Origin of the sequence: Blastopirellula retiformator, from assembly GCF_007859755.1 — a bacterium.
Lineage (GTDB): Bacteria > Planctomycetota > Planctomycetia > Pirellulales > Pirellulaceae > Blastopirellula > Blastopirellula retiformator.
Map to the genome: position 1 here is coordinate 918,082 of NZ_SJPF01000001.1, position 115,072 is coordinate 1,033,153.

The 115,072-nt window shown below is 59.0% G+C and carries 102 protein-coding genes and 2 pseudogenes (1 of these 104 cut by a window edge); 44 read left to right on the forward strand and 60 right to left on the reverse strand.

Going from position 1 to position 115,072, the window contains the following annotated elements; genetic code table 11:
- From Enr8_RS03755 to Enr8_RS03770, 4 genes are all read left to right on the forward strand, one after another.
- Positions 1-320 (forward strand): transposase (locus Enr8_RS03755; protein ID WP_146429262.1); only part of this gene is annotated, 320 nt, incomplete at its 5' end.
- A 571-nt stretch (positions 321-891) separates the two neighbouring features.
- Complete coding sequence (locus Enr8_RS03760) at positions 892-1,908, forward strand: LysR family transcriptional regulator (RefSeq protein WP_146429263.1); 1,017 nt, start codon at positions 892-894, stop codon at positions 1,906-1,908.
- Positions 1,909-2,041: 133 nt separating this feature from the next.
- Entirely contained in the window at positions 2,042-6,649 is a 4,608-nt protein-coding gene (gene gltB / locus Enr8_RS03765) for a glutamate synthase large subunit (protein WP_146429264.1), read from the forward strand.
- On the forward strand, positions 6,642-8,105 hold the full coding sequence (locus Enr8_RS03770) for a glutamate synthase subunit beta (RefSeq protein WP_146429265.1): 1,464 nt from the start codon (positions 6,642-6,644) through the stop codon (positions 8,103-8,105). The genes gltB and Enr8_RS03770 overlap by 8 nt, the downstream gene beginning before the upstream one ends.
- A 263-nt stretch (positions 8,106-8,368) precedes the next feature.
- Here the strand turns inward: Enr8_RS03770 and Enr8_RS03775 are convergent, their stop codons facing one another.
- From Enr8_RS03775 to Enr8_RS03785, 3 genes are all read right to left on the reverse strand, one after another.
- Positions 8,369-10,558, reverse strand: coding sequence for a hypothetical protein (locus tag Enr8_RS03775; protein WP_146429266.1), 2,190 nt, complete (start codon positions 10,556-10,558; stop codon positions 8,369-8,371).
- 160 nt (positions 10,559-10,718) lie between these two features.
- The gene (locus Enr8_RS03780; RefSeq protein ID WP_146429267.1) at positions 10,719-11,462 is read right to left on the reverse strand and encodes an SDR family oxidoreductase; all 744 of its coding nucleotides are present in this window, start codon (positions 11,460-11,462) and stop codon (positions 10,719-10,721) included.
- A 161-nt stretch (positions 11,463-11,623) separates the two neighbouring features.
- Positions 11,624-12,289, reverse strand: a complete 666-nt coding sequence (locus Enr8_RS03785) for a protein-L-isoaspartate(D-aspartate) O-methyltransferase (protein WP_222434792.1) — start codon at positions 12,287-12,289, stop codon at positions 11,624-11,626.
- 368 nt (positions 12,290-12,657) lie between these two features.
- Between Enr8_RS03785 and Enr8_RS03790 the strand changes: the two genes are divergently transcribed.
- Positions 12,658-13,488 carry a purine-nucleoside phosphorylase gene (locus Enr8_RS03790; RefSeq protein ID WP_146429268.1) on the forward strand — a complete coding sequence of 277 codons (831 nt, stop codon included), beginning with the start codon at positions 12,658-12,660 and terminating at the stop codon, positions 13,486-13,488.
- A 48-nt stretch (positions 13,489-13,536) separates the two neighbouring features.
- Positions 13,537-14,361: a purine-nucleoside phosphorylase gene (locus tag Enr8_RS03795; protein WP_246119938.1), complete on the forward strand. Its 825-nt coding sequence runs from the start codon at positions 13,537-13,539 to the stop codon at positions 14,359-14,361.
- A gap of 16 nt (positions 14,362-14,377) precedes the next feature.
- Here Enr8_RS03795 and Enr8_RS03800 read toward each other — a convergent pair whose 3' ends face one another.
- The 3 genes from Enr8_RS03800 to Enr8_RS03810 form a co-directional block, all read right to left on the reverse strand.
- Positions 14,378-15,970: an NAD(P)/FAD-dependent oxidoreductase gene (locus Enr8_RS03800; protein WP_146429269.1), complete on the reverse strand. Its 1,593-nt coding sequence runs from the start codon at positions 15,968-15,970 to the stop codon at positions 14,378-14,380.
- A gap of 136 nt (positions 15,971-16,106) precedes the next feature.
- A complete protein-coding gene (locus Enr8_RS03805; RefSeq protein WP_146429270.1) occupies positions 16,107-16,490 on the reverse strand; it encodes a VOC family protein in 384 nt (127 codons plus the stop codon).
- Positions 16,490-17,029 carry a type 1 glutamine amidotransferase domain-containing protein gene (locus tag Enr8_RS03810; protein ID WP_186767413.1) on the reverse strand — a complete coding sequence of 180 codons (540 nt, stop codon included), beginning with the start codon at positions 17,027-17,029 and terminating at the stop codon, positions 16,490-16,492. The genes Enr8_RS03805 and Enr8_RS03810 overlap by 1 nt, the downstream gene beginning before the upstream one ends.
- Positions 17,030-17,180: 151 nt before the next feature.
- Here Enr8_RS03810 and Enr8_RS03815 point away from each other — a divergent pair, with 151 nt between their 5' ends.
- A complete protein-coding gene (locus Enr8_RS03815) occupies positions 17,181-17,954 on the forward strand; it encodes a DUF480 domain-containing protein (RefSeq protein ID WP_146429272.1) in 774 nt (257 codons plus the stop codon).
- 433 nt (positions 17,955-18,387) lie between these two features.
- Here Enr8_RS03815 and metF read toward each other — a convergent pair whose 3' ends face one another.
- Complete coding sequence (metF, locus tag Enr8_RS03820; RefSeq protein WP_146429273.1) at positions 18,388-19,269, reverse strand: methylenetetrahydrofolate reductase [NAD(P)H]; 882 nt, start codon at positions 19,267-19,269, stop codon at positions 18,388-18,390.
- A 16-nt stretch (positions 19,270-19,285) separates the two neighbouring features.
- Positions 19,286-20,533: a putative sugar nucleotidyl transferase gene (locus Enr8_RS03825; protein ID WP_146429274.1), complete on the reverse strand. Its 1,248-nt coding sequence runs from the start codon at positions 20,531-20,533 to the stop codon at positions 19,286-19,288.
- Between the two features lie 342 nt (positions 20,534-20,875).
- On the opposite strand from Enr8_RS03825, the gene Enr8_RS03830 reads away from it, so the two are divergent.
- On the forward strand, positions 20,876-21,883 hold the full coding sequence (locus Enr8_RS03830) for a GGDEF domain-containing protein (protein ID WP_146429275.1): 1,008 nt from the start codon (positions 20,876-20,878) through the stop codon (positions 21,881-21,883).
- 147 nt (positions 21,884-22,030) lie between these two features.
- Here Enr8_RS03830 and Enr8_RS03835 read toward each other — a convergent pair whose 3' ends face one another.
- The 5 genes from Enr8_RS03835 to Enr8_RS03855 all read right to left on the reverse strand — a co-directional run bounded on the left by Enr8_RS03835 (position 22,031) and on the right by Enr8_RS03855 (position 26,167).
- Positions 22,031-22,267 carry a hypothetical protein gene (locus Enr8_RS03835; RefSeq protein ID WP_146429276.1) on the reverse strand — a complete coding sequence of 79 codons (237 nt, stop codon included), beginning with the start codon at positions 22,265-22,267 and terminating at the stop codon, positions 22,031-22,033.
- 221 nt (positions 22,268-22,488) lie between these two features.
- Positions 22,489-23,442, reverse strand: a complete 954-nt coding sequence (locus Enr8_RS03840; RefSeq protein WP_146429277.1) for a sugar phosphate isomerase/epimerase family protein — start codon at positions 23,440-23,442, stop codon at positions 22,489-22,491.
- A 227-nt stretch (positions 23,443-23,669) separates the two neighbouring features.
- Positions 23,670-24,200 (reverse strand): hypothetical protein, encoded by a 531-nt coding sequence (locus Enr8_RS03845; RefSeq protein WP_146429278.1) that lies wholly within the window; start codon positions 24,198-24,200, stop codon positions 23,670-23,672.
- Positions 24,201-24,421: 221 nt separating this feature from the next.
- On the reverse strand, positions 24,422-24,802 hold the full coding sequence (locus Enr8_RS03850; protein ID WP_146429279.1) for a hypothetical protein: 381 nt from the start codon (positions 24,800-24,802) through the stop codon (positions 24,422-24,424).
- A 171-nt stretch (positions 24,803-24,973) separates the two neighbouring features.
- On the reverse strand, positions 24,974-26,167 hold the full coding sequence (locus Enr8_RS03855) for an inositol-3-phosphate synthase (RefSeq protein ID WP_146429280.1): 1,194 nt from the start codon (positions 26,165-26,167) through the stop codon (positions 24,974-24,976).
- Between the two features lie 323 nt (positions 26,168-26,490).
- Here Enr8_RS03855 and Enr8_RS03860 point away from each other — a divergent pair, with 323 nt between their 5' ends.
- Positions 26,491-27,681 carry an amino acid aminotransferase gene (locus tag Enr8_RS03860; protein WP_146429281.1) on the forward strand — a complete coding sequence of 397 codons (1,191 nt, stop codon included), beginning with the start codon at positions 26,491-26,493 and terminating at the stop codon, positions 27,679-27,681.
- 52 nt (positions 27,682-27,733) lie between these two features.
- On the opposite strand, the gene Enr8_RS03865 is transcribed toward Enr8_RS03860, so the two are convergent.
- On the reverse strand, positions 27,734-28,243 hold the full coding sequence (locus tag Enr8_RS03865; RefSeq protein ID WP_146429282.1) for a DinB family protein: 510 nt from the start codon (positions 28,241-28,243) through the stop codon (positions 27,734-27,736).
- Between the two features lie 19 nt (positions 28,244-28,262).
- On the reverse strand, positions 28,263-28,901 hold the full coding sequence (gene mobA / locus Enr8_RS03870) for a molybdenum cofactor guanylyltransferase (RefSeq protein WP_146429283.1): 639 nt from the start codon (positions 28,899-28,901) through the stop codon (positions 28,263-28,265).
- Between the two features lie 79 nt (positions 28,902-28,980).
- Here mobA and Enr8_RS03875 point away from each other — a divergent pair, with 79 nt between their 5' ends.
- Positions 28,981-29,742: a hypothetical protein gene (locus Enr8_RS03875; RefSeq protein ID WP_146429284.1), complete on the forward strand. Its 762-nt coding sequence runs from the start codon at positions 28,981-28,983 to the stop codon at positions 29,740-29,742.
- Positions 29,743-29,817: 75 nt separating this feature from the next.
- On the opposite strand, the pseudogene Enr8_RS26560 reads toward Enr8_RS03875, so the two are convergent.
- The 3 genes and pseudogenes from Enr8_RS26560 to Enr8_RS03890 form a co-directional block, all read right to left on the reverse strand.
- A pseudogene (locus Enr8_RS26560) lies at positions 29,818-30,015 on the reverse strand (DUF3309 family protein); the annotation flags it as partial.
- Positions 29,924-30,442 carry a PA2169 family four-helix-bundle protein gene (locus Enr8_RS03885; protein WP_246119939.1) on the reverse strand — a complete coding sequence of 173 codons (519 nt, stop codon included), beginning with the start codon at positions 30,440-30,442 and terminating at the stop codon, positions 29,924-29,926. The gene Enr8_RS03885 and the pseudogene Enr8_RS26560, both read right to left, overlap by 92 nt.
- A 78-nt stretch (positions 30,443-30,520) precedes the next feature.
- Positions 30,521-32,221 carry an NADPH-dependent assimilatory sulfite reductase hemoprotein subunit gene (locus tag Enr8_RS03890; protein WP_146429286.1) on the reverse strand — a complete coding sequence of 567 codons (1,701 nt, stop codon included), beginning with the start codon at positions 32,219-32,221 and terminating at the stop codon, positions 30,521-30,523.
- A 281-nt stretch (positions 32,222-32,502) separates the two neighbouring features.
- Here Enr8_RS03890 and folD point away from each other — a divergent pair, with 281 nt between their 5' ends.
- From folD to Enr8_RS03915, 5 genes are all read left to right on the forward strand, one after another.
- The gene (gene folD, locus Enr8_RS03895; RefSeq protein WP_146429287.1) at positions 32,503-33,387 is read left to right on the forward strand and encodes a bifunctional methylenetetrahydrofolate dehydrogenase/methenyltetrahydrofolate cyclohydrolase FolD; all 885 of its coding nucleotides are present in this window, start codon (positions 32,503-32,505) and stop codon (positions 33,385-33,387) included.
- A gap of 566 nt (positions 33,388-33,953) precedes the next feature.
- Complete coding sequence (locus tag Enr8_RS03900) at positions 33,954-34,268, forward strand: hypothetical protein (protein WP_146429288.1); 315 nt, start codon at positions 33,954-33,956, stop codon at positions 34,266-34,268.
- 88 nt (positions 34,269-34,356) lie between these two features.
- The gene (locus Enr8_RS03905) at positions 34,357-35,025 is read left to right on the forward strand and encodes a hypothetical protein (RefSeq protein ID WP_146429289.1); all 669 of its coding nucleotides are present in this window, start codon (positions 34,357-34,359) and stop codon (positions 35,023-35,025) included.
- Positions 35,026-35,196: 171 nt separating this feature from the next.
- Entirely contained in the window at positions 35,197-35,733 is a 537-nt protein-coding gene (locus Enr8_RS03910; protein WP_146429290.1) for a hypothetical protein, read from the forward strand.
- A gap of 344 nt (positions 35,734-36,077) precedes the next feature.
- A complete protein-coding gene (locus Enr8_RS03915; protein ID WP_146429291.1) occupies positions 36,078-36,353 on the forward strand; it encodes a hypothetical protein in 276 nt (91 codons plus the stop codon).
- 80 nt (positions 36,354-36,433) lie between these two features.
- Here the strand turns inward: Enr8_RS03915 and Enr8_RS03920 are convergent, their stop codons facing one another.
- The 3 genes from Enr8_RS03920 to Enr8_RS03930 form a co-directional block, all read right to left on the reverse strand.
- A complete protein-coding gene (locus Enr8_RS03920; RefSeq protein ID WP_186767415.1) occupies positions 36,434-37,843 on the reverse strand; it encodes a sulfatase in 1,410 nt (469 codons plus the stop codon).
- A 279-nt stretch (positions 37,844-38,122) separates the two neighbouring features.
- On the reverse strand, positions 38,123-38,926 hold the full coding sequence (locus Enr8_RS03925; protein WP_146429293.1) for a TrmH family RNA methyltransferase: 804 nt from the start codon (positions 38,924-38,926) through the stop codon (positions 38,123-38,125).
- A 14-nt stretch (positions 38,927-38,940) separates the two neighbouring features.
- A complete protein-coding gene (locus Enr8_RS03930; RefSeq protein ID WP_186767416.1) occupies positions 38,941-39,786 on the reverse strand; it encodes a class I SAM-dependent methyltransferase in 846 nt (281 codons plus the stop codon).
- Between the two features lie 113 nt (positions 39,787-39,899).
- On the opposite strand from Enr8_RS03930, the gene Enr8_RS03935 reads away from it, so the two are divergent.
- Complete coding sequence (locus Enr8_RS03935) at positions 39,900-41,099, forward strand: PDZ domain-containing protein (RefSeq protein ID WP_186767417.1); 1,200 nt, start codon at positions 39,900-39,902, stop codon at positions 41,097-41,099.
- A 30-nt stretch (positions 41,100-41,129) separates the two neighbouring features.
- Here Enr8_RS03935 and Enr8_RS03940 read toward each other — a convergent pair whose 3' ends face one another.
- A complete protein-coding gene (locus tag Enr8_RS03940; RefSeq protein WP_186767418.1) occupies positions 41,130-42,230 on the reverse strand; it encodes a sodium:calcium antiporter in 1,101 nt (366 codons plus the stop codon).
- A 397-nt stretch (positions 42,231-42,627) separates the two neighbouring features.
- On the opposite strand from Enr8_RS03940, the gene Enr8_RS03945 reads away from it, so the two are divergent.
- The 3 genes from Enr8_RS03945 (at position 42,628) to Enr8_RS03955 (ending at position 44,502) form a co-directional block, all read left to right on the forward strand.
- The gene (locus Enr8_RS03945; protein WP_146429297.1) at positions 42,628-42,915 is read left to right on the forward strand and encodes a hypothetical protein; all 288 of its coding nucleotides are present in this window, start codon (positions 42,628-42,630) and stop codon (positions 42,913-42,915) included.
- A gap of 66 nt (positions 42,916-42,981) precedes the next feature.
- Positions 42,982-43,389 (forward strand): hypothetical protein, encoded by a 408-nt coding sequence (locus Enr8_RS03950; RefSeq protein WP_146429298.1) that lies wholly within the window; start codon positions 42,982-42,984, stop codon positions 43,387-43,389.
- Between the two features lie 117 nt (positions 43,390-43,506).
- Positions 43,507-44,502 carry a hypothetical protein gene (locus tag Enr8_RS03955; RefSeq protein ID WP_146429299.1) on the forward strand — a complete coding sequence of 332 codons (996 nt, stop codon included), beginning with the start codon at positions 43,507-43,509 and terminating at the stop codon, positions 44,500-44,502.
- A 337-nt stretch (positions 44,503-44,839) separates the two neighbouring features.
- On the opposite strand, the gene Enr8_RS03960 is transcribed toward Enr8_RS03955, so the two are convergent.
- Positions 44,840-45,538, reverse strand: coding sequence for a M90 metallopeptidase family protein (locus Enr8_RS03960; protein ID WP_146429300.1), 699 nt, complete (start codon positions 45,536-45,538; stop codon positions 44,840-44,842).
- Positions 45,539-45,673: 135 nt separating this feature from the next.
- Between Enr8_RS03960 and pyrE the strand changes: the two genes are divergently transcribed.
- Positions 45,674-46,231, forward strand: a complete 558-nt coding sequence (pyrE, locus tag Enr8_RS03965) for an orotate phosphoribosyltransferase (RefSeq protein ID WP_146429301.1) — start codon at positions 45,674-45,676, stop codon at positions 46,229-46,231.
- 13 nt (positions 46,232-46,244) lie between these two features.
- Positions 46,245-46,529, forward strand: a complete 285-nt coding sequence (locus tag Enr8_RS03970; RefSeq protein ID WP_146429302.1) for a (2Fe-2S)-binding protein — start codon at positions 46,245-46,247, stop codon at positions 46,527-46,529.
- A gap of 168 nt (positions 46,530-46,697) precedes the next feature.
- Here the strand turns inward: Enr8_RS03970 and Enr8_RS03975 are convergent, their stop codons facing one another.
- On the reverse strand, positions 46,698-47,054 hold the full coding sequence (locus tag Enr8_RS03975) for an STAS domain-containing protein (protein ID WP_146429303.1): 357 nt from the start codon (positions 47,052-47,054) through the stop codon (positions 46,698-46,700).
- Positions 47,055-47,440: 386 nt separating this feature from the next.
- Here Enr8_RS03975 and Enr8_RS03980 point away from each other — a divergent pair, with 386 nt between their 5' ends.
- Entirely contained in the window at positions 47,441-48,505 is a 1,065-nt protein-coding gene (locus tag Enr8_RS03980; protein WP_146429304.1) for an LOG family protein, read from the forward strand.
- Between the two features lie 225 nt (positions 48,506-48,730).
- Here Enr8_RS03980 and Enr8_RS03985 read toward each other — a convergent pair whose 3' ends face one another.
- Together Enr8_RS03985 and Enr8_RS03990 are read right to left on the reverse strand one after the other, a co-directional pair.
- Entirely contained in the window at positions 48,731-49,267 is a 537-nt protein-coding gene (locus Enr8_RS03985) for a DUF2617 family protein (protein ID WP_146429305.1), read from the reverse strand.
- Positions 49,268-49,471: 204 nt separating this feature from the next.
- A complete protein-coding gene (locus tag Enr8_RS03990; protein WP_146429306.1) occupies positions 49,472-50,206 on the reverse strand; it encodes a CPBP family intramembrane glutamic endopeptidase in 735 nt (244 codons plus the stop codon).
- 104 nt (positions 50,207-50,310) lie between these two features.
- Between Enr8_RS03990 and Enr8_RS03995 the strand changes: the two genes are divergently transcribed.
- A complete protein-coding gene (locus Enr8_RS03995) occupies positions 50,311-50,976 on the forward strand; it encodes an endonuclease III domain-containing protein (RefSeq protein WP_146429307.1) in 666 nt (221 codons plus the stop codon).
- A gap of 45 nt (positions 50,977-51,021) precedes the next feature.
- Here Enr8_RS03995 and lpxB read toward each other — a convergent pair whose 3' ends face one another.
- The 5 genes from lpxB to trpB all read right to left on the reverse strand — a co-directional run bounded on the left by lpxB (position 51,022) and on the right by trpB (position 56,942).
- On the reverse strand, positions 51,022-52,239 hold the full coding sequence (gene lpxB, locus Enr8_RS04000; RefSeq protein ID WP_146429308.1) for a lipid-A-disaccharide synthase: 1,218 nt from the start codon (positions 52,237-52,239) through the stop codon (positions 51,022-51,024).
- Positions 52,240-52,260: 21 nt separating this feature from the next.
- Positions 52,261-53,025, reverse strand: coding sequence for a glycosyltransferase family 2 protein (locus Enr8_RS04005; protein ID WP_146429309.1), 765 nt, complete (start codon positions 53,023-53,025; stop codon positions 52,261-52,263).
- Between the two features lie 153 nt (positions 53,026-53,178).
- Positions 53,179-54,834: a formylmethanofuran dehydrogenase subunit A gene (locus Enr8_RS04010; RefSeq protein ID WP_146429310.1), complete on the reverse strand. Its 1,656-nt coding sequence runs from the start codon at positions 54,832-54,834 to the stop codon at positions 53,179-53,181.
- 29 nt (positions 54,835-54,863) lie between these two features.
- Complete coding sequence (gene trpA / locus Enr8_RS04015; protein ID WP_146429311.1) at positions 54,864-55,667, reverse strand: tryptophan synthase subunit alpha; 804 nt, start codon at positions 55,665-55,667, stop codon at positions 54,864-54,866.
- 48 nt (positions 55,668-55,715) lie between these two features.
- Complete coding sequence (trpB, locus tag Enr8_RS04020; RefSeq protein WP_146429967.1) at positions 55,716-56,942, reverse strand: tryptophan synthase subunit beta; 1,227 nt, start codon at positions 56,940-56,942, stop codon at positions 55,716-55,718.
- Between the two features lie 319 nt (positions 56,943-57,261).
- Here trpB and Enr8_RS04025 point away from each other — a divergent pair, with 319 nt between their 5' ends.
- Positions 57,262-58,113 carry an Fpg/Nei family DNA glycosylase gene (locus Enr8_RS04025; protein WP_146429312.1) on the forward strand — a complete coding sequence of 284 codons (852 nt, stop codon included), beginning with the start codon at positions 57,262-57,264 and terminating at the stop codon, positions 58,111-58,113.
- Positions 58,114-58,563: 450 nt separating this feature from the next.
- On the opposite strand, the gene Enr8_RS04030 is transcribed toward Enr8_RS04025, so the two are convergent.
- From Enr8_RS04030 to Enr8_RS04040, 3 genes are all read right to left on the reverse strand, one after another.
- Positions 58,564-58,872, reverse strand: coding sequence for a hypothetical protein (locus Enr8_RS04030; protein WP_146429313.1), 309 nt, complete (start codon positions 58,870-58,872; stop codon positions 58,564-58,566).
- Complete coding sequence (locus Enr8_RS04035) at positions 58,847-59,149, reverse strand: RNA polymerase sigma factor (RefSeq protein WP_186767419.1); 303 nt, start codon at positions 59,147-59,149, stop codon at positions 58,847-58,849. Before Enr8_RS04035 ends, Enr8_RS04030 begins: the two co-directional genes overlap by 26 nt.
- 182 nt (positions 59,150-59,331) lie before the next feature.
- Positions 59,332-61,413, reverse strand: a complete 2,082-nt coding sequence (locus Enr8_RS04040) for a carboxy terminal-processing peptidase (protein ID WP_146429314.1) — start codon at positions 61,411-61,413, stop codon at positions 59,332-59,334.
- A 350-nt stretch (positions 61,414-61,763) separates the two neighbouring features.
- Between Enr8_RS04040 and Enr8_RS04045 the strand changes: the two genes are divergently transcribed.
- The gene (locus Enr8_RS04045; protein ID WP_146429315.1) at positions 61,764-63,602 is read left to right on the forward strand and encodes a sigma 54-interacting transcriptional regulator; all 1,839 of its coding nucleotides are present in this window, start codon (positions 61,764-61,766) and stop codon (positions 63,600-63,602) included.
- Complete coding sequence (locus Enr8_RS04050; RefSeq protein ID WP_146429316.1) at positions 63,599-64,609, forward strand: YheT family hydrolase; 1,011 nt, start codon at positions 63,599-63,601, stop codon at positions 64,607-64,609. The genes Enr8_RS04045 and Enr8_RS04050 overlap by 4 nt, the downstream gene beginning before the upstream one ends.
- A 224-nt stretch (positions 64,610-64,833) precedes the next feature.
- On the opposite strand, the gene Enr8_RS04055 is transcribed toward Enr8_RS04050, so the two are convergent.
- The 6 genes from Enr8_RS04055 to flhA form a co-directional block, all read right to left on the reverse strand.
- On the reverse strand, positions 64,834-66,480 hold the full coding sequence (locus tag Enr8_RS04055; RefSeq protein WP_146429317.1) for a sensor histidine kinase: 1,647 nt from the start codon (positions 66,478-66,480) through the stop codon (positions 64,834-64,836).
- 165 nt (positions 66,481-66,645) lie between these two features.
- Entirely contained in the window at positions 66,646-67,431 is a 786-nt protein-coding gene (locus Enr8_RS04060) for a FliA/WhiG family RNA polymerase sigma factor (protein ID WP_146429318.1), read from the reverse strand.
- A 182-nt stretch (positions 67,432-67,613) separates the two neighbouring features.
- Positions 67,614-67,880 (reverse strand): hypothetical protein, encoded by a 267-nt coding sequence (locus Enr8_RS04065; protein ID WP_146429319.1) that lies wholly within the window; start codon positions 67,878-67,880, stop codon positions 67,614-67,616.
- Between the two features lie 184 nt (positions 67,881-68,064).
- Positions 68,065-68,922, reverse strand: a complete 858-nt coding sequence (locus Enr8_RS04070; protein ID WP_146429320.1) for a MinD/ParA family ATP-binding protein — start codon at positions 68,920-68,922, stop codon at positions 68,065-68,067.
- Between the two features lie 29 nt (positions 68,923-68,951).
- Positions 68,952-70,124 carry a flagellar biosynthesis protein FlhF gene (flhF, locus tag Enr8_RS04075; RefSeq protein WP_146429321.1) on the reverse strand — a complete coding sequence of 391 codons (1,173 nt, stop codon included), beginning with the start codon at positions 70,122-70,124 and terminating at the stop codon, positions 68,952-68,954.
- An 8-nt stretch (positions 70,125-70,132) separates the two neighbouring features.
- The gene (gene flhA, locus Enr8_RS04080; RefSeq protein ID WP_146429322.1) at positions 70,133-72,220 is read right to left on the reverse strand and encodes a flagellar biosynthesis protein FlhA; all 2,088 of its coding nucleotides are present in this window, start codon (positions 72,218-72,220) and stop codon (positions 70,133-70,135) included.
- A gap of 256 nt (positions 72,221-72,476) precedes the next feature.
- Here flhA and Enr8_RS04085 point away from each other — a divergent pair, with 256 nt between their 5' ends.
- Positions 72,477-73,652: a sulfotransferase family protein gene (locus tag Enr8_RS04085; protein WP_146429323.1), complete on the forward strand. Its 1,176-nt coding sequence runs from the start codon at positions 72,477-72,479 to the stop codon at positions 73,650-73,652.
- Positions 73,653-73,835: 183 nt separating this feature from the next.
- On the opposite strand, the gene Enr8_RS04090 is transcribed toward Enr8_RS04085, so the two are convergent.
- The 6 genes and pseudogenes from Enr8_RS04090 to mnmG all read right to left on the reverse strand — a co-directional run bounded on the left by Enr8_RS04090 (position 73,836) and on the right by mnmG (position 80,313).
- Positions 73,836-74,561: a hypothetical protein gene (locus Enr8_RS04090; protein WP_146429324.1), complete on the reverse strand. Its 726-nt coding sequence runs from the start codon at positions 74,559-74,561 to the stop codon at positions 73,836-73,838.
- A 253-nt stretch (positions 74,562-74,814) separates the two neighbouring features.
- Positions 74,815-76,383 carry a Na+/H+ antiporter NhaC family protein gene (locus Enr8_RS04095; RefSeq protein WP_146429325.1) on the reverse strand — a complete coding sequence of 523 codons (1,569 nt, stop codon included), beginning with the start codon at positions 76,381-76,383 and terminating at the stop codon, positions 74,815-74,817.
- Positions 76,383-77,222: a sensor histidine kinase gene (locus tag Enr8_RS04100; protein ID WP_146429326.1), complete on the reverse strand. Its 840-nt coding sequence runs from the start codon at positions 77,220-77,222 to the stop codon at positions 76,383-76,385. Before Enr8_RS04100 ends, Enr8_RS04095 begins: the two co-directional genes overlap by 1 nt.
- A 112-nt stretch (positions 77,223-77,334) precedes the next feature.
- Positions 77,335-77,763: a response regulator transcription factor gene (locus Enr8_RS04105; protein ID WP_246119978.1), complete on the reverse strand. Its 429-nt coding sequence runs from the start codon at positions 77,761-77,763 to the stop codon at positions 77,335-77,337.
- Positions 77,764-77,916 (reverse strand): annotated as a pseudogene (locus Enr8_RS25990) (helix-turn-helix domain-containing protein); the annotation flags it as partial. It abuts the gene before it with no gap.
- A 564-nt stretch (positions 77,917-78,480) separates the two neighbouring features.
- Positions 78,481-80,313, reverse strand: coding sequence for a tRNA uridine-5-carboxymethylaminomethyl(34) synthesis enzyme MnmG (gene mnmG, locus Enr8_RS04110; protein WP_146429328.1), 1,833 nt, complete (start codon positions 80,311-80,313; stop codon positions 78,481-78,483).
- Between the two features lie 211 nt (positions 80,314-80,524).
- Here mnmG and Enr8_RS04115 point away from each other — a divergent pair, with 211 nt between their 5' ends.
- Together Enr8_RS04115 and Enr8_RS04120 are read left to right on the forward strand one after the other, a co-directional pair.
- Positions 80,525-81,370, forward strand: a complete 846-nt coding sequence (locus Enr8_RS04115; RefSeq protein ID WP_146429329.1) for a phosphorylase family protein — start codon at positions 80,525-80,527, stop codon at positions 81,368-81,370.
- A 62-nt stretch (positions 81,371-81,432) separates the two neighbouring features.
- On the forward strand, positions 81,433-82,431 hold the full coding sequence (locus Enr8_RS04120; RefSeq protein ID WP_146429330.1) for a tetratricopeptide repeat protein: 999 nt from the start codon (positions 81,433-81,435) through the stop codon (positions 82,429-82,431).
- 191 nt (positions 82,432-82,622) lie between these two features.
- On the opposite strand, the gene Enr8_RS04125 is transcribed toward Enr8_RS04120, so the two are convergent.
- From Enr8_RS04125 to Enr8_RS04145, 5 genes are all read right to left on the reverse strand, one after another.
- Positions 82,623-83,279 (reverse strand): methyltransferase family protein, encoded by a 657-nt coding sequence (locus Enr8_RS04125; protein ID WP_146429331.1) that lies wholly within the window; start codon positions 83,277-83,279, stop codon positions 82,623-82,625.
- Positions 83,276-84,343 carry a hypothetical protein gene (locus Enr8_RS04130; RefSeq protein WP_146429332.1) on the reverse strand — a complete coding sequence of 356 codons (1,068 nt, stop codon included), beginning with the start codon at positions 84,341-84,343 and terminating at the stop codon, positions 83,276-83,278. The genes Enr8_RS04125 and Enr8_RS04130 overlap by 4 nt, the downstream gene beginning before the upstream one ends.
- A gap of 296 nt (positions 84,344-84,639) precedes the next feature.
- Positions 84,640-84,978: a P-II family nitrogen regulator gene (locus Enr8_RS04135; RefSeq protein WP_146429333.1), complete on the reverse strand. Its 339-nt coding sequence runs from the start codon at positions 84,976-84,978 to the stop codon at positions 84,640-84,642.
- A 79-nt stretch (positions 84,979-85,057) separates the two neighbouring features.
- Positions 85,058-86,503 (reverse strand): ammonium transporter, encoded by a 1,446-nt coding sequence (locus tag Enr8_RS04140; RefSeq protein ID WP_146429334.1) that lies wholly within the window; start codon positions 86,501-86,503, stop codon positions 85,058-85,060.
- 219 nt (positions 86,504-86,722) lie between these two features.
- Positions 86,723-87,277 carry a cob(I)yrinic acid a,c-diamide adenosyltransferase gene (locus Enr8_RS04145; RefSeq protein ID WP_146429335.1) on the reverse strand — a complete coding sequence of 185 codons (555 nt, stop codon included), beginning with the start codon at positions 87,275-87,277 and terminating at the stop codon, positions 86,723-86,725.
- Between the two features lie 90 nt (positions 87,278-87,367).
- On the opposite strand from Enr8_RS04145, the gene Enr8_RS04150 reads away from it, so the two are divergent.
- Complete coding sequence (locus tag Enr8_RS04150) at positions 87,368-88,432, forward strand: TolB family protein (protein ID WP_246119940.1); 1,065 nt, start codon at positions 87,368-87,370, stop codon at positions 88,430-88,432.
- 4 nt (positions 88,433-88,436) lie between these two features.
- On the forward strand, positions 88,437-88,880 hold the full coding sequence (locus Enr8_RS04155; RefSeq protein ID WP_186767421.1) for a bis(5'-nucleosyl)-tetraphosphatase: 444 nt from the start codon (positions 88,437-88,439) through the stop codon (positions 88,878-88,880).
- Here Enr8_RS04155 and Enr8_RS04160 read toward each other — a convergent pair.
- A complete protein-coding gene (locus tag Enr8_RS04160; protein WP_146429336.1) occupies positions 88,870-89,700 on the reverse strand; it encodes an RING finger protein in 831 nt (276 codons plus the stop codon). The two genes, Enr8_RS04155 and Enr8_RS04160, sit on opposite strands and share 11 nt — an antisense overlap.
- 92 nt (positions 89,701-89,792) lie before the next feature.
- Entirely contained in the window at positions 89,793-91,403 is a 1,611-nt protein-coding gene (locus Enr8_RS04165; RefSeq protein ID WP_146429337.1) for a transglutaminase-like domain-containing protein, read from the reverse strand.
- Positions 91,404-91,852: 449 nt separating this feature from the next.
- Here Enr8_RS04165 and Enr8_RS04170 point away from each other — a divergent pair, with 449 nt between their 5' ends.
- Together Enr8_RS04170 and Enr8_RS04175 are read left to right on the forward strand one after the other, a co-directional pair.
- A complete protein-coding gene (locus Enr8_RS04170) occupies positions 91,853-92,545 on the forward strand; it encodes a hypothetical protein (protein ID WP_146429338.1) in 693 nt (230 codons plus the stop codon).
- A gap of 348 nt (positions 92,546-92,893) precedes the next feature.
- Entirely contained in the window at positions 92,894-93,547 is a 654-nt protein-coding gene (locus Enr8_RS04175) for a hypothetical protein (protein ID WP_146429339.1), read from the forward strand.
- 10 nt (positions 93,548-93,557) lie between these two features.
- Here Enr8_RS04175 and Enr8_RS04180 read toward each other — a convergent pair whose 3' ends face one another.
- From Enr8_RS04180 to Enr8_RS04190, 3 genes are all read right to left on the reverse strand, one after another.
- Positions 93,558-94,067 carry a hypothetical protein gene (locus tag Enr8_RS04180; RefSeq protein WP_146429340.1) on the reverse strand — a complete coding sequence of 170 codons (510 nt, stop codon included), beginning with the start codon at positions 94,065-94,067 and terminating at the stop codon, positions 93,558-93,560.
- A 78-nt stretch (positions 94,068-94,145) separates the two neighbouring features.
- Entirely contained in the window at positions 94,146-95,252 is a 1,107-nt protein-coding gene (locus Enr8_RS04185; RefSeq protein ID WP_146429341.1) for a pyridoxal phosphate-dependent aminotransferase, read from the reverse strand.
- 74 nt (positions 95,253-95,326) lie between these two features.
- A complete protein-coding gene (locus Enr8_RS04190; RefSeq protein ID WP_146429342.1) occupies positions 95,327-96,526 on the reverse strand; it encodes a phosphohexomutase domain-containing protein in 1,200 nt (399 codons plus the stop codon).
- 213 nt (positions 96,527-96,739) lie between these two features.
- Here Enr8_RS04190 and Enr8_RS04195 point away from each other — a divergent pair, with 213 nt between their 5' ends.
- The 7 genes from Enr8_RS04195 (at position 96,740) to Enr8_RS04225 (ending at position 105,170) form a co-directional block, all read left to right on the forward strand.
- Complete coding sequence (locus Enr8_RS04195; RefSeq protein WP_146429343.1) at positions 96,740-97,162, forward strand: hypothetical protein; 423 nt, start codon at positions 96,740-96,742, stop codon at positions 97,160-97,162.
- Positions 97,163-97,165: 3 nt separating this feature from the next.
- A complete protein-coding gene (locus Enr8_RS04200) occupies positions 97,166-97,564 on the forward strand; it encodes a TadE/TadG family type IV pilus assembly protein (protein WP_146429344.1) in 399 nt (132 codons plus the stop codon).
- Positions 97,565-97,574: 10 nt separating this feature from the next.
- Positions 97,575-98,111 (forward strand): TadE/TadG family type IV pilus assembly protein, encoded by a 537-nt coding sequence (locus tag Enr8_RS04205; protein WP_146429345.1) that lies wholly within the window; start codon positions 97,575-97,577, stop codon positions 98,109-98,111.
- 15 nt (positions 98,112-98,126) lie between these two features.
- Positions 98,127-99,230: a vWA domain-containing protein gene (locus Enr8_RS04210; RefSeq protein WP_186767422.1), complete on the forward strand. Its 1,104-nt coding sequence runs from the start codon at positions 98,127-98,129 to the stop codon at positions 99,228-99,230.
- A 74-nt stretch (positions 99,231-99,304) separates the two neighbouring features.
- Complete coding sequence (locus tag Enr8_RS04215; RefSeq protein WP_146429347.1) at positions 99,305-101,260, forward strand: methyl-accepting chemotaxis protein; 1,956 nt, start codon at positions 99,305-99,307, stop codon at positions 101,258-101,260.
- A gap of 191 nt (positions 101,261-101,451) precedes the next feature.
- Positions 101,452-103,704, forward strand: a complete 2,253-nt coding sequence (locus Enr8_RS04220; RefSeq protein ID WP_146429348.1) for a PSD1 and planctomycete cytochrome C domain-containing protein — start codon at positions 101,452-101,454, stop codon at positions 103,702-103,704.
- A gap of 11 nt (positions 103,705-103,715) precedes the next feature.
- Entirely contained in the window at positions 103,716-105,170 is a 1,455-nt protein-coding gene (locus tag Enr8_RS04225) for a DUF1501 domain-containing protein (protein WP_146429349.1), read from the forward strand.
- 141 nt (positions 105,171-105,311) lie between these two features.
- Here Enr8_RS04225 and Enr8_RS04230 read toward each other — a convergent pair whose 3' ends face one another.
- From Enr8_RS04230 to Enr8_RS04240, 3 genes are all read right to left on the reverse strand, one after another.
- Positions 105,312-106,391 carry a glycosyltransferase family protein gene (locus Enr8_RS04230; protein WP_146429350.1) on the reverse strand — a complete coding sequence of 360 codons (1,080 nt, stop codon included), beginning with the start codon at positions 106,389-106,391 and terminating at the stop codon, positions 105,312-105,314.
- A 121-nt stretch (positions 106,392-106,512) separates the two neighbouring features.
- Positions 106,513-107,370, reverse strand: coding sequence for a UDP-2,3-diacylglucosamine diphosphatase (locus tag Enr8_RS04235; RefSeq protein ID WP_246119941.1), 858 nt, complete (start codon positions 107,368-107,370; stop codon positions 106,513-106,515).
- Positions 107,371-107,918: 548 nt separating this feature from the next.
- A complete protein-coding gene (locus tag Enr8_RS04240; RefSeq protein WP_146429351.1) occupies positions 107,919-108,890 on the reverse strand; it encodes a 3'-5' exoribonuclease YhaM family protein in 972 nt (323 codons plus the stop codon).
- 278 nt (positions 108,891-109,168) lie between these two features.
- On the opposite strand from Enr8_RS04240, the gene proS reads away from it, so the two are divergent.
- Complete coding sequence (gene proS / locus Enr8_RS04245; RefSeq protein ID WP_146429352.1) at positions 109,169-110,689, forward strand: proline--tRNA ligase; 1,521 nt, start codon at positions 109,169-109,171, stop codon at positions 110,687-110,689.
- A gap of 93 nt (positions 110,690-110,782) precedes the next feature.
- On the opposite strand, the gene Enr8_RS04250 is transcribed toward proS, so the two are convergent.
- The gene (locus tag Enr8_RS04250; RefSeq protein WP_186767494.1) at positions 110,783-111,799 is read right to left on the reverse strand and encodes a DUF1559 family PulG-like putative transporter; all 1,017 of its coding nucleotides are present in this window, start codon (positions 111,797-111,799) and stop codon (positions 110,783-110,785) included.
- A gap of 503 nt (positions 111,800-112,302) precedes the next feature.
- On the opposite strand from Enr8_RS04250, the gene Enr8_RS04255 reads away from it, so the two are divergent.
- The 3 genes from Enr8_RS04255 to Enr8_RS04265 form a co-directional block, all read left to right on the forward strand.
- The gene (locus Enr8_RS04255; protein ID WP_186767423.1) at positions 112,303-113,646 is read left to right on the forward strand and encodes a porin; all 1,344 of its coding nucleotides are present in this window, start codon (positions 112,303-112,305) and stop codon (positions 113,644-113,646) included.
- A gap of 136 nt (positions 113,647-113,782) precedes the next feature.
- The gene (locus tag Enr8_RS04260; protein WP_146429355.1) at positions 113,783-114,328 is read left to right on the forward strand and encodes a DUF4416 family protein; all 546 of its coding nucleotides are present in this window, start codon (positions 113,783-113,785) and stop codon (positions 114,326-114,328) included.
- 84 nt (positions 114,329-114,412) lie between these two features.
- Positions 114,413-115,072: the 5' portion of a glycosyltransferase family 4 protein gene (locus Enr8_RS04265; protein ID WP_146429356.1), read on the forward strand. 504 nt of this gene lie beyond the right edge of the window; the window shows 660 of its 1,164 coding nt (coding positions 1-660); its start codon is at positions 114,413-114,415; its stop codon lies off the right edge, out of view.

Sequence of the window (115,072 nt, forward strand, 5' to 3'; positions counted from 1 at the left end):
ACATGCCGTTCGCTCCGGCCGAAATTATTTCGATCTTGTACTCGTACCGCTGGACGGTCGAAATCTTCTTCCGCTTCTACAAGCAACTGATGGGGGGCGCGCACCTGATCAGTCACAGCAAAAATGGCATCGAGATTCAGGTTTACTGCGCGATGATCGCCTGCCTGTTGATCCACCTGTGGATCGGCGGCAAGCCGAGCAAACGGACCTTCGAGATGATCGGCTACTACTTCACCGGCCTGGCCAACGAAGCGGAGATGCTGGCTCACATCGCCAAGATTCGAAAGCAAGCCGCCACGACAGCGAAGAAAAAATCGTAGCAGGCAGTAAGGAGTCCGCCGTCGAAGCGGTCTCTCGGTTGATGCTGCGCAGGTGGAAAATGGAACGGCAGCTTGCACGGTCCAGCAGCGGGGCGAAAATGCGTGAAGAGTTCGCGGCGGGATCAAATCTGTTTATGCCGACTGGGCGTGCCGAACAGTATTGCCACGAGGGCATTTTTCAACAGGCAGTTAACATTGCTAGCATCACGATTCGTGGCCGTAACAGCTCCCTGTTGCGGCTTTTTTTTTGCATTTATCAGTCATCTTTTGCATAACGGTGTCTGTCTGCTTTCCCTTGACCCCCTCCAGGAAAGGGGCCTCTTGTATCTTTTCCGCGTAGCTGAGGCCTAAATTGGGCATTTTTTAACACGGTCTAACCTGTTTTCTAGTAACAGGTTATGGGGCAGTAATGCGCAATATGAGCATCCAGTTGCCGAAAATGTCAATCAGCATCCTTGACGGTCGGTGGGGGGACGAATAGGTTCGTATGTCTGTTTTTAATTCTGCATCCGTCACAGTATTCATTTTAAAAATACTGGTTGCTGCCCCTGTCCCGAACGAACATCTGTCCATGCACGTCAAATCGCTCAAAGTGTTTTGCGACGTCGTCGGGCAGCGTAGTTTTTCACGGGCGGCGGATGAAAACGGCATTTCTCAGTCGGGCGCAAGCCAGGTGGTTCATCAATTAGAAGAACGCCTGGGCGTGAAGCTCATCGACCGGTCGAAGCGTCCTTTGGTGCCGACTCCGGAAGGCGAACTCTACTACCACGGCTGTCGCCAGATTGTCCGGCGGTATTACGCGCTCGAAGAAGACATTCGCACGTTTCATGCGGAAGTCGGGGGACGCGTCGCGGTGGCTTCGATCTATTCGGTCGGGCTGAGCCACATGAACGACTGCATGCAGGAGTTTCTCTCGAAGCACCCCAAAGCGAACTTACGGCTGCAATATCAGCATCCGCAAACGGTCGTGCGGATGGTCGCCGCCGATCAGGTCGACTTTGGCCTGGTCAGCTATCCCCGAAATACGAAAACGATCAAAGCGGTCGCCTGGCGAGAAGAGCCGATGGCGCTGGTTTGCTCTCCCCAGCACGAACTCGCCTCTCGGGCGTCGGTTTGGCTGGACGAGTTGGACGGACGAGACTTCGTCGGTTTCGACACGGAGCTGCAAATTCGCCGCGAGATCGATCGCGTCTTATCGGCTCACGGCGCCGAAGCGCATGTTGTGATGGAGTTCGACAACATCGAAACCATCAAACGCGCTATAGAGATCAATGCCGGCATCAGCTTGTTGCCGACATCCACGGTCGTCCGCGAAGTTCAGTCAGGCACGCTTGTCTGCGTCGAACTGGAGGGCCGCCCGCTCGTTCGTCCTCTGGGCATTATCACGCGACAGGGTAAAGAGTTGGGCAAAACGGCTCGGCGCTTTATCCAACTGTTGCATGACAAGGCCGAGGCCAGCGAAACGGCCAAAGATCAAGTCGCTTCCGATTCGGCTCCCCTCTTCGCCGAATCGGAACAGTTTTCCGCCGCGGAGGACACTCCCGCTGCGGAAAGCGACGTCGAACACGGAGTTTCGAGTCGCGCGTAGGCTGCCGAGCGGGATGGTCTCGGCCTGCGAATCTTTCGCGGTCGGGGTCTCTACCGACACGGCGCCACTGGCCACGGTTGGCGTTCCCACGAACACACGAAGTTGAATGAGTTTCCAAACGAAGGTTGTAGGCATGGCTTCTGCGAGTGATTCGCCGCGTCCGCTGGGTCGCACTGAACGACCCAGCAAACAAGGCTTGTATGACCCCGCTTTCGAGCACGAAAACTGCGGTGTGGGCTTCGTCGCCCACGTCAAAGGCGAACGCTCGCATCAAATGGTTCTCGACGCCGAGACGATCCTGATCAACATGGATCACCGCGGCGCTTGCGGGTGCGAACCGAACACCGGCGACGGCGCCGGTATGATGACGGCTTTGCCGCACGACTTTATCGCCAAAGTCGCCAAACGCGATCTGGACGCTGACCTGCCCCCGGCCGGACAATACGCCGCCGGCGTTGTGTTCTTGCCGCAGGACGAAGCGTCGCGGGCTCACTGCAAATCGACCGTCGAAAAGTACATCGAGGAAGGTGGGCAAAAGCTGGTCGGCTGGCGTCCCGTTCCGACCGACTCGAAGAAGGCCGACATCGGCCCGACCGCGCTGGCGTGCGAACCGGTCATGGAGATGCTGATCATCGCCTCGGGCGACGAGAAGCTGGATCAAGAGCTGTTCGAGCGTCGCGTTTACACCATTCGTAAGCGGGCCAGCCAACTGCGGGCCAACGACAATCTGCCGCAAGCCAAGATGTTCTACGTCTGCAGCTTGTCGACCAAAGTGATCATCTACAAAGGGATGCTCACCCCGGCTCAGTTGGTACCTTATTATCCCGACCTGTCGGACGAAGATTTCACCACGCACCTGGCGATGGTCCACTCGCGGTTCAGCACCAACACGTTCCCCTCGTGGGACCGCGCCCAGCCGTGCCGCTTCATGTCGCACAACGGCGAAATCAACACGCTTCGCGGCAACAAAAACTGGATGGCGGCTCGCCAGGGCGTCGCCGATAGCGACGTTTACGGCGGCGACGTCAGCAAGCTGTTCCCGATCGTCGAGCCTGACTGCTCCGACTCGGGGTCGTTTGACAACGTGCTCGAGTTCCTGCTGATGTCGGGACGCTCGCTGCAGGAATCGGTCATGATGATGGTGCCCGAAGCCTGGCAGAAGCACGAGACGATGTCGGAAGAGAAGCGGGCCTTCTACGAATACCACAGCTGCTTGATGGAGCCGTGGGACGGACCGGCGTCGATCGTCTTTACCGATGGTCAATACATCGGCGCCGTGCTTGACCGTAACGGTCTGCGTCCGAGCCGCTATTACCTGACCCACGACGACCGCGTCATCATGGGTAGCGAAGTGGGCGTGCTGCCGGTCGATCCGGCGATCGTCAAAGAAAAGGGACGCCTGCAACCGGGGCGTATGTTCCTGATCAACTTCGAAGAAGGTCGCCTGATTCCGGATGAAGAGCTGAAAAGCTCGTTCGCCAAGCAGCGTCCGTACGCCCAGTGGCTTCGCGAACAGCGGATCGAACTGGCCGAATTGAGCCCCAACGACGAACCGCACGGTTTTGATCCCGACACGCTGCTGCAGCGGATGCAGGCCTTCGGTTACACGACCGAAACGCTGCAGTTCATGCTGCTGCCGATGATCCATCAAAAGCGTGACCCGGTCGGCTCGATGGGCAACGACTCGGCGCTCGCCTGTTTGAGCGACAAGCCGCGGATGCTGTACGACTACTTCAAGCAGCTGTTCGCCCAGGTCACCAACCCGGCGGTCGATGCGATTCGCGAAGAAGTCGTGATGTCGCTGGAGTGCTACATCGGTCCGGAAGCGAACCTGCTGGAAACGACGCCGGAACACGCGCATCGTTTGCTGGCGCCGCATCCGATTTTGACTAACGAAGAGCTGGCCGCGCTGCAGCATATCGACAAGCGTGGGTGGAAGTCGAAGACGATCGACATCACCTTCCCGCTGGCCGAAGGCAAAGCTGGTTTGACCGCCGCGCTCGATCGCATTTGTGCCGAGGCGGAAGGGGCGATTGACGACGGCTTCTCGCTGATCGTGCTCTCGGACCGCGGCATCTCGGCCGATCGCGTCCCGGTGAGCACGCTGTTGGCTTGCGGATCGGTTCACCATCACCTGGTCAACACCGCCAAGCGGACCCGAATCGGCATTGTGCTGGAAACCGGCGAAGCCCGCGAAGTGCATCACTTCTGCTTGCTGGTCGGTTACGGCGCCGATGCGATTAACCCGTACCTCGGCTTCGAGACGCTGTGGCAAGCCCGCGAAGACGGCTTGTGCGACGCCGAGTTCGAGACCGACGATCAGATCGTCTCGGCCTATCGCAAAGCGGTCGCCAAGGGGATGCTGAAGGTCATGGGCAAGATGGGCATCTCGACCCTGCAGTCCTACAAGGGCGCCCAGATCTTTGAAGCGCTCGGTCTGCAGACCGAAGTGATCGACCGCTGCTTCGCCGGCACCGCCAGCCGCGTGCAAGGGGTCGACTTCGCCGTCTTGGCCGAAGAGCACATCCGCCGCCATCGTTTGGGCTTCCCCGAACGGGACGACGTCAAACTGCCGATCTTGCCGAACCAGGGCGAATTCCATTGGCGAGCCGAAGGGGAACGACACGCGTGGAGCCCCCAGGCGATCGCCAGCATTCAAGTCGCCGCTCGCACCAACAGCCGCGACGCCTACAAAGAGTTCGCTCGCACGGTTAACGAAGACGCCCGCAATCGGTGCGCCTTCCGCGGGCTGCTGAAGTTCAAAGACGATCCGACGCCGATTCCGGTCGAAGAAGTCGAATCGGCGGCCGATATCGTCAAGCGGTTCTGCACCGGCGCGATGAGCTTCGGCTCGATCTCGGCCGAGTCGCACGAGTCGCTGGCGATCGCGATGAACCGCTTGGGCGGCAAGAGCAACACCGGCGAAGGGGGCGAAGACGTCGCTCGCTTTACGCCGATGCCCAACGGCGACTCGAAGCGTTCGGCGATCAAGCAGATCGCGTCGGGCCGGTTCGGCGTGACGATCAATTACCTGACCAACGCCGACGAACTGCAGATCAAGATCTCGCAAGGCGCCAAGCCGGGCGAAGGTGGCGAACTGCCGGGTAAGAAGGTGGACGAAAACATCGCCCGCATTCGGCACTCGACTCCGGGCGTCGGTTTGATCAGCCCGCCGCCGCACCACGACATTTATTCGATCGAAGACTTGTCGCAGCTGATTCACGACCTGAAGAACGCCAATCCTTCGGCTCGCATCAGCGTCAAGCTGGTCTCCGAGGTCGGCGTCGGTACGGTCGCCGCCGGCGTGTCGAAGGCGAAGGCCGATCACATCCTGATCTCGGGCGATACCGGCGGAACCGGCGCCTCGCCGCTGACCAGCATCAAGCATGCCGGTTTGCCATGGGAACTGGGGATCGCCGAAGCGCACCAGACGCTGGTGATGAACGACCTGCGTAGCCGCGTCATCCTGCAGACCGACGGTGGTCTGAAGACCGGCCGCGACGTGGTGATCGCCGCGATCCTGGGCGCCGAGGAATTCGGTTTCGCCACCGCGCCGCTGATCACGCTCGGCTGCATCATGATGCGGAAGTGCCACTTGAACACCTGCCCGGTCGGAATTGCGACGCAAGATCCTGAGCTGCGGAAGAAGTTCAACGGCAAGCCGGAACACGTGGTTAACTACCTGTTCATGGTGGCCGAAGACGCCCGTCAGTTGATGGCGAGCCTGGGCGTGAAGACGCTGAACGAATTGATCGGTCGCGTCGATCTGCTCGAAACCGACGCCGCGATCCAGCATTGGAAGAGCGACGGCATCGACCTGACGCCGCTGCTGACGCCGCCCAAGAAGGCGCATGACAAGGTCGGCGTCTTCAACACGATGAAGCAGGATCACGGACTGCAATTCGCGCTCGATAACGAATTGATCAAGAAGGCGAAGCCTTCGATCGAGTCGCGTGAGCCGATCCGTTTCGATTCTAAGATCATCAACATCAACCGTGCGGTCGGCGCCACGCTGAGCCACGAAATCGCCAAGCGTTACGGCGAGACCGGCTTGCCTGACAATTCGATCCATATCGACTTCACCGGTTCGGCCGGGCAAAGCTTCGGGGCGTTTTTGTCCCGCGGCGTGACGCTCGAGCTGGAAGGGGACGCCAACGACTACGTCGGCAAGGGACTCTCGGGCGGTCGCATCATTATCTATCCGCCGAAGGTCAGCTCCTTCAAGGCGGAAGATAACATGATCGTCGGCAACGTCTGCTTGTATGGCGCCACCTCGGGTCAGGCCTTCTTCCGCGGACGTGGAGCCGAACGGTTCTGCGTGCGTAACAGCGGCGCCCAAGCCGTGGTGGAAGGGGTCGGCGATCATGGTTGCGAATACATGACCGGCGGCCGGATGATCTGCCTGGGCAGCACCGGACGCAACTTTGCGGCTGGTATGTCAGGCGGCATCGCCTACATCTGGGATATCGAAGAGAAGTTGCTGAAGAACTGCAACCTTGGCATGGTTGAGCTAGAACGTCTCGATAACGTCAATGACATTACCGAGGTCCGCACGCTCATCCAACTTCACCAGAAATACACCGGCTCGCTGATCGCCGAGCAAATCCTTGGCGACTGGGACAACCAGATCGATCGCTTCGTGAAAGTGATGCCGATTGACTACAAACGGGTGCTCATGGAACGCATGCAGCATGAGGAAGAAGAAGACGTACAACTGAGCGGAGCGGAAAGCCATGGGTAAGCCCACCGGATTTATGGAATTCAAGCGTGAAACGATCCCCTATCGGGATCCGCTTCTACGCATCCACGATTACGACGAGTTTCAAGTCAATGTTGACGAGCAGTTCCTGAAGACGCAGGGCGCTCGTTGCATGGACTGCGGCGTGCCGTTCTGCCAAAGTGCGACTGGCTGCCCTGTCGACAACCTGATTCCGGAATGGAACGACCTGGTCTACAAGGGACGTTGGCGCGAAGCGCTCGACCGTCTGCACAAGACCAACAACTTCCCGGAATTCACCGGTCGCGTTTGCCCGGCGCCGTGCGAAAACGCCTGCGTGCTTGGCATTCACGAACCGCCGGTGACGATCAAAAATATCGAAGTCTCGATCATCGATCGCGGCTGGGAAGAAGGCTGGATCTCGCCGAAGCCGCCGACCAAGCGAACCGGTAAAAAGGTCGCTGTCGTTGGTTCGGGCCCGGCCGGTTTGGCCGCCGCCGATCAGTTGAACAAGGCGGGCCATCAGGTCACCGTTTACGAACGGGACGATCGCATCGGCGGTTTGCTGATGTACGGCATCCCCAACATGAAGCTGGAAAAGGAACGGGTCGTCGAACGACGCGTCGACCTGATGAAGGCCGAGGGGATCGAGTTCGTCACGGGCGCCCACATCGGCGTCAACGTCCAGATGGAAGATCTCCGCAAAGACAACGATGCGGTGGTCTTGGCGGTCGGGGCCACCAAGCCGCGCGACTTGCCGATTCCGGGACGTGATCTCGATGGCGTCTACTTCGCCATGCAGTTTTTGAAGGCGAATACCAAAAGCCTGCTCGACTCGGAACTGAAAGACGGCAACTACATTTCGGCCGAAGGGAAAGACGTCATCGTCATCGGCGGCGGCGATACTGGAACCGACTGCTTGGGAACCTCGATCCGTCATGGCGCCAAGAGCGTCGTCAACTTCGAGCTGTTGCCGCAACCGCCGAAACAGCGGGCTTCCGACAATCCCTGGCCGCAATGGGCGCGGATCTTCCGCGTCGACTACGGTCACCAGGAAGCGGAAGCGAAGTTCGGCCACGATCCTCGCACCTACTGCGTGCTTAGCAAAGAATTCATCGGCGACGACAAAGGAAACCTGACCGGTATCCGCACCGTCAACGTCGAGTGGAAGAATGACGATGGCCGTTGGAACATGCAGGAAGTTCCCGGCAGCGACAAGGTTTGGAAGGCCGATTTGATTTTGTTGGCGATGGGCTTCCTTGGTCCGGAAGAAACCTTGGTGGAAAAACTGGGGATGGAAACCGACCAACGGTCGAACTTCAAGGCCGAGTATGGCCGCTTCGCCACCAACGTCGATGGGGTCTTCGCCGCCGGCGACTGCCGCCGCGGTCAAAGCCTGATCGTCTGGGCGATCAACGAAGGACGCGGCGCCGCCCGCGAGTGTGATCGCTTCCTAATGGGAAAGACGGAACTTCCGTAACAAAGCATGGCGACTGGCTCGCGCACGGGCCAGAAGCCGGCATTTGCCAAACGGCTACGGTGCGCTACGATCGCCGGTAACCTGGCGATATGAAAGGGAAGCTCTGAAAAGAGCTTCCCTTTTTGCTGCGCGGTTGCGGCGTCGCCACTGCATCCACACGTTGTGCGACGCATGCGGGATTGCGCTCGCCACCCAAACCAGTCGCTGCACCAGGCCAAGACCGCCGATCCAGAAGCAACAATTGAATCGCGTTGTCGCGTTTGTCATTCGTCCATTTCGTCCAGGCTCGGTTCTAAGTCCGACATCGACTCGTCGCCGATTGACTGCGGCGTCTCTTGGATCATTAACGACAGACGATCGCGGATGATTTTTTCCGCGAGTGGCGTCTCGGCGGCGGTGATCGCCGCAATCTCCGCAGGCAGCTGGGCGACTAGTGGGTCGCCAGCGGCAATCAAGCTGCGCTGCCGCTTATAAGCTTGGTCCGACGTTTGAATCGCAATTGGCGCCATTAGCAGGTATGCGATTCCCAGAGCCAGCGCCAGTCCGGCGGTGCTGTGGGCAAGCGTGCGCAGCGTGGCGCCAGCGCGTTCGGCCGGTGTAGCTGGCGTCGTTTCATTCGCTGGAACACGTTTACTTGCCAGAAACGCGAGAATGCCGATCAAAAGCAACCAGATTCCGAGCGTCAGATAAGGCCCACGATAAAAGCTCCACTCGATCAAAACGATTTGCCAATAGCGATCGTCGGCTTCCAGTTCCTGATAAACCGAGCGGTTCAGGTCGCTAAATACGGCGGATGGAATCCAAAGTCGCGGCGGCCAAACGCGGAGCGAATCGGGCGAATAAGCGGCCAGACCGCGCACCGCGACCAGCGCCAAGATCATCGCGGCGATCATCGTTAGTCCGCGTCGACTCAACAACGAGTCTCGCCCAAACGCAAACCCCCAAACGCCCGGCGCCGTAAACGCCAGGACTAGCAAGACGAACGCCGTCAGCAGCACCCAGGTCTGCACCGTCTCGGAGATCAATTGCGCGGGCGCGATCCCAAAGACGATGATTGTTAGACACGTCAGAAATAGAAGCGGCAGAAAACGGACAGGCGGACCGATGGATGCTAGTTCTCGTCGCGGAAACCGCCTGGCCCCCATATAGCTGACCAGCGCGCACAGCAGCAGGGGCACAATCGCCAACGCCAGCCAACCGCTCAGAATCGCCGCTCCGCTGTTCAGTTCTTCCGAAAACGATTTCCAACTGCCACGTGGCGCCGTGGCCGGCGTCAGGTTGCTGATCGCTCGATCAAGGAGTAGTTCATCGATGTAGGCGTCGATCGTCGCCTGCTTGATTTCTTCTAGCTGCATTTTGGCGAGCGGGTCAGACGTACTGGCCGCGATCACCAACAGTCGCAGCGCGTTGTCATACTTGGCGTCCGACAGGCTGTGCATGTGGGTGGGGGCATCGACGGATCGCCACTGGTCGACAATTCGGTCGCACTTGTGCATTTCGGCGGCCGCCGTGGCGAAGTCGCCCGCTTGGGCGATCTGCTCGGCGCGGGCCTGTTGAATCGAGATCAGTTTCCAAAGCAGGCGAATCTCGCGATCACGGTTGTCGCGACTCGACAAGATCGCCATTTGGTCAGCTCGGGAGAGGGACGTTTGATCGAGGAACGCTTCGACTGCCGCGAAGTCGACTTCATCGACGGCGCAAAACGGCTTCTGCTGCGCTCGCTCGAAATAGGCGATTCCTTCCGCGAATAACTCCTCGTTATGGATCGAAAGGTCCAGCGTATTGGTCGGCGCGTTCAAGCTGCTCTTGTGCAGAAAACTGCTGGCCCGCCAATAGAAATGGGCCGCCACGTAGTCGTACAACGCATTGTCGGGATCGCCGTCCGCGCATTCTTCGAGAACCTGCTTCCAATTCTCTTCGCGCCGATCGTCCCAGGAGAACACAACGTCAGAATAGAGTAGCAGCATCGCCCGATTGCGCCGCCAAGCGACGTTCTCCGGCGCCAGGCGAATCGCGGCGTCGGCCAACCGGCCGCGTGGTCTAGCGCATTGCTGCTCGAAGCTGATCCGCGAATCGAGCCAGTTGGTATCTTCCGGATCGCGGGCGACTTGTAGCCCTGGCAGATCAAGCAGCCAAAGCCTGTCCGAATCGAGGCTTTCGGCCGGTGGATTGTCGAGCGTCAGCGCGGCGCCCATCGCCAGTTGGGCGTCTTGCGGCGAGTCGCCCAAAACTCGCTCCACTTCCGCCGTCCAAAATTGCCCCAGATTATGTGGACGCTGTATGCTCAGTGGCGCAGGGGTTGGCGAAAACCAGCCAAGCGTCGCATGCCGCCACTGCCGGGAAAGAAGTTCGCCGCTGGTGTTTGAATGAGCGGCGATCCAAACCAGACGCACCAACAGAATCGCCGTCAAGCAAAGTCCGCCAATCGCCACATATCGGTAGAACCGCGACATCGTCAGGTTACTTCGACTAGAGGAGGAAGAACTGGTCGCATTCTACAATCTAGCGAAAGAAGCCTCCAGCATTTTGCGACGATCGGCAGCGCATGAAAAAGGACGCCTGGAGGGAAGCAGGCGTCCTAACGTGGAGGATAGCTTGGGAACGGCGAAATGCTTACGCTTCAGCCATGTCAGCTTCGATGAAGTTTTTCGCGTAACTTTCGTAGCCGGAGTGAAACTGCTTGGCCATCGCGTCGGGAAAGACGTGAAACTCGCCGCTGGCAAGCGCCGCGACGATCGCTTCGGCGACGACCGACGGTGGTTCCGCGATGTCGGTGAAGCCGGCGTGATCGGCCATTTCGGTGGCGATGGGGCCGGGGTGGACGCTCATGACGGCCGTTCCTTGCCCTGCCAATTCTTCTCTCAGCGCCTGGGTGATCGAGTAGGCAGCGGCCTTCGACGCCGAGTAGGTGGCGGCGCTTAAGAACGTTTTGATCGACACGACCGAGTTAAGCTGGACGAAGACGCCGCCTCCGTTGTTCTTTAGTACGGGGGCGAACGCCTGGGCGACGCGTATGAGGCCGTAGACGTTGACGTCCATTTCAAATTGCAGGGCGTCAAATGCAGCGGAGGAGAGGGGAGACTCGGACTTGTAGACGCCGGCGTTGTTGATGACCAGTTCGACGTCGCTCGCCGCACTGGCCGCCGCCTGGATGGTCTCTTGTGTTTGCAAGTCGACTTCGACCGGAACGACTCGATCACCGTACTTTTCGACCAGCGGCTGAGCCGACTGAGGATTGCGAACGGCGGCGTAAACCTTTTTTGCGCCATGGGCCAGCAGCGTTTCGACGATCGACTTTCCAATGCCCCGGTTGGCGCCGGTTACCAAAGCGACTTTGCCATTGATTTCAAAACTCATGGATGGTTCCTCGGTTACAGGTGGAAGCGGTCGTCGTCCGCGGCCGGAGGCGGAGCGTTACTTCTCACTACGATGCTCTAACCGAACGTTGGTTTCGCCGAGGGCAAGAAATTATGCTGACGCTCCTCGTCGTCAGGGGATCGCCAGCACGAACAGCGTTGCTATTGGCGGACCTGGCCGACCATCGGGACGAATTGCACGGCCGAAACGTTGCGGCACTCGAATTTGTCTTCGGCCAGCTTGTGCACGCATTGCAAGACTTGCGCGCCTTCACCGACCGGCAAGATCAAGCGACCTCCGGTAGCCAACTGTGCAGGCAGTAGTGGCGGGATTTTGGGAGCGGCGGCGGCGATCAAGATGGCGTCAAACGGAGCGGCGGTTGGCCAGCCGGCATAGCCATCTCCTTGCCTCAAGTGAACGTCGCCATCGCCGAGCCTGCAAAGCCGCTCCTTGGCCGCCGCAGCTAATTCCGGCAAGATTTCGATCGCGTAGACTTCGGCGCCCATTTCGGCCAGCACCGCCGATTGGTAGCCCGATCCGGCGCCGATGTCCAAGACGCGCGCACCGGGCTGGATCTCGGCCAATTGCGACATGAGCGCAACGATGTAGGGCTGCGAAATCGTTTGTCCCGAACTCAACGCAACGGCGCAGTCGTCGTAAGCGAGACGCCGCTGGCGGGGTGGGAGGAACTCGTGCCTTGGGACGTCCCCCATTGCGGACAGGACTGCGGTATCCCGAATATCACGACCACGAAGTTGCCGCATAACCACTTCCTTTCGCAACGCAGCGTATTTCGCCATTTCGTCGGAGGAGCACGCAGAGTACATTTGCAGTTCTCCTTTCGTAATCCAGTTTACAATTGGGTGCGGAAGAAGGAAAATTGAGAGAGTTGCCCAGCTGAATCAATACAAAAGATTATGATTTGTTGAGAACTAACGCAGAACGTTTTGAACTGTTGTTGCGTCTCAACCCTCGTTCCCACAAGGAGCGATTCGTTTGCCTGCTGCTGAGGGGGGGGAATTCAGGTCGGCGTTGCTGCCCCTATGCCGACTTGACCGCCCCCCTCAGATTTTCATCAGACTTCATTTCGCTCTCTTGGCCCACGCTGGGCCGCTACTTGTGGCGCGGTCCTCAATCCGCATAATCGGTGTTTGTCTATCGCACCACATCTCGCACGACTTCTGAGGAACCGTCCATGCTCGACCTGTTCGACAAAATCGAAGAAGCGGTCGCCGCCATTCGCAAAAAGTGGGACAAAGTTCCAGCGGCCGGCATTATTTTGGGCACTGGTTTGGGCGGCCTGGTCGAAGAGATCGAGATTGAAGCGTCGCTGGAATACGAGGAAATTCCGAATTTCCCGACGTCGACGGCGATTAGCCATCGCGGCCGACTCGTCTACGGGATGCTGAATGGCCTGCCGGTTGTGGCGATGGAAGGCCGCTTCCATATGTACGAGGGCTATTCGCTGAAGCAAATCACCCTGCCGGTCCGCGTGATGAAGGCGCTGGGCGCCGAGCTGCTGGTCTGCTCCAACGCCTCTGGCGGGATGAACCCGTACTTCAATTGCGGCGACATCATGGTGATCGAAGATCAGATCAACCTGCTGGGGGACAACCCGCTGATCGGGATCAATGACGATCGCTTGGGCCCGCGGTTCCCCGACATGTGCGAACCGTACGACCTGAAGCTGGTCGACATGGCGCTCGAAATCGCCCGCGCTGAAAACATCGTCGCCCACAAGGGCGTTTTCGTCGCGGTCGCCGGGCCGAACCTGGAAACCCGCGCCGAGTATCGTTTCCTGCGTCAGATCGGCGCCGATGCGGTCGGCATGTCGACCGTGCCGGAAGTGATCGTCGCGGTCCACTGCGGCATGAAGGTGGTGGCGCTGTCGATCATTACCGACATGTGCCTGCCCGACGCGCTGAAGCCGGCCAACGTCGAAGAGATCATCGCCACCGCCAACGAGGCGCAGCCGCGGCTTTGCACGCTGGTCAAGGGAGTTTTGGCGCGCGTCCAAGCGGGCTAGTAACGTCACGTCGACGCTGTGATCGGTAGGCTGAGGGAGAGGCCAAGCTTGTTTCGACTGTCTGTGGAAGTGGAAGAAACCGCCGCCGCGGTTCGTCGCCGTTGGAACCGGCGTCCCAAGGCGGGCATCATCCTGGGGACCGGGCTCGGCAGTCTGACCGATGGCATCGACGTCGAGGCCTCGATCGCCTATGACGATCTACCATACTTCCCGCAAGCGACCGCGCTCAGCCATGCCGGTCGCTTGATTTGCGGCAAGCTGGGAGGCGTCGACGTCTTGGTGATGGAAGGCCGCTTCCATCTCTACGAAGGGTATTCGCTCGACCAGATCACGCTGCCGGTCCGCGTGATGCAAGAGTTGGGCGCTCAGCTGCTGGTCGTCAGCAACGCCTCCGGCGGGATGAACCCGTACTATCACTCGGGCGACATCATGCTGATGGAAGACCATATCAACATGATGTGGCGCAGTCCGCTGGTGGGTCACACCGACGAAGGGAAACTGGCCGAGCGGTTCCCCGACATGTCGTCTCCCTACGATCGTCGGCTGCTGAAGCTGGCGGCCAAAGTCGCCCGGCGAGAGTCAATCCGCTTCCACCAAGGGGTGTACGTGGCGATGAGCGGCCCGAACTACGAAACCCGAGCCGAGTACCGATTCTTACGGCAGATCGGCGGCGACGTCGTCGGCATGTCGACCGTGCCGGAGGTAATCGTCGCGCGGCAATGCGGACTGCAGGTATTAGCCTTGTCGACGGTCACCAACATCTGCCTGCCCGACGACCTGGGCCGGGTCGGCAAGTACGACGTGATCAATGCGGCGAAGGCGGCCGAGCCAAAACTGCGTCGCATTGTGCGAGAAGTGATCCGCGAAGCTTAAAGCGTCGCCAACGCGACTACTTCTTCGCCTCTTCGTGATATTCCTGCTCGGTGTTGACGTCCCAGATGTTGTTCTTTTCGGTCGAACCGGCGCAGATGTTGTCGACCGCCGTCATCGCGGCCAGCATCGAGTGATCCTGGTTGTTGTAGCGATGCATGCCGTTGCGGCCGATCAGGAACAAATTGTCGAAGCTGTCGACATACTCACGAATTTCGCTGAACCGATCGTATGTGCCGAAGTAGGCCGGATAGGTCTTGGGAACGCGAATCACGGTGGAGTCGAGCACGTCGTCGGCGTCGATGATGTCGATCTTGGCCAGTTCCTGGCGGCCCAGTTCGGCCATGTCTTCATCCGACTTCTTCCACAACTCGTCGTTCTCGTAGCAGAAGTACTCCAGGCCGAGCCAAACCGTGTTTTGATCGGCGACCAGGTACTTGCTCCAGTTGTTGAAGATCTGCAGGCGGCCGATTAACACGTCGCGCTCTTGGATGTAGATCCAGTTGTCGCGGACCAGTTGTTCTCCTTCAGGCGTCGACTCTTTGATCTTCAGCTTGTTGACCAGCATGCCGACGGTAATAAAGTCGCGGAACTGCAGCCCCGCGGCGACTTCTTTGACGTTCTCCGGAACGTCCGCGTCGATCGAGCGAATCAGTTCATTAACTGGCATTGTCGAGAAGACGTAGTCGCCGTCGATACGACGTTTTTCGCCTTGTTCGTTGACGACGGTGACGCCAACCAGTTTGTCTCCCTCGATGTGGAGCTGGTCGACTTTCGTCTTGTAGTGAAGTTCGCCGCCAAGCTCTTCAATCTTCTTGGCGCACGTTTCCCACATCTGGCCGGGGCCATGTTTGGGATAGAGGAACTGCTCGATCAGCGAGGTCTCGACTCCCTTCTGGCTGACGTCGGACGATTTTTTCTGGAACGGCTTCTTCACGGCGTGCATGATCGCCTTGGTGATCGACAGGCCTTTGATCCGCTGAGCGCCCCAAGCGGCGCTGATTTCGTCGCACGGCACGCCCCAGACCTTCTCGGTGTACGACTTGAAGAAGGTGAGGTATAGCTCGCGGCCGAAGCGGTTGATGAAGAACTGTTCCAGGTTTTGTTCGTCTTTGATCGGGAAGGCCCGGGCCTGCATGTAGCTGGCGCCGATCTTCGCCATTCGCATCGGTCCCAGGTTGGTGACTGTCTGCGTGCTGAGCGAAATCGGATAGTCAAAGAAACGGCGGAGGAAATAGATGCGGCTCTTGCGGGGGCGGACCAACATCACGTCGTCGGTCTTTTCGGGATCCAGGCACCGGGCTTCGCCGCCAGCGTTGTTGTTCACCTCGCGGGTTTGATTCTGATACTTGATCGTGAAACTCGCCTTGGCGCCTTCCTCGATCGGCAGCATGTTCACCCACCAGTCCATCACGCGGTCCGACTTCGAGAAGAAGCGGTGCCCGCCGATGTCGATGCGGTTCCCCTTGTAGTTGATGGTTCGCGAGATGCCGCCGACCATGTCCGACATCTCCAGCACGATCGGCTTGATGTTGCTCCGGGTCAGCAGTTCGTAAGCGGCGGTCAGGCCGGCAGGTCCGGCGCCAATGATGACGGCTTGTTGGCGATCCATGGGGTTGCCTGGTAAACGTGGGGAGTAGGGGCTTTTTACACACTCAAGTGTTCGCCGCAACAAAGCCGATCAGGCAAACTGTTGCGCAAAAACTTGGTGAAGGTCCCTTACTTCTTCGTTACAACCCCGAGAAACGTTACTCTCGAACAAAATGATCGTGGTCAATCACTTCCCACATGTAGCCGGTCGGATCGCGGAAAAAGAATCGCTCGAACGGCGTTGGCCGAATCGGCGGGATGACTTCGACGCCGGCGTCCGCCAATCGCGCGCGGATTTGGGGCAGTTCGGCCGCCGGAAAGAAGAAGGCGAAGTGCCGCCCGTATTCTTCTTCAAACGGCGAGACTTCAAACCCTTCGATCTGCAGCACGTGCATCTGCTGCCCGTCGCCAATGTCGAGCCAGATCGCCAAGACGCCGGTGTTGCGCGGTACGCCGATGCGCTGCCAGCCAAAGATCTGGGTGAAGAACTCGGCGGTCGTTTCGGCGTCTTGGGTGGCGACGGTAAAGTGGGCCAGACTCATCACGATTGGCTCGCCAAAACCTGCAGGATGCCGCCGCAAAAGTCCGGCAGGTCGTCCGGCTTGCGGCTGCTGACGTGATGCCGGTCGACCACCACCGAGGCGTCTTCCCAGATCGCGCCGGCGTTGATCAGGTCATCTTTGATCCCCGGCGAACCGGTCGTGCGGACTCCTTTGTAGACGCCGGCCGAAATCGGCATCCAGCCGCCATGGCAAACCGCGGCGATCAGCTGTTGTTTCTGATCGAAGTGGCGAATGATCTCTTTTACCTTGTCGTCGCGGCGCAGTTTGTCTGGCATGAAGCCGCCGGGGCAGATCACCCCGTCGAAGTCATTCGGGTCGACGTCGGCGATCGCGACGTCGCTTTTCGCCGGATAGCCATTCTTGCCGGCGTACGTGGCGCCAGCGTCGGGACCGGCCAGCACCGACTGGGCGCCCGCCTCGATGAGCCGCAGGTGGGGATACCACAGTTCCAGGTCTTCGTAGATGTCGCCGACGAAAATGACGATTCGTTTGCCGCTGAGGGGCTTGCTTTCGTTCATCGCATCCTCGGAGATTTTTTGCAGGGTAAAAGGTCCTTTGTACCGCGCGGCCGGGCTTGTGGCCATGCGTCGACTTGCACTAACGCGTAAGGCGCTTTATTCTGCGGCGTGACGAGAAAATGCATCTCGATTGGAAGGAGCTAAGGCGGAAATGGACCAAGAAAACTCAGGCGGCGAAAAACAATGGCGCCCCGTCAACAAAGTACAGCGGCGGATCCTAGGCGTATTGATCGAAAAGGCGAAGACGACGCCCGACGCTTATCCGATGACCCTGAACGGGCTGACGACCGGTTGCAATCAAAAGAGCAACCGCGATCCGCAGATGAGCCTGGACGCCGACGACGTGGAAGAGGCGCTCGACCAACTGCGTGAGATCGGCGCGGTGGCCGAAGTGCATGGCGATGGCCGCGTCGTCAAGTTTCGTCACTACATGAAGGACTGGCTCGCCTGTGAAGGAAACGAACTGGCGGTCATGGCCGAGTTGCTCCTCCGCGGTTCGCAGACCGTCGGCGAACTGCGCGGTCGCGCCGCCCGGATGGGCAAGATTCCGGACATGGCGTCGCTGACGCCGATCTTGCGGGGCCTGCAAGAGAAAGGCCTGGTCGTGCCGCTCACCCCGGAAGGACGCGGCCAGATCGTCACGCACGGGCTCTACTGCGAAAAAGAACTGGAAGAGCAGCGCCGCACACTTGGCGGCGGAGTGACCGTCACCACCCTAGCCGCCGAGCGCCCGGTCGTCCAAGCGCACCCAGTCGGCCAAACGGGCGCCACCGCCGTCGCCACGGCCAAACCGCCGGTTGAAGCGACCGACGCGCCCCATGAAAGCCCGTTGGTCCGCGAACTGCGCAAGGAGATCGAGGATCTGAAGGGAGAGATGGGGCGGATGAAGAAGGATATTGAGGATTTGTGGTCGAACCTGGGGTAGGGAGGGAAAGGATTAGTTGAATTGTTTTGTCAGCTAATAGCAGTCATTCATGTGATGTCGTATAAGCGTGTTCAATCCCTTTTACACCCTTGTCGACGAGACTCAATATGGCCAAGCACGAAGTTGATTTTACGATTCCTAAACGATCTCTCGGTCGAGCTGATGTAGAATTTGCTGTTAAGCGAGACGTAAAGCCATTTGGTCGCTTGAAGGTCTCAAATGGATCAATAGTTTGGGTTCAGGGGGCAGCGACATATGGATTCAAAATGTGTTGGCCAGATTTCGCCGAGCTAATGCAATCCAAAGGAAAGCACGAGTAAAAATGATTCGTCATTTCTTCTCGTCGATAGATAGAAAAAGCCCTATGCCAACCTTGGCATAGGGCTTTCTGTTTTAGTCGTCGTCGCCGAACAAGTATTTTACAAAGGACGCCTTAGCTGCGGCTCTTGGCGTAGCGGACGTTGGCCAAAATGGCGGCGGTCGCTTCCGAGCGATTCAGCACATAGAAGTGTAGGCCCGGGATGCCGGCTTCGGTCAGCTCTTGGATCTGACGGGTTGCATATTCGACGCCGACTTGCATGTGGTATTCGGTGTCGTCCGGCTTCTTCTGCAGCGCTTCGACCAGCACCCGCGGGATCTTGGCGCCGCACATCGAGCCAATCCGTTGGATCTGCGCGCCGTTGACGATCGGGAAGATGCCGGGGACGATCGGTACGTTGATGCCGTTGGCGACGCACTTCTCGCGGAACTCGTAGAAGTCTTGGTTGCGATAGAAGAGCTGCGTGATGATGATGTCGGCGCCCGAATCGACCTTGTGCTTCAAACGGTCGATATCGATTTCGAGCGATTCCGCTTCCAGGTGCTTTTCGGGATAGCCGGCGACGGCGACGCCAAACTCCTGGAACTCATCTTTGATCAGCTCGACCAGTTCCGAGGCGTAGCTCAGCCCCTTAGCGGCCGGCGTGAATTTCTTCTGACCTTGCGGCGGGTCTCCGCGCAGGGCGACGATGTAGTCGACGCCGCGACGTTCCGCTTCGGCCAGGTAGAGCCGCAGATCGGCGACGGTCGATTCGACCAGCGTCAGGTGAGACGCCACCGGTACGCCGAAGACCTGTTTTACCTTTTCGACGATGTCGAGCGTCTTGCCGCGCGTCGAACCGCCGGCGCCGTAGGTGCACGTGATGTAGTCTGGTTTGAACTTGACCAGCTTCTCGACGTGCAGCATCAGCGACGCGTCCCCCTTGTCGGTCTTGGGGGGGAAGAGTTCGAACGACAGCCCGAGTCGACCGGGCGAGTAATAGTCTGCGAGATTCATAGTGTGGGAGCTTCGCTTAAAGAGCCAGCGGTTCGCCGGCTAGTTGCCTCTCGTCTTGCGTCAGTAAATACATGTCGTGGATCAGCTGGATGTCGCAGGGCCGCTGTTCCACCTTCCGCCGCAGGAACATCCGCTCTTGCGTGGCGATCATCACGTCGGCCGGCAACTCGGTCACCTGGCCAAACAGCCGGGCGTAGTTGACGAAGCTGGCGACGTTGGTGGTGACGAAGCCATACAGCATACTGCAGACTCCGACGGTCTTGCCGGTGAAGATGCCGGTGTTGATCGCCGTCTTGGCGTAATCGCCGACGATCGCCCCCAGGAACTGCATCCCGGTCGCGACCTTCTCTCCACGGTACTCCATCTTAACCGTACCGTACGTGTTCTTCAGGTCGCTGTTGGAGGTTCCGGCACCCAGGTTTACCCAGCTTCCCAGGTAGCTATGTCCCAGAAAGCCATGATGCTGTTTGTTGGAATAAGGTTCGATCACGGTCCCTTCGACCTCGCCCCCGATCTTGGTCGTGTGCGAGAGAGAGACCGAATCTTTGATCGCCGCATGTTCCAGGATGCGGGCGCCACGTCCAATATAGACCGGCCCCCGTACGTAGCAGTAGGGGCCAATCGTGGCGCCCGGCTCGACGATGATCGGTCCCGAGGAGGAATCCCAGACGACATGGTCGCCGATATTGGCCTCGCCGGCCAGAAAGACGCCATCTTGCCGCTGCTGGTAGTCGCCTTCCTGGAGCCGCAACTCGAGATTGTCGGCGAACGTATCGAGATTCGCCTGGACGACGTCGTGCGGGTAATTGAACCAGGTCAGCTGATGCGCAGCCGCCGGCAGCTTGGCGATTGCCGGACCGGCCAGATAGTCGCGCAGCTCATAGGCGTTGGCCTCACGAGCCGGCAACGGCGTCTTGGCAGGCAGCAAAGCGGCCAGCAGACGCTCTCCGGCGTAGATGGCGCCTGACTTGCCGCTGGTGGCCCACTCGACCAGCGTGCGGCGATTGGCGGCGGTCGGCGCTACGACGGCGCTGACCAATAGCGTCGGCTGCGCGTCGTCCAACTGGGTTTGGTGTAGGGGAGGGCGATCAAACCTCTGCGGTTCGATTAGATGGGGCCGTACTACCCCCCGGATCGCTGTGCAGCAGGGGGTCAGCAGATCGACCAGCGTGTAACTGGCGCAACTGACGGCGTACGCCGGTCGACCGACGGTGATCGGATAGAGTTTGGCGACGTCGGCGTCTTCAAACAGAACGATATTCATATGCAAGGGATTCATTCCCCATTCTAAGCCGCGATTCAGGTGCGGGACGGCGGCTACCTTACCGGCAAGATGCGGCTCAGCACGATACGATAGGCGCCCTGTCGGGGAGGGTCAACGGCGGCGCCCCCCATTCCTGGCCGCAAGTCGAGCGAATTCAACGAAAATTAGCGTAGTCGGCGTGATCGATCTGGCCCTCCTGACCGGAATATCCAGAGCCCAAGCTTTGCGTTCTACCGAAGGATCGCCAGAAAACAAAGCCAACTTGCTCCGTTTTTTTCCGCAATGTTCTAGTTTTGGATTGATCACCCAACTTTGATTCTGTTAACCACGCGGCAAGCCACCATGGAATCGGTCACCACGATTCAGTTCTCGACTTTCTTGATCGGCGTCACTTGTGGCGTCTTTCCCCTGTTGGCGGGTTTGTGGATCGGCATCAAGTTGATGCGCGATCACAATCCGCCCACCGATACCAGCGGCGAGGTTGAAAAAGCGGCCCTGATCATGCAGCGGATGTCGCAGTACATGCGCGGCTTGGCTGGCGACGTGCACGAACAACGGGACGTGATGGCGACGATCGAAGAGCGAATCGGCGAAGCCCGCCGCACCGCATCGGGATCGAAGTCGCTAGAGCACGCCATCGATCTGCTGAAAGTGATGAACGACGCGAACGACGGTTTGCAAGAACGGCTAAAGCGAGCCGAAACGCTGATTAACGAACAGACCGAGCAACTGGCCGCGACGCTGTCGGAAGCCCGGACCGATGCATTGACCAAGCTGTTCAATCGCCGCGCGTTTGACGAAGAGTTGCAAAAGCGTTGGGCGCTGTGGAGCCGTAAACGCCGACCCTTCTGCGTGATGCTGGCCGACATCGACTTCTTCAAGAAAATCAATGACAAGCATGGGCATCAGATCGGCGACCTGGTCTTACAAGCCGTCGCCAAAAACTTGGTGCAAACGACCCGCGACGCCGACTATGTGACGCGCTACGGGGGCGAGGAATTCGCCATTTTGCTGCCGGAGACCGATCTCGACAAAGCGAACGAAGCGGCCCAGCGGATCGTCGCGGCGATTCAAGCCGAGACGTTTCGTGAAGGGGCGATTGAGATTCCGCTGACGCTTAGCGTCGGCGTCGCCCAGGTCGGCGACGCGGCGGATGCAGAAACGTTGGTCGCCAAGGCGGATGAAGCTCTCTACGCCGCCAAGACCGGGGGCCGCAATCGGGGCTACTTCTACGATGGCAATCGCGTCGTGCCCATCATCAAGGAAGAGGATGTCATGGTTGAGCCGGCTCGCGACTTCCGCGAAGTCTGTGCCGATCTACGCTCGCGCCTGTTGGAAGCGACGCACTAACGCCGATAGCGTCGTCACGCCTCGCTATCGGCTCTGTGCAGGCTGGGGTGAGATCCGGCGATCGAAACGTCACCGCCCTGCTGCTGGGTTTTATTCCAGCCTACGACGCGACAGATCTAGCCGCTGTCAGCCGCAAGCAACGCTCGTCTAGCTGGCGAGCGAGATGTCGGCGACGCCCCAGTGACGGCAAACGCGGAAGATCTCGGCCACATGATCAAAGCGGCATTCTTCGCCGGCGACGATGCGCACGCTGCGTGCACACCTTTCTTGCGAGCAGAGGCGGCGCAAATGAGCGTCCAGCAGCGCTTCGACGCCGTTAATGAAAGTCTTGCCGGTGACCGACAGGACGACTTCGAGAGGTTGGTTTTCAGTTTCCAGATTCATGGCAAGGTTCAGCGTTGGAAGACGTTCGCCCAATCGAAAAGACCCGAGCGGATCGGGGTGGGTTCACGTCTCGTGAGCAGGGAATCCCGCGACTCGTCCCCGAAAAGGCCGGCCATTCTCGCTGCCGGCGGGATCGGTCGTGGTCCGAAAGGAAGGGTCTGCGACCAAGAATGCATTCTCTTCCCTTCAGGCAGTATTATAGGTGCAGTATCGTCCTTTGTTTAGGCGAAAGCACTGCGAAGTAGAGATAAACTTTGGGGAATTCCCGCAAGCGGATCTTCGCGCCCTTCAAACTCCAGGGCCACATATCCGCGGTAACCCTTTTCGTGCAAAAGCTTTGCGATTCGTGGGTAGTCCAGATCCAGGGTGTACCAAAGTCCACCACCGAAGTAGGTCTTGGCCTGCACGTAGATCGCTTTCGACGCCATCATCGCCAGGCGGTCGTACGGATCCTCAAGGAAGTTGCCGGTATCGAGCGTCACCTGCAGCCAAGGATTGTCGATGGCGTCGACGATCCGCAACACGCCTTCCGGCGTGCGGCCGAGGCCCCAATGGTTCTCCAGGCCAAGCAGCACGCCGCACTTTTCCGCCTCCGGCAGGCACTTCTCCAGGCTGTCGATCACCCACTTGTAGCCATCCTCGTCGGTGTAGCCTTCGATCGGCTTCTCGATACCGCGATTCGCCATCAGGTCGTCGAAGTCTTTGCTCGTTCCCCAGGTGCCGGTGTTGACCCGCATCGTAGGGATGCCCATCTCGTACGCCAGGCGAATGTAGCGAATCGTTTCGTCGATGTTCCGCTGACGCTTCTCTTTGTCAGGCGAAAGAAAACCTTGGTGCGTCGAGAAGCCGCAGAGATCGACGCCGTTGACCAGCGCCGTCCGCTTTAGCTTTTGCAGGTAGGCGGGCGACTCGTCGGTCATCTGGCGATGAAGAATCTCGACGGCGTCAAATCCCATCTCGGCCGAAAGCTGAATGCACTTTTCGATGTCGCGGAGATGCTTGTGCCGAAATTGCCAAAACGAATAGGTCGAGATTGCGATCCGGTTCGAGATCTTCTTAGCGGCGGGCGCTGCCGGTTGCGTCGCTTCCGGTTCAGCGGCGGCGACATGGCCCAAAGGCGAAAGAGCGGCGGCGGCAGTCGCGGCGGTCAAGAACTCACGTCGTGATCGTTTCATACGGCGTCTCTCTAGAGAAGGTGAGGAGCAAGCCTCTATCGTAGTGGACCAGGGCCGCGCGGACTACGCGTTGCGATCGCTCGAGAGACGGTTTTCGCCGGTCGACTTCGACGATTCTGCGGGTTCGAAGGAGGCGACCCGCTGCTCGGCAGGGGGAGCAAAATCGCTCGAAAAAAAGAAAAAAGGAGGGGCGATGCGTGATCGTCCCCTCCAGGTCTCCTGCCGGATCAGACGAGTTCGCCTGGCTTGAAGGGCAACGAGACGGGACGGAACGTGGTGAAGCCAAGTTGATGTTCGATGTTTTCCCACGGCGACAGCTCGCGTCGCCAGACGGCGACCACGCTGCGCAGTTTGTCGATCATCGGATAGTTCTTGTTCCGGATCTCTTCCAGGACCTGCTCGCCGTGAGGAACGTTCCCTTTCAGCATCAGGGCGGTCGCCAGGTTGGTTTTGTAGGCGTCATGCAGGCTATTGCGAACGGCCAGGAACGAGCCGACCGGTTCCAAGACGAGCGTGCGATAGGTGGCGACCGCCGCGTCGATCAGGCCTAGCCGCATTTGGCAAACGCCGCGAGCGTTGGTCAGACGGGGATCGGAAGCATGCTCGGTTGAACGAAGCAAATTCAACGCTTCGTCGGCGCAATCCATCTTCAACAGATCGTCGACTGCCGAAATCAGGTCGTCGATCGGGTCGGTCGGTTGGCCGTACGAGTAGGTGAAGTGGCGATTAACAAGGACGTTGAGGTTGCGATGATTCATATTAGGATTCTCTCTCTCTGGGAATTTCCGTGCAGGCTAAACGGACCAGCCGACGTCGACGTAGCAGCGGCGAACGATCGTCTGGACGAACGAGAAAATTGCCTTTCGCATTCACGCCAGGGCATGCGCTATTCGCAGCAATTCGGATCGCGCGGCGTAGGTAGGACTACGCTTAGGCGACAGGTGCAGCGAGTACGAAAGGAAGCGACGGCAGAAGGGAATTACAACCGAAGATGGCGCGGCGGTACCGGCACGCTACGATCATCTCGGCATACCAAATCGAGAAGTCGTCGCGCCGCGCTGGCATGTACGCTTGGCGACGTGGCGACGTAGGGAGCGAGAGCTGTCGATTGCTCGATCGAGTCGACCGCCTCTTCGGCGATCGTGCGTTCGTAATAGAAGTAGGCTAGGTTCGCTTGGCCAGCGATGGTGCGATTCTGGTTCTGCTTCTCAGCCGCCGCAGCGGAAGCGCCAGCCAAGTCGCCGGTAGCGGCGATGTTGGACGAGCCGGAGAAGTTCAGCCCAGAAACGAAGGCTGGAGGCGTCGCGAAGAGGCTGACGACCACCAACCAAACCAGGGTTTGCGTGACCAAGCGTCGCATAGGCGAAAACAAACCGTAAGTGCCCCAAAGAGTCGTCGACGTTCGACAACTCAGTCAAGAGCTAACTATAGGGTTCGTATTCAGAAAAGGAAAATCGAAATTCCAAGAATTCGTATGCCAAACCACATGAAACCTTCTTTAGGTTTCGTAACTGCATATGTGGCAACGGCGCTACGACTTCGTCCAGGCCTCGAGCATGTCGAATTGCTTGGCAAAATCATTTTCACCGGTACCATGCGGCGATTTGAAAAAGCAAGCTAGCGAGGTAACAAGACCGGTATCGCCGCGGCGATGCGCAAGCTCGGCGAAGCGGGCCAGGTCGATCACCAGCGGCGCCGCCAACAGCGAGTCGGCGCCTTGCCAGATGAACTGCATTACCATCGGCGTGCCGAGGAAGCCTTTGAAGTGGATATGGTCCCACGCCGTCTTCCAGTCCCCCATGCTGTCGATCCGTTCGATCGTCACCAGGGTTTGCGGATGGTAGCCGAAGATCTCGCCCAACAGGCGATCTTTGCTGGTCGCTTTGGTCTTCTTGTTTTCCGGATCGTCCAGCACGATGGCGTCCATGTTGCCAAAGATGTTATGGCCGACCCAGCTCATCACCTGCAGATTGCGATGGGCGAACATTGGCGCCAGCGTGCTCTTGAGCAACGTTTCGCCGGTCTTGCCGTCGTGACCCATGTGGCAGGTTTTCTTCTGCTCGGCCAGGTCGCACAGCGCTGGCAGCGACGCGCCCACTGACGGCGTGAAGTTGACGTAGGGATAGCCAAGTTCTAGCGACGCGGCGCCATACAAGCTGCTGGCGGGCAAGTGGCACTCGCTTGACTCGAGCAGCGGCGCCAGTTCTTTCCAACTGCTGGGCAGTTGGCTTTCGTCGAACGGCGGTTCGGTTGACGAGACGTTGATCACGACAACGTCCGACAATTCGTGCTGTTTGGCGAAGGCCGAGATATCGGCCTGGATGCGGTCGATCGCCTGGCGGGGCGTTTCGGTCTTTGCACGCAGTTCGTCTTTGGCTAAACCGGCGATTTTGGCGCCGACGTTCAGCAGGGTGCCGTCCTTGATGTTGGCGTCGATCGTATCGAGGTCCTCTTTGACCGCCGCGACCAGGCGCGGGTCGAGGGCGCGACTGACGTCGACCAGTTGCTGGGCGGCTTCGTAGAGGGTGACGTTGCGGATCTCGTGACCGCCGACGACGATGTTCTCCCAAGTCGCCAGTCCAAGCTCGGCGAACTGCGGCAACTCGCTGACCAAGCCGACCGTGTCGACCAATCCGCGACGCAACGCGGCCAAACCAACAATCGTCGTCGCAGCAACGCCGCCGCGAGCCCCAATTAGCCAAATACCGACTCGAGAAGCAGCCATCTCGTCAATCGTCTTTCAAGGAGGTAGGAAGGAAGGTTTGCCGAGCGGCCCGTCGATCGGAAACGAGCGGGCAAAGTTCCGCAGGCCGCCCAATGTAAAAGAGGACAGCGGCCGATCCGGTGGGGTCTGTCTGGAAGAGACGCCCGCAAGTACCATTTAATTGTTGGCACGACTAATTCGGTTCGTCAAGGACGCGCAAGCGGGTGGCTCGACAGAAGTCGGCAATCCTGTTGAATTTGCGTCGCCAAGCGAACCATGCGGGCGCAATCGCGTCCAACGTTGCCGACCACTCCGTTACATCCCCCAAACCGCGAATCATAGGTATGTTTCAGAACGTTCAAACTGCGCCGCCCGACTCGATTCTTGGCCTGAATGAGGCTTTCCGTAACGATCCGAACTCCGAAAAGATCAATCTGAGCGTCGGGGTGTTTAAGGACGCCAACGGAGTGACGCCGGTTCTGGATTGCGTGAAAGAGGCGGAAGCCCGCCTTGTTAAGGACGAAAAGACGAAGTCGTACCTGCCGATCGACGGCCGGCCCAAATATTGCCGTCTGGTTCGAGAACTGATGCTGGGCGCCGATCACGAGATCATCGCCGCATCGCGGGGCGTGACGGTCCAAACCCCCGGTGGTACGGGTGCGCTACGCGTTTCGGCCGACTTTTTGGCGAAAAATTTGCCGGGTCGCCGCATCTGGCTCAGCCAGCCGACCTGGCCGAACCACCCGAACATCTTCGCCGCCGCCGGCATCGAAACGGTCGGATATCCCTACTTCGACAAGGCGACCAACGGTCTGGCGTTTGATCAGATGCTGGAAACGCTTGAAAAGGCTCCGGCCGGCGACGTGGTGCTGCTGCATGGCTGCTGCCACAACCCCAGCGGCATCGATCCGACGCTGGAGCAGTGGAAAGCGATCGCCGAATTGGTCCAGCGGCGTCAGTTGCTGCCGCTGGTCGACTTCGCCTACCAAGGCTTTGGCGACGGGCTCTGCGAAGACGGCGCCGGTCTGGCCGCGTTGGCTCAGCCGGGACAAGAGCTGCTCGTTTGCAGTTCGTTCAGCAAGAACTTTGGTCTGTACAACGAGCGCGTTGGAGCTTTGACCGCAGTCGGCGCCGACGCGACGGCCGCCACGGCGGTGTTGAGCCAGCTGAAGAACGTGATTCGCTCGAACTACTCCAACCCGCCGACTCATGGCGGCGCCGTGGTCGAAACGATCTTGTCGGACGCCGCTCTCCGATCGCAGTGGGAAGCCGAACTGACCGCGATGCGCGACCGCATTAACGGCGTGCGCACGCTGCTGGTCGAAACGATGAAGAAGGTCGGCGTTGATCGCGACTTCTCGTTCATCGCCGATCAGAAGGGGATGTTCTCGTTCTCCGGTCTGAACCCGGTGCAGGTCGACCAGCTGCGCAGCGAGTTCGCCATTTACATTGTCGGCTCGGGCCGCATCAACGTGGCGGGGATCTCAGAGTCGAACGTCGAGAAACTCTGTAGCGCGATCAAAGCGGTGTTGTAAAGAAAGAGGGAGGACGCCACGGCTCTCAGAGCCGTGGCGACCAATTCTTTTTCTATCGCGTCGGCGGATTGCCGAGCAGGCGACGAAGCAGCGAAACTTGGCCGTAGTGCATGAAGTTATGCGACGGCAGGAAGTTCATCGCCTCGAATCGCGTCTTGAACAGCGGATGCGGCGGATCCAACGCGTTGTCGAGATCTTTCAAGTCGTACTCAGCCATTTCTTTTTCGACTTGAGCAAAGACTTTCTTCAGCGTCGCGTGCAGTTCGTCGGGCGAAGGGTAGTTGCTGGCGTCAGGCGTCGGCGTCGATCCTTGGCCAAACAATTCTTTGTACTTCGCGAGATCATAGAGTTCGGCGTCGGCGGGGCGCTCACCTCGTTGCAGGCGAATGCCGATGCCATACGAAGCGATGACGATGTGTCCGGCTTGCCACGCAACATGCGTGACGTCGCCCGGCATACGAAACCAATCGGCTTTGTCGACTTCGTCCAAGTGGTTATCGAACAAGCGAAAGCTCATCGATACGTTCTTTTTGACAGCTTCCCAAGCGGCGGCTTCCGGCATAAGCGGGTCCTTACTCGAATTAGGGTGCAGAGGGTGGTGGAATCTCTGCGGCCGGCAAGCCAGCGGCCGCCAGCGCAGAGGCGTACTCTTCCGGCGTATTGACGTTGTGCAACAAATGATCGCCGCCGAGCTCGCGCGTCGAGACCGCCGTGATAGAGAGATGTTTCACAAAACCATGCAGAGAACGCTCACCAACCAGCAACTGTCTGGCGGCGACGCCTGCGGCATGAACCCGATAAACGCCGAAGGTCGGGTGCATTCTTTCGATGTCGGCCGCAATCGCCGCGTCACAATCGTCACTCAACTTTTCGAATAAAATTCGGACCGCCTTTTCCGTCACCAGCGGAGTATCGCAGCCGCAAATCAGCGCGCTATCGATCTGCGGGCCGAGCGAGTCGAGACCCACTCGGATCGCTTCCAAGGGACCAAGGCGTGGCGTCGCGTCGCGCACGACGCTCACCTTGATTGGCAATTTGGGAAGCTCTTGATCGGGCGCAGCGACGGCCACCAGCTTGGTTACCGCCGGAGCGATCTGGAGCAACGTGTGCATGATCAGAGACGTATCGCCAAAGGGCAACGAAGCTTTGTCGGCGCCCATCCGGCGACTTTGTCCGCCGCACAACACGATGGCGGCCGAGCGAGAAACTGGGGCTTGCATCCTGGTTCACCCGCGACAGATTCGCGGCTATCTTAAATGAACGAACAAATTCTGCGGTCAACAAGAAAAGCGATCGACAATGCCGCTGACCCTGACGCTTGTCCAGGATATCTACCCAAGTAACCAATTGCGAGGCGTTACGCCAAATCGGCTCGCCACTGTTTCTGCGCAAGAGATCGCCAAGCTTGAGCTCTCCTGCGGCGCCGATCGGCTCGAATTGGGGGAGCTGTTTGAGGTAGCGGGGGATGCCGCCGATCAACAGCTGCGATTGGTCGGCGATTTCTCCCATTGCGATTTTGTCGGCGCCGAAATGACAAGCGGCCAAATGACGGTGGAGGGGAGTGTCGGCAATCATGCCGGCGCTGCCATGCAGGGGGGCGAATTGACGATTCTCGGCGATGCCGCCGATTTTGTCGGCGGCCCTAACCCTGGCGAGACGCGGGGGCTGCAAGGAGGCTCGATCTCGATCCATGGCAATGCAGGCCGGGAACTGGGCGTCCGGATGCGACGTGGCATGATCGCCGTCGCGGGCTCGGTGGGGGAGTTGTGTGGGTATCGGATGTTGGCCGGCAACATCATCGTAGGCGGCAAGCTGAGTCGTCGCGCCGGGATGCGGATGAAGCGGGGAACGATCATCGCCCTCGGAGAAATTGACTCGCTGCCGGAGTACTTTGCGTACGACTGTCAGTTTCGTCCGCCCATGATGCCGCTGCTGAAGCGAGAGCTGGCGCTGCGGAAACTGCCGCTGCCGGCAGAGCGATTCGAAGGTGAGTTCCGGCTCTATTCGGGTAGTGCGGTCGAGATGGCGCGCGGCGAGATTTTGCTGCCGGCGACCCTCTAGAAATAAAGCTGGCGGCCGGTCGCGACCGGCCGCCAGCTTTCGCAGCTCGTCGACCGTTCGATCTTCCAGCCGACTGTGCGGCCAAGCCGGCACGGCGCCGACCAATAGTAAGATCAACACAATGAGCAGGATTGGTTCCAAGCATGACAGTGGTTCCTGAGTGAGAGAACGAGGCGCTTCGTTAGCGCCGACTACGCGGCGTCCTCGAATTTGGACGAGGACGCCGGCGAAACCGGGGGGGTGAAAGTTGCGACTTGGCCTTGAAGGCGTCACGCATGTCGCGGATGCGATCGTGACCCTGTTTGACCTGGGCGTATTGCTTCTGCAGCACGTCGTTCATGGCGCTGCCGGCCGTTTCCTTCAGGGCGTCTTCGTAGGCGTGCTTGATATGGTCTTCGCCCGCTTCAGCCTCGGCCAAGATCGCATAACAGTCCGTTGATTTTCTCGACGGACTACGTGATCGCACGGTTGCGAGCCGCGAATGTCGATCCAGGTGCGGTGCACCATCGCCGCCCACCATCGCCGACAACACGCGGGTAATGTCGAGCCCAACCGACGGCAGTTCGGTGTCGCCGTAGTCTTCCTGCAATTGCATGCCGACGATCATCAGCACCGCCGAGCCTAGCGAGACTAACATATAGGTACGCAGGCCCACCGACTTCTGACGCTTTACGCGTTCCCAGCCCAAGACCCCGCCCACCAAGAGGGCAGCTACAAGTTTTAGAAGGATTTCTGACGCGTCGATAGTCTATCGTCGCGCGACAGCGCTGGCCAGCGATTAATCGCCGACCGCCGCTTCAATCGCTTCTTTCCCTTGGCGATGGCAGAAGTCGCCAAACGATTCGCCTTCTTCGCGGGCCGTCTTGTAAAACCCAAAAACCTTGGTCAGCTCCGGCACAACCTGATCGGCCGGCACCATGTCTTTGTAGATGAAGTTCAAGCGGTTGCCGAGCAAGCGGCCCCCCAAAAACATCGTGTACTTTTCCTTCGCCCGGCCGACCAGCCCGACGTCGCTGTTGTACGGCCGCGCACATCCATTGGGGCAGCCGGTCATGCGAACGGTGAACTTCTCCGAGTCGAGACCCAGCTTGGCCAGTTCCCCTTCCAGTCCGTCGATGACGCCCGGCAGCGCGCGTTCGCTTTCGGTGATCGACAAACCGCACGTCGGCCAGGCGACGCAGGCAATCGACCAGCGGCGGACCGTCGAGATCTCTTCGGTCAGCGGCACCTTGTGCTCTTTCAGGATGTCGATGACCACTTGTTTGTTCTCTGCGGCGATGTCGCAGAACATGATGTCCTGGTGACTGGTCAGGCGGATGCCCGGGCTAAACTGGTTGCAGATTTTGCGAATCGCGGTCTTCAGCTCGATCGTCTCGTCATCTTTGATGCGGCCGTTCTCGACGTTCAGCCCGTAGAACCACTTGCCGTCACCTTGCTCGTGCCAACCTTTGTGGTCGTCAAAGCCATGGACGTCGGCCGGGTGCGGCTCGGGCAATGCGCTGCCGTAGTACTCTTCGACCTTGGCCTTGAACTTCTCCAGGCCCCAGTTGTGGATCAGGTACTTCATGCGGGCCACTTTGCGATCCTGGCGATTGCCGAAGTCGCGCTGCACCTTGATGACCGCTTCAATCACCGGGATCAACTGATCCGGCGTGACGAAGGTCATCCGCTGGCCCAACGCCGGGAAGGTCTTGTCGGCGCTCGGCGTGCGTCCCATGCCGCCGCCGACCAGGATGTTGTAGCCCAGGATCTTGCCATCTTCGTGGACGCAGATCATGCCCAGGTCTTGCGTGTAGACGTCAATGCAGTTGTCTTCCGGCAGGGCCATGCCCATTTTGAATTTGCGCGGCAGGTACTGCTGGCCGTAGAGCGGTTCGATCACTTCGCCGCTGGCGATCTTTTCTTTTTCGCCTGTCTCCGGATCTTGCAAAAAGATCTCGCGATAGGCGGCCGTCTTCGGCTCCAGGTGATCGGCTAATTTCGAGGCCGTTTCCTGCATCTCGCGACGGACGCTGTCGCCATACAGCGGGGCCGGGCAGCACATCACGTTACGGTTGACGTCGCCGCACGCGCCCAGCGTCGACAGGCCAACCTGACGCAGCTGTTTGGCCAGCGTCGGCAGATCGTCTTTCATCACGCCGTGATGCTGCAACGCCTGGCGGCTGGTGATCCGCAGCGTTTCGTTCCCCACGCTGTCGCACAGGTCTAGCTCGACCAGCATTTGCTCGGCCGTCAGCACGCCGCCCGGGATGCGGGTCCGGATCATGAACATGTACGACTTGCCGCCGCCGGCGGCGCGGTTCTTCGCCCGGGCGTCGCGATCGTCCTGCTGATAGATGCCGAAATGCTTCATCAGCTGGATGCTCGATTTGCCGAAGTGGTCGGTACCGTCGACAAACTCCTGGGCGATTTCGCCACGCAGGTAGTTGCTGTCCCGTTTGAATTCGTCCACCGGGCTGAGGGCTTGATCCGTCGACATCGTGATCCGTTGCAGTAGGGGTGAAAGATAGTGTGTGGAGCTAGGCAGATTACGGCGATCCGGCCAGTAATGGGGTAGTATATCGGTTATCCGAGCTAAACGTAACGTCGATCAGGCCTCTGGAAACGGGGCGCTTGGAAATTGATTTATCTTTTTTTCAATTTCGGCTCGAAAGCCGGGGGATACCCCCAATGCGAGGCGCGGATACAATGGCGACCTCTCTCTGATAGCCGTTTTTACGGTAGTTCTGCGATCCTAGGCGAAGTAGTAAGGAGCTCGACATGGCGGCCACAATCTTGGACGGAAAGGCGATCGCCAAGCAGATCGAACTCGAAATCACCGAGCGGGTCGCCGCTTTCACGGCCAAATCGGGAAGTCAGCCCGGTTTGGCGGCCGTTTTGGTGGGCGAAGACCCAGCCAGCCAGGTCTATGTCCGCAACAAGCAGCGAGCCTGCGAGCGAGTCGGAATCGCCAGTTTCATGCACCGCCTACCGGCCAATACGACCGCCGAAGGGCTGTTGAAGCTGGTCGCCCAACTCAACGCCGATGCCCAGGTGAGCGGCATCTTGGTTCAATTGCCGTTGCCTGGTGGCATCGATCAAACGCTGATTTTGGACGCGATTGACCCGTCCAAAGACGTCGATTGTTTCCATCCGCATAATGTGGGTCTCGTCTCGCAGGGGCGTCCCCGATTTTTGCCTTGCACCCCGCACGGCGTGATGCAGATCTTGCACCGCAGCGGCATTGCGGCCGCCGGCAAACATGCGGTCGTCATCGGTCGCAGCGAAATCGTCGGCAAGCCGATGGCGATGATGCTGATGCAAAAGGACTCGACCTGCGGATCGTCGGCCGCCAACGCCACCGTCACCGTCTGCCATAGCCGCACCCCCAACATGCCCGAGATCTGCCGGACCGCCGACATCGTGATCGCCGCGATCGGCAAACCAAGGTTCGTCACCGCCGACATGGTCAAACCAGGCGCCGCGGTCATCGACGTCGGCATCAACCGCACCGAAGACGGCCTCTGCGGCGACGTCGATTTCGACAGCGTCAAGCAGGTCGCCTCCGCGATCACCCCCGTCCCCGGCGGCGTCGGCCCGCTGACGATTGTGATGCTGATGGAAAACACCCTCCGTGCTGCCGAGTGGCAGGCGGGAAATGACTAATGTCTAATGACGAATGTCGAATCAAGTCCGAATGACTGGACCACCCGCGCACGTTTTTTCTTCAATTTGGCACCATGCTCTTGCGGCGTCTTCGCCGGCTTGAAGCAAGTCTTCGCCGGCTTGAAGCAAGTCTTCGCCCCTTCGCTGGTGCCATGTTCTTATCGCGTCGCACGCGAGAAGAGCATGTCTTGGTCCGGCCGAATCGCCCACGATTCCAAAACTGGACCGCTCGCGCGAGTTTTTTTCTCAGCCCCACCGGATCGATCTGACGCGAACCGCCCGCCGGTTCGATAGACCGGACCGACTGGACCGGACTGTTTCGTTTTTTTAAACGTCTGGTCGTCCGTTAAGCCCGTCCCTACAGGGCTCCCCGCTCTTAATCGTGTCGTGACAAAGGGTTACGTCGCCGGGGGCGACTCCACCCCGGGCTACTTTAGTTCGCCCCTTCCGGGCTGAGGACCGGACTGGACCGCTCGCGCGCATTTTCTTGCGGGGACGGACTGGACCGCCGTCGACCATTTTTTGGTGCCATGTTCTTATCGCGTCGCACGCGAGAAGAGCATGTCTTGGTCCTGCCGAATCGCCCACGACCCAAAAACTGGACCACCGGCGCACGTTTTTTTGATCCTCCTCCCGGCAAGCCCAACGCATCCACCACGCTTTATTGGTGGACTGGACCGCAACGTTTTTTTCGCGTTCGCTTCGCATCCAAATCTTCAAAAAGCAAACGACGCTCCCCCCAACCGCAGACGCCTGCGATGAAGGTCATTCGCACCCCGCAATCGACCAAAATTCCGTGTGCTTTGTCAAGCAAGTTTGTTGGCCAGCAGTTGCACGCGAATTTGGTCAAAACGATGGCACGCCAACAGGCCACCCATTAGAATCTCGGCCAATGCCAATCGGCGACTTTCTGGCGGATGTCATCTCGCCATGGCGTGAAGTTGCAAATTTGATTGTGAAAGGGACGGTATGGGACTAGCGCTCGAAGTTGGCATTCTGGCCGATCTAAAAACAGCCGACGAGGAAGGTTTCGCCCACTTCAAGGTGCAATTCGATCTGCTCAACCAACTGTTGGCTCAGAATCAATTGCCCCCGCATGTTGAACCGGAAGAGATGCCGGTTTTCAGTGGCGCCATGTTCGGCTACTCAGGACTGCACTATCTCCGCCGGGTCGCCGCCCACCTCATCGTCAATGGCGCTGTTCCTGAGCCATGCGTCGATCGGCGACCGACAGACGATCCCGTGATGATGGCTTGCTATGACGAAATCGCCACCATGCAGGATGCCCGCTCGCCGGAGTGGAAACGATTCGATCATCTCCTCTGCCACAGCGACGCGGAAGGGTATTACGTTCCGCTAGAGTTTGACGAGGTCCTGTTCGACTTTGAGGATCTCGGCCTCTATGGCGTCCAGGCCGGCTCGTCGGTCAAGCTGCTCCAGGAGTGCCTGACGCTGGCCAAGGCGCTCGAAATGCCGACCGATCTCGATGGCGAGGACGAAGTCTTTTTCGACGCGGCCGAAAGCCAAGGCGAAGGAGAAGGGTGGCGGAGGTACGGGATGGAGTGCTATTCCTGCATCCACCTGATTCAGGCGGCCCGGCATTCGATCGAGCATGGGGCGGCGATTGTGTTTACGTGAGTGGTGTAGGGCTCCGAATTTATGGACTAATCTTCCGATGGATCGGAGTACTTGTGTCCTTTAATGGGCTTACTTGTAGACGATGTTTGGAGAAATTACGAACCAATTGTGACACGATCATGTCATAATCTAAGGCCGATTCGCTCTCACAAAAACACTCCGGAGTTCGATATGATCTGGGAATCTCGTTATTGGAAGGACGATCTTCTCAGGAAGGCTGAAGACCTTCGCAAACGACGCTCACAGCGACGATGGCCTGAATCGAGTCTCGCGAGACTCGAACAGAGCCTGATGTTGGGTTTCTACGGCGTTCGTAAGCTTCACGAAGCCGCGAAACTCTCCACCAATACAATGAGTCGTTCAGTAGCGCTCGTTGTTTATCCGTGGCTCGGCAGGAACGTAACTAAACTGAATTGGCATAACCTCGAACGGCTCTATGATTTCGAATCCGGAAACGTTGAGGATCACGATCTTCTTTTCTTGTGTCATCAGTTTGTTCATAGTTTCGTGTTCATGGCGGCATTCGACGAAAACCATCGCCTAGATGGCATTCTACTTGCCTCGGATCGTCAGCGTCACAAAGCGTTGCTTCAAGTCCCGATCGAACTGATTGCCAATTTGTTTCAAATGGTTGGCGAGGATCATACGGTCGAAAGCAACTGGTGTTTGAACTCCAAGGGAAATGACTTCGATATTGTCTCCGTGTAGCATTGGGTTGGGGAAAACGCTACTGAGCGATAGCAGGACAGGAGTGTTTTTCGCCCCGTCCATATTGGCCTCGCAGACCTCTCATTTTGTTTTGCGGTATTTCGGCGAATTCGATGACATTTCCTAAGACGAACGGTGTTTAGTTCTTGATCATAAAGCTACTCGTCTATCGATACCAACAATGCGGCAGCTGCGGGCGTTGGCTTGAAGGCCACGACCTGGCGCCGCATGTCTACGGCGAATTTCTCTTACGCAACGCAGCCCAAGCGGAAACGTAGTATTTAAAAAGACTTGCCGATCCTGTCTACAAAGAGGTCGGTCAGATTCTCCGCCAAATGCCTGGGGTGCCGCGCAGTGACCTGGAACGTTCCGACCTGCTTCAGTTGGTCTTTGGCGTCGCCTGTGATCCCGCTGCGGACGGCACTCGCTTGCAGATTGGTCGCATGCCGCGTTGCCCCTGGTGCGACGCCGCCAAGATCGAGAATTGGGAAGCGACCGAACCGCCACGCATGGTGGAGGTTGATATTCGCCATGTCACGCATGTGGCTTGGCGGCGGTTGACCGATCTTGAGAAGGTAAAGGTAGTCGCTGACGCAGTTGAAGAAATACGAAGGAGCTGAACGCTAGAGCAAAGCTTCCATCCGCTTTCAGCTCTCCGCTTTTCTTCCGACCGCTTTTCCCTCGGTTGCGCTGCGGGCTACTATTTTGTTTGCTGCTTGAGTTGCTGGCGCAACTTGACCAGGTCGTCTTGCGACGCCAGGTCTTGGGCCAGGTTGGTGTATTGGTGCGGGTCGGTTTGCATGTCGTACAGCTCTTCGCTGCCGTCCTTGTATTGGATGTAGGCGTAGCGGTCGGTTCGTAGCAGTTTGCCTTTGTTCATTTCGCACATGATTTCCTCCCGGGCGGTTGCGCCGGGCGTGTTGATCGCGGCGGTTTGGCTGACGCCTTGCAGGTAGTCGGGGACTTCCAGGCCGCACAGGTCGGCCAGGGTGGGGTAGATGTCGATCTGGCCGGCCAAGGCGTCGACCACTTTCGGCTGTTGGCCTGGGATGGCGATGATCAGCGGGATGTGGGTCGACTCTTCGTGCAGGCTCATCTTTTGCCAGAAGTCATGTTCTCCCAGGTGATAGCCATGATCGGCGGTGAAGACGACGATCGTGTTCTTGTCGAGGCCGAGCCGCTTTAGTTCGTCTAGGATGCGGCCGACCTGGTGATCCATGTAAGCGACCGACGCAAAGTAGGCGGTCAGCGTCTGCTGCTGATCGTCGCGCGTCATGCCGGTCGCTTTGCTGTTGCGCGAGATGCCCGCCTTGGGGATGTCGCTCCAGTCGCCATCGATCTTCGCCGGCAGCTTCATCTTTTCGGCCGGGTAAGGAGCAAAGAACTTGGCCGGCGCGACCAGCGGCACATGGGGGCGAACCATCCCGACCGCCAGGAAGAAACGTTCGTCTTGGTGATCGCGGAGCAGTTCGATCGCCTTGTCGGCCGCCTGATGATCGGCTTGTTCGCTGCCGTCGGTCGACGTTTTGACGGCATAGAAGGCGGTGCCGAAGCCGAGCCCGTAATGTTTGCTGGGATCTTTTTTCAATTTTTCGTTGCTGTAAACGGCCGCTTCCCCTGCGCTGTGCCACTCAGGCGCCTGGCAGTTGAACCGTTCGTCCCACGAAGCGGCGTGGTCGTCGCCATCGACGCCAGCGGTGATGTCGCCGGGGATTCGCATGTGATAGATCTTGCTGACCCGGGCAGCGTAGTAGCCGTGATTGCGGAAGTGCTGGGACATGCTGGCCCGGTCGCCGAGGTTCTTGGTGAAGTTGTGCGACTGTCTGTTGTTCATCACGCCAATGGTCGACGTGTGCAGACCTGACATCAGAGCTGCTCGCGAAGGCCCGCAGACCGGGTATTGGCAGTAGGTCCGGGTGAACTTGACGCCGCGTTTGGCGAGGGCGTCAATGTTCGGCGACTGGCACTCGCGATGCCCGTAGCACGAGAGGGACTGTGCCGAAAGATCGTCGGAGATGATGAACAGCACGTTGTATTTGCCGTCGGCGGCCGACAGGGAAGAAGCGGCGAGCGCGACAAGGATTCCGGCGAGCCAAGGACGAAAAGGCATGGGGTGGTTCCTGGCGGATGGTGGGAGGGGAGCGAAGTAGTTTGGTTTGATTGTAGTTGATGGAGGAGGGGGATTCACGCAGTCTTGAATCCAATGGTTAGCCGCGAAAGCTCTGCTTTCGGGGCCGACAGCGTCGGCAAGAGGCATCAATCCGGGGAATCGGAGAATGCGGCGGTGTTCTTGCCGCAAATGTAGGCAACGCGTCGATTCGCTACGAACAGCGAACGGATGCCTCCTGCGGCTGCGCCGCCCCGAAAGCGGAGCTTTCGCGGCTAACCATCAGGTTTGTCGCTGACGATCGGCTTCGTACAGGAGGACCGCGGCGGTGGTGGACACGTTTAGGCTGTCGGCGATGCCGCGCATGGGGAGGCGGATGTTGGTCACATCGTCGGCGAGCCAGCGATCGGAGAGTCCTTCCGCTTCGCTGCCGAGGATCAGCGCGGTCGGGCCGTCGAAACGGACTTGCTCGTACGAGACGGCGCCTTCGACCCGGGCGGCGAACATCTGCACGCCATGCTTTCGCAAGAAGGCCATCGTCTCGGCGGTGGTCGCTTCAAACGTGGGGACGGCGAAGATGGTGCCGAGACTAGCGCGGATGGCGTTGGGGTTAAACAGGTCGGTCCGGGCATCGGCCGCAATCAAGCAGTCGGCGCCGACCGCATCGGCGGTGCGAAGGATCGCGCCGAGGTTGCCCGGCTTCTCGACATCTTCCAAAACGACGATCAGCGGCGTGCTAGACAACTGACAGGCGTCAAGCGAGGTGACCGGATAGTTGGCGACGGAGACGGCGCCTTCCGAACGTTCGCCAAACGACAGCTTCTCGCAGACGTCGCGGGGAATGTCGTAGACCTGCAAGTTGGGCTGACTGGCGACGCGCTGGCGCAGGGCGTCCGCTTCGGCGCCGACCAGCAGTTCGTCGCAGAGGAAGAGTTCGAGCAGCGGGAACTCTTTCGCCAGGGCGCGTTCGATTTCGCGGACGCCATCGATGATCGTGCGCCCCTGTTGCTCGCGAGCGCGGCGCTGGCGCAACTTGGCGGCCGCTTTGATTCGCGGGTTTTGAACGCTGGTGATCCGCTCGGGCATCGAAAAGTTCCAGGTTAGGGGGACCAGCGGGCCAAGATGCCGCTGGGAAGGCGCCGGTCGTCGGCCGCGAGAATAGACAAAGGACGCGCTTCGATCTGCGGCATCCGCCGCCCGAAGTAATGACGCTCGAGCATCTGTCGCAACTCGACCGGACCAAGCCCCGGCGAATGGCAGGTCAGCAAGATCGCCGCGTCGTCGGTCGAGAGGGTGCGAAGGTCGCTGAGCAGATCCGGCAGGTGCTGATCGACGCGCCAGACCTGGCCTTTGACGCCATGTCCATAGCTGGGGGGGTCGAGCACGATGAGGTCGTACTGCGAGCCCCGTTTCACTTCGCGGCGAACAAACTTGCGGGCATCTTCGGCGAGCCAGCGGACCGGGGCTTCGCTTAGACCGGAAAGCTCAGCGTTGCGGCGGGCCCACTGCACCACATTCTTGGCGGCGTCGACATGCGCGACCTCGGCGCCAGCCGCGGCAGAGGCGAGCGTGCTGCCGCCGGTATAGGCGAACAGATTGAGAACCTTTGCTGCCGGCCGGGCGGCGATCTGCGTGGCCAACCAGTCCCAGTTCTCGGCTTGTTCCGGAAAAATGCCCAAGTGTCCGAAATCGGTCGGTTTCAGCTCAAAGGTGCAGGCCCCGTGCGAGATCGTCCAGGTCGCCGGCAATACATTGGCCGGATGCCAGACGCCGCGGTCGCCGTCGGTCCGCTGATAGCGACAGGCGGCCTCCCGCCACTGGGGTCGATGGCTGCAGCGGGCGGTCTCGGCGGCGGGGGAGAGGCGATCAAGCAGAAATTGCCCGAAACGCTCTAATTTGCGTCCCTCGCCGAAGTCGAGAAGTTGATATTGGTCGGGCGTAAACAAAACGGCGGCGGCAGATTCGGGGTGGTTGATTGAATTCCTCTGGCATTATTGTGAAGATCGGGGGAGAATACGAAAGACCGCCTACCAAAATGCCGCTAATCAAGGAACGGCCGTTGAGACCGTCTCTCCTCTATATCTCGTTTGTGTTGCTGCTGTTTGTCGCCTGCGATATTTTCGCGCAAGACCCGGCCGAATCGACGCCAGCCGCCCAGCCAACGCCCCAGCAGCCCGAAATGTCGGCCGCCGAGGTGCGCCGTTTGATCGCGAAGCTCGATTCCGAGCGGTTTTTGATTCGCGAAGATGCGACCGAAAAATTGTCGCACGCCGGGCCAGAAGCGATCGACGAGCTGACCGCGGCGGTCGCCAGCGGCAGTCTCGAAAAGTCGATCCGCTGCATCCACATATTGAAACGCTTTACGCTGGGAGACGACATCAACGCCGAGATCGCCGCGACCGAGCGGCTGGAGTTGATCGCGGCGTCGGGCAATGACGGCGTATCGCAATACGCCCAGGATACGCTCAACCGGGTGGCGACGCTGCAAGAAGAACGCTCGCGGCGGGTGCTGCGGAGTCTGGGGATGAAGTTCAGCGAGTACATGCCGGCGCCGGGCTTTGTCGATCCGTCGCGGGGGCCGAGCGTCACGATTGACGAAACCTACAAGGGCGGCCCCAAAGAGCTTTACTATCTGCGGCAGCTGCGGTTTATCGAAGATGTGCAGATGTCGGGCGAGAAGATCACCGCCGAGTACCTGAAGCAGGTCGCTTTGATGGAAAACGTGCGGCTGCTGACGCTGAAAGAAACGCCCAACGTCGATGGCGACGCGCTCGCCGCGCTCGGCCCATTGTTGCACCAACTCGAAAACATCCGGCTCTACTATCTGCCGGTTGGCGATCAGGTGATCCCGATGTTTGGCAAGATGGGACGGCTGATCAAAGCCGAACTGTATGGGACCGAGCTTTCGGACAAAGGCAAGGCTGAGTTGTTCGCCCAGTTTGGGAATGATCCGCGGCGGATGGATATCCGCAACGGCGCCTTCTTGGGAGTGCAGGGGCAAACGATCGCCGAATCGCCTTGCACGGTGCAAGACGTACCGCGCGAAGGAAGCGCCTTCGCGGCCGGCGTCAAGCGAGGCGATGTGATCCAGCAGGTCGACGGCCAAGACGTTCCGCACTTCACGGCGCTGACCGAGGTCCTGCGGGACAAGGACGTCGGGGACAAGATCAAAATGAAGATCCTCCGCGACAACCAGCCGATCGAATTGACGGTGACGTTGGGCAAATGGCCGATGCGTCCCGAGTACGTGAACCGCTAGACGGTCTCTTTTAGCAGTCCGTTGAGAAAATCAACCGACAGTTAAGCGTGGGCCCCAGCGGAGCGAGGTTTCTTCGATCGCGGCGGGCGCTCTTGGCTCGGCCGCTTCAACTTCGCCATTGGTCAGCCGATAGATCAAGTAGAGCGAAGCGAGTACCAGCAGCACGACCAGCAGCGCGTCAGGTTCGACCAGCATGTAACGCCGGTCCGCGCGATAGAGAATGCCCATCGTTGCGACGCAGGTGACGAAGATCACCGCGCCGGCCGTCACCGCATGCACGCCGCTGGCGTCGGCCAAGATCGCGCCGCGGGTATAGAACGCATCGACCGGCAACACAATGGCGATGTTAAAGGCGTTGCTGCCGAGGATATTGCCGATCGCCATATCGGAAGCGCCCATCCGCACGGCGACCACCGTCGTGACCATCTCGGGCAGGCTGGTCGTCAAAGCGAGGAACGTGCTGCCGACGAAACTGCCCCCCAGGCCGGTAACCGTCGCCACGCGATCGGCGACGATCGATAGATAGCGAGCGGCGACAAAGATCACGATGGTCGCAATCAGGTAGGTCGCGATCGCGCGAGTGAGCGACATCTTGTTTTCCTGCGCCTCTGCCACGAGCGGCGCTTCCAACTTGGCGGCGACCTGCTGATCCAAATAAATCAGCCGTAGCGAGAACAGGTAAAACAGCCCGACGCCCAGCGATCCGGCGCCAATCCAACCGACCGACAGCGGAACGCCGATTTGTTGCTGATGGTGCAGCATAAAGAAGAGGAGCAAGATCGCCGTCAGCGCGATGCTGGCCAGCGCAGAGAGGGCGTGAGCCGCCGAGACCGAGGTGAACATCGGCTGCTTAGCGCGAAACGCCAGGTCGATGATGCCGAGGATCAGCAGGTTGAAGAGCGAACTGCCGAGGATGTTGCCCATCGCCAGATCGACGCCGGTGGCGTAGTCGGGCAGTTGCACTGCGTTGATGTTGATGGCGAACTCGGGCAGGCTGGTCGCCGCCGCCAACAGCACGAGCCCGGCCAGCGAGCTGCCGAGTCCCGACTTCTCGCCGATGACGTCGGCCGCTTTGGTCATGAAGCTGCCGGCGAAAACGATCACGATCGCCAAACCCAGAAACTGGGCCATGAGAATAGGCAATTCCAAAGCGAACGGCTCCCTGGTTCGAGCGGGGAAGGGATAAATACGCCGCTACTGTACAGAATCGAAGCGTCGCTGGCCATGAATCGCGAAGGCAAGAGCGGAGACTCCGCCCCTGCGGATGCGAGCGATCGCAGAAAAAAACGCCGAGATTTTGGGGATCTTAACCAAAACCTGCGGCAAACTAAACGGAATATGTCGTTTCGCCCCTTATTCTGAGAATCTTTCTAACAGTCGCGAATCGATCGGCGAGAAACAAATCGACGACTTGTCGTAATTGGCTGGAAAGTAAGTGGTTTATTCCGCGAGAACTGTTTAATAATTACGAATCGCCTGTTTCGATCGAAGGCCAAGCGTCTGGAAACGGGGGAGGAGAACGAAAGCCATGGCGAAAAAGAACGGCAAGCCAAAGACGACGCGGATGGACGAAGGAGCGGATCGCGTCCGGCGGAAGGAGCCTTACTCCAGCGAACGGATTACGCGAGTGGTCGATCGGCTGCGCGAACAAGCGGCTCGGCTTTCAAGCCTGGTCCGCTCGATGGAAGAGTCGGAGCTGGAGGACGTGGTCGTCGATGGGCACGCTATGTTGCTGCGAGGGTTGAATCAGATCGACAATTTCGCCGACAATACAGCCAGAGCGGTTCGCGAGGCGCGGACCGCCAAGTTCGAGTAACCTCGGCTCTTCTTCGCAGCCCCCCAGCGAAGCGAGCCGTCAGCTACGGCTCAGTCGCTGCTGCGTATGACGAACATCGCACCGCCGGATCGCACAAGCGGTTCCCGATTTCAGAAATGGCTGGCATGGCTGCTGTTGCTGCTGCTGGGGCTGTTGATTCTTGTGCCGCTGGCAATGTTGGCGATCGCTCGGGCCAGCGAAGCGGCTCAACCGGCGTTCGGCTTCCTCGTCGGGGGGGGGGTCAGTTTTTTGGTTTGTTATGCAATCTGGTCGTGGGGATTCGATTCCTCGATGCAGGTGCTGTCTCTGGTCTTCGGCGTCGTCGCCGCGGCGTTGTGGTTTTCGGACGCCTTCTTTATCTATGTCCTGGGTTTGATTTTCGGGTTCGTCGCCTACTACCGCAGCGATTGGTTTTGGGGAAGCGCCAACGCGGTCGCCAGATTCGTCGCGGACCGCATTTTCCGGCGTCCGTAGACGCTAATTGAGGATTTGTGGGAAAAATCTCTAGAACAGTAGCATCCCGGACGATCAAAAAGAATACGCTTCACTTTGGCGCCTTGATCTCGCTTAACGTTCAACGAGATGCATCTCGTGGATTCCGATACAACCACCCGTGATCGCCTGCGCGAGGGGCTCTGCTTGCCGATCGCGCCTATCGCCGCTACCGATGGTCAATTTGATCCGCACCGGCAGCGTACGCTGTGGCGCTATTACGCGACCGCCGGGACTGGGGGCGCCGTCGTTGATCTTACGAGTGGTTCCGCCGAACTGCGACGCGAACTGCTAGCGTCGCTGGTCGCTATGCCCGAAAAGCATGACTACCACCCGTGGCTGCGAATTCCGCTAGTCGCTGAAGCGGAGGCGCTGGCCACCGCCGTCGAATTGAAGGAGAGCGGCGTTCAGGCGATCGCCGTCGCCCTGGATGACGCTAACGCCGGTTCCTGCGATGATCTGGTCGGACTCTTGCAGGCAGTCGGGCGATCGGCGCCGCTGATCGTCTATCCGGCCGCCTACGCTTCGCCCCGCTTTTCGACCATCGAAGCCTGGCGACGGGTGCTTGAGATTCCGCAACTGTGCGCCATCTGCTTGCCGGCGCAGCGGCCGATCGCCGTGATGATCATGCGGGCGCTAATGGAGACGCGGCGCAAAGACATCGGCGTCTATACCGCCAACGAGATCAATCCGGTGATCGATCTGGTGACGCCGTTTCGCTATGCCAACGACAACAAGACGATCGAACGACGCGTCGTCGGCGGAATGTTGCGGTTGTGGGGCGCGTTTACCGCTCGCGCCGTGGAACTATTGGAACGTTGCCACATCGTCGGCGAACGAGGCGCCATTCCGGACGAACTGCTGCAGGTCTCGGTCGAAGTGACCGAAATGGCGCTGGCGCTCAGCGCCGAAAGCGGCGGCGGTCTCCGCGTAGTTCTGTGCCGCAACAAGATCCTCGCCGACAATCGCGGACTCGAAGGGAAGCGATTGAGTGATGAGACGCTGGACCGCGTCGCCAAGACGCTCAAGGATCACCCGCATCTGACCGACTTCGCCTACGTCGCCGCCCGGCTTGAGACGTGGAACGGCGAGTAGCGTTCGCTCTTTGCGGACGAACGCCTGATCTTTCGTAGGTTGGGTGCAGCGGAACGCTGGCCCAACAATGCGTTTGCAAGCAACAGGTGGGTTACGTAAGCGAACGACGTCTGGCGATCGAATCAGAATCGATCGCGCTTACTGCACCCACCCTGCAAGGAGCTACATTTAGCAGTCCGTTGATTTTCTCGACGGACTGCGTGATCGCACGGATGCGATCCCAAAATAACGACGTAAGTCGTTATTTTGGGAGCCGCGAAGAGCTATGCTCTGAGCCTGGCGAGGTTGAAAAATGCCACGATGGCATTTTTCAACCGGCAGTTAGCGCCTTCGCCGCTTACTCATCGCGCCAGATTTCGCCCAGCAGTTTGTGCAACTGCGGATCGTGTCGCTTCAGCTCGGCGTTGACGAACGGGTAGTAATCGTTGGTACCGAAGTACGCTTCGGTTCCTTCGGCGAAGTACTCCATCGGGTTCTGCAGCGCGTAGTGCCGTTCTTCTTTGCCGTTGTAGCGGAGGACCTTCTCGTACTGGCCGCTTTGTTTGGCGCGGTCATAGGCCGCTTTGATGGCGGCGTCGTCGTAGCCAAAGACGCGGTCGTGATAGCTATGGGCCAGTTCGTGCAGCAGCATGAAGGGCTGTTCTTTGGACCAGTCGATAAATTTCTGGGCGCTGGAGATCTCGACCGACTTCGCCTTCTTGTCGAGAAAGCCGTTCTTGCGGAGCCAGTCGGCCGATGGGTGGTAGCAGGCGCAAGGATCAAACTTGTCGTCGTCGACCTCCAGCCAGATTGGCGCTTTCTGGAGTTCGGTCAGCGGACGCCGCGGGACCAGGCGACAGATTTCGCGCAGCTTGTCCTGCAACAGGCGAGTCGCCTGGTCGCCCAACTCTTTCTCTTCGCGGAGCAGGCGTTTGTTGACGTAGACGTCCCACCCCTCGTAGTTCGTCAGGTGGTAGGCGGTGATCGGCTCCGGCGCGGCAGGTTTCTCCTCCGTTTCGGCGGCCAACAGGGCGCAAACGACAAGCGATACGATCATGGGACGACGCGATCTCTTTTTGAGGGGAAGCGAACGGCGGCGAAAAAATAAGCGTCGCGCGGCGTACTACGGCAAGCAGGCGTCGCTTGCTACCATAAAGGGCTGATCCACTTAGCGGCGACGGAATCCAAAACTATGAAATACGACAAAGCGAAACTCATCGAGATTGTACGTCAAAAGGGGCTTCAGTTCGGCGATTTTACGCTGGCCTCTGGCAAAAAAGCTTCCTACTACATGGATTGCCGCAAGGTGACCCTCGATAGCGAGGGGGCGCTGCAAGTGGCGCTGGGAATCCTGGAGATGATGGAAGGCGATCTGCCGGACGCCGTCGGCGGCATGGCGATCGGCGCCGATCCGATCACCGCGGCGGTCATCACGATGGCGGCGGTTGAGCAAAAAACGTTGGCCGGATTCATCGTCCGTAAGGAAGCGAAAGCGCACGGCACCGGACGCGACGTCGAAGGACCGGTCTCGCCGGGACAAACCTGCGTGATCGTCGAAGACGTCGTTACGACCGGCGGCAGCTCGCTGCAGGCGATCGAAAAGGTCAAAACGGCCGGGCTGGAAGTTCGCGAAGTGATCGCGATCGTCGATCGGTTGGAAGGGGGCGCCGAGGCGTTCGCCGCCGCCGGTTACAAGCTGCGGACGCTACTGACGGTCAAGGACTTTGGAATCGAACCGCCGCAGAAATAAGCGGAGATGAGCGATGCAGCCTGATGACGAACTTTGCCTTTGCTTTCATGTGACGAAACGCAAAGTGGTCAACTTCCTGCGGATTGAAAAACCGCGACGCGTCGGGCAGTTAAGCGAGTGTTTTGGCGCAGGGACTGGCTGCGGTTGGTGCCGTCCCTTCTTGCAGCGGCTTTTTGATCAAGCGGTCGCTGCGGGAGAAACCAGCGACGAACTGCCGACGCCTGAGGAATACGCCGCCATGCGCGCCAGCTATATCAGCGAGGGCAAAGGAAAGCCGCCTGGCGGCTCACCAGCTTAGCAGTCCGTTGATTTTCTCGACGGACTGCATGATCGCAGGGGTGCGATCCCAAAATAGCGACGTAAGTCGTTATTTTGCGAGCCGCGAAGAGCGATGCTCTGAGCCTGGCGAGATTGGAAAATGCCACGAGGGCATTTTTCAACAGGCAGTTAGGCCGACAGGGAAGATCTACGAAGCTTCCCCGAGGAGATTGGCGACCGCTTCGTCGGTGGTCGCAAATCGCTCCCAAAGCGAATCGATCTTCGAGCGACGTAGCACGCTCAAGCAAGGATCGTCCAGGCCGACCAATACTAAACGGCCGTTCCTCTTCTTCACCAGCTTCCAGGTTCGAATTAAGAACTGGATGAAATACGAGCCGAAGTAGCGGGTCGACGTGAGGTCAAAGATGACCAACGGCGGGTCCGCATGTTTTGCAACTTCGATTAGCTGCTGTGAGGTCTTGCCAAGATTGGTTTCGTCGAGACTGTCGTACTCATTGCCGAACTCAATGACGGTGACTTCACGTTTCCTTAGGATGTTAACCATGTTGAATTTGATGCACTGCTCTCGCGCGATTAGACGATGTTGATAACTAAATAAGAGGGGCGAACAGGCAGGGCATTTTAGGTGTCCAGATGTTTTCCGTAAGAATTCAAAAAACGATCTTGATTTCAGTCTACATTCGCCTGTCTCATTTTACAACCCATTAAACGGAAAGCAGTTACGCCTACGGCTAATGCCAAATAGGTTGCGGATGTTCCGCAAGCCGAGGTGGGATCTGTAGCGGTGTATGCATCTCCTGCCGGATGGAGTAGCTCCTGTGTGGGTTGCGGCGCCTGCCAAAGTGCTAGGTTTTCTGGCTGCGGAAATTCGTGGGCAATTCAACAGGGGAAGCTTGCCCTCTCAGCTATGATTGTGTGGGAGATTATCACATGACCAATACTGATGACGAAGCTGCTAATTCGGCGAAGCAAGCGGAGGGGGACGCGGTCGCCCGCCGTGCCGTGATCACCGCCGATGCGCTAATCCAGCAAATACGGGATACCGCGGATAAATTAGCGGCCGACGAATCTTCACGGGGCGACCTAAAAATTCTGAGTCGTTCGCTCCGAGAGCTGCGTTACGCCTTCAAAGTTTTCGCGCCGTATCGTCATCGCCGTAAGGTGACCGTCTTCGGATCGGCCCGCACGCCGGAAGACGCTCCAAGTTTTCAAGCCGCGCTCGAATTTGGCAAGAAGATCGCCGAGAAAAATTGGCTGGTCATCACCGGTGCGGCCAGCGGGATTATGGAAGCGGGACATCTGGGCGCCGGCCGTGAGAACTCGATGGGGCTGAATATCATGCTTCCCTTCGAGCAGGACGCCAACGAGGTGATCCTGGGGGACGAGAAGCTCGTCCACATGAAGTACTTCTTCACCCGTAAGTTGATGTTCGTCAAAGAGTGCGACGCGGTCGTCTGTTTCGCCGGCGGTTTTGGTACGCTGGACGAAGCGTTTGAAGTGCTGACGCTGTTGCAAACCGGCAAGCGCGAAATGTGCCCGGTTGTGCTGGTCGACGAGCCGGGCGGCTACTACTGGAAACGGTTCCACGAGTTCATGCTCGATCCGCTGCTGAAGCAGCGTTTGATTTCGCCCGAAGACCTGGCGATCTACAAGGTGACCGACAATTGCGACGAGGCGATCGAGGAGACGCTCGGTTTTTATCGCAACTACCACAGCATGCGGTTCGTGCGCGACAAGCTGGTGCTGCGAATTCAGGAAGCTCCGTCGCCTGAATTATTTGAACAGATTCAGACCGAGTTCCAGGACATTCTGGTGCGTGGCCAGTTCAAATTGAGCGATCCGCTGCCGCACGAAAGCGACCAGCCCGACCTGGCGCCGCTGCCGCGACTGGTATTCGAGTTCAACCGCCGCAGCCTAGGGCGGTTCCGGATGTTGATCGATTGTTTGAATCAGCAGTCGATCGAGCCGGCGCTGCGCGAGTTCCCCGAACCGTAATTGCGGTCAGGGGCGAAGCCAGGTGTGCCACTGCTGGCTTGTCCAGCAGGGTGGAAGTAGCGAGCGGTAGCTATCCGGCGTAGTTTGGGCGCAGCGCTGGCCCAACAATGTGCTTGCAAGCTCAAAGGTGGGTTACGTAGGCGAACGACATCTGGCGATCGAATCAGAATCGATCGCGCTTACTACATCCACCCTACAAATGAGATGGGATCCAGCTAGACCGGCTTACGGCAGTTGGAAGTACGATTCCGTTTTGACGATGGCGTTGTCGTCGGGGAATGTGTGGAAGGCCTGGATGAAGACGCTGCGGCTGCGGGTCTCGGCGTTGATGTAGCTGAGGGCGCCGAAGTTCATGCGGCCGCTGGAGTCGAACTGGTGGACGAGTCCTTGTTTGGGATCGTACGACAGTTCGCGTTGGCACATGCGAAAGAGTTTCGGCGTGACCGGTTCGAGCTCGAACTCCGCCTTGTAGCCGACGCCGCCATGGCAATCGAGCTTGTCAACGCGGCGGCCTTTCAGCTGATAAGCGATCACGCGGCGACGTTGCGGCAGCGGCTGATGGGCGCTGGCGCAGACTTCAGTCAGCGTCATCCCTTCGTACCGCCAGGTGATGATGTGACCGACGCTGGTGATATCGAGCTTCAAAGTGTAGCCGCCGCGCTGAATCGTGCGAGACTTGTAGATCTCGAACAACTCGGGGTGGAGCGAACGACTGTAGAGTTGGAAAACCAGCTCTGCGACTTTGGGACGAATCGATAGCACGCGGGAGGCTTCCTTGTGGTGAAAGTGCCGGCTGTCGAACCAGGGGACGGATCGGCTCGACGCTCCAATTATACGTTGCGTATCGACCGGTCACAAAGAGAGCTTTTCGCGTCTCTGTAGGTTACGATTATGTTCCGCAACTCTTTGTTCACAAGGACTTGACATTCGCCTTTCGTGTGCGCTGGATCTCGCTAGCAGCGGCGGCTAGGCGAGCGCCACGAAAACGTCGTAAAGCGCGTGCGTGCCGGCGGCAATCCCAAAACCGCGAAAGCTGAACAGAACGCCAAAGATAAGTCCCGCCGAACAGCGAAACAGGAAACTATACCACTGAAACGCTTCGCCAGCGGACGTAAAAAAGTCGTAGTGGGCGGCCGAAAAAATCAGGCTCGAGCCAACAATCGCAATCGCGGTCGCCGCCATCTTGGGTGCGCCAAACCAAGTGGCGGCTTGCCACAATACCGGAATCAGCATCAAGCGGAACAACAGTTCTTCATAGATTCCTGCGCCAAAATACGCAATCATTTGGCGGACAGTTTCGCTGGGCAAAATCGAGCCGCTCTCCGCGGCGATCTCCGCCTTCAGCATCGCCGCTTGCCAATGGGCCAGGCCGAGCAAGATCAAACCGAGCGCCGCCGATTCGAGCAACATCAGCGGCAGCACGCCCGGCGAGATTTTCCAGGGCTGCTCTTTCAGGTGATGCCAGGCCAGCAGACAGCCGCACGTCAGCAGCGGCAGCAGGAAATATTGGCCGAAGCCGAGCACGATCAGCAGTTCGCGCAGCCAGACGTCGACGCCGTTGCGGATCGCCTGCGGGCCCAGGGCGAAGACCCCCACCTCGTAGATCACCAGCATCGGCACGACGAAGGCCAGGCTCATCAGCGGCCTGGCCGATTCGGCGAAGTAGCCGGGCGAGGGTGGTGCGGTTTCGGCGTCGGACATCAAGACGTGGTGGGTCGGGTTGTCAGGGGAACGGGGAATATCGATATTGTCGGAGGAAATGGAGGTCGTCTCCAGCCCACCTTTCTGTGCCCGTATATCCGCTCATGTCGATAACTTTGTTGGACGTCTACGACCGGCTGCTCGCCCACTATGGCCCTCAAGCGTGGTGGCCGGGGGATTCTCGGCTGGAAATCATGGTCGGCGCCATTTTGACGCAAAACACGTCGTGGAGAAACGTCGAGAAGGCGATTTTGAATTTGAAAGAGGAGGGGCTGTTTGACCCCTTCAAGCTGCAAGAGACGCCCCAAGAGGGGCTGGCCGAGATCATTCGCCCGGCCGGCTATTATCGCCTGAAGGCGAAGCGGCTGCAGAACCTGATGCGGTATGTCGTAGAGACGCATCACGGCGATCTCGACGCGATGTTTGCGTGCAGTCTCTCTGCGCTACGAGAAGACCTGCTGGCGCTCAACGGCATCGGTCCCGAGACGGCTGACGCAATTCTGCTGTACGCCGGAGAGCTGCCGACCTTCGTAGTTGATACCTACACCGCGCGCGTGCTAAAGCGACATGGCTGGATCGAACAAGAGGCGGACTATCACCAGATCCAGGACTTGCTGGTCAGCGAGTTGCCGCAAGAGGTACCGCTTTACAACGAATATCACGCGCTTCTCGTCCGCGTCGGCAACGCCCATTGCCGGAAGACGCCCAAGTGCGACACTTGCCCGCTGTGCGAGCTATTGCCGCCGGGCGGGATTGAAGAAGGGTTTTGAGCGAAATAATCTACGCGTTTGCTCCGCACAGCGGACGCTACCAAGCTACGCCGCACGTTTGGTTTCCGCGGCGTTCTCGCCGGCAAGCTTATTCAGGATGTAGTCCGCTCCGCGGACGGATGCTCCGCCGCCGGCGACTTTCTCGCGTAGCTGGTGCAATTGGCGGATTCGGGTGGCGTGCGCGTCATCATCTTGCAGCCAGTTGACGATGCGCGTCGCCATATCGCCGGTGCGATCTTCGCAGGTCAGGTACTCGGGAAAGAGAACCTGCTCGGCGCCAAGGGCGTCGGGATCGTAGGTGTAATACTCGTCGTCGTAAAACGGCTTGTCGGTCGACAAGATGTTGACCAGCGTGATGTACCGCACCTTGCGGAAGAAGCTTTGCACCCACAGGGCGAACGGGCTGATCTTGTAGTGAATGACGGTCGGCTTTTCGTGGTACAGAAGTTCCAGCGAAACGCTGCCGCTGCAAGCCAGGCAACAGTGGGCCGATTGGATCAGCTCTGGCGTGCGATCGACCTGGACTTCGATATCGAGTCCCGAGGCGATGATCTGCTCGAACGCGAAGGCGGCCTGGTTTTCGTTGTAGGCGGCGACGGCGAAGCGGACGTCGGGAACTTGCTCGGCGATCTTTTTGGCGGTTTCCAAAAAGGGTGGCAGGTTGGCGGCGACTTCCTGCGAGCGTGAGCCGGGCAAGATCGCGACCAGCTTCCCTTTCTTTTCTCGTTGATCGGCCAGAAAGCCGTCATGCATGCGGTGCTGACGCAGTTGGTCGAAGTAGGGATGTCCGACGAAGGTGGCGTTGCAATCGCGCTCGCGGTACCACGCTTCTTCAAACGGCAGCTTGCACAGCACATGGTCGACGAAGCGGCGCATCTTCTTCACCCGCCATCCGCCCCAGGCCCACAGCTGCGGCGTGCCATAGTAGAAGACCGGAATGCCATGCGCTTTGGCCCGGGCGGCGATCCACCAATTGAAGCCGGGATAGTCGATCAACACGACGGCGTCAGGACGCGATTCGCGGAAATAGCGATTCGCTTGCAGCATCAAGCCGATGAAGCGATGCAGGTTCAAAAAGACCCGCAGGAACCACATGATCGCCAGTTTGGTCAGATCGGCGTGCAATTGGCAGCCTGCGTCGGCCATCTTGGGGCCGCCGTATCCGACAAACTCCAAGTCGCCGCGCCGCGCTTGCATGGCGCGAATCAGGTTCGCTCCATGTAAGTCGCCGCTTGGCTCGCCGACGCTGAAAAAGATCTTCATTGTACTTCCTTCTGATCCGCTTCAGCCTGCGCGTTTCGGTTCGCGCATGTCGTCAAAAAAAGCGACCCGTAATTCTGGTAAAAGGTTCTCGGTCCGCTGCAGTTCCGCATAGCTCGGCTCTTGCCAACGCCGGCACAACCACCAGGCGCAAGCCAGGTTCAGCGGAGAGGGCCAGCCGTCATGTAGCGGCTCGTCGGGCGCCGCCAGGGCATCGTACTCGATCGGCGCCTCGACGACGCGGTAACCGCGCATGGCGACGAAGGCGGCCAAATAGTAGTACGACCCGCGCGGCAAAGGCGTATGAATCAACGCCTCGCGGCGAGCCGCCCAAAACTGCGATCCGGGATCGCGGACGTCCATGCCCAACAGCATCCGCCGCGGCGTTCGCGCGATGCGATTTAGCCAGCGAGCCGAATTGTTGGAAGGACGCCGTCCAATCACCAGGTCTCCCCGCGACTGGGCTTCCAGCAGTGTTTTGATTTGGTGGGGAGGATACTCCAGGCCGGCCGTCGTAAAGACCAGCTTTTCTCCTTCCGACACGCGAATGCCGGCCACGATAGCGCCGGAGAGCCCAACTCGGCGTTCCAGCCGAATTGCTCGCAGCGGCGGCAGTTGGCGGCATAGGTTTTCGATCGTTTCGACCGTCGAAGGGCGCGAAGCGTCGTCCACCACGATGATCTCGAACGTTTTGTCGAGCGCATCGAGCTGGTCGAGCAAAGCCGGCATCTGTTCGACCAACGCACCGCCGGAGTTGCGTTGGGAGATGATGACCGAAATTTCGGGCATGCGCAGCGATATCCCTTCCTGGCTAACCGAGGACCGGCGCGGAGTATGTCAGAAATGCCTCGGAAGGTGTAGAGCAATTTTGAGCGCACCGAGGGCGCATTGTCGCTCTAGTGCTGGCGCCGATGATCAGCGCGCGCTGATGCCTGGCGGCCGTTAGCCGCAAGCGATGGCCGAGCCGGAGGCAAGCGACTCGGCGGCGATGGCGTAATTACGGAACCGGATCGTGTAATGTTCGTTGAACCAGCTCTCAATATGGGGGAGAAATTCGGCGTCGAAGTCGGGCTCGGCGTAAACGGTCCGCCCAGTGACGTCGGCCATGATTTGCCCTTCTTTGCAGATTACCCGTCCTGCCTGAAGGACGTACCGTGGTCGCTCGAACATCGTGCGGATGTCGTCTTGCGGCGAGTAGATGGTGATGTCGGCATCGGCGCCAACGCCCAGATGTCCTTTGTGGGCCAAGCCAAGCGTGCGAGCTGGCGCTGCCCGGGTGATGATGGCGATCTCTTGCAGCGTGTACTGGCGATCGAGATCGGCCACCGTGGTGCGGCCGCCGACCTGATCATGCATCTGGCCAATCGCCTCGCGGCGGAAATCGGCGTCCATCAGCAGGTGGATGATCTCCGGGTAACGATAGATCGCGCCGCCATTGGGGTGGTCGCTGCTCATGCAGACTCGCCACGGATCTTCGATTCGCAGATACCACTCTAGCCCGATCGCCCACTGCACCGCATGGACCATCGCCTTCTGCGGTTGGAACTCCATCGGAATCACGCCGCAGCTGCTCTCTTGCTCGCAGTCAGCCGCAAACCAGCGGTTGCCGGTCATTTCGGCCAGGTGCTGGGCGAAGGGAGCGTCGCCGGTCATGCCGAGCGTTCGTCCTGGGTTCACATGACCGACGTCGACCGTGATGTTCTCATGAGCGTTGACGTAGTCGATCAGCGCCGCGGCATTGCTGGCGAAGCTGGTTGGATCGTTTTCGTCGCCGCCGTAGCTGTGAAACTGCACATGGGCGAAATGTCCCCGGTGACCTTCCAGCGACTCCATCGTATGCAGCGCCGTGCGATAGTTGCCGGGCATCCCCAGGTTGTTGCAGTGAATGTGCAAAGCATGAGGCAACTTCAGGCGGTCGGCCGCCGCCGCCAGTTCGCGAACCACTTGCCGTGGCGTAACGCCAAAGTGCGGGACCGGCTCGTCCAGTTGCTGCAGCGACTTGCGGCTGATTTGCTTCCAGTTTTCGACGCCGCCCGGATTGACGATTTTCATGCCGTACGCCTTGGCGGCGTGCAGCGACCAGCCGAGATACGCGTCCAGTTCGGCTCGGCGACCTTCGCGAACATGATCGAGCACGAAGTGATTGTTGCCGAACAGCAGGTAAAAGCCTTTATCGATCAGCGGCGTGTCGGCCAACTCTTCGTGGGCGTGCCGGGCATGCAGACCTGGGATCGCCGCGTCCATCGCGGTGGTGTAGCCGAGCCCGGCGAACATGTAGCCGGCGCCGAAGGTGCTGGGAACCAAGCCGCCGGTCGCGGAACGGGTATGTTCGGTTCGCGGGATACGATGATCGCGGCGATACTCGGGCGTCATCTTCCGCCCGGCGTTGACTTTGGGGCCAGCGATGTGACAGTGCAGATCGACCCCACCCGGCATCACGACATAGCCGCGAGCGTCAATGCGGCGGCTGATCTCGGGGTTCGGCTCGGTTGGCGGCGCGACCACTTTGCCGTCACGCAACCAAAGGGTCGTCACTTCGCCGTCGATGTCGTTGGCCGGGTCGTGCAGAGTTCCGTTTTCGATGGCTACGTACGACACGGCGGTGGCGACCTGCGGTTAGAGACAGATTACTCGTTGAGGGCTTCGATCAGCGTTTCGGCATAGTCGCCGATTTCGTCGATCACTTGCTCTTCGCTCTTTTCGCCGATTTCGCCCATGCGGCGGACGATCGCCGAACCGACGATCACGCCGTCGGCGACTTTCTTCAGCGTGCGGACATGCTCGGGCTGGCTAATGCCAAAGCCGATGCAGATCGGCACCTTGGTTTGGCTCCGCAGCCACGAGACGTTGTCGAGCAAGTCGGGGGGCAACTGCGTCCGTTCGCCGGTGATGCCTGCGACCGAGACGTAATAGATAAAGCCGGTTGAAGTCTCCGCGATCCGCATCGCCCGTTCGCGCGACGTGGTCGGCGTGACCAGCTGGATCAGGCTGAAGTCGTTCGCCTGGCAGATCTTGGCGAAGTCGCCTGACTCTTCGACCAGCAGGTCCGGCACGATCGCCCCGGCGATGCCGGCCGCTTTGGCGTCTTGGATGTACTGCTCGGTTCCGTGACGGTGGATGATCGCGTAGCTGACCATGGTGACCAGCGGCGCCGACATTTCCGGCGTCGTCTTGCCGGCCATCTCCAGGATTTGGCTCAGCTTGATTTTGCGCTGCAGGGCTCGCGTGTAAGAGGCCTGAATCACCGGACCGTCGGCGATCGGATCGCTGTACGGAATACCGAGTTCGCAGACGCTGCCGCCGCGCTTGGAAAGTTCCTTCAGCGCAGCGGAAGTGACGTCAAGCGACGGATCGCCGGCGGTGACGAAGGGGATGAACGCCTTGCGGTTTTGGGCGCGAAGGTCGGCGAATACCTGGTCGATCGAAGACATGCGTAGGGGTAACTTTCCGTACCAGCGGACAAAGGGTTGAGGCGTTGCTTATTTCCGCTCTTCTTTCAGCCGAGCGATTTCGGCGGCGTCCTTATCGCCACGTCCCGAAAGGCAAATCACGACGATCTGGTCCGACGATTTCTCGGCCGCGACTTTCATGCCGGCCGCGATGGCGTGCGACGACTCCAGCGCCGGCAAGATTCCTTCGCAACTGGCCAACGCGTCAAACGCGTCGAGGGCGGCGTTGTCTTTGCAGTCGGTGTAGCGAACGCGACCGGTATCTTTCCAGTAGCTGTGCTCCGGACCGACGCCGGGATAGTCGAGACCCGCCGAGATCGAATGGACGTCGCAGGTCTGACCATCGTCGTCTTGCATGACGTAGCTGTAACTGCCGTGCAACACGCCAGGGCTGCCGAAGGTGAGCGGCGAAGCGTGATCGCCGGCGCCGTCGCTGCGGCCGCCTGCCTCGACGCCGACCAGTTCGACTTCTTTATCTTCGATGAACGGATAGAACATCCCGGCCGCATTGCTGCCGCCGCCAACGCAAGCGACGACCGAATCGGGCAATCGGCCGAAGCGGGCCAACGACTGGACGCGGGCTTCGCTGCCGATCACCGATTGGAAGTCGCGAACGATCTGCGGGAACGGATGCGGGCCGACGACGCTGCCGAGAATGTAGTGGGTCGTATCGACCGACGACATCCAGTCGCGCATCGCTTCGTTGATCGCGTCGCGCAAGGTTCGAGAGCCGGTCGTGACCGGGCGAACTTCGGCGCCCAGCAGTTTCATGCTGAAGACGTTGGGCGCTTGGCGACGGATGTCTTCTTCCCCCATGTAGACGACGCAGGGAATGCCAAAGTGGGCGCACGCGGTGGCGGTCGCTACGCCATGTTGGCCGGCGCCGGTTTCGGCGATCACCCGCTGTTTGCCCATCCGCAAGGTGAGCAGCGCCTGGCCGAGCGTGTTGTTGATCTTGTGGGCGCCGGTGTGATTCACATCTTCCCGCTTCAGCCAGATCTGGGCGCCGCCACATTTTTCGCTAAGGCGCTTGGCGTGATAGAAGGGGGAAGGGCGGCCGACGAAGTCTTGCAGCAACTGGTCAAGTTCGGCCTGAAACGCTGGGTCGGCTTTCGCTTTGGCGTACTCGACCGCCAGCTGGTCGAGGGCTCGCGTCAACGTCTCCGGCACATAACGTCCGCCGAAGGCGCCATATCGACCGGTGGCGTCCGGAACATTCGCCGAGGCGGTGCCGACAGATTCGCTAGCAGGATTCATTCGCACTTTGCGGGGAAAGGGGTTAAGCGGGGCGTTTACAGAGGTGGACAAAGTCGCCCGTCCAAGGTTCGAGTATCAATGGAAGCTTTTGGGGGGTCAAGTAGAGGGGAGTAAGTGTCCGGGTGGCATTGGCGCCTAGCGGCTCACACTAACCCGAGGCGCGAGCCGAGGGAATGCGGCCCAAACTAAGATCCAACGTGTCAAATTCGAGCTGGCGTCACTCGAATAGCGGCCGCATTCATTGTCACGAAGACGTGGCGCCGGCGCCCGCATAGAATAGGAATACCTGTACTGTATTTCTCCCCACCCCCACCACGCCATGCCGGAACTGCCAGAAGTCGAAACGATGCGCCGCGGGATTCTCTCGATCGTCGGCGGCAAAGTGGCCGATGTCGCCAAACCCCCCTGTGCTCGCCGTCCGATCTTGCTCTCACCGGGGATCGCCGCATTCCGTCGCCGCACGGCCGGGCGGACGATCACCGCGATCGACCGGGTCGGCAAACGGGTGGTGATCGTTCTGGAGGGGGGAGATCGCATCGTGCTCGAACCGCGGATGACCGGGCTGGTGCTATTGGCCGACCCCCCAACCCGCGACCATCTGCGGTGGGTGATGACGCTGGAAGATTGTGCGGTCGAAAAAGTGTGGTTCTGGGACCGTCGCGGGCTCGGATCAGTCCGGCTGTTCACTGAACGGGAATTCATCGCCGAGTTCACCGAAAGCGGCAAGATCGGCCCTGACGCGTTGGCCATCAGCTGGCAAGAGCTACGCAGCCGCCTCGAGAAAAGCCGCCGGGCGGTCAAAGTGGCGCTGCTCGATCAGAAAGCGGTCTGCGGCGTCGGCAACCTGTACGCGGCTGAATTGTTGCATGTCGCGGGCGTTCATCCCGAAACGCCATGCGATGCGATCTCAACTGCTGCCTGGAAGAAGATCCACACCGCGATGATCGACGTGCTGCAAGAGGCGATTCGCTACGAAGGCTCAACCCTTGGCGATGGAACCTACCGCAACGCGCTGAATAAGGATGGGGGTTACCAAAACTGTCATCGCGTGTATGGCCGCGAAGGGGAGCTATGTCGGACATGCGGGAAAAAAGAAGTGATCCGCATTGTGCAAGCGCAGCGGGCGACGTTCTATTGCGAGCGGTGTCAGAATAGGAATCGGTCGCACTGAACGCGGTTTTCGATTCAGGCGTTTCCAGGAGTCTTTCGGGAATCTGGGAGCAAAAAGTATCGGCGCCGGGCAAACCGGTTTCGTAACGGAGTAGGGGGAAGATCTCCAGCAGTTGCTCTCGGCTTTCGATCTTCGTCATCACCGAGACGTTCACCCAATGCGGCGAATGTTGCACGATCCAAGTGCTGGGCGTCTTGGGTGGCGCTGGGGCGAAGACTTCGATGCGTTGCACTTCGTCCAGTGTGCCATGTCGTACGGTCGTTGAGACGCGAACCGAAAGGTAGCCAATCACGACGAAGATGATCAGTGCTAAGCTGCCGACGAAGTAGTTGCGAGGGAATATGCAATTCTCCTGCGCTCGGGTAGAACTGCCGACTACCAATCTCCAGGAACTGCCCACGTCTTGTTGCGTGCAAACGACGCGAGCTGTCCCTGGGACGTACGCGTTGCTTACTTGCGCAGCTCGACGACCTCTCCGCCGGCATGGGTCAGCAGGCCCTTCAGGATCTGGTCGGTTAGCTGCTCGCGGACCATGTATTGAACGCTGCCGTCGTACTGGGCGACGTTGATTCCGTCTCCAGGGCCGGGCAAGAGGGACTGCATCGGAAAGGTGAGGTCGACCTCAAAGTCATCGGGGCGAGTCCAGATCACCGCGTCGGCCTCGGGCGTTTCGATAACCGCCAGCGTATTGGAGGCGCCGTCGGTCATATCGGCGAAATTCAGGTCGCCTGGCTTACTGGCAGGCAGACTTTCGCCCAACGGACGTTGGTAGCGAGTCCGGCCTTCTTTGGCTAACGCCGCGGCTTTGCGTCAAGGCTTCGTTGCGTACGACCCGGTACAGCCAGGCTGCGCAATTGGTCGGCGGCGAGCTTTGGCGGGTCAGTTTGACGAAGGCGCACTGGACGGCGTCTTCGGGATCGGGGCAGAGCTGCCGGGCGTACAGGGTCAATGCTTCGGTATACCGATCGAGCAACTGGCCGATCTCGCGGGAAATCCCCGGGCGAGACTTGGGTTGCTGATTGGGCGTTTCCGACAAGGCGTTGCTCCCGCGTGGTTTATAGATAGGACGCCGCCAAGCCTGTCAATTTCCCAGAAATTGCGGAAATGTCGAAAACGGAAGAGAAAAATCCAGAAACCGCGGTCGAAGAAGTCATCGCGCACGAAAAAAGCCCGCGAGATTATCACGCGGGCTTTTGGTATATCAGTCGATGTCGCTCACTACTTGTTGGCGGCGACGCGACCTTGTTCCAGCAGTTTGACGTAGTCCGAGGTGACGTCGATCACTTCGTCGAAGTAGAAGTCTTTCTTGACCACTTCTTCGGGGTTGTCGTTGTCTTCCTCAAACTGTTCCTGCTCGGTCTTTTCCTTGTCGAGCTCTTTTCGCTCGGCCAGGTATTCCTGTTCGTTCAGGTTGACCGCTTTACGATTCTTTTGCTCGACGTAGCGGACGATGTTCTTCTCGACTTTCTGGAAGTCGGTCGAATCCTTGACCCGAGCGTCGGCGTCGGCCTGCAACTGCGTCAGCAAGTCGCTGCTGACCATGTTGTAGATCGTGTACTGAGCTTGCGGAATCTTGTCCCAGGCGATCGCATAGTCGAGGTCGCCTTCGCCGATGTCCATGTGGGTAGTGATCCACGGCAGGACGACGTCGGCTTCAACGCCGCGACGCTGCGTGCTTTCGCCGTTGGGGCGATAGAACTGCTGCATCGTGATCTTCAGGGCGCCATAGTTCGGCGGGTTCGGAACTGGGAAGAGCTGGCTGCCCAGGTCGAGCAAGCTTTGCACGGTCCCTTTGCCGTGGGTCGCTTCGTCGCCGACGATGATGCCGCGCTTGTAGTCTTGGATGGCGCCAGCCAGAATCTCGCTGGCCGAGGCGCTCAGCTTGCTGGTCAGCACGACCAACGGGCCTTTCCAGACCATGCCGCGATCGGTGTCGTCGTAGGCTTGGATGTTGCCGTTGGAGTCTTTGACCTGCACGACCGGGCCTTGATCGATGAACAACCCGGTCAGGTTGATCGCTTCGGTCAGGCTACCGCCGCCATTGCGACGCAGGTCGAGGATGACCGCTTGAACGTCTTTGTCGTTGAAGTCGTCCAGCAGTTTGCGAACGTCGCGGGTGGTGCTCTTGAAGTCGCCCAATCCGCGGCGAGCGGCGTCCATGTCCATATAGAAGCTGGGCAGGTCGATCCAGCCGACACGCAGCGTGCGGCCATCTTCGGTCTGGTGATCGATGATCTCGCCGCGGGCTTCGCTATCCTTCAGCGCGATCTTAGCGCGGGTCACGTTGTGGATGACCGTGTCGCCGGTTCCCTTGGCTTTGACGCCCAGGCGAACGACCGTGCCAGCCTTGCCGCGGATCATGTCGACCACGTCATTCAGCTTCATGTCGACGACATCCATCATTTCGCCATCGGCGCCTTGGCCGACGCTGACGATGGTGTCTTCCGGATGGATCTTGCCGTACTTGTCGGCGGCGCCGCCGGGGATGACCTTGGTCACCTTCACGATGCCGTCTTCCGACAACAGAGCGGCGCCAATGCCGTCCAGCTGAAGACGCATGCTGATGTTGAAGTTCTCCAGCGTCGACGGCGACATGTAGGTGGTGTGCGGGTCGAACGACGAAGTCATCGACGTCAGGAACATCTCGAGCAGCTCGTCCGAGCTGGTCTGCGACATGCGACGCGCGAAGCTTTTGTAGCGGCGATGGATCTTCTCTCGCGATTCTTCCAGAGTCTTGCCGTCCGCCTTTTCCGACAGAATGTCGAATTTAACGCGTTGGCGCCAACGGTCGTACGCTTCCTGTTCGTTCTTGGGATAGGCGATCTTGTCGGCGTCGGTGATGAACATCTCCTTCTTCTCGAAGTCGAGGTCCGATTCCAACACTTGATCGACCATCGCGACTCGCTCGTTGACGCGCTTCAGGAAGCGGTCAAACACGGTCCGCGAGAAGCTGACGTCGCCAGCGTTGATCATGTCGTCCAGTTTGTCCCGATTGGCGGCGAACTCGTCGACGTCGCTCTGATAGAAGTAGAGCTTCAGCGGGTCCAGGGTCTTCAGGAATTGGTCGAAGGCCCGCTGCGACATTTCGTCGTCGATCGGGTGATTCGACAGGTGATCCTTTTTCATCAGCTGCGTCACGGCGAAGGCGACGCGGCGCTCGCTTACTTTCGGAGCGATTTGGGCCGACGATTGACTCGGCAGAAATACGAAAATCGAGGAGAGAAGAAACGACGCGAACGTCAAGACGCGAAATGCGCCAGGGCGACGCCAACTTTTCCCAATAACGGTCGTTGGGTGCATGCCAATCCCTTACGTTGAAACTGTATGTGTGTGGTTGGAGTGGCGAAGAGGGCCAAATGTGGGGCTGGGACGGGGTTATAACCGATCCTATCCACAGGGTCTACGTCACTCAAGCTGACGCGGTTTGCCTGATTTAACCCCGTACTGGTGAGATGTTTTCAATTTTTACGTGTGATAGTTGCGATCGGCAAGTTTTTCTTGCGGTTCATTTTTCAGAACCAAAGAAAACCGGCCGCCGCTCCCCCTATTGCGGCTGGCTTCTTTGGGTAGGTTTGACGTAAGATAAGGAAAGCTATCGATTTAAACGCGAAAGATCACGCCCGGCGCCAAGCGCCTCCGAGCGGAACAATATGGCGAATTACAGTTATCTTAAGTTACTTTCGGGCACCGGTCCCGGCACCAATTTCGCCCTCGACGCCGAAGTCGAGAACCTGATCGGCCGCGGTCTGGAATGTCATATCACCCTGACCGACCCCCTCTGTTCGCGGGTTCACGCGGCGATTTTTCAAAAAGATGGCGCCTGGTGGGTCAAAGATTGCGAAAGCCGGAACGGCTGTTATCTGGACGACCAGCGGATTTCCGAGGGGAAGCTGTTTGACGGTGGACGCTTACGCGTAGGGGCGACCGAGTTCAATTTCAACAGCAGCAGCCAACCCCCCACTTCGCATGATCCCGACTCGACCAACATGACCCAGACGGTCGTCCGGGACCTGCCGGTCGATCCCCAAGACACCAATCTGATCGCCCTGCGCGAGCTGAAGGACTACAAGCAGGCGCAGCGGCTGATTTTGCTGTACCAGTTTGCCATCAAGTTGCTGGGGTGCGACGACCCGGACGTGATCGTGCGAATTGCGCTCGACCTGCTGAAAGATCACTCGAAGGCGGCGGTCGTTGGTTTTCACTGGCTGACAGAAGATGGCAAGCTGCGGCTGAAACGGCAACTGCCAGAGGATACCGAGGACGCGTTCAAGCTGAGCGAATCGCTGACGGCGATGGTCTGCCAGCAGGGGCATGCGGTTTGGATTGCCAACGAGACCAACCAGGACGAGTCGAAAAAGCTGAAGCATTTTGCCGACGCGATCTGCGTACCGCTGATCGACAAAAAGAAGACGCTGGGGACGCTGCATCTGTATCGTGAGCAAGAGCGGTTTCTGCAGAACGACCTCGACTTTACGATTTCACTCGCCAACATCCTGGTGATCGCGTTGTCGCGAGCCTGGGAGCTGAACAAGCTGCAGGCCGGCTACGATCGTCTGGTGCAACAATCGGCCGCGTTCGACGAACTGATCGGCGATAGCCGCCCGATGGAAGAACTAAAGCAGCGAATTACCCGCATCGCCAAAGCAGGCGGGGCCGTCTTGGTCCGCGGCGAAAGCGGGGTCGGCAAAGAGCTGGTCGCCCGGGCGCTGCACAAGGCGTCGAGTCGCAGCGATCGTCCGATGCTAAGCGTCAACTGCGCCGCGTTGCCAGAGTCGCTGATGGAAAGCCAGCTGTTCGGCCATAAGAAAGGTGCCTTTACCGGGGCCGACGCCGATCATGTCGGCTTCTTTCAGCAGGCCGACGGTGGGACGCTCTTTTTGGACGAAGTGGGGGAACTGACGCTCGACGGCCAAGCGAAGTTGCTGCGGATTTTGGAAGGGCATCCTTTTTTGCCGCTGGGCGCCACCAAAGAAGTGAGCGTCGACGTGAGACTGATCGCGGCGACCAACCGCGACTTGGCCGAGTTCGTGCGGGAGAAGCGATTCCGCGAAGACTTGTACTACCGGCTCTGCGTCTTCGAGCTTTACATTCCGCCGCTGCGCGAACGGGGCGACGATATCGAAACGCTCGCCAACCACTTCCTCAACCACTTCAAACGTCAACATGGGCGTCCCGAACTGGTTTTGTCTGACGCGGCCAAGAAAAAATTGTCGAGCTACCAGTGGCCTGGTAATGTTCGACAATTGCGCAATGTGATGGACAGTGCGGTTGTCTTGGCCGACGCTGCGATGATTGAGCCGCGTGATCTGGGACTGCGCGACGCCGGACTAGGCGAGCCGGAGTCCTTGCGTTTTGACTTCTGGGAAAAGAAACTAATCGAAGAGGCGATGGAACGCACCGGGGGCAACGTTTCGGAAACGATCAAGTTGCTGGGCGTCAGTCGCGCGACCCTGTACCGAAAACTGGATGAGTACGGCCTAAAACGATGAGTCGTGGGATCGACGATCGGGACCTATCTACCAGCGGATACCGCCCGCATCCTATTTTGCGCGGACCGCATCTACAAACCATTGTCGGCGCCTATTGGAAAGGGCATTCGTTTCCCTACGCCGCCGAACAGCATCAGGTTGAACTTGCCGACGGCGACAAGATCGTTTTGCATGACGACGCTCCGGAAGGTTGGCGGGACGGAGATCGGACAGCGCTCTTGATCCACGGACTGGGCGGTTGCCATACCAGTCCTTACCTGGTGCGGATCGCGGCCCGGCTCAATGATCTGGGCGTGCGCACCTTTCGGATGGATTTGCGCGGTTGCGGCGCTGGAATGAAGCTGGCCAAGAAGCCGTTTCATGCGGGCTGCAGTGACGACGCCGCCGCGGCGGTTCAGTTTATTCACACGCTTTGCCCAAGTTCACCCTGCACGGCGATCGGCTTCTCCTTGGGCGGCAATGTCGTCCTAAAGCTGGGGGGCGAAGTCGGAACCGGCGTTTGCGGCGGTTTGGACTCGATCTTCTCGGTTGCGCCCCCGATCGATTTGGCCCACTGCTGCGCCAACATGTCGCGAGGTCTCAATCGGCTGTACGATCGCGATTTTGTCCGGCGGTTGATTCGCCGGGTCGAATTGCAAAAGGAATATGACGAAGAGGCGGCCAATTTCCGCTTCTTGCGGCGACCGCGGAGAATTGTCGAATTCGACGCCGAGTACACGGCGCCCAAGGCAGGCTTCGGCAGCGTTAACGAGTATTACGAGAAAGCGAGTGCGGGGCCGCTGCTTTCGCAGATCGCCATGCCGACCCACATCCTGACCGCCGGCGACGATCCGATCGTGCCGCGCGAGATCTTCGCCAAGTATCCCCGCTCGCCGCTGGTGATGTTGGAAGTGACCAGTCACGGCGGGCACCTCGGGTTTCTCGCCCCGCGTAACGTCACCGCCGATCGTCGTTGGATGGACTGGCGGGTCGTGACCTGGGTCGGCGAGTTGATGCAACGATCTTAGCGATTGACCCTACCAGCCTGTTGAAAAATGCCATCGTGGCATTTTCCAACCTCGCCAGGCTCAGAGCATAGCTCTTCGCGGCTCGCAAAATAACGACTTACGTCGTTATTTTGGGATCGCATCCGTGCGATCACGCAGTCCGTCGAGAAAATCAACGGACTGCTACGGTCTTTCCTATTTCCGACGGCGTTTGCGCCTCAGGCTACGATGCAACGCGATCGGGCTTACTTCGGCTGCCGCAGGGGCAACTCGACGACGAACCGAGCGCCGCCGGTGGAGGGTTCCATGTAGATTCGCCCGTTGTGGTGTTCGGTGATCCGGCGGACGATCGCCAGGCCGATGCCGGTACCTTCCGAGTTGGGGTCGAGCTTCTCAAACAGACCAAAAACCTTCTCGTGGAAGGCGGGAGGGACGCCGGGCCCATTGTCGGCGAAGGTCATCCGCAATTGCGTCGCCGTGGAAATCCAACTGACGACGATCTCTGGACGCTGGGGATCGGCAAACTTGGCGGCGTTATCGAGCAGATTCTGGAAAGCCTCGACCAAACGGATGCGATCTCCTTCGAGTTCGACCGGGTTCCCCTGAAGCCGGAGGTCGATTCCCTTGTCGGGCGAAGTCAAATCGATCCGGCGGATCGCGTCGTTAAGCAGGCTTGGGACCGTGCAATGCTCGGTCGGATTGACGACGCGACCGATGCGCGAGAGCTCGAGCAGATCGTCAAGCAAGCTGCTCATGGACGAGCAACCGTTGGAGATAAACTCCATGTCCTCGTGAATCGCCTTCGGGTCGCCTCGCCTTAGATCTTCACGCAGCGCGCCGACGAAACCACGGATCGTGATCAAGGGGCTCTTGAGATCGTGCGAGACGGTGTAGGTGAATCGTTCCAGCTCGGCGTTACGGATTTCGACCTGCTTCAGCAGCGATTCAACCTTGCGGCGACTGTCGATGATGTAGGAGTTGATGCCGCCGCAAAAGAGGCCTGCGACCAGCAGCGACAGGAAGACGATCGCCGGCATCGTGTAGAGTCCTTCCGAGGCGAACCTGCGCGTCGCCGCCAGTTCGACTTGCATCGGCAATCCGTCAAATTCGACGCTGTCGATGGAATGACGACTGAAGTTCTCGCTGACGTCGCCATCGGACGATTTCAAGCCGATAATTTCGAGCTTGGGAGAGCGGGGACTGGCTGCGTAGACGCGAACCACGAAATAGTTGGGCATCTTGGCGGCGATCGACTCTTCGAGCGAAGCTTCCGAAGAGTAGGCCACGACGCAACCGACGTGATGCGTCACGCCATCGGTCGCGGCGCTGGCGACCGGGAAACAGGCGATCAATCCCGGACCTGGCAGCGGCGTCTTGACGTCGGGGGGAATCACATCGACCGTCAAGTCGCTGGTTTGCGTCGAAGCGTCGAGCGCTTCGGACAAGAGGCTGTTCTTCTCGATGGGCGATCCGGCCCGCGATGCGAGGTCGCCGTCAGGTTCGGTCAGCACGATGCGCCATGGACTTTGTTCGTCGGTCGAATCGCGGTTGGCGAAAAAGAGCTGATCGACGACGGCGTATTTCTCGCTCTGCCGCATCCGGGAGACGAAGATCTCCCACTCTCCCTTTTCGACCACCTGGCTGGACACGAACAAGGTTTGCGCCCGATCGGCGGCGCTGCGGATATCGTCAAACTGTCGCTGGACGACTTGCTCAAGCGAGCGGGAATATTCGAGGAAGAGAATCGTGCGGCGGCTCTCTTGATACCGCCAGCTGAACCAGGCGGAGATCGTCGCCAAGACGAGGAAGCCGGCGAAGACGCCCCAGCCGTACCGATCCAGATGCAGTCTGGGGATCTGGGATTCTTCAGGTTTCTCGAGTTGCGAGTCCATCGCCGGAGGAGTTCAAATCGCTGAGAAGGACAATGAGCGCCGCCTAGTGAAGGCTCGCCCTACACATGGCCTATTGTAGGGTCAAACGAGAATGTGGAATAGCGCAGAGAAAAACGCTTCCACGTGGGGAAGCGTTTTGGATTTCAATAAGCTGACGGGGAGAGTCTAGACGACGCCGAATTCTGGACGACGACGACCCAGCTGCGATTGCAGACGCTGCACAATGCTGCTGTGCATCTGGCTCACGCGGCTTTCGCTCAGGTCGAGCGTGGCGCCGATTTCCTTCATCGTCAATTCTTCATAGTAATAAAGAATGATGATCAGGCGTTCGTTGCGGTTCAGGCCTTTGGTGACCAGACGCATCAGATCGTTCTTTTGGATCCGCCGCGTGGGGTCTTCCCCTTTGACGTCTTCGAGAATGTCAATCTCGCGAACGTCTTTGTAGCTGTCAGTCTCGTACCATTTTTTGTTGAGGCTGATGAGCCCAACCGCGTTGGCGTCGGAGATCATTTTCTCCAACTCTTTGACGGTCATGCCCATGTGCGTCGACAGCTCTTGTTCGGTCGGAGCCCGTCCGAACTTGGCTTCGAGCTGCTTGGTCGCTTCGTTCAGTTTGCTCGCTTTGGAGCGAACCAGACGAGGCACCCAGTCCATGGTACGCAGTTCGTCCAACATGGCGCCGCGAATACGCGGAACGCAGTAGGTTTCGAACTTGACGCCGCGCGTCATGTCGAACGCGTCGATCGCGTCCATCAGACCAAAGACTCCCGCCGAGATCAGGTCGTCTAGTTCGACCCCTTCCGGCAAGCGAGCCCAGATTCTTTCGCCGTTGTATTTGACCAGCGGCAGGTATCGCTCAACAAGGCGGTTGCGTAGTTCTTTACGCGTCTGGTCGGCTTTGTACGCTTTCCAGACTTCCGCAATGTCGTCGACTGCTGTGGTTGTCGCCATGCAATCCTCCGTGAAACGCCGTCAATGGCTACGTTTCGTGAGATCCTTCTCGTTTCGCCTGAATCCTTCAGGACCCGCGTTTTGCGGCCGTAAAGCCGGAAAACCTTCGCCGGTATGATTGCTCAAAACCGTCGGTTGGCGCTCCTTCGCCGCGTCCCTCCGCATTGGACGTGGAAGCGAATTTACGCCGACGCATTTCCAGAACTCTCGCTTTCGCCTTGCAGCTCTCGCTGCAATTTGTCGAGCTCTTGATTGACTCGTTCGCGAACCGATTCGTCAACGATGCGCTCCGCAGCGCCGCCGATGAACCAGCCTGTGGCCGCAAATAATGCCATCGCAATGCAAGCGACTTGAAGGGTCGATTCGATCCCGCCCATATCCAGGTAACCCCGCACCAGGACAGTGACGAAAGCGATAAGGCCCAGGACGCCCGCGTAGTTGCGCGCCATGTTGCGTTCGGTTTATTCGGTTGACGTGATTCGCGATTCAGTTCCGCCACATGCGTACGCGGCGTTACATCTAGGTATCGGAACGCTCGACTTTGATGTTCAGCCGAATTTTCCGATTGTCGCGAAGTCGTCAAAAAAACTCGCGTCGCAGCCAGGCTTGCTGTCATGTCAGAGCTAGCCTTTCTTATGCCGCGCGGCGGGTTGATTGTGCGGTTACGGCGCTTTGCAGCAACGAAGTAAATCGTTTGGCCGCATGCGCCAAGTCGACGGCGACCGCCGACTGGGGATAGCGAACGCAAAACGCGTCGCTTGACGCTTGCGCTGCGCTCACTTCCAGAGCGTAGCGGATAGCTCCGACGCCAATCGCGGTCGTGCCGGCATACAGCTGGCAGACTCGATTGAAGCCTTCAATGATCGGTTCGTCCGGCTGCGCCGCCGAAACGCGGTTCAGCAGCAGCCCAAAGCTGCCGCGCGAAGCGCTCTCTAGCAGGTGGCGGATCGCCGCATAGCCGGCCGTCAGCGAACTGCGGGCCGAAGAAGCGGTCAACACAAAGTGATCCGCCCGGCGCCAGAGCAGCTCGGCCAGTGGAGTCGGACGACTGCCGGCGTCGATCAACACGACGTCGGCATGACGGCCCAGCCGCTGCAGTTGATCGGTCAGACGCTCTAGCGCCGCTTCGCTGGTCGCATGGATCGAGCCGGGTTCGGCCAGCGTCGGCAAGAGCAACGCGCCATGGATGCCCGGCAGGAACGACTCGTGCAAGTCGACCCGCGAACTGGCCAGATCGCCAATCGACGCGACCGCCTCTTGGCCGCACAGCTGAGCCAGACCGTCGCTTTCGAAATCGAGATCAACCACCACCACGCGCCGCCCCGACTCCGCAATCGCGGCGCCTAGGTTTAGCGCGAGCGTCGTCACGCCGACGTTACGCTCGGCGCCATACAGGACGGCGAGCGGCACGCTGGGCGAGCCGACGGAGTTGGCGTTTTGACGTGCAAGCATTCTTAGCAGCGACGCCTGATCAGGAAAGTGACGGTCCATATATGTCGTGGTTCGCAGCAGCCCGGCGGTTAAATCAATTGTTTGGCGAGTTCATCCGCCGACGCGACGGCGATCGAATGCGGTACGTCTTGCCCATTGGTGACGTAGCTGATCGGCAGCGTCGTACGATTCATCAAGTTGAACATCGCTCCGAGCGACTCGACTTCATCTAGTTTGGTAGTAATGATCGCGGTAGGATTGATCGACGCGAAGCGGCGCTCGGCGTCCTGCAGCGAACGATTGCCGGTCGTGGCCGCCAGCAGCAGGTAACGAACGTCGGTTTCCGCCGCTTTCAGCACCGACTGCAGCTGTTGCAGTTGAACGGCGTCGCGGGGACTACGTCCTGCGGTGTCGATGAAAATCCGATCGCAATCGGCCAGGTGGTCGACCGCGTCGCGCATCTCGGCTGGCGACGAGACGACCCGCATCGGCAAGTCCATGATCTCGGCGTAGGCCCGCAGTTGGTCAACCGCGGCGATACGATACGTATCGATCGTGATCAGGCCAACGCGTAATTTTTGCGTGAAGCGAGTGCGGGCCGCCAGCTTGGCGATGGTGGTCGTTTTGCCGACGCCGGTCGGACCGACCAGCGCGATTCGCAGCGGTCCGTGATTCGGGCTCTCCAGGTCGGCGCCAACGCGAAACGTGGCGGCCAATAACTGGTGCATCCGTTGGCGCAGATCACGTTCGTGCGAGACGGCGGCGATCTCCTCCAGATGACCCGCCAACTGGGCGGCGATTTGCGGCGAGACCTCGGCCGCCAACAGCTCGTCATACAGTTGAGCGACGATTGGCGAGTAGTTCCGTAGCGATTGTCCGGCGTAGCTGGATAGCGCTTCGAGGATCGACTCTCCCTGATCGTCGACCAGGCCGTCGACCAGACGTTGCGAGTGATCTTCGGCGTCGGCTGGAGGGTGGATGTCCGGAGTCGTTGCCGGAAGCTCGACTTCAAACCGCTTGGCGATGAACTCTTCGGACGGCGTGGGCGTCGTCGGAACGGCGGGCGAATCGACCGAAAATCGGCTCTTTACCGGCACGCTGGTCGATGCCGCCAGTTCAAACTCGCGACGACCGAGCAATCCCGCCAGGCCGCGACTCGGCGTCGTTCGCGTGTGCAATACGGCGGCGTCCGGCCCCAGCTCTTTGCGAATGAGCTCGAGCGCTTCGGGCATCGATTTGGCGCGAAATGTCTTGATGTCCATGGCGTCGTTTATTTACCCGGTACGATGTCGCTGATGATGCCGACCGACTCGATCAGCGTGTCACGGGTGATTTCGTTGTGGCTTAGCACGATCAAATCGGGGATGTGATTCAAGGTGAGTTGTTTCAGAGCCGGGCGGATCTGCGGGTTGACCAATACGATTGGCGGCTTGCCGACGGTCAACAGCTTTTCGATGCCCGCGGCGACGGCGCGACAGGTCATTTCGATCGCTTGCGGCGACATCCGGGCATAAGGTCCGCGCTCGGTGTCGATGCCGGCGGCGATGCGGTCCTGCATCGCGGGATCGAGCGGAATGACGTACATCTTGTTTTCGCGGTCGCGATACTTGGTGCAGATCGTGCGGGCCAGGCGGTGACGGACGAACTCGGTCAGCCAGATCGGATCCTTCGTCCGCGTCGCCTGATCGCCGAGCGTTTCCAGGATGACCGCCAACTGGCGAATCGGCACTTCTTCTCGCAACAGGCTTTGCAGAACCGCTTGAACGTCGCCCAGCTTCATCAGGCCGGGGATCAACTCGTCGACGACGGCCGGCGCTTCGGCCTTCAGTTCGTCGAGCAAATGTTTGGTGGCGTCGCGGGTCAGCAGTTCGTCGGCGTGCTTTTTGGCGATCCGCTGCAAGTGGGTCGCTAGCACCGACGACGGTTCGACGATCGTGTAACCCAGCATTTCGGCTTGCGGTCGCAGGCCAGGTTCGATCCAGACGGCCGGCTGGTTGTAGGCCGGATCGCGGGTCGCTTCGCCCGGCAGATTGCCTTGCGAGTTGGGACCGCTGATCGCCAGCAGGCGATCGGGATAGATCGTATTCTCGGCGACTGTGTTGTTGGTGATTTTGATGCGGTACTGGTTTTCGGAGAGTCGCATGTTGTCGCGGATGCGGACCTTCGGCAGGATGATGCCGACCTCAGTCGCCACGTTCTGCCGAACGCCGGTCACGCGATGCAGCAAGTCGCCGCCGCGATCGGGCGCCGCCAGGCGAACCAGACCAACGCCCAGTTCCATCTCCATCGGATCAATCGAGAGATAGTCCTCGATGCGATCTTCTTTCTTGGCCGATTGCTCTTGTTCCTGCTTCTTCGCTTCGGCTTCTACCTTGTCGACTTCGTCCTTTTTATCCTGCTTCTGCAGGAAGAGGGCGAAACCAATGCAGCCGCCGCCCAGCGTCAGCAAAGGCAACATCGGCAAGCCGGTGAAGACCAGCAAGCCGAGGAAGGCGCCGGAAACCATCAAGGCGGCCGGACGAGACAAGAGTTGTTGGACGAACTCAAGCGGTAGGTTCGTCTTCTGGCTGCTCCGCGTCACCAGCAGACCGGCGGCGAGCGAAATCAAGAAGGCGGGCACCTGGCTGACAAGACCGTCGCCGATCGTCAGCTTCGTATAGACCTCGGCCGCTCTGGCCAGCGACATGTCGGCTTGCAGACCAATGATCAGACCGCCGACGATGTTGATCAACGTAATGATAATGCCGGCGATCGCGTCGCCGCGCACAAACTTACTGGCGCCGTCCATGGCCCCAAAGAAGTCGGCTTGCTGCGTGATCTCGGCCCGGCGGGCTTGCGCTTCGTGCTCGTCGATGATGCCGGCGTTTAAGTCGGCGTCGATCGCCATCTGGCGACCCGGCATACCATCCAACGCAAACCGCGCGGCGACTTCACTGATGCGCGTGGCGCCCTTGGTGATCACCATGAACTGAATCACGATGATGATCACGAAGATAATAATACCGACGGCTATTTTATCTCCGGCGACGAACTCGCCGAAGGTTTCGATTACCCCGCCTGCGGCATCCATCCCGTCTTCGGCCGCCTTGGTCAGAATCAATCGCGTGGTCGCGACGTTCAGCACCAGACGGGCCAGCGTGGTGGCCAACAAGAGGGAGGGGAAGACGTTGAATTCAAGCGGCGTCTGCACATAGATCGTCGTCAGCAGAATGATGACCCCGGCGGTGATGTTCGCCGTCAGAAGCAAGTTCATGAGCCAGTTCGGTAGCGGCACCAGGATCACCAGAACGCTGGCGATGATGCCGACCGGCAGGATCAGATCTCGAAGTCTTTCAACGGCAGGATGCACGGAAATCAATCGACTGAGGTGACGAAACGAGCGCCGCGGAGTTTCAACGCCGCGTGAAGCGGGGCGAAAACTACTGAAAACGAGAAACCGAGTCCAGGCCGATCAAGCGAGCAAAGTCGTTGATGGCGTTATGTTTATCGTGTCAATGGCGACTTGTTCGGGAAAATGACGCTACCGACCGAGAAATGTGACGCCGCGAAGTCAAGTTTTTTAGCTACCATAGAGTGCTTACGCCCTGTTGCCGCTTGTCCTTTAGGAAGCTCCGTTGACCGACCCCGCTGCGAAACCCTCTCGTAAACAAAAGGCGAACGCCTATCCTTGGTACAGTCCGCGCATCTGGCATGGGATGCGATTCCGGCCCTGGATCCGGCTGCTAGCACGCCATCGTTTTCATTGCCACCCGCTGCGAGTGACGATGGCGGGGATCATCACCGGCTTCACCGCTTTCAACAGCGCGGCCTATCGCGTTCAGCTAGCATTGCATGGCAAGAAGATCGCCGAGGCCGATCCGAAGTCGCCGATGGTCTTTATTGTCGGGCACTGGCGAAGCGGCACGACTTATCTGCATGAGCTAATGTCGGTCGACGAGGCGTTCACCTCGCCGACGACGATGCAATGCTTTGGTCCGTGCGAGTTTCTGCTGATGGGGGACTTCGTTAGCCGCTGGATGAATTTCATCATGCCGGACAAGCGGCCGATGGATAACATGAAGGTCGGCTGGAGCAAGCCGCAGGAGGATGAGTTTGCGTTGGTCGCAATGGGCGTTCCTTCGCCTTACTACCGGATGGCGTTTCCTGACCACGACTTCGACGGGACCGAATATCTGGACATGGAGGGGATCAGCCCTGAAGAGCAACAGCAGTGGCGCGAGACGCTTGACCTGTTCATTCGCATGGTCACCTTACAACGCGACAAGCCGGTAATCCTGAAGTCGCCGACCCACACGGGGCGGATCGGCTTTTTGTCAGAGATGTATCCGGACGCCCGGTTCATTCACATTGCCCGGAATCCGCTGGAGATCTTCGCCTCGACTGAGCGGCTCTGGCAGACGATGGACGAGGTGCAGTCATTGCAGCATCCGAAGAATCCCAAGTATCGCCAGTACATCTTTGAGTGTTTCGACAAGATGTATGGCGCCTATTTCCGCGATGTCGACAAGTTCGACGCGGCGCATCTCTACGAAACGCGGTACGAGGACATCGTCGCCGATCCGGTGGGCGAGATCGAAAAGATGTACGGGGCGCTCAGCTTGGGTGACTTCGAGAAAGTTCGCCCCCAACTGGAAGCGGCGACGGCCGAAAGTCGCTCGTTCGTCCGCAACAAGCACGAGATGGAAGACGAACTCGCCGCCGAAATCTACCGCCGCTGGAAGCCGTACTTCGATCGCTACGGCTATGCGGCCGATGGGACGCTGCTGGAAGAATCGCCGAAGGCGGAGTAGCGCTGACCTTTCTTGGACAGCAACATCGCGATCGTCGAGATTTTATTCATGGCGGATCTTAGCCCCGATCGCGAGAGCTATCGCGGCTAACCGGTTTTCTGGCCCGCAAGAAATAGTCGAAGCCGATGGACCGGAGAAATCCATCGGCTTCGCCCTCCTGGGATTGAGGGGGGAATCTGCGTGTTACGGCAGAATGTAGCGGAAGAAGTTGCGGACCGGCTGGTTGTCGACGTAAACCCGCGGCTGACCATAGATCCCTTGGCCGACGCTGAAATCGGCGGGGATGCCAGCGACCGGCAAGATCGGGCGATAGGTCGTATTGAACCGAACCGGCGGCGGAGAAACGACCGTCGGACCGGTGATGACCGGTGATTGAGTAACGACCGTGGTGGTCGGCGCCGGAACGCTAAAGCTGGCCGGGGCGACCGCCGGAGCGGGATTGGGAGTCGAGTAGCAGACCGCTGGGCTCACCCCGCGAACTGCCGGTGCCGGGGCCGCGTACGTCGTCGTTGCTGGCGCCGGCGCCGAATAAGTGGTCGACGGGGCTGGGGCGACAACCTTCGGCGGCAGATAGTTGGGTGGAGATTGATTGTTGGGCGCCAGCGACGGAGCGTAATCGGCCGCGTTGGCGTCGCTGGGCGAAGATTGAACTTCGCTGGCATAAAACATCGTCCGCTGGACTTCGCCAGGCGGAGTCGATGAGGTTTGCAGCGGGCCTTGTTCGTACCACGGCGAAGCGGTCGAGCCGATCGAAGTGCCAACCGGCTTGGCGGTCACGACATTGCGTGCGACCAGTTGCACGTTCTGCGGAGCGACTTGGTGAAAGCGATCCGGCCGTGGCGCCTGGGCGCTCGCGATCGCGGGGATCGTGATAGCAGCGGTAAGTGCAAGCAAAGTAGTGGATCGCATTTTCTATCTCCGTGGCGAAGGGCCTTTTCGTGTTTACACGTCGACGGAAACATAGTGCAACGCGCATGCCGACGGTCAAGCGATTTGATTCGCTATGAACAACGCGACAAGAATAGCGCGAAAGGACAATCGCCGATAAACGCAACGGCGATAGGAGGTTGGCCATGCTATCGCTTGGCGACAGCGAGCGGGAAAAAAAGTTTTACGCGCGCAAACCTGGTCACTTGTAACGATCGTGAGGCGCGTAATTCTTTCAAGCCTGTCTCTTTCCGAGACAAAGCAAGATCGCTACCAATGCTATCGCACCCAGCAAATGGCAGGGCCAGATCGGAAAGCCGATCGCCACCGGAATCGTGCCAAGCACGATCGTCAACACGCCCACCGTCACCGCGTACGGCATTTGCGTGTTAACGTGCGCGATGTGATTGCACCCGCACGATTGGGAAGAAAGGATCGTCGTGTCTGATAGCGGCGAGCAGTGATCGCCGAAGATCGCGCCAGCCAGCACTGTGCCGACCACCGCGGCGAGCAGCGGCGAATCCGTCGGCGAGAGTTCAGCGCCGACCATCAAGTTGTAAGTCAGCGGAATCGCCAGCGGCATCACGATCCCCATGGTGCCCCAACTGGTGCCGGTCGAGAAGGCCATCGCCGCCGAAACGAGAAACGTCACCGTCGGCAGCAGCCAGAGCGGTATCGCGCCGCTGGTCAGATCGGCCAGGTAGAGACCGGTTCCCAGGCCCCATTCTTTGTCGCTGGTCGTTGCCGCCAGGGCGCCAGAAAGCCAAAGAATGGCCAGCGCCGGCGTCATCGCGATCGCTCCCTTCAGCATGCCCCAAAAGACCTTCGGCGGTGGGACAATCCGCTGCGGCAAAATCATCAGCAGGGCGACGGCGTTGCCCGCGATCGCGCCGTAGATCAATGCGTCGTACGAGCTGGCCTTGCCGAAGATGTTGGCCCAGGTCGGCTCGATGCCAGCTTGCTGGACCGCGATTGAGCCGGAGTAATAAAGCCACCAGGTGACCATGCCGACGGTGGTCAAGATCGGCAGCGCCGCATTGAGCCAGTGGCTGGTGACGCCGGACGTCTCCTGCGGCGCGTCAAACAATTGATCGTCGCTCGGCTCTTCCTCCAGCCGTTTCCGTTCGGCGGTCAGCATCGGCCCATAGTCGCGATCGAGTCCCGCGACCAGAAAGACGAATAGCAAGGCCCACAGCGGATAAAAGCGGTAGGGGATGCTCGTCAGGAAGAGTTGAATCGGCTCGATGCCGAGATCGCTCGGCAGGTTGGTCAGTCCTTCGCCGATGTAGTCGATTTCGACGGCGACCCAGGTCGAAACGAGCGCGAGCCCAGCGACTGGCGCTGCAGTCGAGTCGATCAAGAACGCCAGCTTCTCGCGGGAGATCTTCAGGCGATCCGCCAGCGAACGGGTCGTGCCGCCCAACAGCAGCATGTTGGCGTAGTCGTCGAAGAAGATCGCCAAGCCCAAGACCGAGATCAAGATCTGGCCGCCACGGCGCGTTTGCGCCCAGGGGAGTACCCGTTCGACCAGGCCGCGCATCCCGCCAGTGATGGTGATCAATCCCACCATGGCGCCCATCGACAGCGTGAAGGAGAAGGCCTTCAGCTTGTCGGTGTTCATGAGGTTGGCGCCGAGGTACTCGACGACCAGCGTATAACCGGCCGCGATCGGGTTACCGTCGCGAACGAGCAGCGCGCCCAGGACGACGCCGACAAACAGGGAGATCAGAATGCGACGGGTCGTCAGAGCCAGAACGATCGCCGTCAAAGGGGGTATTAAGCTAATCCAGCCGTGGTGTTCCATCAATCCGCTTTCTCATGGCCGACGGTCGACAAATTCCAGGGGATCTGCAGGCAAAGCTGCGCTCCTTGCTTGTCGACATTTTGAAAAGATACCGTGCCATGATGGGATTGGGCGATCGTCCAGCATTTGGTCAGGCCGAAGCCCAGACCGCGACCTGCTTCGCGACCAGAATAGAAGGGATCGAACGCTTGATTGCGAACCTCGGTGGGGGCGCCGGGTCCGCTATCAGCGATTGTAATCAAGCAGCCGTCTTCTTGGGACGCGATGGTGACGACGATTTCGCCATCGCTGGTGATGGCCTCCAGGCTGTTTTCGATGGCGGCGGCGACGGCCGCAGAGATCTGCACCCGATCGGCGATCAGCGTGACGGTGGGAGGCGCGTGAAAGCAAATCGAGGTCGACTGCGCGGCGGCAGTTAATTTGAGGGAATCGATCACCTCGCTGATGGCAATCACGACGTCAAACGGAGCGAACTGCGGCTCGGCAGGTCGGGCGAACGACATCAAGTCGGCGATCATCGCATGCCCGCGCATCGCTTGCGCGTAGATGGTCGCCAATTGCCGGCGACGCTCGGGATCGCTTTCTTCCCGCAGCAGCGACTGGGCCCGACTGGCGATGTTGGCCAGCGGATTGTTGATCTCGTGGCTGGCTCCGTAGGCCAACTGTTTCAGCGCGGCCAGCTTGGCGTCGCGAAAGAGCGTCGACCAGGCCTGGGACAGCGTAGCGCTGGTTTGCAACTGGGCAGCTACTTGCTCGCGCAACTCTGGCGACAATTCCGCCAGCAAAGCGTCGAGCAAACGCCCGACCAGCGGATCATCCTCAGAAGCGGATTGCAGCATCGTGCGGCCAAAATGGGGCAAGCTAAAGAAAACGCGTATGCTGAGCAGGTCTCGGCATACGCGCTTGGTCGTTCGTCATCGGCAATGACGCGTTGGCCGCGTCATAGCAGCGTTACATCGACGTTACCGATTCCAGGTCCAGCATGCTGCAGGCCCGGTCGAGCAGCGCTTCGACCGAGAACGGCTTCTGGATGAAATCGTTGGCGCCGGCGTCTTTTAGGTCCGAGACCTTATCCTGCTCGACCATACCGCTGATGCAGAGAATTTTGACGTCCTCCATGGTGCGGTCTCCCCGAACGCGCTGGCAAACTTCCTTGCCATTGATATCGGGAAGCATAATGTCGAGGACGACGATGTCCGGGTGGAACTCTTTGACGAGCATGCCGGCGTCAAAACCGTTGTTGGCGGTCTTGATCTCGAAACGCCCGTCTCGTTCAAACGCATCGACCATCAATTCGACCAAATCCTGGTCATCGTCGACGATCAACACCTTCCGCTTACCGCTTTCCAACGCGTCGGTCGGAATGCCGTTTTCTCTCATAAAATTGAAAAGTTGATCACGCGGGATACGGCGAAAACGACTGCCGGGAACGCGGAATCCTTTCAATTGGCCCGAATCAAAGCATCGAATGATGGTTTGCTGGCTGACTTTGCAAATTTTGGCTGCTTCGCCAGTCGTGAAAACAGTCTTCATCAGGTAACACCCTCTCCCTAGCCACACCCAGTACGGGTTGAAAGAGATCTCCCGCCCAGTGTGAATGAGCTTGTGATACAGCTCCTTCGTCCGTGGTAATCGAGCTCGAAAGCTCGCTGATCGCTTTGTTCTCTGAAAGGTGTGTATTCGCCACACCCTTCAGTTCTCGTTTATTTACGCTGACCATCCGGATATACCGAGATTGCCGAATTTGCCAACTGAGGGAATTATATCGCTCAGAAAGGTCGCGTCAAGATTGATCTTCAGGACGCAAGGTATTGTGTTTTAAGGACTTGCGAAACGAATTTGTAATACGTCGCGAAGAATCTTGATGACGCTGGCAGTTTGGCGACCAGCGGTGATGGCGCTAGCACGCATTCACCTCTAGCGTGATTCTGGGATCATAAACCCTGTTGTCCGCGTAGGTTTCGTCGATCAGGCGAACCGGGCGAGAGAGACCCGATGGGGCGAGCGAAAAAGGTGCGGCAAGCGACCTATTTGCCGACTGCGGATTAGGCCCCGTAATAGTGCAGAAAGTCGGAAAAAACTCCCCGCCGGCCGATTTCACGCCGCCGGAATCCGGCCTTCCAGATAAACCAACAGCAATGCGATATCGGCCGGGGTGATGCCGCTGATTCGCTCGGCCTGGGCCAACGTCCCCGGGCGGTGTTTGGCCAGCTTCTCGCGGGCTTCGGCTCGCATCTGCGAGAGGCCCGCATAGTCGAACGAATCGGGGATCCGCTTGTCGGCTAATCGCCGTTGTCGGGCGACTTCGGTCTGTTGGCGAACGACGTAGCCGGCGTATTTGATGTCGTACGAGACCTGCTCGGCAACTTCTCGGCTGAACGGCGCCAGTTGCGGCTCGGCGGCCACCATCATTTCCCAGGTCGCTTCAGGCCGTTTCAGATACTTATCGAGCGGGGTCCCATCCAGGCGTCCCTTTTGCAGCCGCTGAAGCGCCGCCGCGATATCGGCCTCTTTTTGCTGCAGACGTTGCCACCGCTGCTCGCTGATCAGGCCGCACTCCTGCGCATGCGGCGTCAGGCGGCGATCGGCGTTGTCTTGCCGCAGCATCAAGCGGAACTCGGCCCGGCTGGTGAACATCCGATATGGTTCGTCGACGCCGCAGGTCACCAAGTCGTCAATCAAGACGCCAATGTAGGCCTGATCGCGCGACAGGATCAGCGGCGGTTTGCCAGCGGCGGCTAATCCAGCGTTGGCGCCGGCAATCAAACCTTGCGCAGCCGCTTCTTCATAACCGGTCGTGCCGTTGATCTGCCCGGCGAAGTAGAGTCCGTCAACATCCTTCGTTTCCAGCGTCGGCCGCAGTTGGTCTGGCGAGCAATAGTCGTACTCAACCGCGTAGCCGTACCGCATGATCTCCGCCTTCTCGAGTCCGGGGATCAATTTCAGCATTCCGTCCTGCACATCGCGCGGCAGACTGGTGGAGATGCCGTTGACGTAGACTTCGCGGGTACGGCGACCTTCCGGCTCCAAGAACAGCTGATGCTGCGTCTTGTCGGCGAAGCGGACCACCTTGTCTTCGATCGACGGGCAATAGCGCGGCCCGCTTCCCTGGATCTGGCCCGAGTACATCGGCGCCCGCGACAGATTGGCCCGGATCAGATCGTGGACCGCTTCATTGGTGTACGTGATGTGACACGGCATCTGCTCCAGTTGCAGACTCTCGGTCACATACGAGAAGGGCTGCGGATCGTCGTCGCCAGGCTGCAGCGTGGTCGACGCATAATCGATCGTATTGGAGTTCAGGCGAGCTGGCGTGCCGGTCTTGAATCGTTCGACCCGAAAGTTGAGTCGCCGCAGCGCTTGGCTGATACCGCTCGAAGTTCCTTCGCCGCCGCGGCCGCCGGGCGTCTTCGCTTCGCCGGTATGCATGATCGCTGATAAAAACGTGCCGGTCGTCAGCACGACGCGGGCCGCCTTGTAGATAACCCCACCATGCACCGACACGCCGGTCACGCGCTGGCGTTCGTCGACTTCTTCGGTCAGCAGATCCGAGACGATCTCTTGCCGCAGCGAGAGATTGGGCTGATCCTCGACCAGCATTTTGACCAGATTTTGGTACGCCTTTTTGTCGGCTTGAGCGCGGGGGCCGTGCATCGCCGGACCTTTGCGGCGATTGAGGAGCCGAAACTGGATGCCGGTTTCGTCGATCGCCTGGCCCATGACTCCGCCAAGTGCGTCGACTTCGCGCACGATTTGTCCCTTGGCGACGCCGCCGATCGCCGGATTGCAGCTCATCTGGGCGACGGTATCGAGGTTGGTCGTCAGCAGGGCCGTCTTGGCGCCAAGTCGCGCAGCGGCAAGCGCCGCTTCGGTTCCGGCATGTCCGGCGCCGATGATCAGTACGTCATAGTGATAGATGATTTCGGACATCGTCACTCAGTTTACGATAGGTCGCGGTCGCGAAACCGGTTATTTTAGCTAGAGCGGGGCGGTCGTGACAGGTTCGGCTTGTCGCAGCGCCCCGGTCAAGACTGCGAAAAGCGGGGTCTGGTCTCTTTTTCGCGAAGTTGTTTAGCAATCGGCGATTACTCGCCTGCGAAAAAGCGACCTGACCCTTTTTCGCCTAACGAATGAGATTTACATGCTGTTGCGTTGGTTGGTCGGCAATTGGATTCAAAACCAGGGACGTGATCTCGTTCAACAGCAACTGGCGGGCCGCGTTGCCGGAGAAGGGGAGCCGGTCGAGGCGCCGGAGACGATCGAGGTCGCCTGTTTCTTCGCCTTGGGGATCGAATCAGGCGGGCTGTACGACATGCTGGAGTCGCCGCAAACGATCAAACACGACGGATTTGTCGAACACCTGGGCCTGCTCGATGGGCGGCTGATCTCGCTGGTCGAAACGGGCGTTGGCAGCAAAAAGGCCCGGAAAACGACCGAGCAATACATTGAGCTTCGCCAGCCACAGTGGATCGTCTCGTCTGGATTCGTCGGCGGTTTGGCCGAGCCCGTCAAAAAGGGGCATGTGGTCATGGCCAGCTCGGTCGTTCGGGCCGAGCGGGAAGAGTTGGCGATTCCCCTTTCGATGTCGCCGGAGCAAGCCCACGCTCAGCCAGGGCTGCACGTGGGCCGCCTGTTGACGGTCGATAAGATCGTCCGCACGCCACAGCAAAAGCGGCAACTGGGCGAAGCCAACGGAGCGATCGCAGTCGATATGGAGACCTACGCGACGGCCGATGCGTGCGCCGCGGGGAAGACTCGGTTCCTTTCGGTTCGCGTTATTACCGACGCCGTCGACGACGAGTTGCCGAAAAACCTGGAGCGATTGGTCGAACAGACCAGCACCGCCAAGATGATCGGCGCCGCAGCGGCTGCGTTCATCAATCGTCCTTCCAGCGTGCAGGACATGTGGCGACTGCGCGAGACCGCAATGAAAGCGAGCGATCGCCTGGCACGGTTCCTTCAGGGGGTTGTTCCGCAGCTGGGGTAGGGTGGTGTAAGTAATATTTGCTCTCGTATCGATAGATTGCTACATTCGAGAGGTTACCTATCATGCGCGGAAACAATTCGATGGATGCTCAGCAAGCGGTCAACACTGGACTTGCTCTATTGGAGCAAGGAAAACGTAATGAAGCGCTCGAACAATTCGAGCATGCGATTGGGCTAGAGCCCAAACATGGTCAGGCCTGGTTCGTCAAAGGTTGCGTGATGGGCGATTTAGGCCGCACGCGGGACGCGGCCGAATGTTATCTCCAATCGCTGCAGTACGCTCCGGCCTATGCGGCGTTGATTCTATTCAATCTCGGTAACTGTCTGCGCGATCTGGGCGAAGGCGAGCGGGCCCTGGAGTGCTTCCAGTCGGTCACCGAAATGGAGCCGGAGAACTCGGACGCTTGGATCAACCAAGGGGTCGTGCTCGACAACCTCGGCCAGCCCGAAGAGGCGATCGCCTGTTACGACACGGCGCTGCGTTTGGCGCCCGACGACTTCGACGCTTGGGCGAACCGCGGCAACAGCCTGCGTGCGTTGCGCGAGTACGACGAAGCGATCGAGTGTTACGAGAAGGCGCTGGAGCTGAATCCCAACAGCCGCGCCGCGTTGGCGGGGCGGGGGATCTGCGTCTCGGAACTAGGCGATCCCGAGAATGGCTTGCGGTTGCTCGATCAGTGTCAAAGCGATCCTCCCTTTCCGCCGCTGTTGATCGAACGAGCGACGATCTTGTCGCAATTGCAGCGCTACGATGAAGCGATTGAAGACATCGATCGCGCGGTGCGACTTGGGGCCAACTTCCCGGAAGCGTGGGCCAATCGGGGCGAATGCCTGGTTCGGCTCGGTCAGTTTCCCGAAGCGGTCGCGTCGTTTGAAACGGCGCTGGCTCGCAACTCTCGGTTCGTCCCGGCCATCTATGGCAAGGCCCGGGCGCTTTGTCTGTGCCAGCAAATGGACGCCGCTCGCGAAACGCTGGAGATGTACTTCACGCTGGCCGACGAAGACGACCGCCGCTGGGAAGCGGCCCAGCAGCTGCGCGAGTTTTGTTTGGATGGAGAGTAGACTACGCATCCTGGTTAGCCGCGATTGCTTTCGCTATCGCGGCGGCGCAGCCGCAGGAGGCATCCAAGCCCGGTTGGCGTCGAAAGGGGGCTGTCCGTCGTGACGCGGCGAAAACTACGCCGCACTAGTAAGAGGCGCGAAATGATGCCTCTTGCCGACGTTATCGGCCCTGCGGGGATCGAGGGCGACTTCTAAACCAGCCCCGGAATCAACTTCCAGCGAACGCGCTGAGCGAACTCTTGGTACTGTTCGTCCTGCATCAGCAGGCGTTCTTCAGCCATGATCCGCATCAACCACAACAGGACGCAGGCACAGTAGACCGAAACGTTCCAGTAGCTGGTTTGGTTGATCATGTAGCCGCCGTAGGCGACGACGTAGCTGAGGTAGAGCGGGTGACGGACATAGCGATACATGCCGTCGGTTTTGATGCCGCGATTGGCCGCCACGATGCCGATGCTGCGGTTCAGCGAAGCCATCGCAAAAATCTGCAGCCCGATGCCGGTGCACTGCACGATCTGGCCAAAGAGGGAGTCGTGCGTCTGTCCGGCCGGCATGAACAGGATCACCGCGTAGGTGCCCATCAAACCGACGGCCCAGTCGTACAGCGACATCGAGACGTTCTTGGGCGGTTTCCGGATCAGGTAGAAGAAGACGTCGGTCGACACCTTCACCAAAATCAGGAACGTGCTTAAGCGGTACCAGGTGAAGAACGCTTCTCCCTGGACCCAGGCGAAGCGGAAGAAAAACGCCGCCATCGCAATGTTGGTGCACGTTTCCCATACCTGACGCTTGAAGTTGGGCAGATCGATCTCGGTCGGTGAGAACGAAGGATTGGCGTTGGCGCTCACTGGGCGATCTCCATCGTTTCTTGAATTTTCTTTTTACGGGCTTTCCAGATCAGCCCGTCGACGACGTAATGGTGGAAGTTAATCGTCTGGTAAACGACGATCGCGATCAGCGGAATCGCCGCGATGACGCTCATGTTGGTCACCGTGTAAATGGCGCCGTAAGCGACGCTGGTCACGCCCAGACAGACGAGGAAGTAACAGACGATGTTAAACGGGTGCGTCTGGCTGATCGCCGACAGCAGCATGTGTTTGGGATCTGTACCTGACTTGAACCGATTGGCGTTAAACATCCAGACGATCAGGATGTACTGGGCGTTGTGCCAGACGTTCAGCACCAGCCAGCCATGATCGATGTTCTCGACCAGCACGTAGCCGACCGTAAAGATCGTCAGATGGGTAAACATGTAGCCGACCAGCGCCAGCGAAGTCTTCCCTTCCCGCCACATCAGCGCTTGACGAACCAACCAGACTGCGGTCACGCTGCCGGCGAGCACCCCTGCGGCGACGACGACCCAATAGGGCGTCGGCAGGTACAGCACTTCCGAGCCAAGGAAGGTCGGCGACGCTTGATAAGAGCGATACAAGATGCCCCACAGCGGAACCAGGTAGAGCGACCAGGTGGTCAGCTTTTGATCGAGGCCCGGCTGTATGCCGCATTTGCGTTCGTAGAACCGCGTAATGCCGTAGCTTTGCCGCGTGTAATGAAACCATTGCCAATAGAGATAAATCGTCGCCAACGCCCACAAGCCGAAGGTCAGGCCAATCACGGCGGTCACAGCCAAGACGATCCAGGGCAACACGGTCAGCAGTTTGCGATGCTCTTGGGCGCTGTCTGAGTCGAAAGCGAGTCGCGTGAAAGTGGCGACGACGTGGTGATAGCCAAGGAACCACAAGTCGAGAACCAGCACGATCGGAAACCATTCGGGCCGAACGGTAACAATCGCGCCCGACGCCAGCGCAAGAATAGCGACGCCAAAGATCAGCGTCATATCAAACTGGGCGTTGCGCAGCCAACCGTAGCGTACGTCGGCTACGGCGCTGTCGGATACGGCGGCGGTACTCATAATGATTTGTTCTATTTTGGGGGGAGCTGGTTTGAGAAAAACTTAGGTTGCCGTTGCCTGGGGGGGAAAGAAAAACAAGCGGCGAGCCCTTAATTTCACTGACCATTTACGGGCTCCGCGCAGGGGGAGATCGGATTGTGACGAACGTAGCGATTACGGCGTTCGTCCCATAAGTGAGTCCGATTGGGTAATGGGGAGAAAACGCGCTTCGGATCAACGCAAGAAATAAAAAACGCCCGATCGATGCCGGGCGTTTTGAATTCGCGTGTGCGTCAGCAGTGGGTCTGGTCGCCCCTTCAAACCGCGTCTTCTCCCATTTCGCCGGTGCGAATGCGGATCGCTTGTTTGACGTCGTAGATGAAGAGCTTGCCGTCGCCGATCTGGCCGGTCTGGGCCGACTTCAAGATCGTGTCGATCACCAGCTGCAGGTTGCCGTCGCTGCAAATGATCTCGATCTTGTGTTTGGGGACGAAATCAACCGAGTACTCGGCGCCACGGTAGTTCTCGGTGTGACCCTTTTGGCGGCCATAGCCTTGCACTTCGCTGACCGTCATGCCGTGCACGCCCATCTCGTTCAAGGCGCCTTTGACGTCTTCCAGCTTGTGGTGCCGAATAATCGCTTCCACTTTTTTCATATCGAAACCATCTCCCTGCAACCGGGCGCCCGGCACAAACGTCCGCCGGGCGCGTCACTCACTAGTCTAAAAAGAGGAGCTAATTGAAGATATATCCCTCTTCGCCATGTTCGGCCAAGTCGAGGCCCCGAATTTCGCTTTCTTGGGGAACCCGCAGGCCAATCAGGAAATCGATCGCCTTCAGCAAAATTAAGGTGATGACGACCGAATAGAGGATCGTGATCCCTACGGCGACGATTTGCCCAATCAGAAGCGAAATTCCGCCCCCTTCGTACAAGCCGATCGGCTCTCCTTCCGCTTCGCCAAAAACGTGCCGCGTGGCGAAGACCCCGGTCAAAATTGCGCCCAAGGTTCCGCCAATTCCATGCACGCCGAACGCGTCAAGCGAGTCGTCATACCGCAATTGGTGCTTCAGGCGGATCACCGCCCAATAGCAAACGGCGCCGGCGATCGCTCCCATCAAGAGGGCGGGCATTGGCAGCACAAAGCCGGCCGCCGGCGTAATGCAGACCAATCCGGCCACCGCGCCCGAAGCGCAGCCCAGCACGCTCGGTTTGCCATGGCCGATCCATTCCATTGCAGCCCACGCGACCGCCCCGGCCGCAGCCGAGAAGTGCGTCACCGCAAAAGCGTTGGCGGCCAGGCCATTGGCCGAGAGGGCGCTGCCGGCGTTAAACCCGAACCAGCCAAACCATAGCAGTCCCGCGCCAAGCGTCGTGTAGGTCAAGTTGTGGGGACGCATATCGTCGTTGCCAAAGCCCAGGCGATTGCCAATCAGTAACGCGCACATCAAGGCCGAGATGCCAGAGCTGATGTGGACGACCGTCCCGCCGGCGAAGTCGAGAGCCCCGCCGGCGATCGAAGCGTCGCCGCCGTAGAACAAGATTCCGCCGTCCCAAACCCAGTGGCAGAGCGGGCAATAGACGAACGTCCCCCACAGCACTGAGAAGAGGGCCATGCTCGAGAACTTCATCCGTTCGGCAAAGGCGCCGCAGATCAGCGCCGGCGTGATGATGAAGAACATCCCCTGAAACAGCATGTGCGTGTAGCGAGGGATCGTCCCTTCCAGCGGCGTGATGATTTCGCCGGCGTTGGCGTCGTAGTGCGACTGCACATTGTTCATAAACAAATAGTCCATGTTTCCCAGATAGGGATCCGAGCCGCCGAACGAGAGAGAATAACCCCACAGCGCCCAAACGACCGTCATCAGCCCCATCAGAAACAAGCACTGCATCATGACGCTCAGCACGTTCTTGCGGCGAACCAAGCCGCTGTAGAACATCGCCAGTCCCGGAGCGGTCATCAGCAACACCAGGGCGCTGCTCATCAGCATCCAGGCGTTGTCGCCGGTATCGAGGCCTTCACCAGCCGATGCGTCTTGTTCGATCATCTCCGCCACGTCGGGCGAGCCGACCGGCAGATCATCCGGTACCTGGGGCCCGTCTTGAGCCAGCGTCAGAGTCACGGTGGAGACTAATAGGAGTAGCGCGCATAGGCTGAGCGCTCTGCGAACAAACGTGCGCATCGAAGTACCTCGTTGGATGTGCCTGGGCCAATGGAAGGCCAGTGCGCCGCCTAACGTCCGCCAGGATCGTCTCCCGCACTGATTTCCTCGGTTGTTGGAATCGTCGCCGGCTGCGTGGCGGCCGTGCCTATGCGTCGGTTCCAACAGGAAGCTACCCAAGCTATTTCTCCCTTGCCGCCGTGTAAAGGGCGGAATTCGTACAAGCGAGAAATTTTATCCTCACTCCGGGGCGGTTCGCCACTCGGTCTCGCTGTGGCCAGACAATAGATTCGACCAGCGAGCCAGCACAAACAGCAGGTCCCCAAGACGGTTGAGATAGCGGAGCGCCACATGGGCCGGCTCGTCAAGCTGCCCGTCATATAACGCCACGAGGTTTCGCTCGGCCCGGCGACAAACGGCTCGGGCTTGATGCAGATTGGCGCCCAGAGTCGACCCGCCGGGGAGAATAAAGGCGGTTAGCGGCGTCAGTTGCGACTCGCCCTGGTCGATTGTCTGTTCCACCCAGGCGACCGAGTCATTGCTCAGGATGGTGGTGCCCGCCGCGGCGGGATTGGGAGAGGCGACTTGCGCGCCCAGTCCGAACAGTTCGTGCTGAATCCGCTGGATTGGCTCGGCGATTTCAGGCGCCGCAGCCAGAGAATGCACAACGCCGAGCATTGCATTCAGCTCATCAATGTCGCCGATCGCGATGATTCGGCGATCGTCTTTGCGAACCCGCGCGCCGCGGTAAAGTCCTGTTTCGCCGTCATCGCCGCTTTTCGTATAAATCTTCATGGCATCGAATTCCTGCGGCCTTGGCTACTATAATGGTGGAGAACGGATTCTTGACCCACGACACGTGACTTGACCCTGCGAGGCTGCACCATGCGTTGGATCTGCGGAAGTTTGGTTTTGATTCTGGTGACGTCCTTCTGCTGCGCCGACGAGCCGGCGGCCAGCGACACGCCCACCTCGATCGAAGGAAAGTATCTCTCCGGCGTCCGCCAGGTGACCAGCGGCATGGTCAAAGCGGGGGAAGGATACTTCTCGCCCGATGGAGAGACGATCGTCTACCAGGCCGTTCCGCTGCAGTACCCATTCTATCAGATTTACACGCAACCTCTGTCGGGCGGCGAGCCAACCCTGATTAGTACCGGACGGGGCCGCACCACGTGCGCCTACTTTACGCCTGACGGCAAGCAGATCTTGTTCGCCAGTAGTCATCTCGATCCGAATATGACCGAGACCGAGCAGGCCGAAATCGCTCAGCAGGAAGCCGACCGTAAATCGGGTAAGCGGCGGCGGTATTCGTGGGATTTTGATCCTTTCACTGACATCTTCGTCAAAGACCTCAAGTCGGGCGAACTGACCCAGCTGACGACCGAAAAAGGCTACGACGCCGAAGGCGCTTACAACAAAGAGGGGGCCAAGATCGCCTTCTGCAGCGATCGGGACGGCGATCCCGATTTGTACATCATGGACGCCGACGGCTCGAACCTGAAGCAACTGACCGACGCCAAAGGATATGACGGCGGCCCCTTCATTTCGCCCAACGGCAAATGGGTCGTCTTCCGCAGCGATCGCGACAAAGAAGGTTATCTGCAGATCTATGTGATTGGCGTCGATGGCAAGCACGAAACCGCGCTGACCGCCAACGACGGCGTGAACTGGGCGCCTTATTGGCATCCGACCAAGCCGTACATCATCTGGGCAGGCGCCGATCACTCGCAACCGGGGCGTCCTAACTACGACCTGTGGTTGATGAAATACGAAGAGACCGACGACGCGATCAAACCGGGAAAAATCTGGCGGATCACCGATTCGCCAGCCGCCGACGTGCTGCCGGTTTTTTCGCCCGACGGCAAAAAGCTGATGTGGACCAGCACCCGAACCGATGATCACAGCAGCCAGCTGTACATCGCCGATTTTCAATTCCCGGAAGACGAGTAAAGTAATGCAGGACGCGCCCGCCGACATGCCGGAAACCAAGGCCTGCGGCTTTTTGATCGTCAAAGGGAATCCGATCGAGACGTTCCTGCTGATGCGGCATAAGGACCGCTGGGACTTGCCCAAGGGGCATGTCGACCCGGGCGAAGACGAAATGACCTGCGCATTGCGAGAGCTGGAAGAAGAAACCGGCATCATGGCGAGCCAGATCGAGGTCGATCCCAACTTCCGCTACTCGCTGCAGTATGTCGTCCACTACAAGAAGCGTATGGGCGGGGTCACCGCGCTGAAGACGGCCGTCTATTTTCTGGCGACGCTGACCGACGATGTCGAACTGAACTTGACCGAGCATTTAGGGGCGGAGTGGTTCTCCTGGAATCCGCCCCACGCGATTCAAGAGCAGACGATCGATCCGCTGCTCGCCGCAGTCGCCGCGCACGTTAGCTCGTAAGAGCCGTTTCGCTGGCCGTCTTTCCTTCGCACGAGTAGAGGACGCAGCCGACCTTGGCGTTCCAACAGCTGCGATGATAGATCGCGCCGCAATCATCACAGGCAACGCCATCTTCTTTCACGACATCACCGCAGGCGTTACAGATCGACCGGGCGACGGCGTCGGCGATGATTGGTTGAGATGCGTTATTGCCATTGTCGAGCGCTGGCGGCGGAGTCGTGCCCGAAATCGAGGTCCCGGGGACGCGGATCTCGCAGCAATGGGCGACCAGCATTTCTAACTGTTGGGCATAGCCGAACGTTTTTTCTACCGTGACAAACAGAAACCCGTCGTGGATCTCGACATAGGCGGCGCCAGAAACAGCCATGTCATTCAAGTCGTCGAGCGCCGAGAAGACGCCGGCGGCAATCAGATTACGGGCAGTCTCGGAATGTTCGGCATACAGACGATAGCGCTCGTCGAAGGCAGGATTGCCTGATTCGATCGTGGGCGACTCGTCGTAAAAATAATCGGGCCGCAGTTTATTGCGGGGGTGAATCTGCAAGCGAAACCGCGGTTCAGGCCAGGTCGTACGGAACTCGGTCAAGAACTTGCCGGCATAGCCGACCGGCGGCTTGATCCGTAGCATCGCAGGCTGCCCGTGCAGGTCAAACGAAACGGCGGTTTGCTCAGGCGTCTTCGTCTGCGTGAACTTGCCGTCATACAGCTGCGCCAGGGTCCGCATTGCCTGCAACGGATCGGGGCGCAGACGCGCGCCTGCGGCCCAGGCCACGCAGAAGGCCACGCAGATGATCGCCAAAATCAGAAGGAAGGTCGTCATCGAACTTGCTCCTTCAATACGTCGGGAAACTTCATGGTTTGCCGCTCGAAGTGATTCGTTGCCGGGGTAGGGCTCTTGGCGAAAATCGCCCCCTATTCCGACTCAATCGGCTTAATCTCAATGTTGCCAATGACTTGCGTCACAGGCAAAAAAGCGGCGAGAGCGCCTCCCCCAGACAGGTCGGATTCGGCGATCTTAATGTGCCCGACGCCGATACCCCCTTGGCCCAGTGTGGCGTCAAGCGGAATCCAGCGGTCGTTGATCCAGGCCTCGGTCCACATGTGATAAGCGAAGCCCCGTCCCGACTTGCCGTCGTAGTAGACCAGGCCGACCGCCGCACGGGCTGGAATTTTATGAGCCCGCAGCAGGGCGATCAAGAGAACCGAGTGTTCGGTGCAGTCGCCGGCCCGCGACTTGGCGACGTCGGCTGCCGACGCGAATGCCTGGGAAAAGTCTTTTTGCTCAATCGATTGGCGGACCAGTTGTTCCAGCTCGACTGCCAGTTTCCAGGTCTGTTCGTCCGGCGTTTTCGCCTGGGCGGCAAGCTCTTGCACCAGCGGATCGTCGACTTGCACCAGGCTGCTGGCCGCGATGTCGGCGTCGGTCGGCGGCGTTTGCTGGGCCAAAGCCGCAGGAAGCGGCGTGTCGGGACGCAGGGCGATCTCGTGCAGATGAAGCGAGTTCTCCGTTACGTCGCTGGTCCATTGTCCGCCGCTGGTCGGAAAGAGCGCCGGGGAGACGTTCTTTTTGAGCGTTACCAGGTACACAGCCGACTTGCGGCTGGTATGTACCTCGGGCAGCGGCTGATCGGTCGCAACGATCGTCTCGGCGGCCAAGTCGAACTCGACCGCTTCGATCGGCGACTCGGCGAACTGTTGCGTGCAGCGGTAGATCGTCATGCCAGGACCAGGGGGCTCCGTCTTGACGGCGACGCCATTGCCGTCGACCCACATCGGCGCCTCCATAACCGTCTGCCCCTTCAGGCGAATCTGGTTGGTAACTTTCAGTAGCTCCACCTCGCTACCGTCCAGCAGTTTGACCGGCTCCTTTTCGCTGGCCACGTACTTCACTTGGCAGGCCTGGTTGATGGTCGGTACCAGCGCGGTCGTTTCGCGAGTTTCGCCCGGTTTGATCGGCGGATTCTCGAGCAGCTGCGCCGTCGCGTAAACGCCGCCCCACTCCGGTTTCCACTCGATCGGCTGGGAGAAGCTTTTGCCAGCGCCGGTTGTGGTGACGATCAGTTTTTTGCCATCGTCCGAAACCTCACCGGCGACCGAAGAGCGATTGTCCCCTTGGATGATCTGCGTTTCGTAGGAGACGAGCTGTCCGTCCGGCGTTTCGAGAAAACGATTGACGACTTGCATCTCGATCGTGATTTGTTGCCGGCGGATGGCGATGTTCTCGGTCGAAACCGACTCGATCAACTCGCGCCCCGCTTGCTGCCCGCTGCGGACCACTTCGTGCGAAGATCCGATCTTGTTGCCTTGCTGGACGACGGCCGCCCAAAGTTCACGCAGCGTTTCAGGCGACTGCAGATTGGTAACCGATTTTTTCGCGGTTTGCGGCGGAGCGGAGGGCTTCGTTTTCAGCTGGGGGATCGGCGATGGCTCGTGCTGGGCGACTTCCGGCGTGCAACCGAGCGCCAGAAACGTCGCGGTCAGAACAATCGATACCAGCGGAACATGACGGAGGATCGTATTCAACGGGGCGGCTCCTTCGATACAAACGGGACATCTGGAAGTATATCAGACAACGCGTTGCGACTCTTCATCACGCCTGTTGCAGGAAAACTTCGCCGCATCCCTGGAGTCAGCCAATTGCCGCCGATCTTTTTCAAATTGTTCGAGAGAAGGAACAAATTGGTTCAATTCACGGTGCTATGATCACTACAGAAACGACATCGGAAACATTCCAAATTGAAGTCGACGACTGGCGTTCGTCGTCATTGGGTCAGTACGGCCAACTAACTGTCGGATAGAGGGATCACTCGGGTTTTCGGGTGCGGGTAATACCCACCAGAAGGCGAGTTCACCGTTTTCGCGGGCAAGCGAGCGAAGGTCGCTCTACGATTTTTGTAACTAACAGATCCAGAACGTTCGAACCGGCGTGGTTTCCGTTCTCGAGATCATTGGAAGAGGCGGTAGAGGTCAACATGGGCTTCTTAAAACGATTTTTCAAAAACGTCTTTCACGATGGCGCGAGCATCCCAACTGGGAATAGCTTCGAACATCTGTCGGAAGAGCAGATCGAAACGCACTTGGGCGTGAATCGCTACAACGGCTTCGAGCTGACCGACGCCGTGCGACCTTCGTACGATTTGAAGGTGGTGCCGAGCCAAGGTTATCGACGCGACGTCTATCATGACGAAGAGACCCGCGCCAGCGTGCCGGTCCTGATGGCGGCCGCGACCAAGTCGGTCCTGTTCGACGTCTTTATGGACTTGCTCGAACCGCTGGGCGACGAAGTCGACGTCGTGCTCGAAACGAGCCACACCCGCGAAGGCGTCGGGCACGTTGATCTGTATCGCGAACACATCGATATGCCGGTGCTCAAGAGCATCTTGTGGGAGTACGAAGACTTGCTGTTGAATGATGGGTGCACCGGCATCGCCGTGCTCAACCCCAACATTCCGCTGGAAGTTCAGTTTGACGAACACAAGCTGTTGATTGTGTACGGCAACGAACTGACGGCCTTTGCCGAGATCCTGGATGATCGCCGGATCGAAAGCTGCGAAGAGATTCGCTTCATCACCGAAGCGGAACACGTTCACTCCTCGAGCGAAAAGTTCCAGCAGCAGTTTGAGGAACTGAAGATGCGTCTCGGAATGGATGGACACTACTGCTAACCACGCAGCCCGCAGACCCACAGTCGAACCATGAAAAGCTCTTGGCCTTGCCGCCAAGAGCTTTTTTCGTGCTAGCACCATCCATACTAACCCGAGGCGCGAGCCGAGGGAATGTGCGTCGACTTGCGAAGACGAGAGAGTCACAAGTTCTCGCACTGCCTAGATATTCAGCCTTTCTGCGCGATTCTAGCCAAATTCTCTCGGCTCGCGCCTCGGGATAGTTTTCCGCGTCGCTTCCAACCTGATCTTGCCGTGATCGCCTGTTTTTGCGAACCTTCTCCGCCCCCCTGGTCGGGGACGATCCGTTTCGATCGGTACACTTTGCGAACACAAGGCGCTTCCGGCGTGGTGCGACTGGCAATCCTGATCTCGATTCTGACTCTCTCAGTGGGCTGCCATGCGCTGCGGTTGCCTTCCTGGGTGGGAGCGGGCCGTCCGCCGGCTCAGCCGATTCAGAATCCGGCGTTCGTCCAGTTTGGCGACTACGAAGTCTTGTGGGAGCAGATCGTCGATGCGGTCGACGACAACTTCAAAATCCGTGACGAGCAGCGGGTGCGCCTGGTTGCCGGCCAGTTGACCGAGGGCCGGCTGGAGACCTTCCCGCTGATCGGTTCGACCATCTTCGAGCCATGGCGCACCGACTCGACCCGCGGTTACGAAAAGCTGGAAAGCACGCTGCAAACGATCCGCCGGACCGTGATCATTCGGGTCATGCCTGAGCAGGGCGGCTACCTGATCGACGTCGAAGTGCGGAAGGAACTGGAAGACTTACACGGGCGGAACACCGACGTCGCCGATCTCGATCTACTGCGGCACGACGGCACGCTCCGGATGGAGCAAGATGGAACGGTGCGCGAGACGACGACGCTGGGCTGGATTCCGATTGGGCGCGACTGCGAACTGGAGCAGCGCCTGATTCAAGATATTCAAGCTCGCCTGGCGGCATGCGGCGCCCCACCGCAAGAGCGGATGCCGTTGCGATTGCCGCCGCCGACCGAGTAAGCGTTCTGCTCTAGATCTCTAGCGTTTTGTTCGTCAGGCGTTGATCGTCGCGAATGCCGTGCAGCAGGATCTCTTTCAGCTCATCGCGACTGTGGCAGACTGCCCGAGGTTGGACCGTTTCGGGAGCGTCCTCGAAGTTCGCCTCTCGGAGGCTGACCGACGAACCATCCCGTTCCGAAGTCAGGATCAAGTTGCCGGCGTCGAGAATGCTGATCAGAAAATCGAGCAACGCAGGCGTCAGCTCATGTTCGACGTGGATCTTAAATTCTTCGACGTATTGCGGCTGGTAGTTGTCGCAAGTGACCTGGATGTTGGCGCCGTCGGTCAATCGGAGAAAACCGCGGGCGCCTTCGATCGGCTGCCCGGCCGCTTCGTCCAGAAGGGCCTTTACCGCCGTTTGTTCGGACGGCGTCATCGGCAAGTGTGGACGCTCCATCACGAGCTGACCGGTCGCGGGATCGATTCGTTCGATCGGGTCGCAACTCCAGTGTCGTGACGAAAGTCGGAGTTCGAGGCTCATTTCGAATCGCTCCGGTGGAGGAAAAGGTTCACTTCCACTCATTAGTGTAGCGATTTTGAGCTTCGCTGGCGAATCGAATTAACCTTTCGCCAACTTCCGCAGCGTCTCGACCCCCCGTTTCAGCGTCTCGTCCGCAGCGGCGTACGAAATGCGGAAGTGCGAATCCTGCCGACTGAAGATATTGCCCGGGATAATCAGTAGGTTGTTCTCGATCGCTTTGGTGACGAACTCGCTGCCCGTTCCCCATGGGGCTTTGGGGAAGATGTAGAAGGCGCCGTCGGGACGCGAAACTTCGTAAAGATCGCTGATTCCTTCCAGCATCATGTCGCGCTTCCGGGCATAGGCGGCGACATGCTCTCCCATGTCGACATCCAGCGCGGCGGCGCTGGCCCATTGGGCTGGTTGCGGAGCACAGACGAACGTGTACTGCTGCAACTTGATCATCGTTTCGATCACCGCCGACGGACCGTGCACGTACCCAACGCGCCAGCCGGTCATGCCATAGCTCTTGGAGAACCCGTCGATCACGATCGTTTGATCATTGAACTTGGCCGGCGAAACGAACTCGCCGTAGGTGAACGTCCGATAGATCTCGTCCGAGATCAGGGCGATGTTCTTCTCCGCCGCCAATTTGGCCAACCCTTCGACTTCCGCCGCCGAGGCGACGACGCCGGTCGGATTGGCGGGACTGTTCAGCAGGATCAGCTTCGTCTTGTCGGTGATGGCGGTTCGCACCTTTTCCAGGTCGATACGGAAGTCAGGATAGGTGCTCAACACCACCGGCACGCCGCCGACCAGTTTCACCAGCGATTCGTACATCACGAAGTAGGGATCGAAGATGACTACTTCGTCCCCAGGATTGACCAGGGCCAGCATTGACAAGACGAGCCCGCCGCTGGTGCCGGAGCAAACGAAATTGGTGCGGTCGCTATGGCCGAATTCGGCGTCGATCGCGGCCTGCAGTTTGTCGCGGAGGACCGGCATGCCTTGCGTCAGCGCGTAGCCATTCTTCCCCTGGTTGATCGCCGAGATCGCCGCCTCTTTGACCGGATCCGGAACGTCAAAGTCCGGCTGCCCGATCGAGAGGTTGATCGGGTCGGTCATTTTCGCCGCCAGGTCAAAAACTTTGCGAATGCCGCTAGAGTCAAAAGCGGCGGTACGATCGGCGATCCAAGGATGGCTCATGGGGCTTCCACAAAAAACAGAAACCGCCTTATCTGTGGGCGGCGAAGGAGCGAAATATCGAAACGCAGTATGACCTAGATCAACTGACTCGACAAGCTGCGGTCATCCCGGCTAAGGCGGGTCAAGAGGAGCGTTACGACCCCCAAAGCGTCGGCCGTCGGCAACTGGTTTCGCCACCAATAGCGACCGCTCGGCTCGACGCCAAGTTGGCAATCTTGCTCCAAAATCGTGGCGAACATGGCGCCGCGACCCGCGGCGGAGGGAACATGAGTGACGCCAGCGGGCGGTTCCAGCGGCGAGGCGACCCGGAGCGGTCGATCTTCCCAAGCGGCCGCTTCTTCGATCAGCAGGGGTGACAGTCGCGACGGCAGCACGCGATAACCGCGCTCTTCAAACACCTCGATCGACTCGCCGCAGCCGTCGATCCAAACGCCAAAATCGGCCTGCTGCCGCTGGATCGCCGCGGCAACGCGGACGCTTCGCTCGCCGCCGCTGGGGAGGACCGCCAGTTCGCAATTCGAGCGGTCGATCAATTGCCGCAGTTGGCGAATGGCGCCAAGCGACGGCGACTGCGCCACGAGCCGCAGGGGACGCAGCGCACGATGGTACGCGGCGTACCGCTGGAGGTAGGCCGACCCCAATTCGATTTCGCGCAGCACGCCTTGCCGTCGGGCCGGAGCGAGCGGCTGATGCGGAGCAAGGTGGCGCTGCAGTCGCGCCAGTTGCTCTTCGGTAAATGGGGCGCCGCCGCCGCCAAACAACGCAACCGCGATCTGTCGCAGGTCGCCGCTGGGCGTGCTTAGCAATAGGCCGCCGGCCAGGTTGCGTTGATCGATCGTCCAGGCAACTTCGGCGCAGGTCGGATCGGTCGCCAATTGAACGTCCAGGCCTGCTCTGCGCCAGATCGCGACGATCGCTTCGGCCTGATCGACGGCGGCCGAGTGGGCGGTCGCCAACAGCAAAGGGGCGCTGAGCGGCTGCGTTAAACAGCGACAGAAGGCGGCGGCGATCTGGGCGGCCACCGTCGGCGAGAACTCGTGGAAGAGGTCGGCGACGAGGCCTTCGTGCTGAAACAGCTGGGTGATGGGCGCCTGGGGAGGGACTTGTCGCCAAGCGTCGGCGATCTGGGCGGGGACGCCTGACTGGTCCTCACGCTGGGGACAATTGCGACACGCCGGATAGAACTGGGCTAACCGCGCTAAATGGGCGCCCCGGCTGATCGAGACAGTCTCGCCAGGGCAGCAAAAGGTCGCGTTTTCCCGCTGTTCGTTCATTGTGCGGGCACTCTACTCTGGCGGCGGCCTTGAGGTCAATCGAAACGTCTCCGGAAATGCCGATTCTGCGGCCGATGGCGACGGTAGCGCCTAGATTTTTGCACGATTTCGTGCGTGAAAGATGGCATCCGAACGATTTGTCATTAGCTGCGACCTACCTTTTGGGGTCAGACGCATTACTTGCGCGCTCGATAACAGTTAGTGAGAAATTCGATGAACCAACGTCGCGGAGCTCGATATGTCGATCCTTCGGTGCAAGGAGGGATCGTGCTGCGGATGCTGTTTTACTGGACCACGTTCTTCCTCGTCGGTCTGGCGATCGCATTCGCCGTGCAGGTTCTCTGCAATCCGTTGGAGCCGATGAGCGCCCACCTGGCGTCGGTTTGGCAAAACCAGGGGCCGTTTATCCTGGCGGCGTTCTGTCTGCTGCCGATTTACACGTTCGACCTGATTCGCTTCAGTCATCGCTTTGTCGGTCCGATTATCCGTTTTCGCCGCGTCGTCAATGAAGCGGTCGAAGGGGACGTTCCCCCGCCATTTAATCTGCGGGACAAGGACTACTGGAAGGAATTCGCTGTGGACCTAAACCGGCTGTTCGATCGTCTGCGTAGCGGACGAGCGCCGCAGGAGAGCTAGACGATGCGACGCCCCAAGACAAATCGATCGCGACGCGGTATGGCGGTGGCCGAATTGGCCATTTGTTTGCCGGTCGTCGTGCTGATCCTGATGGCGGCGATTCAGGGCGCCGAGATGATGTTCCTGAAACAATCGGTTGCGATCGCCGCGTACGAAGGTTGTCGCGCCGCACTACAGCCCAACGCCACCAATCAACATGCGCTGAGCGCCACTTCGTCGGTCCTGGCCGATCGCAATATTCAAGGGGCGAATATCGACCACTCCAATTTTGAAAACGCGAAAACCGGCAAAGACGTGACGATTTCGATCACGATTCCGGTCGCCGCGAATTCGACCCTGCAAGGTTGGATGTTTTCGCCACCGACGATTACGTCATCGGTCACGATGATGAAAGAGTACTAAGAGGCGTCCTATGTCGCATTACAAACCACAATTCGCCATTTGCCGCCTGGCCGAGCGTTGTCGAGCAGGCGTGCGTCGTTGCCTGGGAGCTGAGGCGAACTGTCGCAAGACGACGCTGGCGCCGAAACGCATTCGAACGCAGCGGCGTAGCGGTCTTCCGCATCGAACCGGCGCGGCGTTAGTTGAGTTGGCGTTCGCCGGCCCTATCCTGTTTATGTTCATCCTGGCCTGCTTTGAGTTTGGTCGTTTGACGATGATTCGCCACACCGCGGACAACGCAGCGTACGAAGCGGCCCGCTATGCAATGGTGCCGGGAGCGACTTCGGCCGAAGCGGTTGACAAGGCGACGCAATTGCTGGCGACGGTCGGCGCGCGGAAAGTCGAAGTCGACGTCAATCCGAAAGTGCTGGCCCCAGAGACGAAGACAATCACCGTGACGGTTCGCGTTCCGATTGCCGGCAACAGTTGGGTGGCGCCCAAGTATTTCAGCAGCTACGCGATCGAAGCGACCTCGCACCTGGCGACAGAACGCTACAACCCCGATTAGTAAATGACGTTCAAGATGAAATCTCGAAACAAACGCCCGGCAAATCGTCGCCGCGGCGCCATCCTTATCCTGGTCGCATGTCTGCTGCCGGTCATTTTGTGGATGGCGGCGTTCTGCGTCGATGTGGCGTACATGCAGCTGACCCGCACCGAACTGCGGATCGCAACCGACGCCGCCGCACGCGCTGGCGCACGAACCTTGAGTTTGGAGCAAGACGCAAGTCTGGCTCACGCCGCCGCGATTGAATACGCCGCCAAGAACAACGTCGCCGGCAATACGCTGACGCTCGCCGATAGCGACGTGCAGATCGGCTTGTCGGTCCGAAAGGACGACGAGGGCCGTTTCGAGTTCTCGCCCGGCGGTACGCTGCTCAACTCCATTAACGTGACGGGATGTCGAACGCAGCAAGCGCCCGATGGCGCCGTTCGGCTCTATTTGACTCCAATTTTTGGGCATGAGTTTTTTCAACCGGTCGCCGACGCGACCGCCTCGCAGATCGACCGCGACATTGCGTTGGTGGTCGATCGGAGCGGTTCGATGACGTGGCGTATCGATCGTAGGACCTACGAGTACGGCTGGCGAAGTAACGACCCTGTTCCAGCCCGAGCCCGCTGGTGGGCGCTGGTCGATTCGGTCGACGGCTTTCTGTCGGAATTGGAATCGACGCCCCAACTTGAGCTGGTTTCGTTATCGACCTACAACAGCGGCGCATCGATTAACAAAAACCTGACCGACAAGTACTCGAAGATCTCGAAAGCCCTCGACAAATATTCGAAACACTATCCCGACGGTTCGACCAATATCACCGCCGGAATGGATCGCGGGATCCAAACGCTGCAGAACAAGAAATACGCGCGTCCCTACGCGTCGAAAACGATGGTGGTGATGACGGATGGTAACCACAACTACGGCAGCAGCCCAACCAACGCCGCCTATGATGCGGCCGAGAACGACATCGTGGTCCATACGATCACCTATAGCAACAGCGCCAATCAATACTTGATGCGAGAAGTCGCCCGGATCGGCGGAGGCCAGCATTGGCACGCTCCCGGAGAAGAAGACTTGGAAGAAATCTTTCGTGAGATCGCCCGCAACGCACCGACGTTGTTGACGTATTAACCTTGTTCGCCCTCAGGCGACGACCCCTTAGAGTCCCAGACCAAACTTTTACTTTTGCGGCAGGAGCGAATAAAATGGCTAGTGCAGTAGTTCTTGAGAACCCGAAGACCGAGAAGAAGTCGAACAGCGCCACAGCGCTGCGCCAGGAGCTGGAATCGCTCAAGGCCGAAGTCGCGGCGATCAACAAATCGCAAGCGGTGATCGAATTCGAGTTGGACGGTACGATCATCACGGCCAACGACAACTTCCTGGACGCCGTCGGCTACTCGCTGGGCGAGATCCAAGGGAAGCATCATCAGATGTTCGTCTCGGCCGAAGTCGCTCGCAGCGGCGAATACCGCCAGTTCTGGGATCGTCTGAAAAATGGCCAATATGACGCCGGCGAATACCAGCGGTTCGGCAAGGGAGGAAAGGAAATCTGGATCCAGGCCTCTTACAATCCGATTCTGGATGAAAATGGTCGCCCGGTGAAGGTGATCAAGTTCGCCTCGGACATCACGGCCGAGAAAAACCGCGCCGCCGATTGCGAAGGCCAGATCGCCGCGATCAGCAAATCGCAAGCGGTGATCGAGTTCAACACGGATGGGACGATCATTCGCGCCAATGACAACTTCCTGCAGACGGTTGGCTATACCCTGCCAGAAATCGTTGGTCAACATCACCGCATGTTCGTCGAAGACGAGTATGCCCGCAGTCGCGACTACCAGGAATTCTGGAACCGTCTGGGCCGTGGTGAGTACGGTTCCGGCGAATACAAACGGGTCGGCAACGGCGGCAAAGAGATCTGGATTCAAGCCTCCTACAACCCGATTTTCGATCTAAATGGCAAGCCGTGTAAGGTGGTCAAATATGCCACCGACATCACCGCTCAGAAACTGGAAAGCGCCAACTTCTCTGGCCAGATCGCAGCGATCAGCAAGTCGCAGGCGGTGATCGAATTCAACATGGACGGGACGGTTATTGACGCCAACGACAATTTCCTGGGCGCCGTCGACTATTCGCGTTCGGAAATCGTCGGTCAGCATCACCGGATGTTCGTTGAAGACGATTACGCCAGAAGCCGCGACTACCAGGATTTCTGGGCTCGGCTGAACCGCGGCGAGTTTGACTCGGGCGAATACAAGCGAATTGGCAAAGGCGGGAAAGAAATCTGGATCCAGGCTTCCTACAATCCGATCTTCGACCTCAACGGCAAGCCGTTCAAAGTGGTCAAATACGCCTCGGACATCACCGCCCAGGTTAACCTGCGTCACGACATGGCGACGTTGATTGAAGACGTGAACGAGAACGCGAACCAGTTCAGCGCTACTTCCGGCACGGTCAGCGAAACCTCGCAGATGCTTGCTCAAGGCGCCCAGACGCAAAGCGCCGCCGTGGAAGAGATCAGCGCTTCGACGCAAGAGTTGATCTCGTCGATTAGCGGCATTCGCGATCGTTCGTCGGAAACCAATCGTCTGTCGGCCGACACCAATCAGATCGCCGTCGAAGGTGGTCAGGCGGTCACCAAGTCGGGCGAAGCGATGGACCTGATCAAGGCCTCATCGGAACAGATCAGCGAGATTATTCAGGTCATCTCGGAAATCGCCAGCCAGACCAACCTGTTGGCCTTGAACGCGGCGATCGAAGCGGCTCGCGCTGGCGAACATGGTCTCGGCTTTGCGGTCGTCGCCGACGAAGTTCGCAAATTGGCGGAACGATCGAGCGATGCGGCGAAGGAGATTTCGTCGTTGATCAAAGAGTCGACCTCACGCGTCAACAACGGCGTCGAGCTGAGCGCGCAGGCCGGAAACGCCCTGCAGCGGATTGTCGCTGCGGTCGAATCGACCTCGGGTAAGATCACCGAGATCGCCATCGCCGCCGACGAGCAGATGAATATGGCGAACGAAGTTTACGGCGCCATCCAGCAAGTTGCCGATGTGACCGAGCAGGCCACCGCCGCCAGCGAAGAACTGGCCGCCAGCAGCGAAGAATTGGGCGCGCAAGCGGTCGTCCTCCGCGACCTGGTCGACAACTTCGGCAAAAAGAATTAGTAACGTCTCGTTAATAGTTCATCAGAATGTCCATAAACGGCGCCCGTAATCCTACGGGCGCCGTTTTTTTTTTTTTCTTGGCGGCCGCACGTCCGGAAAACCACTGGACAATGGCGCCGATTTCGTCGAAACTGAAGGGAAACTCTGCACGATCCCGCCTAACGCGATTCCCTCCTGTCGCCGGAATTCTTATGCACCCGCCCGCTTTTGTTATCCGCAGCTCGCTCTGGCTATCGATCTTAGCGTTGGGCCTGTTTAGCAGTCAGGCGACGATCGCAGCAGACGGGGAGCCAACCAGTGCGGTTTCGCCCGACCATGCCGCCGAGATGAAGGCTGGACTCGCTCTCTTCAAAGCGAACGTAGGAAAGACGCTAACGGCCAGTTGTCTCCAGTGCCACGGCGGCGAAAGCGTCAAGGCCGACTTCGATCTATCAACCCGCGACAAGTTGCTAGAATCCGGCTATGTTGAGCCAGGCGACGCCGCCGGCAGTTACTTGCTGCCGCTGCTGCGTCATGAAGAAGAGCCGCACATGCCGCTGCGTGCCGAAAAACTCTCCGACGAATCGATCGCAGCCATCGCCAAATGGATTGACCTCGGGGCGCCGTACGATACGCCGCTAGTCGGCGAAGACTCCGCCGCGAAAGGGGCAGGGGATCAGGCGAGCGATTTCTGGTCGCTACAGCCGCTGGACACGATCGCTCCGCCGGCGACCTCATCCGACTGGACGAAGTCGCCGATCGATCGATTTGTGCTGGAGAGGTTAAACGAGCAAGGGATCGTCCCCAATCCAACGGCTGATCGCCGCACGCTGATTCGCCGCGTCTATTTTGACTTGATCGGGCTGCCGCCAACGCTGGAAGAGGTCGCTGAGTTCGCTGCCGACAAGGATCCGCAAGCTTACGAAAAACTGATCGATCGCTTGCTCGCTTCGCCCCAGTATGGCGAACGGTGGGCGCGGCACTGGATGGACGTCGCCCGTTTCGCCGAGTCGTTTGGTTACGAGCAAGACACCGACCGCAAGCACGCCTATCACTATCGCGACTTCTTGATTCAGTCGCTGAACGAGGATCTTCCTTACGATCAGTTTGTGGCGTGGCAATTGGCGGGGGACGAGATCGCTCCTGAAAACCCGCTGGCGCAGATGGCGACGGGGTTCTTGGGCGCCGGGGCGTTTCCGACGCAGTTGACCGAAGCGGAATTCGAACAGGCCCGCTATGACGAACTGGACGACGTCGTCGCCACGACCGGCACGGCGTTCCTTGGTTTGACGATCGGTTGCGCTCGCTGCCATGACCATAAATTTGATCCGATCTCATCGCACGACTATTACCGCATGGCCTCCACCTTCACGACGACCATTCGTAGTTTGGCGGAGATTGACGTGCCGACCGATGGAGAAGCGAAGCCGGTCACCGTACAGGTGAATACCGAAGGGGGAAAGAAGATTCCGCACCTGGCCGACAGTCGCGGCTTCCCTCATTTCTACACATCGACACACTTTCTGACTCGCGGCGACGTCACTCAGAAGGGTGAAGTCGCCGAGTTCGGTTTTCCGGCGGTGCTCACCTACGGGAATTCGCGCGAGCATTGGCAGGCGGAGGTAACGCCAGGCGAATCGGCTCTCAGCTATCGTCGCACGGCGCTGGCCAACTGGATTACGGACACCGAGACGGGCGCCGGCGGATTGTTGGCCCGCGTGATCGTCAATCGTTTGTGGCATCATCACTTCGGCCGCGGTATCGTCTCGACGCCGAGCGACTTTGGCGTCCAGGGAGACGCTCCCAGTCATCCCAAACTGCTCGAGTGGTTGGCGGTCGACCTGGTTCATAACGGCTGGCGACTGAAGCGGATGCACAAACAGATCATGACCAGCCAGACCTACATGCAAGCGAGCGCCGCATCGCCCGAGCAATTGGCGGCCGATCCGCAGAATGGGCTGCTGTGGCGGCATACGCCGAGAAGACTGGAAGCGGAGGCGATTCGCGACGCGATGCTGTCGGTCTCGGGAGAGTTGGATGCAACGATGTTCGGACCGGGGACGCTTGACGAAGGGATGAAGCGCCGCAGCATCTACTTCTTCATCAAACGGAGCAAGTTGATCCCGACCATGATGCTGTTCGACTGGCCGGAACACCTGGTCAGCATCGGCAGTCGCAGCGAAACGACGACGGCGCCGCAAGCGCTGTCGATCATGAATAGTCCGCAGACGCGGAGCTATGCCGAGAGCTTCGCGAAATCGCTGCCGACAGGCTCGCTGGAAGAGCGAATTGTCGCAGCCTACCAGAAGGCGGTTCAGCGCGATCCGACCGAACTAGAGCTGAAAACTGCCATTGCGTTCGTCGTCGCTCAGTCGAAGCGAGACGGAAAGGGTGGCGCAGACGGAGCTTTGGTTGACCTGTGCCAGGCGCTGTTTGGATTGAACGAATTCATCTACATCGACTAAAGGCGAAACTGATGCACGACATTCATACGCTGCAAACCCGTCGCCAATGGTTGGCTCGCTGCGGCGGAGGCGCTGGTCTGTTGGGCCTGGCGACGCTTTTGCAGGGCGAGGGTTTGCTGGCGGCCGATACGACGGCTCTGAATCCGCTCGCGCCGAAGCAGTCGCATTTTCCCGCCAAGGCGAAGCGGGTGATCTGGATCTTCGTCAACGGCGGTCCCAGTCAGGTTGATACTTGGGACTACAAGCCGGGGCTCGACAAATGGGCCGGCAAGTCGCTGAAAGAATTTGACGGCACGTTTGAAAACACGACCGGGTTCTTCCAGGATAAGGTCGGCAAGCTGATGCCGTCGCCGTTCAAGTTCACGCCTCGCGGCGAGAGCGGCAAGATGGTCTCGGAGATCTTTCCGAAGCTGGGAGAGCATGTCGACAAGATGGCCTTCATCCATTCGGGCTTCACCGAGTCGAATAACCATAGCCCGGCCTTGTTCATGATGAACACCGGGATGGCGCGGATGGGATTTCCCGGCGTCGGGTCATGGGTGACCTACGGATTGGGGAGTGAGAACCTGGATCTGCCTGGCTTCGTCGTGATGAGCGATCCGCTGAACCGCGGCTTGCCTAAGGGGAGCGCCGCCAACTGGGGCGCTGCGTTCCTACCGGGCGTTTATCAGGGAACCCATTTGCGGCCGAGTGGTCCGCCGATTGATAACCTCTCGCGTCCCGAGACGCTGTCCGTTGGCGGCCAACGGGCCCAGCTGGATTTGCTCAAGCAGTTGAACCAACAGCACTTCGCGGGGCGCCAGGCCGAGACCGAACTGGCGGCGCGGATCGAGAGTTTTGAGCTTGCCTATCGGATGCAGTCGACCGCTCCGGACGCGATCGACATTTCGCAGGAACCGGAACATATCACCAAGCTATATGGCGTCGACGAAAAACAGTGCGGGCACTTCGCCAAGCAATGCCTGGTTGCGCGGCGGATGGTCGAGCGAGGCGTGCGGTTCGTGCAAATCTATTCCGGCGGAATGGAAAACCAACGAAGTTGGGACGGGCACATCGACATCAAAGGGAACCACAGTCAGTTTGCCGGAGAAACCGATCAGCCAGTTGCGGCGCTACTGACCGATCTCGCCCAGCGGGGGCTGTTGGACGAGACGCTGGTGATCTGGTGCGGCGAGTTCGGGCGATTGCCGATCGCCCAGACCGGCGAGAAGCCGGGCCGCGATCATAACCCGCATTGCTTTACGGCCTGGATGGCCGGCGGCGGCGTCAAAGGAGGCGTCAGCTACGGCGAGTCGGACGAAGTCGGCTACAAGGCGATGGTCGATAAGGTGCACGTCAACGACCTGCACGCAACGATCCTGCATTTATTGGGCATGGATCACGAGAAGCTGACCTACAAGTACAACGGTCGCCGCTTCCGACTAACCGACGTCGCCGGCGAAGTGCTGCATCCGATCATTGGTTGAGACTCATAGCCCGAGGCGCGAGCCGAGCGAATGTGCCAGGCCCAATAATTGGCTTGATGCCGCTGTTCTAGCGAGATGGACAACGCATTCATTGCCACGAAGACGTGACAACGGCGACGTGGCAACGGCGCCCTTGAAGTATTACGCCGGCAAGTGCTTTTGAATCGCCGCCAGGGCTGACGGGTTGCCGTTGATTTGGCCCCGGAACGTGTTCAAGTTCTGACGGAACTGCGCCAGGCGTTCCATGAAACTGGCGAGATGCTTTTTCGAGAAGCTTTCGATCGTCGACCAGTCGCCGACGCCCATTTGCCGCAGAAAGTGCGAATTGATCATTTGCTCGTGATGCGATTCTTCCGGCAACGCCAAGACTGGTTTGCCGAGATAGATCGCTTCGCCAAGCGACTGATTGCCGGCGGCGCCAACCATCGCGTCGCAACCAGCCAAGTCGCGGACGAAGCCATCTTCGCTGATGTCGAAGAACCGCAGATTGCCTTGATCTTTTTGTTTGCCGAGGCCGTAGACTCGCACTTCGCGGTCGCAGCCTTTCAGCAGTTCGATCGCTTCCGGCGGCATCGAGCGGCGGACGTACGACAGCAGGTAACCTTGTTCGCTTGTTTGCGCCTCTTCCAGCTCTTTGCGGAGCAGGGGACCGACCTGGGTGACGTTCTCCCAGCCGGGACGCAGCGGCGAGGTGAAGAAAGAGGAAACGATCGTCTCGGCATGATCGACGTGGTGCGCCTTGACGACGAAGCTCATCATCCAGGCATACCACTGGAGCGTTTTCGGCAAAGTCGAAAGATCGTAGGCGAGCAGGAAGTCTTGGTGGTTCAGGCTGATCACCGGAACGCCGGTCTTACTGGCCGCTTTGGGCAAGATCGGCTCGAAGTCGGTAATGACCAGGTTCGGCTCTTCGCGGCGAATCGTCTTGGCCATATCGCGGGCGAAGCCGTTCAGCCTGGCCAGAAAGCCGAGGCCGCGGAAGATCGATTTCGACAGGTCCAAACGACCGCGGGTATAGTAGAACCGAAGCCCAGGAAGGCGACGAACCTCGACGTTGGGCGTGTGGGCGTTGTCGTTGTAGATCGGCGCGAGAAAGTCGTACGCCTGATCTGGGGCGAGGAGCACCATTTCGTGCTCTGGTCGAAGGCGTTCGACCATGGTGCGAACGCGGGCCGCATGGCCGCGTCCTTCGCCCGACATACTGTAAAATATTTTCGCCACGGTTCGTTTCATCCTCTAATAGAATCAACGGTCGTTGATAATTCTATCGATCTCAGGCCGGGATCGTCGAGTCGAACTTGAAGGTATTCGGTTTAGTTTCGGTCTTTATTCAAGCGTGGTCTTATACGCTGACGGGCGCCGCTTGTTCTGAGCCGATCAACATGTTGCGCAGGATCTCCCCTTGTTCTAATACGAACTCCGAGGAGTCGTCGATCGAAACGGCGGTTTCTGCGTGTTGCATATCAACGATTTCCAGCCGCCCATCCTCATACTCAATCAGCGCGGTTGCGTTTTCGATCCAGTCGCCGGTGTTGCAATACATGACGTCGCCCCGCTGATCCATCGCAGGCGTATGGATATGGCCGCAGACGACCCCTTGGCAGTTCTGGTCGCGGGCATGATTGACCAGGTTGGTCTCGAAGTCGCTGACGAAGGTGACCGCCGCTTTGACCCGCTTTTTGACCATCGCGGCTAGCGGCAGGCCCCGCAACTTGAAATAGCGCCGCCAGTCGTTGATTCGCTGGTTCAGCCAACACAAAGAGTCGTATGCGAACGAACCAAGGACCGAGAGCCACTTCGCTTTCGTCTCGACCTGATCGAACTTGTCGCCATGCGTCACCAGAAAGCGGCGGCCGCGGGGACAAGCGTGGATGAATTCGTCGGAGATCTCGACAAAGCCGAAATTGAAATGAAAATCGCGTAAGAAGTCGTCGTGATTGCCCGGAGCATAGCGGATCTTTGAGCCCGCCTCCGACATTTCAAACAGGCGACTCAGGATGGCGTTATAGATAGGCTCCCAATGCCAACGTTTACGCAACCGCCAGCCGTCGATGAAATCGCCGACGATATAGACGTAATCGGGATCGTGCCGATTCAACAGGTCGAGCAGCGGCTCGACGCGTGCGTACCGACAACCGAGGTGAACGTCGCTGATGAATAGCGTGCGGACGCGGCTGGTCTTCATGGCTTGGCGATTCATGGCGGGGTCCCTCCCGGCCCTTGTTGCTTATGGGGGTTGGTTCGTTATAACAGCGCGCCGTCGATGGCGTCTTTCCCAACCTCCTTAGAATCGTCGTCGCCGACCGCGTGTACTGCGTGAATGCGGGGTGAATCTCTGGTAAAGGGTTCTTTTAGACTTCTTCAAGAAGTCGTTTGCTGTGAACCGGCTAAGTGAGACGCCAAACTCGTAACTCTCATTTGCAGATAAGGTTACGATGGTTCGCAGGCAATCAATTGCGTGGAAAACTTCGCGCATAAAAGAAGAGGCGAGCCTATGCGACTCGCCTCCAAATTCAGACATCCAACTTTTTCCGCCCCATCGATCCGCCGCGCATCGCAGGTCGCCGGAAGAGCGTTAGTGGAACGATTGTCCCATTAGCAGTCCGTTGATTTTCTCGACGGACTGCGTGATCGCAGGGATGCGATCCCAAAATAGCGATGTAAGTCGTTATTTTGCGAGCCGCGAAGAGCTACGCTCTGAGCCTGGCGAGGTTGGAAAATGCCACGATGGCATTTTTCAACAGGCAGTTAGCTGGACGGCTCTCCCTTGTAGAGCTTTCGCCCGATCGACGAATGGTAGATCGTCCAGGGGCTGTCGGTGTTGACGTCTTCCTTCATTAACTGACCGTAGCTGATCACATGGGCGTCGAGCGTATCGAGATAGTTAAGCGCCAAAGCTTCGAGCGTCATCGGCACCTTGGGACTGCCGAACTCAAGCTTGCCATGATGGCTGACCACCATGTGTTTGACGCGCAGGACCAGCTCTTGCGGAATCGCCTCGCCGCCGAGCTTTTCGGCCTCGGCCGCTTTCTGGTCGATTAGGCTGACGCCCATCACCAGGTGACCGATCAACTGGCCTTCGTCGCTGTAGGACAAACCTTTGTCATACGACAACTCGTCGATCTTGCCCAGATCGTGCGTGAACGCGCCGATCAGCAGCAGGTCGGCGTCGACCTGCGGATAGAACGGGACGATTGCCTGGGTCACCTTCATCAGGTTGACGACATGTTCCAGCAGGCCGCCATGGTAAGCGTGGTGGTTTTTAACGCCGGCCGGAGCGCGGCAAAACCGCTGCATGAACTCTTCGTCGATCAGGAAGCACTCGGCCAGGTTTCGCAGGTGCGGGTTCTTCATGGCCCGCAGCATGCCAGCCAACTCACCGCGGAGGCGATCGATTTCGGCGCCGCCGAGTTGCACAAAGTGGGATTCGTCGACATCCTTGGGGTCGACCCGGTCCAGGCTGGTGACGATGATTTGCATCGCGCCGTTGTAGAACTGCGAGGTTCCCTGGACTCGAACGTAATCGCCATCCTCAAACTTGCGATAGACGTGGTCATTGGCGTTCCACATCATGCCGTTGACCTGCCCCGACTTATCACTGATCTGCATCTGCAGATAAAGATTGCCTTGGCGATTGGGGCGAAGCTGTTTGCTGGAAACGAGATAGACCTCGTCGATTGTTTCGTTTTCGCCCAAACTGGCGATTTCGCGTCGCGACATCTACTGCTCTCTCTCGCTGACTGACCCAGAAAGGGTCTTTCTTCATTAATACGCCGCATCGTTAGGCTGGCAAACGACACGGGAAAAGTGCAGGATTCTAGGGGGGGGATCATATTCCTTCAAGGACGTAACCCTGCCCAAGGGTGGCATTTGTGGAGAAATGCGCCTAATCGCAGCGAGATCCCCCCGAGGAAGCCGCGTTGTCACCATGAACTTATATCCCCTAGAATGCGACCTTTACCCGGTTAGATAAAATTGCAAGGTGAAGAAGTATTCCCATGGCGAAGGCTCCCCAAAACGCGATTTCTCCGACGCGAGCCGATGATTATCCCGAGTGGTATCAGCAGGTGATCAAGGCGGCCGATCTGGCCGAAGTCTCGCCGGTTCGCGGCTGCATGGTGATTAAGCCGTGGGGATGGTCGATCTGGGAAAACATGCAGTCGGTCCTGGACGGCATGTTCAAAGAAACTGGCCACGAAAACGCCTACTTTCCGCTCTTTATCCCGATGAGCTACCTGGAAAAAGAGGCGGAGCATGTCGACGGTTTCGCCAAAGAATGCGCCGTCGTAACGCATCATCGCCTGGAGCCGGGCCCCAACGGCGGTTTAGTGCCGGCTGGTAAGTTGGATGAACCGCTCATCGTTCGCCCGACCAGCGAAACGATTATCGGGGCGATGTACGCGAAATGGGTCCAGTCGTATCGCGATCTGCCGATCTTGATCAATCAATGGGCCAACGTCGTCCGCTGGGAACTGCGGACCCGCATGTTCCTGCGAACCGCCGAGTTCCTGTGGCAAGAAGGGCACACCGCTCACGCGACCGCCGAAGAAGCGATCGCCGAAACCCGACAAATGCTGGAGGTCTACGCCGATTTCGCCGAGAACTACATGGCGATGCCGGTGATAAAGGGCGAAAAAACGTCTTGGGAGCGTTTCCCTGGCGCGTCGATGACGCTCAGCATCGAAGCGATGATGCAGGACCGCAAAGCGCTGCAGGCCGGTACGTCGCACTTCCTGGGGCAAAACTTCTCGAAGGCCCAGGAGATCAAGTTCCAGTCGCAGGAAGGGACCGAGGAATACGCCTGGACGACTTCGTGGGGCGTTTCGACTCGTCTGGTCGGCGGCTTGATTATGACTCACAGCGACGACGACGGGCTGATCTGCCCGCCGCGTCTGGCGCCGAAGCATATCGTGCTGCTGCCAATCTACCGCAGCGACGAAGAGCGAGCGACCGTCCTGGCGTACGTCGATCAATTGAACGCCGAACTGAAGAGAGTGCAGTATCACGGCGCTCCGATCCGCGTGCTGGTCGACGACCGCGACATCCGCGGCGGCGAAAAGACCTGGCAACATATCAAGAAGGGAGTGCCGTTACGTGCCGAAATCGGCCCGCGCGACGTCGCCGGCGACAGCGTCTTTCTGGCCCGCCGCGATCAGTCCCCCAAAGATAAGAAGGGAACGCCGAAAGCGGAGCTAGTCGCCACGATCACGACGCTGCTCGACGAAATCCAGGCCAATCTCTACAACCGGGCGAAGCAGTTGCGAGACGAAAACAGCCGCACGATCGACAAGCTGGAAGATCTGGTCGCCTATTTTACGCCGAAGAACAGCGACCGCCCCGAGATTCATGGCGGTTTCGCCTATTGCCACTGTGCCGACGACAAAGCGGTCGAAGAAGAGCTGAAGAAGCTGAAGCTGACGGTTCGCTGCATTCCGATCGAAGGAGAGGACGAACCGGGCCAATGCATCTTTACCGGCCAACCGACGCAGCGTCGGGCGGTGATCGCCAAGGCGTACTAGTCGCTGCGGCGCTTGGCAGGGGCCATCTACGAAAAGAGGCCGCAACCAGTTGGTTCCGGCCTCTTTGTTTTTCAAGCTGCTGGGAGTCGCGACTTACGGCATCTCAAAGACGGTCGCGTCCGCCATGCCGTTCAGCTGAATCCAGACAATATCGTCGATGGTCAACGGAATCGCTTTGACCGAACCGTCTCCCAGGCCGCAGAGAATCACGTTGTGGGCCGTCGAGGCGCCAAACTCGGAGGCGTTGATCTCTCCAGCCGCCATGTAGACGGGGGTGATCAGCTGGGGACCGGTCGCGATTCCGCTGGCGCCGGTGTAGCCGGACGAGTCGCCATCGTAGTCGATCCAGCCCAAAGCTTGGCTGCCGCTGCCGGTGTGGTAAGCGCCAACCAGGGCGGTCCGGGCGTAAGCGTCGCTCAGGAAGCGTTCGTCGCCGCTCGTCGCGTCATAGCCAGCGACGGTCGTTTCTGAGATGTAAATCGTGTTGGACGCGCCATCTTTAACTTGAGCGTTCTTCGTCGAACGACCCGGACGGAAGACGCCGTTGAGATCCATACGAGCGCCGCTGTTGAGCGGCGTCGTCGACCAAGCTGCTGGACGACCAGCCGAAGCGGTGTACTGGTTGCCGGTCGTCAAGTTGGAAACGTAACCTTCCGAGCCAGCGTAGTTCGACGGGGTGAAGGCGCCCAGTTCGGTCCCTGGTTCGCCATTGGCGTCCGACGGACAGACCAGAAGCTCCAATTTCGTGCCCAGCAACGACGTATTCGTGCCAGACACGGCCGGAATGCCGAAATTCAGGCGATCGTGCAGCGCCGACTGTTCAACTTCGGGCAGAATCTGGGCGATCCAGCTGAAGTGACCAGCAGTTGTGGAGGATTCGGAGACGGTGGAGGCCATCGGCAGCGAACCATGAGTCGCCTCATAGTTGTTCAAGGCCAACATCAAGTTCTTTTCATTGTTCGTGCACGAGGCGCGGCGAGCCGCTTCGCGAGCTTGCTGCACCGCCGGAAGGGTCAAACCGACCAGGATGCCGATGATCGCGATCACGACCAAAAGTTCTACGAGGGTAAAACCGCGACGCAGGCGGTTACCCGGGACGTGGCGCAACATAAATAAGAGCCTTCCGGAATATCGAGTGACTGTCGGATGAGGAGTGGAGGAGGAGCTGGTCCCTGAAGGTTTCATTGTGCCCCAATTATTCGCACGCCACAAGAGAATTGCCAGCCTCGGTTTCCGTAAGGCTATCAATCCCCCCAAGCGATGCAAAAAGGGCCTCGCTGGCGGATTGTATACCCCGCAGGGGGAGTCTTTGCGCGATTTGTGACAGTTTTGGGTGGTTTGTATCCGCCTAGGAGAGATGCGTGGAGTCTGTTGGTCACGCAAAGATGTTCTAGCGCTAGTGAGATCTTTAGATTCTGCGGGCTTTGATCTCGATAAACCCATTAAACCTGCATCAGGTGCGAATGGCTGCGCTCGAGGCGGAATGCCGACGGCGGCGCTCCCGAAGCGGAGAATCGGGAAGCGTGGCGTTCAAGCTGAAGCAGCCTCATAGGTATCGCGGAGGCGATTCCCTGCGTCGAATAAGTAAATCCTGGGATTTGGAGGGAGTTCAGATGAAAACGGATTGGAAGCGGGCATTGCTCGCTGTCGGCATGCTGGTCGGATCGACCGGTTTCGCCGTTGCTCAACAACCCGGCTACTACAATGCCGGTAAAGTGAGCTACGTTGGCGAAGCTGTCACCGTCAGCGATTGCGGATGTGCCACGGACACGGCTTGTGGCTGCGACACTTCCTGCGGTTGCAGCACGGGCTGCGACAGCTGCTGTGGAATCGATTGGTTCCCCTGCTGCGAACATGGCGATCAATGGCAGCTTTTTGGCACCAATGATTGCGGACTGACGATTGGTGGTTGGGTTTCGGCTGGCTTTTATGCCAACGCCGGCGGCGTGAAGTCGAACACGGGTAACGCCCCGGTTCCTTTCCGCGGCATCTCCAACACGCCGACGGTCGATCAGGTTTGGATCTACGCCGAAAAGGCCGCGGACGCCGAAACCTACTGCTTCGACCTTGGTTATCGTGCTGACTTCGTCTGGGGCGCCGACGGTCCTGACACCCAAGCGTTTGGCTACGGTGATCGCTTCCGCTGGGACAACCGTTGGAACACCGCTCAAGACAGCGGAGACGGCACCGCTCTGTATGGCTCGGCCATTCCGCAGTTGTACATGACGGCCGCTTGGAGCGATTGGGAATTGAAGGTCGGTCACTTCTACACCACCATTGGTTACGAAGTCGTTACCGCTCCTGACAACTTCTTCTACTCGCACGCCTACACGATGAACTACGGCGAGCCGTTCACCCACACCGGCGCCATGCTGACCTACAGCGGCTTTGAAGACGTCACCTTCAATGGTGGTTGGGTTCAAGGTTGGGACACCGGTTTTGACAACTGGGAAGCTCAGCAGATGTTCCTGGGCGGCGTCAGCCTGACCCTGTCGGAAAAGGCGGCCCTGACCTGGCAGTGCGTCGGCGGTTCGTTCGGTAAGAACGGCGGCGACAGCTACATGAACAGCTGGGTGTTCACCTACGATGTCGGTTGCGGTTGGAGCTATGTCTTCCAGCACGACCTTGGCACCCAGTACAACCTGACCGGTCAAGATCCGGAAGCGGTTTACTGGTACGGCATCAACCAGTACCTGTTCAAGGAAATCAACGACTGCTGGAAGGTCGGTACCCGTATCGAATGGTTCGACGACGAAGACGGCGCCCGGGTCGGCAACGGCGGCGGCGACTACTATTCGTTCAGCATCGGCGCCAACTGGACTCCGAACGCCAACCTGATGGTTCGTCCGGAACTGCGTTGGGACAAGTTTGACAACAACGACGGCTCGACGCCGTTCTATGACGGCACGAAGGACAATGGCTTCTTCGGCGGCATGGACGTGATCTTCATGTACTAAGGTACGATCACGGGTTGTCTAACGACAAAACGAAAAAGCCGCCAGGGCCGTCCCCCTGGCGGCTTTTTTCGTTCTTGACGTAGACTAGAACTCAGCATCACCGCATCTCACTTCGATTTTCTTCCTCGCGAGACCGATGGGCGATCTCAAACCTCCCCGCCATGTACTGCGGATTGTCGCCGCGTTTAGCCGTCATGCTGAGACGCTCGAGTTCGGTAAGTCGCAGCTTGCGTCGCACTGGGGCCCCGTAGCGCTAGCAAGTCCCCACTTCGACCTGGTCGAAACCAACTACTACGACGCCGAGATGGGCGCGGGCCTAAAAAAGTGCTTTTGGGCGTTCGCCCAGTTGGCCGATAGTTCGACCTTGCCCGATTGGAAACGGCTTTCCAATGATCTGGAAGCCGATTGCCAGCGGCCGGGCGAGTGGCCCGAAAGCCGCCCGTTGAATCTTGACCCCGGCTACATCACCGAGGCGAAGCTGGTGTTGGCGACCACCAAGGATCGTAGTCATCGGCTTTATCTGCGTGATGGGATCTTTGCGGAAGTGACTCTGCAGTACCATCAGAAGCATTGGACCGGCTTCCCGTGGACCTATCCCGACTATCAGCGGGCCGATTTTCAGGCCTTTTTTGACGAATGTCGCGGTTATCTGCGGCAGCAGCTGCGTCAAAACCCTGCGTAAGCCGGGGGAGGTATAAGCGGCAGGCGATGCCAACTAAAATAGTAGCGAACTTGTCTTCTCGTCCCCTATTGATCGGTTTCGCGCGTGACATGGAACCCGCTCGTCGCCATTTCGCTGATCGCCGCCGCGGTCATTCCCAGTTTTCTGTTTTCGCTGGTGGCGACCGCCATTGTTCGGGCCAATGCGCGAAAATGGGGATTGGTCGACGAGCCGAACGAACGCAAGGTTCATGTGACGCCAACTCCCTTAGGAGGCGGAATCGGCATCTGGGCTGGCCTGGTGACGACGCTTGCGCTCGCGCAATTGACAGTGGGCCTGGTCGGCAGCATCGAATTTTCGGAAGGATCGCTGCCGCCGATGATCGCTTCGTTGGTCGAAATGGCGCAGGCGCACTTCGACGGCTTCCTTCACCAGTCGCTCAAGCTGTGGGCGCTGGTCGCCGGAGCATCGATCTTGATGATCCTGGGACTGATCGACGATCGGATTGGTTTGTCCTGGAGGATTCGCCTGGCGATGCAAATGGCGGTCGCAGCCGTATTTGTGATCGGCTTCGATTGGAAGCTCAGCTTCTACGTCAATATCGTCTGGCTGCAGTACGTCGTCTCGATACTCTGGATTGTGGCGATGATCAACTCGTTCAACATGCTCGATAATATGGATGGGTTGTCGGCCGGGGTGGCGACGATCGCCGCTTCGATCATGGCCGCGGTTTTGTTGATCGCGCCTGATCCAAGTACGGCTGGG

Coding starts and splice junctions, on each gene's coding strand:
- Enr8_RS03835 (WP_146429276.1), bottom strand. CDS start 22,267: ATGAATCTGGAAACTGAAAACCAACCTCTCGAAGTCGTCCTGTCGGTC.
- Enr8_RS03940 (WP_186767418.1), bottom strand. CDS start 42,230: ATGGCCCAGTTTCTGGGTTTGGCGATCGTGATCGTTTTCGCCGGCAGC.
- mnmG (WP_146429328.1), bottom strand. CDS start 80,313: ATGTCCGAAATCATCTATCACTATGACGTACTGATCATCGGCGCCGGA.
- Enr8_RS04090 (WP_146429324.1), bottom strand. CDS start 74,561: ATGCGATCCACTACTTTGCTTGCACTTACCGCTGCTATCACGATCCCC.
- Enr8_RS03945 (WP_146429297.1), top strand. CDS start 42,628: ATGGCGAAAAAGAACGGCAAGCCAAAGACGACGCGGATGGACGAAGGA.
- Enr8_RS04155 (WP_186767421.1), top strand. CDS start 88,437: ATGCAGGACGCGCCCGCCGACATGCCGGAAACCAAGGCCTGCGGCTTT.
- Enr8_RS04215 (WP_146429347.1), top strand. CDS start 99,305: ATGGCTAGTGCAGTAGTTCTTGAGAACCCGAAGACCGAGAAGAAGTCG.
- Enr8_RS04225 (WP_146429349.1), top strand. CDS start 103,716: ATGCACGACATTCATACGCTGCAAACCCGTCGCCAATGGTTGGCTCGC.
- metF (WP_146429273.1), bottom strand. CDS start 19,269: ATGAATCTCGCAGACTATTACTCGCCCGGTCGACTCGGGCTGTCGTTC.
- Enr8_RS04045 (WP_146429315.1), top strand. CDS start 61,764: ATGGCGAATTACAGTTATCTTAAGTTACTTTCGGGCACCGGTCCCGGC.
- Enr8_RS03950 (WP_146429298.1), top strand. CDS start 42,982: ATGACGAACATCGCACCGCCGGATCGCACAAGCGGTTCCCGATTTCAG.
- Enr8_RS04025 (WP_146429312.1), top strand. CDS start 57,262: ATGCCGGAACTGCCAGAAGTCGAAACGATGCGCCGCGGGATTCTCTCG.
- Enr8_RS03810 (WP_186767413.1), bottom strand. CDS start 17,029: ATGAACGAAAGCAAGCCCCTCAGCGGCAAACGAATCGTCATTTTCGTC.
- Enr8_RS04220 (WP_146429348.1), top strand. CDS start 101,452: ATGCACCCGCCCGCTTTTGTTATCCGCAGCTCGCTCTGGCTATCGATC.
- Enr8_RS03960 (WP_146429300.1), bottom strand. CDS start 45,538: ATGATCGTATCGCTTGTCGTTTGCGCCCTGTTGGCCGCCGAAACGGAG.
- Enr8_RS04180 (WP_146429340.1), bottom strand. CDS start 94,067: ATGAGCCTCGAACTCCGACTTTCGTCACGACACTGGAGTTGCGACCCG.
- Enr8_RS04065 (WP_146429319.1), bottom strand. CDS start 67,880: ATGGCGCGCAACTACGCGGGCGTCCTGGGCCTTATCGCTTTCGTCACT.
- Enr8_RS03905 (WP_146429289.1), top strand. CDS start 34,357: ATGGGACTAGCGCTCGAAGTTGGCATTCTGGCCGATCTAAAAACAGCC.
- Enr8_RS03770 (WP_146429265.1), top strand. CDS start 6,642: ATGGGTAAGCCCACCGGATTTATGGAATTCAAGCGTGAAACGATCCCC.
- Enr8_RS04135 (WP_146429333.1), bottom strand. CDS start 84,978: ATGAAAAAAGTGGAAGCGATTATTCGGCACCACAAGCTGGAAGACGTC.
- Enr8_RS04005 (WP_146429309.1), bottom strand. CDS start 53,025: ATGCCCGAAATTTCGGTCATCATCTCCCAACGCAACTCCGGCGGTGCG.
- Enr8_RS03855 (WP_146429280.1), bottom strand. CDS start 26,167: ATGGCTGCTTCTCGAGTCGGTATTTGGCTAATTGGGGCTCGCGGCGGC.
- Enr8_RS03970 (WP_146429302.1), top strand. CDS start 46,245: ATGCAGCCTGATGACGAACTTTGCCTTTGCTTTCATGTGACGAAACGC.
- Enr8_RS04095 (WP_146429325.1), bottom strand. CDS start 76,383: ATGGAACACCACGGCTGGATTAGCTTAATACCCCCTTTGACGGCGATC.
- Enr8_RS04055 (WP_146429317.1), bottom strand. CDS start 66,480: ATGGACTCGCAACTCGAGAAACCTGAAGAATCCCAGATCCCCAGACTG.
- Enr8_RS04105 (WP_246119978.1), bottom strand. CDS start 77,763: ATGAGAGAAAACGGCATTCCGACCGACGCGTTGGAAAGCGGTAAGCGG.
- Enr8_RS03890 (WP_146429286.1), bottom strand. CDS start 32,221: ATGTCGACGGATCAAGCCCTCAGCCCGGTGGACGAATTCAAACGGGAC.
- Enr8_RS03860 (WP_146429281.1), top strand. CDS start 26,491: ATGTTTCAGAACGTTCAAACTGCGCCGCCCGACTCGATTCTTGGCCTG.
- Enr8_RS04190 (WP_146429342.1), bottom strand. CDS start 96,526: ATGAACGAACAGCGGGAAAACGCGACCTTTTGCTGCCCTGGCGAGACT.
- Enr8_RS04050 (WP_146429316.1), top strand. CDS start 63,599: ATGAGTCGTGGGATCGACGATCGGGACCTATCTACCAGCGGATACCGC.
- Enr8_RS04185 (WP_146429341.1), bottom strand. CDS start 95,252: ATGAGCCATCCTTGGATCGCCGATCGTACCGCCGCTTTTGACTCTAGC.
- Enr8_RS03785 (WP_222434792.1), bottom strand. CDS start 12,289: ATGTACTCTGCGTGCTCCTCCGACGAAATGGCGAAATACGCTGCGTTG.
- Enr8_RS03840 (WP_146429277.1), bottom strand. CDS start 23,442: ATGAAACGATCACGACGTGAGTTCTTGACCGCCGCGACTGCCGCCGCC.
- Enr8_RS03790 (WP_146429268.1), top strand. CDS start 12,658: ATGCTCGACCTGTTCGACAAAATCGAAGAAGCGGTCGCCGCCATTCGC.
- Enr8_RS04120 (WP_146429330.1), top strand. CDS start 81,433: ATGCGCGGAAACAATTCGATGGATGCTCAGCAAGCGGTCAACACTGGA.
- Enr8_RS04145 (WP_146429335.1), bottom strand. CDS start 87,277: ATGAAGATTTATACGAAAAGCGGCGATGACGGCGAAACAGGACTTTAC.
- Enr8_RS04235 (WP_246119941.1), bottom strand. CDS start 107,370: ATGAATCGCCAAGCCATGAAGACCAGCCGCGTCCGCACGCTATTCATC.
- Enr8_RS04210 (WP_186767422.1), top strand. CDS start 98,127: ATGAAATCTCGAAACAAACGCCCGGCAAATCGTCGCCGCGGCGCCATC.
- Enr8_RS04070 (WP_146429320.1), bottom strand. CDS start 68,922: ATGGACCGTCACTTTCCTGATCAGGCGTCGCTGCTAAGAATGCTTGCA.
- Enr8_RS03910 (WP_146429290.1), top strand. CDS start 35,197: ATGATCTGGGAATCTCGTTATTGGAAGGACGATCTTCTCAGGAAGGCT.
- trpB (WP_146429967.1), bottom strand. CDS start 56,942: ATGAATCCTGCTAGCGAATCTGTCGGCACCGCCTCGGCGAATGTTCCG.
- proS (WP_146429352.1), top strand. CDS start 109,169: ATGGCGAAGGCTCCCCAAAACGCGATTTCTCCGACGCGAGCCGATGAT.
- Enr8_RS04170 (WP_146429338.1), top strand. CDS start 91,853: ATGGGCTTCTTAAAACGATTTTTCAAAAACGTCTTTCACGATGGCGCG.
- Enr8_RS04255 (WP_186767423.1), top strand. CDS start 112,303: ATGAAAACGGATTGGAAGCGGGCATTGCTCGCTGTCGGCATGCTGGTC.
- Enr8_RS03815 (WP_146429272.1), top strand. CDS start 17,181: ATGGACCAAGAAAACTCAGGCGGCGAAAAACAATGGCGCCCCGTCAAC.
- Enr8_RS04250 (WP_186767494.1), bottom strand. CDS start 111,799: ATGTTGCGCCACGTCCCGGGTAACCGCCTGCGTCGCGGTTTTACCCTC.
- Enr8_RS03975 (WP_146429303.1), bottom strand. CDS start 47,054: ATGGTTAACATCCTAAGGAAACGTGAAGTCACCGTCATTGAGTTCGGC.
- Enr8_RS03990 (WP_146429306.1), bottom strand. CDS start 50,206: ATGTCCGACGCCGAAACCGCACCACCCTCGCCCGGCTACTTCGCCGAA.
- Enr8_RS04195 (WP_146429343.1), top strand. CDS start 96,740: ATGAACCAACGTCGCGGAGCTCGATATGTCGATCCTTCGGTGCAAGGA.
- Enr8_RS04160 (WP_146429336.1), bottom strand. CDS start 89,700: ATGACGACCTTCCTTCTGATTTTGGCGATCATCTGCGTGGCCTTCTGC.
- folD (WP_146429287.1), top strand. CDS start 32,503: ATGGCGGCCACAATCTTGGACGGAAAGGCGATCGCCAAGCAGATCGAA.
- Enr8_RS03760 (WP_146429263.1), top strand. CDS start 892: ATGCACGTCAAATCGCTCAAAGTGTTTTGCGACGTCGTCGGGCAGCGT.
- Enr8_RS04260 (WP_146429355.1), top strand. CDS start 113,783: ATGGGCGATCTCAAACCTCCCCGCCATGTACTGCGGATTGTCGCCGCG.
- Enr8_RS03980 (WP_146429304.1), top strand. CDS start 47,441: ATGACCAATACTGATGACGAAGCTGCTAATTCGGCGAAGCAAGCGGAG.
- Enr8_RS03830 (WP_146429275.1), top strand. CDS start 20,876: ATGGAATCGGTCACCACGATTCAGTTCTCGACTTTCTTGATCGGCGTC.
- trpA (WP_146429311.1), bottom strand. CDS start 55,667: ATGTCTTCGATCGACCAGGTATTCGCCGACCTTCGCGCCCAAAACCGC.
- Enr8_RS04200 (WP_146429344.1), top strand. CDS start 97,166: ATGCGACGCCCCAAGACAAATCGATCGCGACGCGGTATGGCGGTGGCC.
- Enr8_RS03825 (WP_146429274.1), bottom strand. CDS start 20,533: ATGAATATCGTTCTGTTTGAAGACGCCGACGTCGCCAAACTCTATCCG.
- Enr8_RS03875 (WP_146429284.1), top strand. CDS start 28,981: ATGCCGCTGACCCTGACGCTTGTCCAGGATATCTACCCAAGTAACCAA.
- Enr8_RS04115 (WP_146429329.1), top strand. CDS start 80,525: ATGCTGTTGCGTTGGTTGGTCGGCAATTGGATTCAAAACCAGGGACGT.
- Enr8_RS04150 (WP_246119940.1), top strand. CDS start 87,368: ATGCGTTGGATCTGCGGAAGTTTGGTTTTGATTCTGGTGACGTCCTTC.
- Enr8_RS04205 (WP_146429345.1), top strand. CDS start 97,575: ATGTCGCATTACAAACCACAATTCGCCATTTGCCGCCTGGCCGAGCGT.
- Enr8_RS03805 (WP_146429270.1), bottom strand. CDS start 16,490: ATGAGTCTGGCCCACTTTACCGTCGCCACCCAAGACGCCGAAACGACC.
- Enr8_RS04060 (WP_146429318.1), bottom strand. CDS start 67,431: ATGGCGACAACCACAGCAGTCGACGACATTGCGGAAGTCTGGAAAGCG.
- Enr8_RS03780 (WP_146429267.1), bottom strand. CDS start 11,462: ATGAGTTTTGAAATCAATGGCAAAGTCGCTTTGGTAACCGGCGCCAAC.
- Enr8_RS03845 (WP_146429278.1), bottom strand. CDS start 24,200: ATGAATCATCGCAACCTCAACGTCCTTGTTAATCGCCACTTCACCTAC.
- Enr8_RS04240 (WP_146429351.1), bottom strand. CDS start 108,890: ATGTCGCGACGCGAAATCGCCAGTTTGGGCGAAAACGAAACAATCGAC.
- Enr8_RS03775 (WP_146429266.1), bottom strand. CDS start 10,558: ATGTCGCGGTTCTACCGATATGTGGCGATTGGCGGACTTTGCTTGACG.
- gltB (WP_146429264.1), top strand. CDS start 2,042: ATGGCTTCTGCGAGTGATTCGCCGCGTCCGCTGGGTCGCACTGAACGA.
- mobA (WP_146429283.1), bottom strand. CDS start 28,901: ATGCAAGCCCCAGTTTCTCGCTCGGCCGCCATCGTGTTGTGCGGCGGA.
- Enr8_RS03800 (WP_146429269.1), bottom strand. CDS start 15,970: ATGGATCGCCAACAAGCCGTCATCATTGGCGCCGGACCTGCCGGCCTG.
- Enr8_RS03920 (WP_186767415.1), bottom strand. CDS start 37,843: ATGCCTTTTCGTCCTTGGCTCGCCGGAATCCTTGTCGCGCTCGCCGCT.
- Enr8_RS03925 (WP_146429293.1), bottom strand. CDS start 38,926: ATGCCCGAGCGGATCACCAGCGTTCAAAACCCGCGAATCAAAGCGGCC.
- Enr8_RS04100 (WP_146429326.1), bottom strand. CDS start 77,222: ATGCTGCAATCCGCTTCTGAGGATGATCCGCTGGTCGGGCGTTTGCTC.
- Enr8_RS03995 (WP_146429307.1), top strand. CDS start 50,311: ATGTCGATAACTTTGTTGGACGTCTACGACCGGCTGCTCGCCCACTAT.
- Enr8_RS03850 (WP_146429279.1), bottom strand. CDS start 24,802: ATGCGACGCTTGGTCACGCAAACCCTGGTTTGGTTGGTGGTCGTCAGC.
- Enr8_RS04040 (WP_146429314.1), bottom strand. CDS start 61,413: ATGCACCCAACGACCGTTATTGGGAAAAGTTGGCGTCGCCCTGGCGCA.
- Enr8_RS04140 (WP_146429334.1), bottom strand. CDS start 86,503: ATGCGCACGTTTGTTCGCAGAGCGCTCAGCCTATGCGCGCTACTCCTA.
- Enr8_RS04130 (WP_146429332.1), bottom strand. CDS start 84,343: ATGAGTACCGCCGCCGTATCCGACAGCGCCGTAGCCGACGTACGCTAC.
- lpxB (WP_146429308.1), bottom strand. CDS start 52,239: ATGAAGATCTTTTTCAGCGTCGGCGAGCCAAGCGGCGACTTACATGGA.
- Enr8_RS03865 (WP_146429282.1), bottom strand. CDS start 28,243: ATGCCGGAAGCCGCCGCTTGGGAAGCTGTCAAAAAGAACGTATCGATG.
- pyrE (WP_146429301.1), top strand. CDS start 45,674: ATGAAATACGACAAAGCGAAACTCATCGAGATTGTACGTCAAAAGGGG.
- flhF (WP_146429321.1), bottom strand. CDS start 70,124: ATGGACATCAAGACATTTCGCGCCAAATCGATGCCCGAAGCGCTCGAG.